Source organism: Leptolyngbya sp. O-77, from assembly GCF_001548395.1.
Lineage (GTDB): Bacteria > Cyanobacteriota > Cyanobacteriia > Elainellales > Elainellaceae > Thermoleptolyngbya.
The window spans coordinates 4,243,367-4,358,709 of sequence record NZ_AP017367.1; the positions used below are offsets into that span (position 1 = coordinate 4,243,367).

At 54.1% G+C, this 115,343-nt stretch carries 98 protein-coding genes, 2 tRNA genes and 1 riboswitch (1 of these 101 cut by a window edge); of the genes, 61 read left to right on the forward strand and 39 right to left on the reverse strand.

All coding sequences use genetic code 11. The annotated features are described in order from the left end of the window. Positions 1-83: 83 nt before the first annotated feature. The 3 genes from O77CONTIG1_RS17970 to O77CONTIG1_RS17980 form a co-directional block, all read right to left on the reverse strand. Entirely contained in the window at positions 84-1,103 is a 1,020-nt protein-coding gene (locus tag O77CONTIG1_RS17970; RefSeq protein WP_068513367.1) for a hypothetical protein, read from the reverse strand. Positions 1,104-1,105: 2 nt separating this feature from the next. Beyond that, positions 1,106-1,678: a DnaJ domain-containing protein gene (locus tag O77CONTIG1_RS17975; protein WP_068513370.1), complete on the reverse strand. Its 573-nt coding sequence runs from the start codon at positions 1,676-1,678 to the stop codon at positions 1,106-1,108. Between the two features lie 294 nt (positions 1,679-1,972). After that, positions 1,973-3,232, reverse strand: a complete 1,260-nt coding sequence (locus tag O77CONTIG1_RS17980) for a GTP cyclohydrolase II (protein WP_068513373.1) — start codon at positions 3,230-3,232, stop codon at positions 1,973-1,975. A 424-nt stretch (positions 3,233-3,656) separates the two neighbouring features. Between O77CONTIG1_RS17980 and upp the strand changes: the two genes are divergently transcribed. The 6 genes from upp to O77CONTIG1_RS18010 all read left to right on the forward strand — a co-directional run bounded on the left by upp (position 3,657) and on the right by O77CONTIG1_RS18010 (position 7,944). Continuing rightward, entirely contained in the window at positions 3,657-4,235 is a 579-nt protein-coding gene (upp, locus tag O77CONTIG1_RS17985) for a uracil phosphoribosyltransferase (protein ID WP_068516804.1), read from the forward strand. A 375-nt stretch (positions 4,236-4,610) separates the two neighbouring features. Further along, positions 4,611-5,411, forward strand: a complete 801-nt coding sequence (locus tag O77CONTIG1_RS17990; RefSeq protein WP_068513377.1) for a hypothetical protein — start codon at positions 4,611-4,613, stop codon at positions 5,409-5,411. A gap of 291 nt (positions 5,412-5,702) precedes the next feature. Then, positions 5,703-6,173 (forward strand): hypothetical protein, encoded by a 471-nt coding sequence (locus tag O77CONTIG1_RS17995; RefSeq protein ID WP_225894612.1) that lies wholly within the window; start codon positions 5,703-5,705, stop codon positions 6,171-6,173. A gap of 21 nt (positions 6,174-6,194) precedes the next feature. Then, a complete protein-coding gene (locus O77CONTIG1_RS18000; protein ID WP_084782814.1) occupies positions 6,195-6,806 on the forward strand; it encodes a 2'-5' RNA ligase family protein in 612 nt (203 codons plus the stop codon). 81 nt (positions 6,807-6,887) lie between these two features. Beyond that, positions 6,888-6,974, forward strand: a riboswitch (Glutamine riboswitch). 34 nt (positions 6,975-7,008) lie between these two features. Further along, complete coding sequence (locus O77CONTIG1_RS23770; protein ID WP_084782815.1) at positions 7,009-7,404, forward strand: DUF4278 domain-containing protein; 396 nt, start codon at positions 7,009-7,011, stop codon at positions 7,402-7,404. Between the two features lie 213 nt (positions 7,405-7,617). Further along, positions 7,618-7,944 (forward strand): hypothetical protein, encoded by a 327-nt coding sequence (locus O77CONTIG1_RS18010; RefSeq protein ID WP_068513380.1) that lies wholly within the window; start codon positions 7,618-7,620, stop codon positions 7,942-7,944. A 196-nt stretch (positions 7,945-8,140) separates the two neighbouring features. Here the strand turns inward: O77CONTIG1_RS18010 and O77CONTIG1_RS18015 are convergent, their stop codons facing one another. The 3 genes from O77CONTIG1_RS18015 to O77CONTIG1_RS18025 form a co-directional block, all read right to left on the reverse strand. Continuing rightward, a complete protein-coding gene (locus tag O77CONTIG1_RS18015) occupies positions 8,141-10,255 on the reverse strand; it encodes a GumC family protein (protein WP_172799721.1) in 2,115 nt (704 codons plus the stop codon). A 237-nt stretch (positions 10,256-10,492) separates the two neighbouring features. Continuing rightward, a complete protein-coding gene (locus O77CONTIG1_RS18020; RefSeq protein ID WP_225894613.1) occupies positions 10,493-11,878 on the reverse strand; it encodes an SLBB domain-containing protein in 1,386 nt (461 codons plus the stop codon). 286 nt (positions 11,879-12,164) lie between these two features. Then, a complete protein-coding gene (locus O77CONTIG1_RS18025) occupies positions 12,165-14,153 on the reverse strand; it encodes a right-handed parallel beta-helix repeat-containing protein (RefSeq protein WP_172799722.1) in 1,989 nt (662 codons plus the stop codon). 1,008 nt (positions 14,154-15,161) lie between these two features. Here O77CONTIG1_RS18025 and O77CONTIG1_RS18030 point away from each other — a divergent pair. The 18 genes from O77CONTIG1_RS18030 (at position 15,162) to O77CONTIG1_RS18110 (ending at position 34,913) form a co-directional block, all read left to right on the forward strand. Beyond that, complete coding sequence (locus tag O77CONTIG1_RS18030) at positions 15,162-16,835, forward strand: ABC transporter ATP-binding protein (protein WP_225894614.1); 1,674 nt, start codon at positions 15,162-15,164, stop codon at positions 16,833-16,835. Positions 16,836-16,971: 136 nt separating this feature from the next. Continuing rightward, positions 16,972-17,670, forward strand: a complete 699-nt coding sequence (locus O77CONTIG1_RS18035; RefSeq protein WP_068513390.1) for a hypothetical protein — start codon at positions 16,972-16,974, stop codon at positions 17,668-17,670. A 40-nt stretch (positions 17,671-17,710) separates the two neighbouring features. Next, positions 17,711-18,169: a transposase family protein gene (locus O77CONTIG1_RS25685; protein WP_197673228.1), complete on the forward strand. Its 459-nt coding sequence runs from the start codon at positions 17,711-17,713 to the stop codon at positions 18,167-18,169. A gap of 163 nt (positions 18,170-18,332) precedes the next feature. Further along, positions 18,333-18,857, forward strand: a complete 525-nt coding sequence (locus O77CONTIG1_RS25690; RefSeq protein ID WP_225894799.1) for a transposase — start codon at positions 18,333-18,335, stop codon at positions 18,855-18,857. 172 nt (positions 18,858-19,029) lie between these two features. Then, positions 19,030-19,521 (forward strand): glycosyltransferase, encoded by a 492-nt coding sequence (locus O77CONTIG1_RS18045; protein WP_068513392.1) that lies wholly within the window; start codon positions 19,030-19,032, stop codon positions 19,519-19,521. 189 nt (positions 19,522-19,710) lie between these two features. Then, positions 19,711-20,565 (forward strand): glycosyltransferase, encoded by an 855-nt coding sequence (locus O77CONTIG1_RS18050; protein WP_068513395.1) that lies wholly within the window; start codon positions 19,711-19,713, stop codon positions 20,563-20,565. A 35-nt stretch (positions 20,566-20,600) separates the two neighbouring features. Beyond that, positions 20,601-21,593: an SIS domain-containing protein gene (locus O77CONTIG1_RS18055; protein WP_156435441.1), complete on the forward strand. Its 993-nt coding sequence runs from the start codon at positions 20,601-20,603 to the stop codon at positions 21,591-21,593. Between the two features lie 40 nt (positions 21,594-21,633). After that, positions 21,634-22,380: a 3-deoxy-manno-octulosonate cytidylyltransferase gene (kdsB, locus tag O77CONTIG1_RS18060; RefSeq protein WP_068513402.1), complete on the forward strand. Its 747-nt coding sequence runs from the start codon at positions 21,634-21,636 to the stop codon at positions 22,378-22,380. Continuing rightward, on the forward strand, positions 22,373-24,004 hold the full coding sequence (locus tag O77CONTIG1_RS18065; protein WP_068513405.1) for a glycosyltransferase: 1,632 nt from the start codon (positions 22,373-22,375) through the stop codon (positions 24,002-24,004). The genes kdsB and O77CONTIG1_RS18065 overlap by 8 nt, the downstream gene beginning before the upstream one ends. Before the next feature lie 146 nt (positions 24,005-24,150). Beyond that, the gene (gene kdsA, locus O77CONTIG1_RS18070; protein WP_068513406.1) at positions 24,151-24,984 is read left to right on the forward strand and encodes a 3-deoxy-8-phosphooctulonate synthase; all 834 of its coding nucleotides are present in this window, start codon (positions 24,151-24,153) and stop codon (positions 24,982-24,984) included. A gap of 141 nt (positions 24,985-25,125) precedes the next feature. Further along, complete coding sequence (locus O77CONTIG1_RS18075) at positions 25,126-25,491, forward strand: KdsC family phosphatase (RefSeq protein ID WP_286132391.1); 366 nt, start codon at positions 25,126-25,128, stop codon at positions 25,489-25,491. A 120-nt stretch (positions 25,492-25,611) separates the two neighbouring features. Beyond that, positions 25,612-26,814, forward strand: coding sequence for a polysialyltransferase family glycosyltransferase (locus O77CONTIG1_RS18080; protein WP_068513409.1), 1,203 nt, complete (start codon positions 25,612-25,614; stop codon positions 26,812-26,814). 28 nt (positions 26,815-26,842) lie between these two features. After that, positions 26,843-28,063, forward strand: a complete 1,221-nt coding sequence (locus O77CONTIG1_RS18085; protein ID WP_068513411.1) for a glycosyltransferase family 4 protein — start codon at positions 26,843-26,845, stop codon at positions 28,061-28,063. Positions 28,064-28,145: 82 nt separating this feature from the next. Continuing rightward, the gene (locus tag O77CONTIG1_RS18090; protein WP_156435443.1) at positions 28,146-29,408 is read left to right on the forward strand and encodes an O-antigen ligase family protein; all 1,263 of its coding nucleotides are present in this window, start codon (positions 28,146-28,148) and stop codon (positions 29,406-29,408) included. Positions 29,409-29,493: 85 nt separating this feature from the next. Beyond that, positions 29,494-30,600, forward strand: coding sequence for a glycosyltransferase (locus O77CONTIG1_RS18095; protein ID WP_068513416.1), 1,107 nt, complete (start codon positions 29,494-29,496; stop codon positions 30,598-30,600). Positions 30,601-30,663: 63 nt separating this feature from the next. Continuing rightward, positions 30,664-31,971: a glycosyltransferase gene (locus O77CONTIG1_RS18100; protein WP_068513419.1), complete on the forward strand. Its 1,308-nt coding sequence runs from the start codon at positions 30,664-30,666 to the stop codon at positions 31,969-31,971. 271 nt (positions 31,972-32,242) lie between these two features. After that, a complete protein-coding gene (locus O77CONTIG1_RS18105) occupies positions 32,243-33,412 on the forward strand; it encodes a glycosyltransferase (protein ID WP_068513422.1) in 1,170 nt (389 codons plus the stop codon). 145 nt (positions 33,413-33,557) lie between these two features. Continuing rightward, on the forward strand, positions 33,558-34,913 hold the full coding sequence (locus O77CONTIG1_RS18110) for a hypothetical protein (RefSeq protein WP_068513425.1): 1,356 nt from the start codon (positions 33,558-33,560) through the stop codon (positions 34,911-34,913). Between the two features lie 252 nt (positions 34,914-35,165). Here O77CONTIG1_RS18110 and O77CONTIG1_RS25695 read toward each other — a convergent pair whose 3' ends face one another. Both O77CONTIG1_RS25695 and O77CONTIG1_RS25700 read right to left on the reverse strand, forming a co-directional pair. Beyond that, a complete protein-coding gene (locus O77CONTIG1_RS25695; protein WP_225894615.1) occupies positions 35,166-35,591 on the reverse strand; it encodes a transposase in 426 nt (141 codons plus the stop codon). Then, complete coding sequence (locus O77CONTIG1_RS25700; RefSeq protein WP_197673231.1) at positions 35,485-36,288, reverse strand: transposase; 804 nt, start codon at positions 36,286-36,288, stop codon at positions 35,485-35,487. The genes O77CONTIG1_RS25695 and O77CONTIG1_RS25700 overlap by 107 nt, the downstream gene beginning before the upstream one ends. Positions 36,289-36,553: 265 nt before the next feature. Here O77CONTIG1_RS25700 and O77CONTIG1_RS18120 point away from each other — a divergent pair, with 265 nt between their 5' ends. From O77CONTIG1_RS18120 to O77CONTIG1_RS18140, 5 genes are all read left to right on the forward strand, one after another. Continuing rightward, positions 36,554-37,351, forward strand: a complete 798-nt coding sequence (locus O77CONTIG1_RS18120; protein ID WP_068513428.1) for a ChaB family protein — start codon at positions 36,554-36,556, stop codon at positions 37,349-37,351. A 112-nt stretch (positions 37,352-37,463) separates the two neighbouring features. After that, positions 37,464-38,459, forward strand: coding sequence for a DnaJ C-terminal domain-containing protein (locus O77CONTIG1_RS18125; RefSeq protein WP_068513431.1), 996 nt, complete (start codon positions 37,464-37,466; stop codon positions 38,457-38,459). Beyond that, positions 38,456-38,755 carry a chaperone modulator CbpM gene (locus O77CONTIG1_RS18130; RefSeq protein WP_068513434.1) on the forward strand — a complete coding sequence of 100 codons (300 nt, stop codon included), beginning with the start codon at positions 38,456-38,458 and terminating at the stop codon, positions 38,753-38,755. The genes O77CONTIG1_RS18125 and O77CONTIG1_RS18130 overlap by 4 nt, the downstream gene beginning before the upstream one ends. A 1-nt stretch (position 38,756) precedes the next feature. After that, the gene (locus O77CONTIG1_RS18135) at positions 38,757-39,464 is read left to right on the forward strand and encodes a DUF1614 domain-containing protein (RefSeq protein WP_286132392.1); all 708 of its coding nucleotides are present in this window, start codon (positions 38,757-38,759) and stop codon (positions 39,462-39,464) included. A gap of 123 nt (positions 39,465-39,587) precedes the next feature. Next, entirely contained in the window at positions 39,588-40,355 is a 768-nt protein-coding gene (locus O77CONTIG1_RS18140) for a photosystem reaction center subunit H (protein ID WP_068513436.1), read from the forward strand. A 295-nt stretch (positions 40,356-40,650) separates the two neighbouring features. Here the strand turns inward: O77CONTIG1_RS18140 and O77CONTIG1_RS18145 are convergent, their stop codons facing one another. Beyond that, positions 40,651-40,833 (reverse strand): CsbD family protein, encoded by a 183-nt coding sequence (locus tag O77CONTIG1_RS18145; protein WP_068513441.1) that lies wholly within the window; start codon positions 40,831-40,833, stop codon positions 40,651-40,653. 384 nt (positions 40,834-41,217) lie between these two features. Here O77CONTIG1_RS18145 and O77CONTIG1_RS18150 point away from each other — a divergent pair, with 384 nt between their 5' ends. Both O77CONTIG1_RS18150 and O77CONTIG1_RS18155 read left to right on the forward strand, forming a co-directional pair. After that, positions 41,218-42,306 carry a DMT family transporter gene (locus tag O77CONTIG1_RS18150; RefSeq protein ID WP_068513445.1) on the forward strand — a complete coding sequence of 363 codons (1,089 nt, stop codon included), beginning with the start codon at positions 41,218-41,220 and terminating at the stop codon, positions 42,304-42,306. A gap of 113 nt (positions 42,307-42,419) precedes the next feature. Continuing rightward, on the forward strand, positions 42,420-42,992 hold the full coding sequence (locus O77CONTIG1_RS18155) for a TVP38/TMEM64 family protein (protein WP_068513448.1): 573 nt from the start codon (positions 42,420-42,422) through the stop codon (positions 42,990-42,992). 98 nt (positions 42,993-43,090) lie between these two features. Here the strand turns inward: O77CONTIG1_RS18155 and O77CONTIG1_RS18160 are convergent, their stop codons facing one another. The 5 genes from O77CONTIG1_RS18160 to nuoH form a co-directional block, all read right to left on the reverse strand. Next, positions 43,091-44,011 carry an NAD(+) kinase gene (locus O77CONTIG1_RS18160; protein ID WP_068513451.1) on the reverse strand — a complete coding sequence of 307 codons (921 nt, stop codon included), beginning with the start codon at positions 44,009-44,011 and terminating at the stop codon, positions 43,091-43,093. A gap of 20 nt (positions 44,012-44,031) precedes the next feature. Next, the gene (nuoK, locus tag O77CONTIG1_RS18165; RefSeq protein ID WP_068513455.1) at positions 44,032-44,337 is read right to left on the reverse strand and encodes an NADH-quinone oxidoreductase subunit NuoK; all 306 of its coding nucleotides are present in this window, start codon (positions 44,335-44,337) and stop codon (positions 44,032-44,034) included. Positions 44,338-44,398: 61 nt separating this feature from the next. Continuing rightward, positions 44,399-45,004, reverse strand: coding sequence for an NADH-quinone oxidoreductase subunit J (locus tag O77CONTIG1_RS18170; protein ID WP_068513458.1), 606 nt, complete (start codon positions 45,002-45,004; stop codon positions 44,399-44,401). Between the two features lie 81 nt (positions 45,005-45,085). Next, positions 45,086-45,688 carry an NAD(P)H-quinone oxidoreductase subunit I gene (gene ndhI / locus O77CONTIG1_RS18175; protein WP_286132718.1) on the reverse strand — a complete coding sequence of 201 codons (603 nt, stop codon included), beginning with the start codon at positions 45,686-45,688 and terminating at the stop codon, positions 45,086-45,088. Between the two features lie 80 nt (positions 45,689-45,768). Then, the gene (nuoH, locus tag O77CONTIG1_RS18180) at positions 45,769-46,887 is read right to left on the reverse strand and encodes an NADH-quinone oxidoreductase subunit NuoH (protein WP_068513463.1); all 1,119 of its coding nucleotides are present in this window, start codon (positions 46,885-46,887) and stop codon (positions 45,769-45,771) included. 301 nt (positions 46,888-47,188) lie between these two features. On the opposite strand from nuoH, the gene O77CONTIG1_RS18185 reads away from it, so the two are divergent. The 3 genes from O77CONTIG1_RS18185 (at position 47,189) to era (ending at position 50,177) form a co-directional block, all read left to right on the forward strand. Continuing rightward, positions 47,189-47,845, forward strand: a complete 657-nt coding sequence (locus O77CONTIG1_RS18185) for an RNA polymerase sigma factor (RefSeq protein ID WP_068513467.1) — start codon at positions 47,189-47,191, stop codon at positions 47,843-47,845. A gap of 189 nt (positions 47,846-48,034) precedes the next feature. After that, on the forward strand, positions 48,035-49,219 hold the full coding sequence (locus tag O77CONTIG1_RS27175; RefSeq protein WP_068513470.1) for a calcium-binding protein: 1,185 nt from the start codon (positions 48,035-48,037) through the stop codon (positions 49,217-49,219). Beyond that, positions 49,203-50,177 carry a GTPase Era gene (era, locus tag O77CONTIG1_RS18195; RefSeq protein ID WP_068513473.1) on the forward strand — a complete coding sequence of 325 codons (975 nt, stop codon included), beginning with the start codon at positions 49,203-49,205 and terminating at the stop codon, positions 50,175-50,177. The genes O77CONTIG1_RS27175 and era overlap by 17 nt, the downstream gene beginning before the upstream one ends. A 65-nt stretch (positions 50,178-50,242) precedes the next feature. On the opposite strand, the gene O77CONTIG1_RS18200 is transcribed toward era, so the two are convergent. Continuing rightward, complete coding sequence (locus O77CONTIG1_RS18200) at positions 50,243-50,680, reverse strand: YpsA SLOG family protein (protein ID WP_068513476.1); 438 nt, start codon at positions 50,678-50,680, stop codon at positions 50,243-50,245. Continuing rightward, positions 50,656-50,766, reverse strand: a complete 111-nt coding sequence (locus O77CONTIG1_RS26365; protein WP_225894616.1) for a putative molybdenum carrier protein — start codon at positions 50,764-50,766, stop codon at positions 50,656-50,658. Before O77CONTIG1_RS26365 ends, O77CONTIG1_RS18200 begins: the two co-directional genes overlap by 25 nt. 93 nt (positions 50,767-50,859) lie before the next feature. Between O77CONTIG1_RS26365 and ruvB the strand changes: the two genes are divergently transcribed. Continuing rightward, positions 50,860-52,005: a Holliday junction branch migration DNA helicase RuvB gene (gene ruvB / locus O77CONTIG1_RS18205; protein WP_068513479.1), complete on the forward strand. Its 1,146-nt coding sequence runs from the start codon at positions 50,860-50,862 to the stop codon at positions 52,003-52,005. 20 nt (positions 52,006-52,025) lie between these two features. Here ruvB and O77CONTIG1_RS24850 read toward each other — a convergent pair whose 3' ends face one another. Continuing rightward, positions 52,026-52,205, reverse strand: coding sequence for a hypothetical protein (locus O77CONTIG1_RS24850; RefSeq protein ID WP_156435445.1), 180 nt, complete (start codon positions 52,203-52,205; stop codon positions 52,026-52,028). A 212-nt stretch (positions 52,206-52,417) separates the two neighbouring features. On the opposite strand from O77CONTIG1_RS24850, the gene O77CONTIG1_RS18210 reads away from it, so the two are divergent. The 4 genes from O77CONTIG1_RS18210 (at position 52,418) to O77CONTIG1_RS18220 (ending at position 56,585) form a co-directional block, all read left to right on the forward strand. Next, a complete protein-coding gene (locus O77CONTIG1_RS18210; RefSeq protein ID WP_068513482.1) occupies positions 52,418-53,569 on the forward strand; it encodes an NAD-dependent epimerase/dehydratase family protein in 1,152 nt (383 codons plus the stop codon). 107 nt (positions 53,570-53,676) lie between these two features. Beyond that, the gene (locus tag O77CONTIG1_RS28140; protein WP_317134139.1) at positions 53,677-53,874 is read left to right on the forward strand and encodes a hypothetical protein; all 198 of its coding nucleotides are present in this window, start codon (positions 53,677-53,679) and stop codon (positions 53,872-53,874) included. Positions 53,875-53,943: 69 nt separating this feature from the next. Further along, positions 53,944-54,807, forward strand: a complete 864-nt coding sequence (locus O77CONTIG1_RS18215) for a glycosyltransferase (protein ID WP_317134140.1) — start codon at positions 53,944-53,946, stop codon at positions 54,805-54,807. 95 nt (positions 54,808-54,902) lie between these two features. Then, a complete protein-coding gene (locus tag O77CONTIG1_RS18220) occupies positions 54,903-56,585 on the forward strand; it encodes a mechanosensitive ion channel family protein (RefSeq protein ID WP_197673232.1) in 1,683 nt (560 codons plus the stop codon). Positions 56,586-56,593: 8 nt separating this feature from the next. Here O77CONTIG1_RS18220 and O77CONTIG1_RS18225 read toward each other — a convergent pair whose 3' ends face one another. The 4 genes from O77CONTIG1_RS18225 to O77CONTIG1_RS18240 all read right to left on the reverse strand — a co-directional run bounded on the left by O77CONTIG1_RS18225 (position 56,594) and on the right by O77CONTIG1_RS18240 (position 65,716). After that, positions 56,594-58,906 carry a GAF domain-containing protein gene (locus O77CONTIG1_RS18225; RefSeq protein ID WP_068513485.1) on the reverse strand — a complete coding sequence of 771 codons (2,313 nt, stop codon included), beginning with the start codon at positions 58,904-58,906 and terminating at the stop codon, positions 56,594-56,596. Continuing rightward, positions 58,903-59,343 carry a response regulator gene (locus O77CONTIG1_RS18230; protein WP_068513488.1) on the reverse strand — a complete coding sequence of 147 codons (441 nt, stop codon included), beginning with the start codon at positions 59,341-59,343 and terminating at the stop codon, positions 58,903-58,905. The genes O77CONTIG1_RS18225 and O77CONTIG1_RS18230 overlap by 4 nt, the downstream gene beginning before the upstream one ends. Beyond that, positions 59,340-63,260, reverse strand: a complete 3,921-nt coding sequence (locus O77CONTIG1_RS18235; protein WP_084782819.1) for a PAS domain-containing protein — start codon at positions 63,258-63,260, stop codon at positions 59,340-59,342. Before O77CONTIG1_RS18235 ends, O77CONTIG1_RS18230 begins: the two co-directional genes overlap by 4 nt. A 251-nt stretch (positions 63,261-63,511) precedes the next feature. Beyond that, positions 63,512-65,716, reverse strand: a complete 2,205-nt coding sequence (locus tag O77CONTIG1_RS18240) for a transglycosylase SLT domain-containing protein (protein ID WP_068513494.1) — start codon at positions 65,714-65,716, stop codon at positions 63,512-63,514. Positions 65,717-65,790: 74 nt separating this feature from the next. On the opposite strand from O77CONTIG1_RS18240, the gene O77CONTIG1_RS24855 reads away from it, so the two are divergent. Next, the gene (locus tag O77CONTIG1_RS24855) at positions 65,791-65,946 is read left to right on the forward strand and encodes a hypothetical protein (RefSeq protein WP_156435447.1); all 156 of its coding nucleotides are present in this window, start codon (positions 65,791-65,793) and stop codon (positions 65,944-65,946) included. A 294-nt stretch (positions 65,947-66,240) separates the two neighbouring features. Here O77CONTIG1_RS24855 and O77CONTIG1_RS23780 read toward each other — a convergent pair whose 3' ends face one another. Continuing rightward, entirely contained in the window at positions 66,241-68,991 is a 2,751-nt protein-coding gene (locus O77CONTIG1_RS23780) for a PAS domain S-box protein (RefSeq protein ID WP_084782820.1), read from the reverse strand. Positions 68,992-69,257: 266 nt separating this feature from the next. Here O77CONTIG1_RS23780 and O77CONTIG1_RS18250 point away from each other — a divergent pair, with 266 nt between their 5' ends. The 6 genes from O77CONTIG1_RS18250 to O77CONTIG1_RS18270 all read left to right on the forward strand — a co-directional run bounded on the left by O77CONTIG1_RS18250 (position 69,258) and on the right by O77CONTIG1_RS18270 (position 75,118). After that, positions 69,258-71,099, forward strand: coding sequence for an ABC transporter ATP-binding protein (locus O77CONTIG1_RS18250; protein WP_084782821.1), 1,842 nt, complete (start codon positions 69,258-69,260; stop codon positions 71,097-71,099). Between the two features lie 176 nt (positions 71,100-71,275). Next, a complete protein-coding gene (locus O77CONTIG1_RS28455; RefSeq protein WP_084782822.1) occupies positions 71,276-71,647 on the forward strand; it encodes a thioredoxin family protein in 372 nt (123 codons plus the stop codon). Then, a complete protein-coding gene (locus O77CONTIG1_RS18255; protein ID WP_068513498.1) occupies positions 71,644-72,249 on the forward strand; it encodes a Crp/Fnr family transcriptional regulator in 606 nt (201 codons plus the stop codon). Before O77CONTIG1_RS28455 ends, O77CONTIG1_RS18255 begins: the two co-directional genes overlap by 4 nt. Positions 72,250-72,370: 121 nt before the next feature. Further along, the gene (locus O77CONTIG1_RS18260) at positions 72,371-72,598 is read left to right on the forward strand and encodes a hypothetical protein (protein ID WP_068513501.1); all 228 of its coding nucleotides are present in this window, start codon (positions 72,371-72,373) and stop codon (positions 72,596-72,598) included. Positions 72,599-72,807: 209 nt separating this feature from the next. Continuing rightward, positions 72,808-74,082: a hypothetical protein gene (locus O77CONTIG1_RS18265; protein WP_068513503.1), complete on the forward strand. Its 1,275-nt coding sequence runs from the start codon at positions 72,808-72,810 to the stop codon at positions 74,080-74,082. A 43-nt stretch (positions 74,083-74,125) separates the two neighbouring features. Continuing rightward, positions 74,126-75,118, forward strand: a complete 993-nt coding sequence (locus O77CONTIG1_RS18270; RefSeq protein WP_068513505.1) for a pentapeptide repeat-containing protein — start codon at positions 74,126-74,128, stop codon at positions 75,116-75,118. Between the two features lie 123 nt (positions 75,119-75,241). Here O77CONTIG1_RS18270 and O77CONTIG1_RS18275 read toward each other — a convergent pair whose 3' ends face one another. Continuing rightward, positions 75,242-75,967, reverse strand: a complete 726-nt coding sequence (locus tag O77CONTIG1_RS18275; protein WP_068513509.1) for a hypothetical protein — start codon at positions 75,965-75,967, stop codon at positions 75,242-75,244. A gap of 412 nt (positions 75,968-76,379) precedes the next feature. Here O77CONTIG1_RS18275 and O77CONTIG1_RS18280 point away from each other — a divergent pair, with 412 nt between their 5' ends. Next, a complete protein-coding gene (locus O77CONTIG1_RS18280; RefSeq protein WP_316786785.1) occupies positions 76,380-76,814 on the forward strand; it encodes a GNAT family N-acetyltransferase in 435 nt (144 codons plus the stop codon). A 92-nt stretch (positions 76,815-76,906) separates the two neighbouring features. Here the strand turns inward: O77CONTIG1_RS18280 and O77CONTIG1_RS18285 are convergent, their stop codons facing one another. Continuing rightward, positions 76,907-77,359: a DUF4332 domain-containing protein gene (locus O77CONTIG1_RS18285; RefSeq protein ID WP_068513515.1), complete on the reverse strand. Its 453-nt coding sequence runs from the start codon at positions 77,357-77,359 to the stop codon at positions 76,907-76,909. A gap of 373 nt (positions 77,360-77,732) precedes the next feature. Between O77CONTIG1_RS18285 and O77CONTIG1_RS18290 the strand changes: the two genes are divergently transcribed. Then, positions 77,733-78,092: a hypothetical protein gene (locus tag O77CONTIG1_RS18290; protein ID WP_068513518.1), complete on the forward strand. Its 360-nt coding sequence runs from the start codon at positions 77,733-77,735 to the stop codon at positions 78,090-78,092. Positions 78,093-78,140: 48 nt separating this feature from the next. On the opposite strand, the gene O77CONTIG1_RS18295 is transcribed toward O77CONTIG1_RS18290, so the two are convergent. Beyond that, positions 78,141-79,118 carry a stage II sporulation protein M gene (locus O77CONTIG1_RS18295; protein ID WP_068513521.1) on the reverse strand — a complete coding sequence of 326 codons (978 nt, stop codon included), beginning with the start codon at positions 79,116-79,118 and terminating at the stop codon, positions 78,141-78,143. 145 nt (positions 79,119-79,263) lie between these two features. Here O77CONTIG1_RS18295 and O77CONTIG1_RS18300 point away from each other — a divergent pair, with 145 nt between their 5' ends. Both O77CONTIG1_RS18300 and O77CONTIG1_RS18305 read left to right on the forward strand, forming a co-directional pair. Then, positions 79,264-80,322: a DUF975 domain-containing protein gene (locus tag O77CONTIG1_RS18300; protein WP_156435451.1), complete on the forward strand. Its 1,059-nt coding sequence runs from the start codon at positions 79,264-79,266 to the stop codon at positions 80,320-80,322. Positions 80,323-80,328: 6 nt separating this feature from the next. Further along, the gene (locus tag O77CONTIG1_RS18305) at positions 80,329-81,108 is read left to right on the forward strand and encodes an RDD family protein (protein WP_068513526.1); all 780 of its coding nucleotides are present in this window, start codon (positions 80,329-80,331) and stop codon (positions 81,106-81,108) included. 3 nt (positions 81,109-81,111) lie between these two features. Here the strand turns inward: O77CONTIG1_RS18305 and O77CONTIG1_RS18310 are convergent, their stop codons facing one another. The 5 genes from O77CONTIG1_RS18310 to O77CONTIG1_RS18330 all read right to left on the reverse strand — a co-directional run bounded on the left by O77CONTIG1_RS18310 (position 81,112) and on the right by O77CONTIG1_RS18330 (position 89,324). Then, positions 81,112-83,376: an amylo-alpha-1,6-glucosidase gene (locus tag O77CONTIG1_RS18310; protein WP_068513529.1), complete on the reverse strand. Its 2,265-nt coding sequence runs from the start codon at positions 83,374-83,376 to the stop codon at positions 81,112-81,114. A gap of 1,163 nt (positions 83,377-84,539) precedes the next feature. Next, complete coding sequence (locus O77CONTIG1_RS18315; RefSeq protein ID WP_068513531.1) at positions 84,540-85,940, reverse strand: glycosyltransferase; 1,401 nt, start codon at positions 85,938-85,940, stop codon at positions 84,540-84,542. Positions 85,941-86,641: 701 nt separating this feature from the next. Beyond that, positions 86,642-87,748 (reverse strand): glycosyltransferase family 4 protein, encoded by a 1,107-nt coding sequence (locus O77CONTIG1_RS18320; RefSeq protein WP_068513533.1) that lies wholly within the window; start codon positions 87,746-87,748, stop codon positions 86,642-86,644. A 671-nt stretch (positions 87,749-88,419) separates the two neighbouring features. Beyond that, entirely contained in the window at positions 88,420-89,205 is a 786-nt protein-coding gene (gene sfsA / locus O77CONTIG1_RS18325; RefSeq protein ID WP_068516820.1) for a DNA/RNA nuclease SfsA, read from the reverse strand. Between the two features lie 45 nt (positions 89,206-89,250). Then, a tRNA-Pro gene (locus tag O77CONTIG1_RS18330) sits at positions 89,251-89,324 on the reverse strand. 159 nt (positions 89,325-89,483) lie between these two features. Here O77CONTIG1_RS18330 and O77CONTIG1_RS18335 point away from each other — a divergent pair. After that, positions 89,484-89,556 (forward strand) — tRNA-His (locus O77CONTIG1_RS18335). Positions 89,557-89,636: 80 nt separating this feature from the next. On the opposite strand, the gene O77CONTIG1_RS18340 is transcribed toward O77CONTIG1_RS18335, so the two are convergent. The 4 genes from O77CONTIG1_RS18340 to O77CONTIG1_RS18355 all read right to left on the reverse strand — a co-directional run bounded on the left by O77CONTIG1_RS18340 (position 89,637) and on the right by O77CONTIG1_RS18355 (position 93,523). Then, complete coding sequence (locus tag O77CONTIG1_RS18340) at positions 89,637-91,349, reverse strand: purple acid phosphatase family protein (RefSeq protein WP_225894617.1); 1,713 nt, start codon at positions 91,347-91,349, stop codon at positions 89,637-89,639. A gap of 274 nt (positions 91,350-91,623) precedes the next feature. Further along, the gene (locus tag O77CONTIG1_RS18345) at positions 91,624-92,007 is read right to left on the reverse strand and encodes a group I truncated hemoglobin (RefSeq protein ID WP_068513536.1); all 384 of its coding nucleotides are present in this window, start codon (positions 92,005-92,007) and stop codon (positions 91,624-91,626) included. Positions 92,008-92,326: 319 nt separating this feature from the next. Next, a complete protein-coding gene (locus O77CONTIG1_RS18350) occupies positions 92,327-92,932 on the reverse strand; it encodes a CsgG/HfaB family protein (RefSeq protein ID WP_068513539.1) in 606 nt (201 codons plus the stop codon). 222 nt (positions 92,933-93,154) lie between these two features. Then, entirely contained in the window at positions 93,155-93,523 is a 369-nt protein-coding gene (locus tag O77CONTIG1_RS18355; RefSeq protein ID WP_068513542.1) for a hypothetical protein, read from the reverse strand. A gap of 220 nt (positions 93,524-93,743) precedes the next feature. On the opposite strand from O77CONTIG1_RS18355, the gene O77CONTIG1_RS18360 reads away from it, so the two are divergent. The 4 genes from O77CONTIG1_RS18360 (at position 93,744) to O77CONTIG1_RS18375 (ending at position 101,155) form a co-directional block, all read left to right on the forward strand. Next, on the forward strand, positions 93,744-95,183 hold the full coding sequence (locus O77CONTIG1_RS18360) for a hypothetical protein (RefSeq protein WP_156435453.1): 1,440 nt from the start codon (positions 93,744-93,746) through the stop codon (positions 95,181-95,183). A 430-nt stretch (positions 95,184-95,613) separates the two neighbouring features. Continuing rightward, complete coding sequence (locus O77CONTIG1_RS18365) at positions 95,614-97,740, forward strand: TIGR00300 family protein (protein ID WP_068513548.1); 2,127 nt, start codon at positions 95,614-95,616, stop codon at positions 97,738-97,740. 116 nt (positions 97,741-97,856) lie between these two features. Further along, on the forward strand, positions 97,857-98,717 hold the full coding sequence (locus O77CONTIG1_RS18370) for an alpha/beta fold hydrolase (protein ID WP_068513550.1): 861 nt from the start codon (positions 97,857-97,859) through the stop codon (positions 98,715-98,717). A gap of 170 nt (positions 98,718-98,887) precedes the next feature. Further along, positions 98,888-101,155, forward strand: coding sequence for a caspase family protein (locus O77CONTIG1_RS18375; RefSeq protein WP_068513554.1), 2,268 nt, complete (start codon positions 98,888-98,890; stop codon positions 101,153-101,155). 66 nt (positions 101,156-101,221) lie between these two features. Here the strand turns inward: O77CONTIG1_RS18375 and lepB are convergent, their stop codons facing one another. Then, positions 101,222-101,749, reverse strand: coding sequence for a signal peptidase I (gene lepB, locus O77CONTIG1_RS18380; protein ID WP_084782825.1), 528 nt, complete (start codon positions 101,747-101,749; stop codon positions 101,222-101,224). A gap of 476 nt (positions 101,750-102,225) precedes the next feature. Here lepB and O77CONTIG1_RS18385 point away from each other — a divergent pair, with 476 nt between their 5' ends. Beyond that, positions 102,226-103,575 carry a dihydroorotase gene (locus tag O77CONTIG1_RS18385; protein WP_068513556.1) on the forward strand — a complete coding sequence of 450 codons (1,350 nt, stop codon included), beginning with the start codon at positions 102,226-102,228 and terminating at the stop codon, positions 103,573-103,575. Positions 103,576-103,777: 202 nt separating this feature from the next. Further along, positions 103,778-104,860: a Gfo/Idh/MocA family protein gene (locus tag O77CONTIG1_RS18390; RefSeq protein ID WP_068513560.1), complete on the forward strand. Its 1,083-nt coding sequence runs from the start codon at positions 103,778-103,780 to the stop codon at positions 104,858-104,860. Between the two features lie 83 nt (positions 104,861-104,943). Here O77CONTIG1_RS18390 and O77CONTIG1_RS18395 read toward each other — a convergent pair whose 3' ends face one another. After that, entirely contained in the window at positions 104,944-105,585 is a 642-nt protein-coding gene (locus O77CONTIG1_RS18395; protein WP_172799723.1) for an SH3 domain-containing protein, read from the reverse strand. A gap of 481 nt (positions 105,586-106,066) precedes the next feature. On the opposite strand from O77CONTIG1_RS18395, the gene O77CONTIG1_RS18400 reads away from it, so the two are divergent. After that, a complete protein-coding gene (locus tag O77CONTIG1_RS18400; RefSeq protein WP_156435455.1) occupies positions 106,067-107,908 on the forward strand; it encodes a DUF2779 domain-containing protein in 1,842 nt (613 codons plus the stop codon). A gap of 109 nt (positions 107,909-108,017) precedes the next feature. Here the strand turns inward: O77CONTIG1_RS18400 and O77CONTIG1_RS18405 are convergent, their stop codons facing one another. After that, the gene (locus tag O77CONTIG1_RS18405; RefSeq protein WP_068513570.1) at positions 108,018-109,352 is read right to left on the reverse strand and encodes a homoserine dehydrogenase; all 1,335 of its coding nucleotides are present in this window, start codon (positions 109,350-109,352) and stop codon (positions 108,018-108,020) included. 284 nt (positions 109,353-109,636) lie between these two features. Between O77CONTIG1_RS18405 and O77CONTIG1_RS18410 the strand changes: the two genes are divergently transcribed. Together O77CONTIG1_RS18410 and O77CONTIG1_RS18415 are read left to right on the forward strand one after the other, a co-directional pair. After that, positions 109,637-110,098 carry a MarR family winged helix-turn-helix transcriptional regulator gene (locus tag O77CONTIG1_RS18410; protein ID WP_286132395.1) on the forward strand — a complete coding sequence of 154 codons (462 nt, stop codon included), beginning with the start codon at positions 109,637-109,639 and terminating at the stop codon, positions 110,096-110,098. Between the two features lie 98 nt (positions 110,099-110,196). Further along, positions 110,197-111,537 carry an SCP2 sterol-binding domain-containing protein gene (locus O77CONTIG1_RS18415; RefSeq protein WP_068513576.1) on the forward strand — a complete coding sequence of 447 codons (1,341 nt, stop codon included), beginning with the start codon at positions 110,197-110,199 and terminating at the stop codon, positions 111,535-111,537. Between the two features lie 33 nt (positions 111,538-111,570). Here the strand turns inward: O77CONTIG1_RS18415 and O77CONTIG1_RS18420 are convergent, their stop codons facing one another. Beyond that, positions 111,571-112,161, reverse strand: a complete 591-nt coding sequence (locus O77CONTIG1_RS18420) for a nucleoside deaminase (RefSeq protein WP_286132396.1) — start codon at positions 112,159-112,161, stop codon at positions 111,571-111,573. Positions 112,162-112,223: 62 nt separating this feature from the next. Here O77CONTIG1_RS18420 and O77CONTIG1_RS23790 point away from each other — a divergent pair, with 62 nt between their 5' ends. Then, a complete protein-coding gene (locus tag O77CONTIG1_RS23790; protein WP_084782826.1) occupies positions 112,224-112,409 on the forward strand; it encodes a hypothetical protein in 186 nt (61 codons plus the stop codon). On the opposite strand, the gene O77CONTIG1_RS18425 is transcribed toward O77CONTIG1_RS23790, so the two are convergent. After that, on the reverse strand, positions 112,368-115,343 hold the 3' portion of the coding sequence (locus O77CONTIG1_RS18425) for an AAA-like domain-containing protein (RefSeq protein ID WP_068513582.1). Its footprint extends 621 nt past the window's final position; the window shows 2,976 of its 3,597 coding nt (coding positions 622-3,597); its start codon lies off the right edge, out of view — the gene reads right to left on this strand; the stop codon is at positions 112,368-112,370. The genes O77CONTIG1_RS23790 and O77CONTIG1_RS18425 overlap by 42 nt on opposite strands.

Consider the following 115,343-nt stretch of genomic DNA (forward strand, 5'->3'; position numbering starts at 1 on the left):
GCCCCGAAACAGGTTAGAGAACAACCAAAAGCGATCGCTCTTTAGCAGCAAGGGCGATCGCTCAGGGGAAGCCAGTCTAGAAGCTATCTGATTCGGCTTAGGGGCAGATAGAGAACGTGATTATTTTTCTTACCTACAGGCTCCTGGTGACCCAGTTTGCGCTTTTGGCCCTCCAGCCAAATGATGACGTTACTATTCTCTGGATAATACTGCTGGACAAATTTAATAAAGTCATCGGGCGTACAAGGTTTGTCTGTTCCACTCATAAACTCTCGGTGAAATCTAGTGTGAACCTCTTCGGAGATCGTGATTAGATTATCCAAACTATCTGCCAAGTGAGGATATGCGTTGGAAGAATAGAGATGATGGGCTGCCAAATTAAATTTATTGTACTGATTCGGTTTTTGACCTGTGACAAGACAAGTCTTTTTGTCTCGCTTTTTGGCATCTTCCTTGCACTTGGAAATCCGCTTCTCACGAGACTCAATCAACTTAACAATGTCCGAGACTTGAGGACTAATTTCTTCACCCACATCCCGGCATTCGTCCCGACGATTTTTGAGCGTGAGTTCAGTTGAGAATGCCAAAGAAAGTCGATAAATGCCTTCCAGAGAGTAGAAAATCCCGCCCTCGTCAATAAATTCCTGGTAGTGCTGTCCTTTGATTAGCGGGCGATCGCTCTTTTGGGTACACTCAGCCATCCTGCGAAGCGTCTGGATATTGGTTCCGAAAATGGCTACTGCATCTGCTTGGCTCACCCAATACTGATCGCTCCGCCGCATTAGTGAGGCACAATTGTCCAGAATCTTCTTGCGGACAAAGCTCTTGCGGATTTTAGCTCTAGTATGCAAAAACCACTCTTTGAGAGAGTCCCAAAAGCTCAGTTTCTTGGTGGACTCAAGATATCGAGCAAGGGTATAAGCTCCTGACTGAGTATATTCTCTAGCTCCATCCTTCGAAACCACTCGATAATCTTTTCCTTCTTCCAATTCCCACTCATCATCGGGGATGGCATCAAAGAACTTCTCAATTTCGATTAGCTCCTGGGAAGAGATTTTGAGAAGCTTTAGTAAGTCTTCTGCTCTGATGTAGGTTTTTGCCATGTTTAGAACTTCTCGGTCAAACTCTTGTAGAACACGGTCAATCGGTCGAAAATTTCTGCATTTCCTGTTTCGGAATTATCTGGGTGGTAGATCTTGCTGAGATCCCGATAGGCAGCTTTGACATCCTCAGTAGAGTTGACTTTAGGATCAAGCCCAAACGCTTTCCACGGCATATCGTATTTGAAGATGTTGATGCCGTTGATGCAGCCATAGCCTGATTCGCCTTCTTCACCGGGCAAAATGCCAATCAGTTTCCGATAAAGTTGCTCCCAGTCCTCTTTCTTGCTAAGGCTTATGTTGCCCATGCTGCTAGTTGCAAGCTGAAATGCACCAGACTTTTTGAGCTCCTTGGTGTCTTTTACGCCGAAGTGATCGTAGATTGCTTGCTTAACTTGCGTAATGGTTAGCTTCTTGACCTTGGGTGGCTTCGGCTTTGCAGTAGTCTTCGATTTTGTGGACTCTTTTGTCAGAACAAAGAGCGCGAATTCTCGCAGAATCGAATCACTGTAGCCATGCTCGGAAGATAACCGCTGAATCTCGGACTCGATCCGGGCTGTAATTTTGTTACTGCTCATACGAGCTTCCTCTTCTAGATGCGCGATCGCCGTTATGAAGCGCTATACGCTATATCTTTATATTTCCCTATCAAACATGAAGCCTAACAGGAGAAATTTGTGTTTTTTCTGTGATTTTGGTGATTAAATTGGCAAGTTTTGGCAAGTTTTTCAAAACCTCGGTGGATAGTACTCAATTACCTGCGTACAAATACCGAAAGCGGGCTGTTTCAGGGTTGCCTGTAAAACCACACCCTTCAGCCCGCGATCGCCTGCAATTCAATTGTTCTAAACCCTTGAACCCTTACCAAAATCCTAATAATCCCGTCCCTTCACCTGCGCCAGCGCGTCGGTCGTCAGTACGCCGTTTTCGGAATAGTAGCCCGATGCTTTTTTGGCTTCGATTTCTACCTGCGCGTCGGCGGGAATTAGGTCTGGCGGGATTGGGATGCGCTGCACAACTTCGATGCCCGCGTGAGTAATTGCGTTGTATTTCATATTGCTCATTGACACCAGCCGGTCGATCTTGCTCACGCCCAGCCAGTGCAGCACGTCGGGCATGAGTTCCTGAAAGCGCATATCCTGCACCCCCGCCACGCACTCCGTCCGCAGGAAGTAGGCATCCGCGCGATCGCCCCCTTCCTGGCGTTTGCGGGCATTATAGACCAGAAACTTGGTCACTTCGCCCAGGGCCCGACCTTCCTTGCGGCAATAGACGATAACACCTGCACCGCCTTCCTGGGCAGTTTGGATGCAGACTTCAATGCCATGCACCAGATAAGGGCGACAGGTGCAAATATCAGAGCCAAATACATCGGAGCCGTTGCATTCGTCATGCACCCGCACGGCCAGCGGCTTGGTTGGGTCGCCAATGGTTGTTTCGTCGCCGACAATGTAGACCGTGGTGCCACCGATGGGCGGGAGAAACACCTGCAAATCGGGGCGCGTCACCAGTTCAGGAAACATGCCGCCCGTCTGCTGGAACAAAATACGTCGCAGTTCCCATTCTTCGACCTCCAGCCGTTTGGCAATTCCTGGCAGATACCACACCGGGTCGATGGCGGCCTTCGTCACCACTAAATTGCTGTCTTCTTTGAGAATCTTGCCGTCTACCCGCAGACGGCCGCTGGCGATTTCGTCGCGCAGTTCCGGAATGAAGATGTGCGCCTTGGTGATGGCGATGGTGGGGCGAATGTCGTAGTCGCTGGGGAAATGGGGCGCAAAAATCTCGCTGGCGATCGCCCCCCACGGATCAAGCGAGACAATCTTTTCGGGATCTTTCCAACTGGCGTAGGGGCCAATTGCCGAAACCGGAGAAGTATTCGTCAAATCCGCCCGATGCTCTGGGTCAAGCACCCCGCTGGCCACCGCCAGCGCCCGATAGACGCTGTAGGAACCGCCGTGCGTGCCGATTACATTGCGCTGAGCCGTGCTGCGAACCGAGCCAATGATGGGGCCGCGCTCGACCGGATCGGCTGCGCCCCAGTGAATTGGCGTAGTCTTGGCTCCCAGGCGATTGCGATGAGACGTGAGAATAATATGTTTGGGCTTGGCTTTGGATTGTGCGTCTGTCATAGCGAAAAGACACCCTGAGAATGATTCACAAACTTTAGCAAGTTCTTTAGTCCGTTTTAAGGTTGGCAACGTTTTTAAGGTTGGCAACGTTGAGGCTGGCTAATGGGACGGCCTAAGACTGGCTGAATTGTGTAAAGCGAGATTGTAGCATCCGATTTCTCAGCCGTTAAAGCCCTGAAGAAAGAACCTGGCTGGGGAATCGCAAGTTTCGGGCAAGAACGGAGCAAGAAGGGCGATCGCCCATTGATGAGATGCACTAAAATCGGGCCATGAGAAATTCAGGCTGCACTGCAAAAACTCGCGTCTGGTCAAAGGTCTGGTAAAAATCGTGTCTGAGCAACCCCCATCTCAACCTCCATCGATTGTCTTTCCGGCTGAAGTTAACGTCATCAAGCACCCGCTGGTGCAACACAAACTCACCCTGATGCGCCGGTCAGACACCCACACGCAAGACTTTCGACGGCTGCTCAAGGAAATTTCCATGCTGCTGGCTTATGAAGTCACCCGTGATCTGCCGGTGAAGTACGAAAAAATCCGCACGCCCCTGGCCGAGATGGAAGCACCCGTGCTGGCCGCCGACAAAAACATGGTGATTGTCTCGATCATGCGGGCGGGTCAGGGCTTGCTGGATGGCATGTTGGAGCTAATTCCCACTGCAAAAGTTGGGCATATCGGGCTATATCGAGAGCCGACCACGCTGACGGTGGTGGAATATTACCTGAAGCTGCCCAACGATACCGAACACCGCGACATGCTCGTTGTAGACCCGATGCTGGCTACGGGCAACTCGGCCGTCGCCGCCGTCGATCGCCTCAAGGAAGCCAATCCGCTGTCGATCAAGTTTGTTTGCTTGCTGGCGGCTCCAGAAGGCATCCAGTGTTTTCATGAGCAGCATCCCGACGTGCCCATTTACACGGCTGCGGTGGATGAGCGACTGGATGAGCATGGCTACATTGTTCCCGGCGTGGGCGATGCGGGCGATCGCCTCTATGGCACGAAGTAAGGGTCAGGGGTCAAGAACCACGGCCAGGCTTGAAGGGGCATTCTAGCAAGGCTGACGTGCCTTCTTGCTGAGCTAAGTTACACAGGATGTGCATTTGCCGATCCCCCTCACCCTAAATCCCTCTCCCGCTCTGGGAGAGGGACTTCAAGCCTCTTTTGCTCCCCTTCTCCCGACCTGGGAGAAGGGGCTGGGGGATGAGGGCAGATTGAAAGTTGCACATTGCGTAACTTACCGTTCTAGATATCAATCCGCGCCAACAGTGCGACCAATGAAATCGCTGAAAGCTTTACAGACGCTTGGGCTAGCAATCTAAAATCGCCAATCTAAAATCCAAAATCTAAACTCGATTCCTGTACCTAGAACACATTTGATGTGATGCCAACTTCTGATTCGCAAACTGCTGGTGTATCGGGCGATGCTTCAACGCAGACCAAGGGCGATCGCCCCTCTCAGGTGGTCTGGGTTTCGCCTCTGGTCTGGCTCGTGTGGCTGATCTACGTTGGCTATGTGCTGCTGAGCGATCTGCCGCCGGGGCCGTCGTTGCTGCACACGTCGCCGGCCACCCTACAAGAGGCGATCGCCCTGAGCTTGAACTTTGGGCTGGTGCTGCCTGCCTTGTTTCCCTCGACAGCGCCGGTGCTGCATCCAGGGCTAGAGGCGCTATTCAACCTGACCGTGGGCTGGGGGCTGCTGTTCTGGGGCTTTGCGACGGATGGCCGCGGGCAGCGGCTGCCGATGTTGCCCTTTCTGCTGGGCACGGCGTTTTTGACGAACGTATTTTATCTGCCCTGGCTGGCGCTGCGGCGACCCAACCCAGAGCCGCCGATCCTGCCGCTGAACCGTTTGGAGCGAATCACCGAAAGCCGAGCCTGGCCGCTGGTGCTGGGGGCGATCGCCCTGGCATCCGTCATTTGGGCAATAGCAGCCCGCCCTGACTTTGGCGACGGGCCGACGCGCTGGGTCAGCCTGGTAGAAATATTGCAGGGCGATCGCCTCGCCTATTCTTTCCTGATCGACCTGCTCGTATTTTGGGTATTTCAAGGATGGCTGGTGTCCGATGACATGGCTCGTCGCCAGTGGGTCAACCCAGCAATTGGCTGGATCGCCCGTCTGGTGCCGTTTGTAGGGCTGGTGGTGTATATGGTGCGTCGCCCGTCTTTTGAGCAGGCCGCTTAATCTGATAGGGTTGTCAAAAGTCTGGCAAAAAAAAGCTGGTGAAAGAGTCTGGCAAAAAAATCTGACAAAGCGAAAATCCTTTGCGCCAGCGTCATCAAAGCGTCATCAAAGCGTCATCAAAGCGTCATCAAAGCATTACATTAAGCGGCGTTTGCATTATGCAAACATTACATAGGTTCACGGTGCAACAGGCAATTCTACGGTCGTTCCCCGGTGATTCCGTTCCTAGATTGGGAATGATGAGAGTGTGATGCTTTCTGGATGTGGTCTTTTCGCTTGAGGTGAGTCGGTGTGAACAACCCTGTTGCCAATCCGCCTGTTGCACAGCCGCTTGTACATCCTGTCGTGCATCTCCAAGCCCCGTCGATGCTGGTCAGCAGCTCCCTCATGGAAGAGACCCAACGCCAAGCCTCCAGTAGTCAATACGCCGATGACTTGATCGGGGCTGCTATTTTTGATCTGAGCGGACTGCCGAAGGAATACTTCACCACGGCCGAAAGCCGTGATGTCAGTTGGGTGCAAACCATCTTTCAGGCGCTGGGGTTGCAGTCTCTACTGATGTCTTCGCTGAAGCTAGATGGGTTTCGTCATGCGGTGATTCATGGTGCAGACTATCGGGCAGTGGTGGTGCGGCAAAAGAATCGCTACACCGCCCTGCTGACTCGACAAACTTCTGAAGCCCTGCCGGAGTCATTTATCCAGTGGGCGAAAGAGTTTGAACCCACAATGTTGCGATCGCACCCCCGGTTCAGCGCCATGTAGTGCCCCCTGTTTTTCCCCAACATGGTTGATACAACCGCCCGCTTTTTCATTGCCCTGGTTCCCCCCCCCGCCATTCAAGACTATGCCAATGGCGTAATTCAGGAATTGGGCGATCGCTTTCAGACCCACACGGCCAAAGCACCGCCCCACGTCACGCTCCAGCCGCCGTTTGAGTGGTCGCCGGCCCGCGCCGATCGCCTCACCGAAGAACTGGCCGCCTTTGCTCAGCAGCAGAGCAGCGTTCCTGTGCATCTGTTGGGGTTTGGCCAGTTTTCGCCCCGCGTGCTGTATATCCACGTCGAAAGGACTCCGGCCCTGTTGGCGCTTCAGGCGGCCCTAGCGGAGCATTTAGAGCAAACGCTGGGCATTGTCGATCCCAAGGCAAAGCGGCGGCGGTTTACGCCTCACGTCACGGTCGCTTCGCGCAATATCACCCCCCACACGTTTCAGCAAGCCTGGGCCTTGTTGAAAGAACGCCCGCTGGATTTGAAATTTCTGGGCGATCGCCTGACGCTCCTGAAACACGACGGGCATCAATGGCAGATTTATCGGGAGTTTGCGCTGCTGACTCCTGCCTGTCCGTCCACAGAACCGGGCGGGGTCATCGGCGTGGGCGATCGCCCCATCGGGTGATTTCTCAAAAAACTCGCCCCAATCAAGCCAGGAACCCTTGACAGAAAAACTCAAAACAGTAACAATAGATACAGAAAATAAATCGTTCATCTCTTTCCGCTGTCAGCTTCAACCAGCCTGATCTGCTGAAAGAGACGGAAGTAGGGAGCAATCCCGAAGGAACGCGCCTCACCCTTACCCTTCAACAAGAGAGGCGAATCCTATGAAACTCACCTATCGTGGCATCACTTACGACTACAATCCCCAACCCCTGAACCTGAACAACAGCCACCCGACTACTACTGAACTGAAGTTCCGGGGCAACGAATATCAGACCAATCAACCTGTTGCAACTGATCCTGCGGCGACTGTTCCTGCTGTTGCACCGGCACCTATGACCCAGCCCGCAGCCCCCGTTTCCATCGAAGAGAGAGCGCGGGAGCTGATGATGAATCACCACAAAACGGTGAAGCGCCGTCAACAAGCGATGCTGACCCGTTTGGCTGCCAACGTCGGGCTAGATGCCGGAACCACGAGCCAATACTGGGGACACATTCAAGGCAAGGTGCAGCCCGGTTTCTGGGACAGCTACGACCGCAGCCACGTCAGCATCAGCTAGGGCAAGCTCCGTTCCCATCTCCGCTCAGCCAGCCCTTCGCATTTCCTAAACATTTCCTAAAAGTTAGCTGGTTGCAGGCACCCCCTGATGGGAGTGCCTTTTCCTATGGGAATATGGAGTAACAGGATATGCCACTCTTGCTCCCCCTCTCCCGCCCTGGGAGAGGGATTTAGGGTGAGGGGGATTGGCAAAGTTGCAGATCACCTCTCTGAAATGGGCGAGGAGACTCGCAAACAAATCACGCCACATCTAGCCGATTTTCCCGCCAAAGCGCTGGTCGTCACCTCTCGTCTGCCGGAACGGCTCGGCAACCTGCCCAAAACTATTCTGAAGCCGCTGCGGATCGAGGGCAAAAGCCTGTCTGGCTTTATGCATGACTACCTGAAAGCCCGCAACAAGCGAGGTTTGTTTGAAGACCAAGAATATCTCAACGGCTGTAGTCGCCTGTCGCAGAAGGTGGGGCAGCGCAACATTACTGTGCTGCTGGCCCGGCTCTATGCGGGCGGTGGCGGCACTGCCTCCAGTGAATCGAGAACTTGACCCAGACCCGGCCAACGCTAGCTTTAAAGGCGGCGATCGCCCTGTCGAAAGTATCTCCTGGTATGACGCGATCGAGTTTTGCGATCGCCTCTCTCAGCACACAGGCACCAATCTTTATGAAACGGCTGCAATCTCCGTCAAGGCTCAATCCACCATCCAAAATCGCAAATCCAAAATCGTAAATCCAAAATCGCTCCTAAACCCTCGTGTAGACCGAATAGGGCATCTTCTCATTGACTCGTACCCGATTCGCCACAATCCCCAAAATGGGCAGGTTTGACACGCGGAAGCTTTCCAGCGCCTCCGACAACTGCTTGCGCTGGAGCTGCCCCAGGCTGGCGACGATCAGCGTGCCGTTGGTGTAAGCGGCAATGACGCTGGAATCCGCCAGGTTTATGATCGGCGGCGTGTCGTAAATCACCAGGTCAAACAGGCCTGCGCACTGGCGGGCGACTTCCTGCATCCGGGGCGAAGTGAGTAGGCGGATGGGGTTGGGAGCCATTGAGCCAGCCGTGATGACATAGAGCGATGAGTCGGGCGATCGCCGCCGGATTACCTGCTTTAGCGACACATCATTATCGCTCAGCAGATCCGTCAAGCCTAGGTCATTCGGTAGGCTCAGCCGCTCGTGCAGTGTTGGCCGCCGCAAATCGGCATCCACCAGCAGCACCCGCTGACCCAGCGAAGCCGCCGCCTGCGCCAGATACAGCGCCACGGTAGATTTGCCTTCTTCCGGCGTGGCAGAGCTAATGGCGAGCGATCGCAGCGGTTGCGACGCACTCAGCAAATTCACCTTGGTGAGCAATGCCTGAAAAGCCTCAAGAAACAGGGGCGAGAGCGGTTGCTCGACTATGAAAATCGGCTCAGGTTGCAACGGAATCTTGCCCAACACCGGGAGTTTGGTGCCAGACTTCAGTTCCTCCAACGTGTGATAGCGATCTGTCATTACTTCTACGAGGATGCCAACACCAATGCCTAAAGCTGAGCCCAGCAGAACTGCCAAAATGAGGAGCGCTTGCTTATTTACTTTCTCTACGTTAAGGGGTTCCCCGGTTCCATCTCGCAGCAAAGAGGGAGGATTAATCAGTTCCCAGGGAGTTTGCTGCTGGGCGGCATCAACTTGCAGCGCCTTTTGCCGCGTCGAAAATTCCGTCAAGATCCCTGTAGCCACATTAAGCTTGCGCTGTAGTTCTTCATACTCGTTAGCGGCTGCAGGCAATTCTCGAATCTTTTGCTGGATAAGATTTTCTGACTGGGCGATCGCCCGCTGACGATTTTCCAGCACCTGAATTTCATCTTCGATCTTGCCAAGTACCCGCTGGGCTTCTCGATTAATGAGCTGCTGCAAATTGCTGCGCCGTTCTTGGAGATACTGCATATCGGGATTCAAGTCGGTCATGAGAGCTGACTCTGCTGCCATCTCCCCTTCTAGCTGTTGAAACAGATTAAGCAATGCGCTGTATTCCGGCGCGACGCTCAAAATTGCAATTGGATCACTGCTAGCTAACGCCCGATAGCGAGCCCGCTCTGCGGCAATTTCCGCATTGGAATCCAATCGCTGTTGCCTTAGATTGCCAGATTGCTGGGTGAGCTGGGTGCCCTCTAGCGAAGGGTCAATCAATAGGTTCTGCTCTCGAAAAACTTGCAATCGGCGTTGTAGATTATCCACTTGGGCTTGCAGGATTGGGATTTGCTCGTCGATGAACTTAATAGCTTGACCAATTCTGGTCTGGCGCTCTTGCAAAGCGTACTTCAAGTACACTCCTGAAAGCTGCTCCAAGTCTGTTAGCGCATCCTCAGGTGTCTCGGCTTGATAGGTGACACGAATAATTTTGGTACCACCGTCTTCTGCGCTATTCTCCACCACAAGCCGTTCAACTGCTAAATTCTGCTCAACAACCTGCTGAGCAATTTCAGCAGGCATGTCTGGATATCGAGCCAATAGCCGATCAACCAAGGTCTGGGTTAGGCGAGGGCTGAGAAGAACCTGAATTTGAGTGTCGTAGTCCAAGCCGGACTGCTGGGCGTTGCCTCCAGAAGCAGCGTTTTGAGCAGAAGCGGCCTGTCTCGTGGCCTGCGCCTCAGCAGTAACTGGCTCTACAAGTAAGTCAAAACTTGCTGAATAGACTGGATTGGTTTTTTCAGCAATCCAGACGATTGGAATGGTTGCAAGAGCGGTTGTGGCGATCGCCACGCCAGCGATAATCGGCGCTCGGCGCTTTAGTGTTGCAAAGAGCCAGCCTAAGCTCCAGGACTCATCCTCAGCTTTGGAGTCAGTTGCCAGGGCTTCGTACTCAATTACTTGCGGCAAGGCAAGATTCTGACTGGCTGCATAGGGTTCTTGAGAATTCGGTTGAGGAGATCGAGGATTTCGCGGAGTCTGCATGGCTTGCTAGGGTAGTTAGTAGATAAAAAGCGATTCGGGGGCACTAATACTCTGAAGGGAATGAACGCTATTTTGCGGCTTACTCGGTGAGGATTTTGCAAAATTGACAGAACAGCAGGCCACGGCTCGTTTATTCAAGCCGAAATCGAGCCAGGAAGCCCACTACAGCCCAAATAGCCGCAACAGGTTGACGATTGGAAAGACCGAGCCAAGCGGAGCTACCAAAGATTCAAAGCTATCTGAAAAAGTAGTCAAATCCGAGCGACCCACGACAATTACGTCGTTTCCGCGCAGAGCTGGGTTGTTAGCGGCGCTGAGGCTAGCAGAGAAGTCAATAGGGATGGTTTGCTCCGTCACTGTGCCATCTGGATTGAGGCGCAGCAGCTTTACCGAACTGCGGCGGGCTCGCCGATTGTTAAACCCCCCTGCTGCGAGGATGGCTTGATTGAGCGGGGTATTGGGACGAAGCTGCACCAAGCCTGGATTATTGACTTCGCCTACCACATAAACTGGGATAGAATCAGGTGAAAAAGTTGCCGTAGCTAGCTCAGTTACCTCTGCTGGGTTCAGGTCAGTTGCAGTGGGAATCAGAACCGTATCGCCGTTCTGTAAGACGGTGTCCTGATTAACGTCCCCTTCTTGCAGCAGTGCCCACAGATCCACATCAAGCGTTTGAACCGTTCCGCTAGCTGTTTGTCGGCGCACCTGAATTTGTCGGACATTGGCAACCTCCGTGATGCCTCCAGCCGCCTGAATAGCACGGGTGACAGTAGGCACAAAGTCTTGGCGTTCATTTGCGTCACTATTGCTGCTTGAAGACGCGAGAGTATGGCTACCCGGCCGCTTCACTTCCCCCACCACCACCACGTCGATGGGACGATTTGCCGAAGCGTAGAGATTAGCGCTGGCGAGCTGGCGAGCTTCCGCCAAATTCAGGGTTCGAGCCGCTGGAATGAGGATACTGTCCCCATCGCGCAGGGTGATGTCCTGCTGTAAGTCTCCCCGTTGCAGTAGGTTCCACAGGTTTACCGTAATTAGTTGCGAGGTGCTCTGATTGGGACCTATTCGGCGAGTTCGGCGAATCTGGATTTGACGCACATTGGCGGCTGATTTGACCCCGCCCGCATCTCTAATCGCGCTGGTCAAGGTTGGTAGCCTTACGGCAGACAGGTCAGCGCCACCGCTGCCCGACGCAAGACTTACCACATAGGAACCGGGTCGGGCGACCTCACCGGAAACGCTGAAGCGGAGAGGGCGGGGAGCGAGGAGGCTAACAGTGACGATGGGGCGGCGATAAAACGGGGCATAGCGCTGGGAAATGGCTGCTGCTGCCTGCTGGAGGGTCAGTCCTTCAACGAATACGGTACCAGCTAGGGGCAGATTGAGGGTGCCGTCTACTAAAACTTGCTGGGGACCGCTGTAGGTCTCTACTCTGAAGAGATTGATTTGAATGCGATCGCCCGGCCCCAGCGTATAGGCATCCTCCGCAAAAACAGCCTCTCCGATTGGCGTTGTTCCCATGAATTGGGCCTGGGCGTAGGCGGGCAAGACACTGCTCGCAATAGGTAATAGGCCTAGGATCGGCACAACAGCAGATGCAATGTAGCGTTTCAGCATAGGCACAGCGACAAAGCCTCTATAGATAAGGAGCAAAACGCCTTAACTCAGTAAAAGGCGAAACACTCTTCTGAGGTTTTCTAAACTTTGTCTTAAGAAACCGGAGAAACCTGATGAATTCACGGAATCTACACAAAGCCAGGCAATAAACTATTCCAGATCAGCCCCGAAATATGCCTCACGTGTGCTTCAATTCCCTGGCTAGGTGTCTGTGCAGTTAAGAAGCAGGGAGAGTAAGCTTGAGGTTTCCGCTTTTATCTCGATAGGCATCTTCCTGTAAACCTACTTGTTCCCAAAATTTCTCTGGAACCTGCGTTCTTCGCAGCAACTCTCTGGGAATAGCGGAGACAATCGCCCTAGGGTCATCGCTATCTATCTCGATTGAAATCTGTGGGTTGTTTTGCTGCTTAAAGTCATTGTTTTCGTCCACCAAGGACTGCTGCGAAGGAATTAATCGGAAATCAATGTTTTCGGTATTCACGGCGAGATTATGAACTGCTTGATTGTCAAGGGGCGATCGCATATCCCGATTTTCGCGCAGCTTTTTCGCCAACTCAGGATACTTGGTCGCTAGCGGCGGTTGCAGCGGATTATGCTCCATCGTCTTCCGATACAGCTCATCGTTGCAATCAGGCGTCTGGTAATTTTCTAGGGTGCAATAGGTATTGATTAACCCCCGCGTGTCAATCCTTAAGGCTGCCCGCGTAGCTTTGATCAAAATATTGCCAATGATTTTTTGATCGTGGCCACCCCCGACCCAAACGCCCACCGTACCCCCATGGATGACGTTCCCCACGACGGTCGTGCCCGCATCTCGATCATCAAAATAAATACCAATGTCGCCAAACTCGTCCTGGGTAAAGGGGCCGTAGACAATTCCAGTATCGGCATCTTCGGCAGCCTGAACAGGATTGAAATACCGTCCTATATGGTGAATGTAGTTGTTCCGAATTGCATGGCCTCGGTTGACCCAACTGCGACCGCGATAGAATGCGCCTGCATCTTCTGTCTCGATTACAACATGGTGAATCTCATTCCAAGCCATTTGATGATCGCTGCCCCCAAAGGCAACTGCCATGTGGGGGTGGTTGTAGATGAGATTATGAATCAGTTGTCCCCCGCTAGCCTCCAAATCCACAGCGGGGCGGTAGTAGCGCTCCCAGCGGTTCACATCGTGGATGCGGTTATTCTGAGCTAGGTTGTGGGAGGGCTGATAAAGCTTACCTTTCTCTCGATTACCGTCCAGCATAATCCCGCCTGCGGCAGTGTGGTAGATGTCATTGGAAAGCAGGGTGATATTCTCGCCGGTCGTAACTACGCCCTTGCCCCCTGCATTACGAACTACACAGCCCCTTAGGCTCAGATGGTGGCCTTCCAGCCGTACTGCTGTGCCCCGGCTAGCCTCGATTACCACATTCTGGAGGCTAATGTGGTGAGCGCCTGGCTCAAAAACAACCGCATTTTCCAGCATAGATATGATGAATTCGGGCGGCTGAGGGGAAGGTTTCGGGTAAACATAGAGGATGCCTGTGGCGCGATTGAGGTACCACTCCCCTGGCTGATCAAGTTCTTCGAGCAGGTTGAACACAAAAAATCGACCGAACGGCTCACCTTCATCCTCGCTAAAGCCAAAGGGCAATGGTGCTTCCGTGAGGGTGATGGTCTTCTCGTTGGCATCAATGCTGGCGACCTTGATTGTGTCGTCCGACCAAGTATTAGACCAACTGCCATAGACCCATGCATCATCGACATTCCAGCGCTCAAGGCGATCGCCTTTAATCTGAAACTTCTTGCCTTTGAGACCCTCTGGAAAGCCCTGAACCTGTATCCATCCCTCTCTGGGATGTCGATTGGGGTAGCGTGCCAGCGTCAGCGCTTCACCATCCTGAAAAAGTTCCAGATGAAGCTGGCTTGTGTCTGGTTCTGTGTAGGTTCCTCGACGCTGGATCTGACCGTAGTCTGTAATTCCCAAGGACTTCAAATCCGCTTGCAAGACTCGATCTCTTGCTGCTTCAGGCAAGCGAGCCCGTTCTGCCGGATTGGCGATCGCAGTCCATGCAGAAGCCGGAATGGGTTGCCCCGCCACCAGTCGTGCAGTTTCCCCAGGGGCGCTGCTGATCAATACTGGACGTTCAGCAGTGCCGCTTTCATTACCCGTCAGCCGCAGCGGTTGGGATAGAAAATAGGTTCCACCCCTAAGACACACGCTGACACCAGGACTTTGAAGCTTTTGGGTTATCTCCTCTGGGTTAAACAAGCCCTCTATAGGCGGGCTAATTGTAACTGTGCAATCCGCTAATGCTAATGTCCAAGATAAATCGCTGACAGTTGGTTTCAGTGAGGACTGCTCGGAAGAACTTGTCAGCAGAAGGGAAGACTTCAGGAAGCTCATCCCAATTATCCCGATTAGAACTGCTAGGAAAAGAAGCTTGTAAGAGTTCCGCATGGTATATGAATGAATTGCAGACTCATATCGACAATCAAGATTGAGATAAGAGGCGATCCTTTTTGCTCTACGATAAGGTTGCCTTGACGGGCTTTATTTTGCAGGGGAGAAGGGACTGATTTCAATTGTTCTTTGTAATTTCTCTGTTTTTGACTTTTCTCTAGGCATCTGAAAACTGTTTATTTTGGGTTAACCAGGTACGTTGACGCGAGGATCAAATCCTCTGCAGAAAAACCCTAAATGAGATTCAGTCTTGATTTCTTGTCCTGCCAGTTCCGACGTAAGACTTCTTATGCACAAGCAGAGCCTTGCTGCGTCATGGTATAAAAAGCCACATTGCCCGGGCTATAACCTCGAAGCAAGAAGTAGAAAAGAAAGAGTATTTTTCTAAATGGCTAGAGTGCTGAAATGTTCGCTTAAGTTCTTCACTGCTTTAGTGTTCAATCCGGATAAATCTGAGAAATTTTAAGGAAGCTTCTGATTATTCAGAAGCTAATTAAGGTTTGATAGATTCCTGTCCATTGAGATGCAATCTAGTGCTTTAGCATAATAGAATTTCAAGGGCACCATCTTCTCAACTCTGTATTGAGCTTTTCCTTCTCACTGCCAAAAGCTAGCAAAGGCACGCAACCCATGTCTAGGTCAAAAGCGCTGATGCCCAAGTACTTCCAGAAGGTTTGGTACATACTAGGCGACTCCAGGAAACAACTCCCATTTCTGATCTTTGTTTTTACAGTTTCATCTTTCATGGAGACGCTAGGGATTGGCATGCTCTCTCCCTTCTTTGGCATCGTTTCAAATCCTGATTTAATCCAAGAAAATCCTATTATTCAACGGGTTAATACTCTTCTGGGTATTCAATCTAGTCAGCAATTCATTTTCTTGCTCTGCGCTCTGATTAGCATACTTTTTATTCTTAAATCTATTCTCTACTTTTTATCAAAGTTCTATATTCTTAGGTTTGGCAACTTTCAACTTGCCTCTATGATTGAGAGCCTAAACAGAGCTTATCTCTACAGTGATTACAACTACTTCCTGTCTAAAAATTCTTCCGCGCTAGTCAAAAACATTGCTTATGAAACCAAGAGCTTTCGAACTACTATCCTGATACCTTTGCTCTATGGCACCTCAAATCTTACGGTGCTGGTTTTCCTGCTAGGGCTTATGGCAGCGACTGATTTGCTGCTATTGATAGGCTTGCTGACGACCCTCCTGCCGGTAGTTTTGCTGGTTTATGTGATGAGAGGTCGTCTCCGACGATGGGGAAAGAATAGTTCAGAGTCCCTGCAAAAAATTATTGTGACGCTTAACCATGGACTGGGAGGCTTTAAGGAAACTCGCGTTATCGGCTGTGAGCCTTATTTCGAGCAAGAGATGCAGAGATACGCCCATCAATTTGCTCAATCCGAAGTTTTGGTTCATAGCTTTGATACGCTACCTCGAATCCTAATCGAGACAGTTCTGATCGTCTTTATTGTTTCCTTTATTGGTATTAGCCAACTTTTTCTATCCCGCAGTATAGGTGACTTGATTTCTAGCCTGAGTGTGTTTGCAGTGGCTTCTATTCGCCTGCTGCCTGCGCTGACTCAACTGGTTTCGGTTCTTGGAAGCCTACAAAGCTCAAAACATGCTGTTGATATCCTGTATTCAGATTTAATTACCATTGAGAAGCAGTTTGGTCGACGGCATAGTAACGCTGCGTTAAATGGTGGCAGGTTGAAATCTGAAACTCAGCCTGCAACTCTGAGCTTCAATCGACGAATTCAAATCTCCCATATCTCATACCGCTATTCTGAAAAGCTTAAACCTGCTATTGATGGAATCTCTCTGGAAATTCGGAGAGGTGAGTCTGTTGCTTTTATCGGTAAATCTGGTGCAGGCAAGACTACTCTAGTGGATATTATCCTAGGGCTACTAACGCCTCAGTGGGGTGATATTAAGGTCGATGGGGTCTCTATTTATCGCAATCTTCGAGCCTGGCAGAACTTAGTAGGTTACATTCCTCAGTCTATTTTTCTATTAGATGATACTGTTGAGCGCAATATTGCCTTTGGGGTTCCAGATGATCAGATTGACTCAAGAAGATTGCAGCAGGCGATCGCCGCTGCCCAACTCCAAGAACTAGTAGCCCAGCTTCCCCAGGGCATTCATACTCGTGTTGGAGAAAGGGGAGTGATGCTCTCAGGAGGGCAGCGCCAGCGGATTGGGATTGCCCGGGCCCTTTATCACGAGCGGGAAATTCTAGTGCTAGATGAGGCAACCTCTGCCCTCGACAACGAGACTGAAAAGAAGGTCAGCCAAGCCATTCAAGCCCTCTCTGGCAAGAAGACTATTATTCTTATCGCCCATCGACTCTCTACTGTTGAACATTGCGATCGCATCTATTTGCTAGAGAAGGGGAGAATTGTTAAATCTGGCAAGTACGCTGAAGTGGTGAAATAGGAGTCTCTCCAGCCTAAGTACTGCCGAAGGATGATGATAGCTCCAGGGACAATCTTATTTTGAGCTACGGCAAATCAGGGGCTTCAATGTGAATTAGCTTGACTCATAATGATTTGCTCCTCATCTGGGCCTCAACATGAATAGTACTTTCGCCCAAAAAACAATCTACATTTTAGTGTTTTCTAAAGCGATTCAGGGTAAGCGTTTTTCACGATTTGGCAGTAATCCAGGCGTTGGAGGCACGCAGTTTGTTTCTATTTCTCTAGCGCTGCATCTTGCGGAAGCATATCCTGACTGGCAGGTGAGGCTAGTCAGCAACTCCGAAGTTCAGCTTGAAAACGCCACACAAAATATTAAACAGGAAATATTCGACGAAGCGATTGACTTCTTCAAAGCTTTAGCACTTTTAGAAGACCACCTACAGTCTGCAATTATTCTTGCAACAGCCTCCTTCCTCAACGGCGTTGACCCTAGCCTTCTAAAGAAGTTTGAGGCGCGATTGGTCTGCTGGAGTCACCATCCTTTTGATGTCGGAGCAGCGAGTTTAGTCTTCAAGCTTACTCCCAGAGCAATTGTTTGTGTTGGCACTTATCAGTTCTACTCCAACAAACGCCTCAATGCCAGGGTTTATCAGATCCAAAATATTTTTATTGCGCCCAGATATCCAGATACAGACCGGCGAGAAACCATCGACCCAGAAAAACTCAATATTGTCTTTCTGGTTGCTCTGGTTCTTGCTAAAGGTTTTTTGGAGTTTGCTAAAGCGTGGAAAGGACTTAAAGATCGTTTTCCTATGGTGCAGCTACACGTTATGGCTCTTCCGGATCCGGGGTGAAAATCGTATAATATGATACTTTCAGTCAGGGATTGCGCCAATGGACATACATCTTGATAGATTGCTTAACTTCCCTCACGTTACGGTTGAAAGTTGCATTCAAAAAGACAATGAAGTGTACTTAAAGTTGCGCTTGCTCAATCAAGAATCTAGCTGTCCACACTGTAAGCAATCAAGTTCAGAGTTGCATCAAAACCGTCCGATTTTGATTCGAGACCTATCGATTTTTGGTCAAGTCACTTATTTGAAAATTCCTCGTCGTCAGTTTTATTGTCGTGATTGTCAACGTTATTTTACTGAGTCATTGACATTTATGGATGCAGGACGGCAGTACACTCGACGCTATGAGGAGCATATTTACCAGCAAGTACAACTGTCAAGTATGGAGCAAGTGGGTCGCGTAGAAGGGTTAAGCTTTGAGCGCATTGAAGGGATTTTCAAGCATCAGTATGCACAGAAAAAAACACGGATGGGCAGGAGTCAAACGCATTGGGATTGATGAAATCAGCAAGCGGAAAGGGCATCAAAACTTCGCCCACCGTTATCGGCGACGTTGAGACCGGGAAATTGATTGAAGTGATTGACAGCACCAACAGGAAGACATTATTGAAACCCTGAAGCAGCACCCTAAGTGCGTGCCAAATTGAAGAGGTAGCGTGGATATGTGGGGAGGATTCCCAAAGGTAGTCAAGAGGGTGTTTCCCAATGCCGTGGTAGTGATTGACCGCTTTCATGTCATGAAATTAGTCAATGAGGAGTTAAATAAAATTCGTAGACAATCGGGTGTATCAGACCGAGGTAGCAAATTCATTTTGCTCAAGCATGGCAAGGATTTAACCGCAGAAGAACAGACAAAGTTAGAAGAGATTCTGAAACGGTCAAAGCGATTAGGAAAAGCCTATGAGTGGAAAGAAGAGTTTCGCGCGATTTATGAACAACCATTAACCGTTGAGGAAGGCAAGCGTCAGATCCAAGGGTGGCTCGATAAAGCGCGAGTCGTCTATAGAGAAGCAAGCACAACGATTCGTAACCATTTAGATGGGATTAGCAACTACTTTCGGAATCGCACAACGAGTGGCGCAATGGAGGGAATCAACAACCGAATTAAATTGATTAAACGGCAAGCTTATGGCTTTGTCAATTTCAACAATTTTCGAGAAAGACTATTAGCCTGCTTCTCTGATTAAATAAAGTTATCACCGTACTGACGGGAGAACCCACGTTATTGACTCTGCCGGAACCTATGGTTTAAGGTCTGATTCTGGGCTGATCCCCACTTCTTCCGACTATGCTCAAGCCATTCTCAACTTTATTCCAGAGGAGGATATTCACCAGGGCTTAGTCATTTTCTATGGCAACTTGGGCGAAGAAAAGTTTGACATTATCCAGAAATGTGACCTAGCAATCCTGAATCCGACGGGCTATACCGAAGCGTTTCCCGCATCTCCACTGGAGTGCATGGCGTGTGGTGTGCCTGTAATTGCCTCCGATGACCACGGTATGTCAGATTGCATGAGGTTTTTCCCAGAACTGGTGCTGCGGAGTCCGCAGGATATCGTTCATCGGGTCGAATGGCTGGTTGCGGATCCGCTCCGCTATCTTGAAATCCAGCACCGAGCTATTGCCATAGCCCAGTGGTTCCATCTCCAGCGTGCGGTCATTCTCACGCGCTGGATTAGGCTGCTGGAGGCAATCTTGGACTCAACGGATACAAAACTAGACCTTGCTCCCATGCTGCCCTTTTATGGGTCAAGACGGAAGCTGATGATTCGTCGGGATATCCGCCCCCGTCTATCAGTGGCTAAGCGCTTGATTCTATCACCGTTAAAGGCGTTGGGCGTCAGGAAATAGCTGACTCGACATGAAGTTTTCATCCAGTTAAAGCTTTTATTGGTTTCTGCGTAGTTTCAACGGATTTGCGGCTCGGGGGCTGAATGTTGATATAAAGCTGCTGGATAGCCATGCAAGGGCTTGGTTTCTAAATTGGGAAGTGGTTTTAGCGATATTTTACCTGTCAACCTCAGCCGAGTAGAGAGGATCATGGGGAATCAAGAGCGAATTCGAGTGTTTATTGGCTCAGGTGAAGCTAGCCTGTTAGAGCGGAAGGTTTCTATCTATTCCCTGCGAAAAACGACTCAGCGAGCATTAGATATCTACGTCTTCAACGGCACCCACAATTCCATTGAGCTAAACGATGAAGAACCATTTTTAGCGCCCCTCTCTCTCAAGCTTAAGTATCGGAATACGACCGAATTTAGCCTATATCGCTACCTGATTCCCCAGATTTGTAACTACCAGGGCAAGGCCATCTATATTGACTCTGACACGATTTGTTTGGCCGACATTGGGGAGCTGTTCGATACTCCGCTGGGAGAGTATAACTTCTTGACAAAAGCCGATTCCTACAGCCATTTGGGTGAAAGCCTGTGGGGATTGAGCGTTATGCTAATTAACTGTGAAACGGCTCGCTTTGACCTGGAGTGCTACTATCAGGAAATCGAGCAAGGATTGTATACCGAAAGGGATTTATCTCAAATGAGTCCTGCCTTTTTGCAGCATCATCCCTTCAAGATTGGCAAGCTCGATCCAGCGTGGAATTCGTTTGATTACTACGATCGCACGACTAAGTTAATTCACTACACCGACCTCTATCGGCAGCCTTGGAAAGCCCCCGATCATCCCTACGGTGAGCTGTGGTTTCGCCATTTTCGAGAGGCGATCGCCGCTGGTTTCATCACCGACCAAGATATCGAACTCAGTCTGGTTCGCTCCTACGTGCGGCGCGATATTCTCCAGGGCAATTCGCCGCCCCCCCAGTGCAAAGCAGCCCTAAAGCGAGTTTTTAGCTTTACAAAAGCCTCCATGCAAAACCTGCTAAAGGTGCAGCCTGCCTAGAGTCTTATTCATTCCCCTCAAGTTAGGACGGTATCATGATCTCGACTGTGGCTATCCCTGTTCATCAGATGGCTGAGCTTCTCAAGTTAGAAGCCAGCGCCATTCATCAAGCGGCTGAGCGGCTAGATTTCGCTCAAATCGAGCAATCCCTAACGCTGTTGCAGGAATGCAAAGGCAAAGTGGTTTTGTCCGGTGTGGGCAAATCCGGCATTGTCGCCCAAAAGATTGCTGCGACGCTCATGAGCATCGGCACGGTCGCCTTTTTCCTGCATCCTTGCGAAGCTCTACACGGAGATCTGGGGGCAGTTACGCCGGAGGATGTCGTTATCCTTCTAAGCAACAGCGGTGAGACAGAAGAGCTAGTTCAGATGCTGCCTCACCTAAAGCACCGCCGCGTCCCTATCATGGCTCTGGTGGGCAATTTGGCGTCTACTTTGGCGCGCCAGGCAGACGTGGTGCTGGATGCGTCAGTTGCCCGAGAGGCTTGCCCGCTGAACCTGGCCCCGACCACCAGCACGACCGTTGCCCTAGCGATTGGTGATGCCCTCGCGATGACCCTCATGCAGATGCGAGGGGTGACGGAAAAAGACTTCGCAATTAACCATCCGGCTGGTCGCTTAGGCAAGCGGCTGACCTTGCAAGTCAAAGACTTGATGTTTGAAGGTTCTAGCGAAGCCAAGCTCCTGCCTAACGCCTCTTGGATAGAGGTGGTTACCGCAATTTACCAAAGGGCGGTGCGGGGGGCAGTGTCTATCGTAGATACAGAGAACCGACTGGTAGGACTGGTGACGGATGGAGACTTGCGGCGCTGGATGCAGCGGACAGAGCCGACCGCCTTGGCAAGCCTAACGGCGGAAACCATCATGACCAAGCAGCCTGTGGCGATCGCCCCTGATGCCCTGGCCTATGATGCCCTGAGGCTGATGGAAGATCGTCCCTCGCAGATTTCAGTGCTGCCTGTAGTTAATGACCAAGTGTATTGCTTAGGGCTGCTGCGCCTCCACGACCTGCTTCGCAGTGGTCTGTAGGGTGGCTTATAAACAAGTTGTTCCTCTAAAAGGAAATTCAATGAGCATTTTAGCTGTTATCCCTGCCCGATACGATTCTCAGCGCTTTCCAGGGAAGCCTCTGGTGAAGATTGGCGATCGCCCTATGGTGCAGTGTGTCTATGAAGCTGCGATGAGCTGTCCTGCCTTTGCCAAGGTGGTGGTGGCAACCGATAGTGAGCTAGTGGCGGACTGCGTGCGCCAGTTTGGAGGGGCAGTGGAAATGACGCGATCGGATCATGCAACGGGAACTGATCGAGTAGCGGAAGTGGCGGAACGCTATCCTGAGATGACGGCGATCGCCAACGTGCAAGGAGATCAGCCGTTTGTCACGGGTCAAATGCTAACTCAACTGGTCGCACCTTACCTCAATGGCGAATCCCCTGCCATGACGACATTAGCCTGCCCCCTTGACATGGAAAAGGGATACACCGATCCCAATTCGGTAAAGGTACTTTGCGATCGCCACAGCAATGCAATTTACTTCTCGCGATCGCCCATCCCTTACTTTCGGAATCCTGGCAGCGTCCCAGTTTTTCATCATTTAGGACTGTATGCCTTTAGCCAGGAGTTTTTATCTAAATATGCTCACCTAACGCCAACGCCGCTTGAGCAGTGTGAGGGATTGGAGCAACTTAGGGTTTTAGAACATGGGTTCTCAATTCGAGTCTGTCTTACGGAAAAATCAGTCCTTGAAATTAACACACCCGAAGACCTAATTCAGGCTCAGCAGTTAATTAAAGGCGCAGCCACGGTGAATCATGCTTAGACCGAAAGAGTTGTTCCTGTATGGGCGGCCTGCGAAGTTATCTGAGTTCAAATTTGATGAATCAGGTAAGGATTCAATCATTGCCTGCCCGAATCCGCCCAAGGAGGCGGTAGCGGCGGGCCGGGCGATCGCCGTTCCTGCCGGGGAGTTTAGTGTTGATCGGGTAATCAAGCAACTTCCACCGGGCTATCAGCCGGATATCGTGCATATCTCTGCCCGCAACTTGAACTTCAAGCCCATGGGGCTGCATCGGTTCGGCTGCCCTACGGTCATGAAACTAGGTGATACGTTTCACTGGGGAGATGGCACCCTCAGCGGCATGGTTCAGTACTGCCGCCAGCTTCAGTGCGACTATCACTGGGTCTATCAGGGGGTGCAACACCTCCATTTTTTTGCAGAAGCAGGTCTGAAAAATGTCTTTTGGCTACCGGGAACAATGGTCATTGATCCCTATATGCCATTGCCATCAGACACCAAGCTCTACGATGTTGTCTTCCGGGGTTCTAGGTCAGAGTTTCACGTTCAGCGGAGCCGCTTGATTGGTGTTTTAGAACAGTCTGGGGTAGCAATTGATGTTGCCAGCAAGCCCTACCGAGCAAGTCTAGATGACTATCCCAAAGCGAAGATTGTCCTTAACTGTAGTCTTAATGGCGATCTCAATCGTCGCGTGTTTGAAGTGTTGATGGCCGGTGGATTTCTCCTGAGCGATCGCCTCAGTCCTCAGGCTGGTCTTTCTCAGCTATTTCAGGAGGGAACCCATCTCGAGTGCTATGGTGATGAACAAGAATTGCTCGATAAGATTTCCTACTACTTGAGCCATCCAGAAGAAGCTGCTCAGATTGCGGCAGCCGGGCAGCAGCGCTTGCTAGAGTGTTTTAGCCAGGCTGATATCAAGCAAAAATTCTATCGCTACGTCCTCAACCACGAACCATCCCCGCCCTTCACGCTACACCACGATCCGCGTGCCGCCGTTGCTCCCTGCCGAGATCTTGATTTCCTCTATAGCCGCATCAAACTTTATGAAATTGTGCAAGAATTGCACCGAATCAATCCCAAAATTAGCCTGATTTATTGGCAGGGCAAGTGTAAAGAGTTATTAGCAGATCTGGCTGACTTGCCCCGATTAGAAATTACCTACGCTGGTGACGCGCTGAGTGAAGTAAAGGATTACTGTGCCCGAGTGGGAGTGGCGAATCAAATTTGCTTTCAGCACTACTCCTCTAGAGATCAGATAGAGCAGGCTATCTACCAAGTTGTGATCATCGATCCGCCGAATGATGATGTAGGACTATCGCGCTGGGTCGAAGAGGCGGTGGCCTTAACCGCTGAATCTGGGTTGCTCTTGATTGCTCATCAACCCATGCCTGGACTCCGTCGCAAAATCGATGGTTTGCTAAGGGCGCAGGGCCTCAAGCCAGTTAGACTCGGCTTCTCTAGCCAAACTTGGGAACCACAAGAGCCGACCTATTTGGCTTATCAGAGGGGGGAGTCCCCACATGTCGCTGCATCTGCCCCACGGCTGAGCCTCCAGCCCATGTCACTCAGGGTTCATCTGATTCAGAGTGTTAAAAGCCTGCCTTGGTTTCGAGCCGGACGACGGTTGTACCTTGCCACACGAAGATAGTAATAGGGTAGACCTCACATTAGAAGCACTAGAAGCAACTGTTTCTGAAGCAAAGTTTGTTACCCCTAAATCTTTTTTAATCATTTTTGGATTTTTCACGTTCCTGCTCCTGTTCCAACTCGCTTGCCCCCTTTAGGAGAACACCCATGCCATGTATCCAGGTTGCTGACTGGTTTGCGATTGGAGACAGTCAACCATTGACGCTGATTGGCGGGCCCTGCGTGATTGAGTCTGAAGAGTTCACGCTGAAGATGGCAGAAGCGATTAAAGCAGTGTGCGATCGCCTTGGAATTCAGTTCATCTTCAAGTCTTCCTTCGACAAGGCCAACCGCACTTCCATTAGTTCATTTCGCGGCCAGTCCCTTGAGGCAGGGTTGGAAATTCTTCAGAGAGTCAAAGACAAAGTTGGAGTGCCCGTTCTGACCGACATTCATGAGAGCTATCAAGCTGCACCTGTGGCAGAAGTAGTGGACGTACTTCAAATCCCAGCGTTTCTGTGTCGGCAAACGGATCTGCTCTTAGCGGCAGCAGCCACCGGACGAGCCATCAATGTCAAAAAGGGTCAGTTTCTTGCGCCGTGGGACATGAAAAATGTAGTCCGCAAGCTTGAGGCGGGCGGGGCAACCAATCTTTTGCTCACAGAGCGCGGCACTAGCTTTGGCTACAACACGCTTGTCGTAGACTTTCGCTCGCTACCCCAGATGCGAGAGCTTGGCTACCCTGTGGTGTTTGATGCGACCCACAGCGTCCAAATGCCCGGTGGTCAGGGAGATAAGTCTGGGGGACAGCGCCAGTTTGTTCCTTACCTGGCGCGGGCCGCCGCGGCGGTGGGCATTGATGCCCTATTCATGGAAATTCATGAAGACCCAGACAACGCGCCGAGCGACGGGCCCAACATGATTCCCCTCGCAAATCTGGAGTTGACGCTGCGACAAATCCTGGCTGTACACAACAGCCTGCTGGAGGTGGCTCATGGATAGGATGAGTCCTGAGCAACTAAAGCCTTACTTATCTCGCGTTAAGCTGCTGGCGCTCGATGTCGATGGCGTGATGACCGACGGAGGCCCTCTACTACACGGACACAGGGCGAAGAACTGAAGCGTTTCAATGTCAAAGACGGCATGGGAATCAAGCTGGTCATGGAACGTGGCCTAGTAGTAGCCATCATCACCAACAGCACGTCAAATTCCGTGATCCACCGCGCTAAAAAATTGGGAATCACTCACCTGTTTATGGGTGTGGAGGACAAGCTGGCTGTTCTTCAGAACTTGTGTTCAAAATTAGAAATTTCCTTGGAGGAGGTTGCTTATGTTGGGGACGATGTAAACGACTTGGCAGTGCTCAAAGCAGTTGGGTGTCCTCTGACCGTAGCAGATGCGATCGCCCCTAATCAAGATACAGCCGTCTACATTACAGAACGTCCAGGCGGGCGAGGCGCAGTGCGGGAAATATGTGATCTCTTACTTACCAATCAGTTTTCAGCGTGACTCATTCAGTCCTGATATTATTTCCTAATGTGTCGGAGCCTATAAAATTCCTGAACGTGTTTCGGCAACATGAATACGTAATCTGAAATCGTTAATCTAAAACCTAGGATTAGGTGACCCATGGGTCAAGTTCTTAGACGACTAATCGGCTGTCAGGGCAGCATCCAACTGGTGACTGCTTTGTCAGTCATGGCCCAGCGAGAAGAAGAGCAAAAGTCTCACAACCTAAGCTATGAGAACTACTTAGCAATCTACAGCCTCTATGCACCAGGTCATCAGGCTGAAGAATTTGCCCAAGTCATTCAACGAATGGCAGAGACCATCTATACCTGGAAAAAGATTGTCTATCTTTCAGTATCAGTGATTGACGAGATTACCCAAATGCGTCGGTTGTCGTCATCTCGCAAGGTTTACCAAAAAATTTATCAGCTTGTTGACGTAGATGCTGTAGATGAGCTTTATCTGGGCACAAACTGGCAGCCCAATAATCAGTTACTCATGAACGCCTATCATCACTCCTACAAGATTTGCTACGGTGATGGTTTAGGTATTTACTATGCAGATAAGCCCAAGGACTTTAATACCCAATCGTCTATAGGAAATACCATGACTCAAAGCCTAGGTCAAAATGTTAGGGTAGCGGTTAACCTCATCAGGAGATTTATAGGACTAGGAACACCCCTATTTAGAGACCCGTTTGATTATGGATACTTCCTATTGCCTCATATCACAGACAGCACGCCCTCAATGAGATTTGCTCCATCTGAGAGGGGATATTTTTTGAGCATTCTCAATCAGTTGACCGTACTGGTTGATCAAGATTATGCAGAGTCCCTACGCAAATCTATTGCAGATTCCTCTGTTGCAGTTCTCCTCGGATCAAACTTCTCTGAATCCAAGCGGATGTCGCAAGACAGCGAGATTGCGGCTTATAAGGCGTTTCTTCGTCAAGGAGGCATTGAGGAAAAGTCAGTAATTTTAGTAAAGCCCCACCCTAGGGATGACCACCAAAAGCTAGAAAAGTTAGAGGCGGCCCTGTCAGATGTTTTTCGCCAGGTTATCATTCTCAATCAACCCGAGTTCTTTTATCTACCCTTTGAGATTTTCTTTATTAAAGTTCTTGAGCCTTGTCGGTTCGCGGGCAATGAGTTGAGAGTTTTTGCCCTCAGTTCCGCCTGCCTATCTATTAAAGTCTTGTTCGATTTGGATAGCCATATTGGGTTTGGTGAAGAGATTGTGCATACCTACTTTGATCCAGAATTCGTCGCAGGGCGTTTGCAACTTGAAGACGATTTGAGGCGCTCCCTTACAAAGATTGGCTAGAGTCGAATACCCCTAATCTATAGCTAACATGAAAGTTCTTCACATTAGTACGTCCGACCTAGATGGTGGCGCTGCCCGAGCTGCCTATCGCCTTCATAAAGGGCTGCTGAAAATTGGTGTGGAGTCTCAAATGTTAGTGCGGGCAAAACTGAGCCACGACAGAACAGTCATCGCCCACAAGCCGCTGATGGCCCAAGTGGCCTCTAAGGTGGATGGATTACCGCTGCGGCGCTACCCAACGCGCGATCGCAGTTTGTTCTCAGTACAGTGGTTTCCTGACTCGATCGTATCTAAGGTTAAGCAGATTAATCCTGATATTATTCATCTGCACTGGACCCACAATGGCTTTTTACAAATTGAGTCCCTGGCTAAATTTCAAAAGCCTTTAGTGTGGACTCTGCATGATATGTGGGCCTTTACCGGGGGATGTCACTATACTCAGGAGTGCGATCGCTATACGACGGGATGTGGCACCTGCCCTCATCTCAACAGCGAAAAGCCTAAGGATTTATCGAGCAAAGTTTGGCAGAGAAAGCTGAAATCTTGGCGAGAACTGAATATTACGCTCGTAACGCCGAGCCAGTGGATGGCAAAGTGCGTTAGCCGCAGTCCTCTGTTTGAACATTGTCAGGTAAAGGTCATTCCCAATGGATTAGATACCACTATATACAAACCCATTGATAAACTAATTGCTCGACAGATATTTAATTTGCCGCCACACAAGAAACTCGTTTTATTTGGCGCGGGCAGCACCAGTAGTGACCCTCGCAAGGGATTTCAGTTTTTGATTAAAGCACTGCAAAAGCTTGATTTAGAGCGTTGGCGAGATGAGCTAGGCCTAGTCATCTTCGGTGAGTCCCAATCTACAGCTCTGCCCGTAGAATTTGAGACCCACTATGTTGGGCGACTCAATGACGATGTTTCCTTAGCAACAGCCTATGCGGCCGCAGATGTCTTTGTCGCTCCCTCTATGCAAGATAACCTGCCAAACACAGTGTTGGAGTCCTTCGCCTGCGGTACACCCTGCGTTGCATTTGAAATTGGCGGTATGCCAGATATGATTGACTATTATCAGAATGGCTATCTAGCAAAGCCTTTTGAGCCAGAAGACTTAGCAGCAGGGATAGAGTGGGTATTAGATGGTCAAGAAAGATGGGAAAAGCTATCAGGATCTGCGCGAAGAAAAGCTGTAGAGTCCTTTAGTGAAACTCAGCAGGTGCAGGACTTGATGCGTCTGTATCCAAATTAGATTAAGAACATTTAGAAATCAACAAGTTGTGCAACCGTGAATCATTAACCTGTATCAACTGTTACTCCGAACTGTCAGCGATATGTCTAGAGCTAACATCTTCGCGCTTTTAATTACTACAGCAGTTTTCCTGAGTGGATTTGCTGACGCTTTTCGGGGATTTTCGGCTGGTTTTTTGAGCCTACAGGGATTACTAACTGTACTTGCTGCAGTTATGAGCTGGTTTCTAATAATCATCAGAGGAAAGATATCTAAGCTCGTATTGACAGCGCCATTACTTATATCGTTTATAACCCTAGGGCTTGTAAGTCTTCTCTGGAATGCGTCTACTCTCCCAGAATTTATTGCTGGTTTCCAGAACCTCTCTGTCTATGCGGCTTTCGTAGGATTTCTCGTACTTTCAACTACAGAGTGTTCTAAAAATCCTTACTTCAGAAAGAAAATTGGGAGAACACTTAGTCTAACATTTAAGCTCTCAGCTATGTTGTACGGACTGGGTTTAGTCATAGCAGGTCCAGGTGCGAGCTTATTCATGGGTGCTCGCGCTTTTGCTCTGTATATCATTCTCGGTAGTGCCTGGTTTCTAGGAGCTTGGCGCTATCGCGTCGCAGGAGGAATCTTTTGGTTTATGTTTATTCAGATAGTCCTCGCGCTGAGCTTCTCCCGAATGGCAACTGTCATCTCCATACTGCTATTTCCTCTATCGCAACTATCTTTCAAGAACTTAAAAGATTTGCTCCGAGTTTTTCTCTCTTTAGTCCTAATCTTAATACTTGCTACACTGGCATTCACTTATGTCACCCCAGTTCGCGAGCGCTTCACGAGTCAGGGGGATAACGCAGAAATTCTAGGCATTAAGGTTAATACGTCTGGACGAGCAGAGTTTTGGGAACCTGTATATGCATCAACTATGGAGTCTCCCCTGTTAGGCAAGGGCCCAGGCTCTGTAGCGGAGGTTGTGCTAGCTGTTAACGACACTACGGGTGGGCATCCTCACAATGACTACCTGAGAATTTTTCATGACTTTGGAATTATTGGCTTGCTGCTTTGGCTGATGGGATACTTTGGGCTTTTGATAAAAACCCTCCGGAGCTGGTTAGACTCTGACAAAAGGAATGATAGGAGTGCGCACATTCATCTATCGGCATTTCTTGCACTCTTGGCAGTTGCTTTAGCAATGCTAACTGATAACATAATTGTATACATATTTACTATGGTTCCTCTTGGAGTTCTTACAGGGCTCTCATTAGGATCTCAAGGCGGTCAGGGTCAGGTATCAAAACCTTCAAGAATAGAGTCTTATCAGGCTCGCCGCAAACTGTACAATATACATAACACAAGGTAAAGTTCTAAGCGTTTCAGCAGGCTGTTTTTAAGTAATCGCCATTTTCCCTGAACTCTTTTAGACCCGCATCAACATTGATTTAATAATGAATAAGACACGAAATATATCTATCTTGGTGAACAGAATAGCGCCCTACAGGCTGCCTATATATCAGGCGATAGGCGACCAATTTAACTTATTTATCAACTATGGTGGAGGAGAGAATAATCGAAGTACGTGGAAAGATCTTGAAAAGCAACTTAGAGATGTTAAAGCTAGGAAGTCCTGGGGGTGGATCTTTAGGTTCAAAGAAAAGAGAGGTGACAGCTTATATGATTACAAGTTTCTTCACATAACGCCAGGCTTTTTTATTGATTTGCTCCATCAAAGTCCGGACATCATAATTTCTCATGAATTAGGCTTCCGCACATTCATCGCCATAGTGTATGGCTTGATATATAGAAAGCCTGTTTGGGTATGGTGGGGCGGGACTCTGCATACAGAACGTTCAGCGGGGAATTTTAAGAAAATACTTAGATTATTCTTGTCTAAGTTCGTAAAGAAATGGATTAGCTACGGTCAAACCTCAACAGAATATCTACTATCTATAGGGGTGGATAGAAATAAAATTCTACAAATTCAAAACTGCGTAGATGAAAAACTCTATTCTGTAAACTGCACACCGTTAATCGATCTTAAACCTAAGCCGGTATTTCTATATGTCGGACAATTAATCTCCAGAAAAGGTGTAGACAAGTTATTAGAATCTTTAGCCCTCTTACAGGTTGAAGGGTACGATTTTTCAATCTTACTAGTTGGCGAGGGAGGAGAGAGAGAATTCCTTGAATCATTGGCCTCCAAGCTTGAACTAAGCAATGTTTTGTTTTACCCTGCACAATCACCGATGGACATGGTGAGGGTATATAAAAGTGCAGACTACTTAGTCTTTCCTACGTTAGAAGACGTTTGGGGTCTGGTTGTCAATGAAGCAATCTTATCTGGTATTAATGTTCTTTCGTCAGTCTATGCAGGGTGTTCAACGGAGCTGCTACCTCCGCAAAATATTTTTGATCCTCTAAACTCTGAAAGCTTCCTCGCTATTCTAAAGAGCGCTCTAGAAAATCGCTTGCCGAAGCCCGACTTGAGTAGAGTTATTACTAGTTCGGAAGTAGCAGGTACTCTTATTAAAGAAATTGAACAAGAACTCTTATAAAATAAGAGGTATCTAACATGAACACGTTTTCAGAAGAGCTAACGTCACCGCAAAGGTAGCACAATGATTCAGAACTACTTGAGTATATCATCCAAGCCTTATAGCTCTTCGCTGCACAAGTCTGAACTGCAGATAAATCAGAGAGTTATACTCTTTGATTTGCAATCAACGGGGCACCACGCTGCATATATTACTCATTTAGTGCGCTACTGGGATAAAAATTCCTTTCCCGGAGAGGTGAGTATTGTAGTTTCTCCTGAGTTTATCCAGCGCCATAGTGCTGTTGTGAGCCTCGTCGGGGAGTCCGATCAAGCTAAAGTCAGATTCATCCCTATTTCCGACCAAGAATTTGAGCAAATTCAGCAAACTGCTCGCCGCTGGGGGAAGGCAGGGGTATATCTTCAAGAGTGGAGGCTACTCTGCCGCTATGCCCGCTTGTTACAGGCAACTCACTGTCTGGCAATGTACCTAGACACCTGTGAACTGCCGTTGGTGCTTGGTTTCAAGCCTCCTTGCCGACTATCCGGTATTTATTTCCGTCCTACGTTTCATTATGGTGATTTCTCCTCCGAGCCTCATTCCATAAGCCGTGATTTACAAATTAAGCGAGAGAAGCTATTCGTCCATAGAACTTTAAGAAATCCCAGTTTTCAGATTCTCTTCTGCCTTGATCCACTGGTAGAGAAAACCCTAAGGCAGAAGTATCCTGACTCCAACCTCGTTACCTTGCCTGATCCCGTAGATCTTTCTACTCAAGTCAATTTTGATTTAGCTGCTTTGCGAAAAGAGCATAGTATTGAACCAGGCAGACAAGTTTTCCTTCTGTTTGGCTCTATAGATGCCCGAAAAGGTGTTTATCAGGTCTTGCAATCATTACTGTATTTACATAAGAAGGTGAGCCAAAAAATTTGTCTCCTTATCGTTGGGAGTGTAAAACTGGAAGAAAAATCCTCAATCCAGTCGAGTATTGAAGCGACGCTGCGACACTCCTCTGCTCAAATCATTACCCATTTTGAGTTTGTGTCTGATGAGTCAGTGCATCACTATTTTCAATTAGCAGATGTCGTATTAGCGCCCTATCAGCGACACGTAGGTATGAGCGGTATTCTGCTTCTCGCAGCCGCAGCACGAAAACCTGTTTTAAGCTCGAATTATGGGTTGATGGGTGAACTAGTCCGCCGCTATGAATTGGGGCTAATTGTCGATTCTACACAGCCTAAAGAAATAGCCCTTGGCATAGCTCAGATGTTAGTTGAAAGCCAATCCTTCTGTAACTTAGACAAGATGAAGAGATTTGCAGAAGAAAACTCGGCAGAAAACTTTGCTAGAACTATATTTTTCCATCTCATGAATCTAGGTTCCCACAACTAGCCGACGGATCATGCAAGGCTAGCGGATCTTATGGCTCTATATATTGAAGATGTTTCTCTGATTGAGAAACATGGAAAAAGAAGCGCGGAGATTGTATCCCGCTACAATCCGGCAAGCGCGGCTTATGTCTATCTCAAGGCGATTGATTTTGCTGCATCTAGGATCAAGTTTAAGTCCTAGGCGCTCTAGGTTGAAAGACTTCGGATAATCGAAAAAGTTAGATGACTTGATACCAGGTCATCATGCACTAGGTGGGATACCCAGTAACTCCATGAAAATCTTACTCGCTCACAATTATTATCAGCAAAAGGGCGGAGAGGATGGTGTCTTTCACGCAGAAGTTAAATTGCTGGAGTCTAGAGGGCATGATGTCTATCAATACACGGTGCATAATGATTGCATTGAAGGAATGCGCTCTATCGATGTAGCGCGGGTAACAATATGGAACTCAAAATCATATCAAGACCTGCAAAATTTAATTCGCAATAGAAACTTTCAAATTGTTCACTTTCACAATATATTTCCGCTGATATCACCAGCCGCCTATTATGCAGCTAAATCAGAAGGGTTGCCGGTAATCCAGACCTTGCATAACTATCGCTTACTCTGTCCCAATGCTGAGTTTTTTCGCGTGGGGGAGGTCTGTGAACGCTGCTTAGGGAAGGCAATTCCACTGCCTAGCGTGCAGTATGGGTGCTATCGGCATGATCGATTAGCCTCTGCCGCTGTGGTGTCTATGCTGGCTATTCACCGAGGCCTAAATACCTGGAATCGGATGGTGGATCGCTACATTGTTCTGAACTCATTTGCCCAGAAGAAATTTGTCGAGGGCGGCTTTGCTCCCGAGAAACTGGTGGTAAAGCCTAATTTTGTAGACCCCGATCCAGGTTTTGGAGCAGGAGACGGAGGATACGCTTTGTTTGTTGGTCGTCTGGCACCCGAAAAGGGGATCGGTACACTGCTCGCGGCTTGGCAGCACCTTGGGGCAGACATTCCTTTGAAAATTGCTGGAGATGGACCACTGGCCCCGCAAGTTGCGGCGGCTGCCCAACAGACTAAGGGGGTGGATCAGCTCGGGAAGATACCGATGGAGGAGGTTTACGAATTGATGGGAAAGGCGGCGTTTCTGGTATTTCCTTCTGAGTGGTATGAGGGATTGCCGCGAACGATTGTGGAGACCTTTGCCAAGGGAACGCCTGTGATTGCGTCTAAGATTGGGGCGATCGCCGAGTTGGTCGATCACGGACGCACTGGCTTGCTGTTTGAACCGGGAAATGTAGAAGACTTGGCAAATCAGGTGAGATGGGCGATCGCCCATCCTAACGAGCTAGCAAGGATGCGCCAGGAAGCTCGTGCTGAATTTGAGGCGAAGTACACCGCCGACGCAAACTATCGACAATTGATGGAAATCTATGCAATGGTGGGGGCTTCTGAACGCTGAGTTTGTGGAAGAACGACGCGCTGGACTGCCTAAGCTGAATCTTCAAAACGGAGATTTCCTGATTCGTTGAGCTTTGGGCGGATTAATTGAGTACGGCGATCGCCCCCGTCCCTCTGCATCTGTTCAGCTTTGTAACCAACACGCTATGACCCAGGCAGCTACCCTCACGCTTACGCTCCAGCCCGTTGCGGGTCGGCATGTGTTTGTTCCACCGGAGCCTGCGCTTCAGTTGCGGCGTGCGGTGCAGCCGGAGAGTGAGGTTCTGGAGCGGCGGCGTGTAGATGGCAATAGAGAGGGCGATCGCCCCCTCCTGTCTCCCCCAGTTCCCACTGTCGTTCCGCATCGACTCGGTGTGGCGGTGGGTGTGGCGATCGCCGCTACTGTAGGCACCACGCTTTACCAGAGCTATACGTCGCCGCTATACAAAAGCACGTTTGAGTTGGTTCCCGTGGCGCAGCGATCGCAGACTAGCGGCACAGCCACAGCGACGACTGAGATTCGCCCAGAGGTGGATCAAGCGACGCTGATTCAGGTGTTGCGGAGTCAGCAGGTGTTGCTGCCTGCGGTGCGCGACTTGCGGGCGTATAACATCAATCTGAGTCCAGCGGCGCTGGCGCAAAGTCTGGAAATCGTGCCGCTGGCGGATGGGCGACTGGAAGTGCGATACCGCCATCGCAGTGAGCGTGTGGCGCAGATGGTATCGCGGCAGCTTGCCCAAACCTATGTGGACTATGGCGATCGCTGTCGGCTGGATGCGTGCCATGCGCTGCAACAAGTCAGGGCAGATTTGACCGAGGCGACGGGTCAGGTGGCGCGGCTAGAGCAGGCGATCGCCCAGTTCCAGGCTCGCCCCGATGCCCAAAACCTTAGCCACCGCGCCGACACCCTGACCCGCCGCACCGCTGAATTCATGCGCTACCTGACACAGACCGAGCAAGAGCTAAAGCTGGCGCAGCAGCGATATCAGGTGATTCAGACCCAGCTTTCATTCGCCGATGCCAATCGCATCTTGCAGCAGCAGGCAGACTATCAAGCCTTGCTACAAGCCCTGCACCAGACCGAGGGGCAAATTGCAACAACGCTTACCCAGGCGCAGCCCGATGCCCAAACTTTGCAGGCACTCTATCAGCGCCACCAACTCCTCAGCGGGCAGATGAATCAGCAAGTGGCGATCGCCCTAGAGCAGTTTCTACTGGCGCAATTCCCCGAACTGGCCGCCGACCCCGAAACGCTTCCCCCCGAACTTTCGCAAATCGAACAAGCCTTTGGACTGGCACATCAGGTGAACTTACTCAGCGCTCGACAGCGGGCGATCGCCCCCATCCACCAAGCCATGCAGGCCGACAAGCTGAGGCTAGCAGAGCTACTGCAATATCAGTCTAAACTGGAAACCCAACTGGTGGTGCAGCGGCGAATCTTGCAAGAGAGCCAGCAGCAGCACGCCCGCCTCCAGCAGGAAATTTCTGAGCGTCGGATTGTGTGGCGTGTAGCAGGTGCTTAAGCGTCACTTTCGAGCTTGACTCGAAAGCATAGAGTTGAACGAGCATGACGCTGTACGCCTGCACATGGCAGCAAAGCACCAGATTTACGCACTTGCGATGAACTTGCTAGATTTTGGATGCTTTTCCTCTGGCGGTATTCCCGAGGAGTCTTCCAACTGCGTAAGCCCTATAGGTTTGGTTTTCTGGATAACCACCTAATAGCCAAAACAGGCAGTTGAGAGATACTTACATCTTGCACCAGTACATTTAGCCTACGTTTTTAGCTCAGCGAGGTGGACAAAGTGCACCGCAATACCGAGTGAATCGAGCAGGGATCGCGCTCGCTCAACTTGAAGCAGCGCTAAACAAGCTGCGACTTCCGGGAACAAGGCGTCTAATGCAGCAGTTGCAGCGACTTTCCAATCAGGGGTCGCTTTGGCGTGAGTTGCGCGGTGAACCCAATGAACCAGCACAAAGCTGAGGAAACACAACATCAACCAGCGATATACGCCCTTGAGCGTCTGCTGAGCAAAGCGATGCAACCCAAAGCGATGTTTGATGGTTTTGAAAAATCCCTCAATGCTCCATCGTCTACGCCCCCACCAAGTGATGGTGCTGCCTTTGAGGGGACGAGTCGAGAGGACAAAGCGTTTCTCCAACTGGCCGTCGCGTTTGAGGTAAAGCCAAGAAATCGTCACCGGGAAGTTCAGTCCCTCTAAGCGCACCTGTTGCCCCTTTTTTCACCAGTTTGCTCACACAGCGACCATCAGCCAGTTTGCGGTCACACCGCACCCCGACAATTACCGAGTAACGGCGCTTTCGCATCGCTTTGAGGAAGGCCACGCTGCCAAAGGCGGTGTCTGCCAGAATGACCACCCGGAAGGCGCTCGTTAACGCAGGGGGCAAGCTACCTATTAAGCGAATCGCCAACTGCACCGCAGTCCGCTGATGTTTGCCACGCCAGACCCGAAAACTCCAGGGCACTCGACACTCTCCAACCACCAGATACAGCACCACCAGATGCAATCCTCGCTTGCCTTGCAGCACACGAATCAGCGATGCAAACGCTTTGAACTTGCCGCATTTCTCCAACGTCGTCAGATCCACCACCACCTGCAACCAGGGACGGCGACCTTTGGGAGCAGACTGCAACAGTTGCTGCACGATCTGCCGTCGCACCACGCGCACGACTTGGCGGGTGGGCCAGGCATACTCGTTGAGAAATCGGCTCAACGCACTACCCGACTTAATCAAACTGTGTTGCGGCGAGGGTTGCCCTTGAGCTTCTAGGAACAACCCCAGCATCGCTTGCAGGCTGTCTCTTTGGTAGGCACTCGGCATCAGGCTGAGCAGGGTGTAGACTAACGCTTGGGCGTGTCCAAGAATGGTTTCCACTGTTCTTGTTGTTTGTGACTTCACGCCCTTTTCTCTCATTGATTGCACCCGCCGAAAAGCCGTTCATCTGTACTGGTGCAAGATGTAAGGATATTATCAATACGGATTGCATCCGCCATACAAGTGATGTAAACTTTTGAAGCTATTTAGTACCGCACTTAGCACTGCATATATGAATTAGCAGCCAGCCAGCGGGCGAGCAAACATAAGCTAAGAGCGTTAGCCATTGCTCAATGCATACTTGAGTTACTTGAGGACAAAGTTTATGACATCTGCCTTTGCCAAGCCTCCGGCGAAATGTGTATCTGCTGCGTTTAAAGATCAGGTAAAGCTGCAAGATGCTGTCCAGCGCTTGCTGAATCGGGGTGTCCCCAAAGAGCGTATTTCAATTGTGGGACGTAATTTTCAATCCGAAGCTCGAATTACTGGATTCCTAACCAAAAAGGATGTGATCCTGGATGGATTAGCCAGTGGAGCCTTCTACGGTTCGCTGTTTGGTTCTGTCTTGAGTTTGCTCACAGGTGTAGGGGTGTTGTTCATTCCCTTTCTAGGAGCAGTGGTGGCGGCTGGGCCACTCGCTGCTGCACTGCTAGGTGCAACGAGTGGCGCGTTGTATGGAGCCTTGGGAGCCGGTTTGGGGTCTGCCTTAATGTCGCTAGGGATGCCCCAAGATAAAGCTGCAATTTATCAAACGCGGGTGCAAGCGGGCGAATTTTTGCTCGTCGTAGAAGTTCCTGATGAAAAGTCTGGTGAGACTTTTTTGCTCTTGCAAAGTGCGGGAGGCGAAGAAGTGGCCATCACGGAGATGCAAATTCCACAGGAATCGGACGGAGAAATGACGGGAAGTGACCAAATTTCGCCAGAAATACGGGCAGATTTGTCAACGGAAGCTCAGCAGACTTTTTTAGAAACCTATAATCAAACGCTTAGCGAGTCCTCCGAGAAAAGTAACGCCTTGATGAAAGCTTGGGAGCGGATTAAACAGTTGTTCGAGCGGGATGATAAGGGCATTTTTTCAAAGCGCAAAGCCGACAATGATCAGAAGGACTCAGGAACGAGCTAGGGATTAAGCGGGATGAGGCTGAGACACCATTACCTAATTTAAGTTACAGAGAAAATTAGGCTGATTTTGTTACCTGTATCCCCTCATCGTATCCCCTTCATCAAAGGTGACAATGGCTACAGCCGATTTCAAGGACTACTACGAAATTCTCGGAGTTAGCAAAACTGCTACTCCAGAGGAAATCAAAAAGGCTTACCGAAAACTAGCGCGTAAGTGTCATCCTGACTTAAATCCAGACGATCCAGAGGCAGAGGCTCGCTTTAAGGAAATTAACGAAGCTCATGAGGTGCTGTCTGATCCAGAGAAGCGCCAAAAATACGACCAGTTTGGACAGTACTGGAAGCAGGCGATGGCAGGTGCGCCGCCGCCGGATGGGTCAGGTTTTGAAGAAACGGACTTTGGTCAATACGGCAGCTTTGATGATTTTATTGATGAATTGCTAGGTCGGTTTGGGCGAAGCGGTGGAACTGGGCGGCGGGTTTATACTTACCGCACCACAACGGGGCCTGAGGGATTTCGAGAGTATGTCGAGTTTGGAGATGATCCCTTTAGCCGCTTTACTGAGATGCCTGCTCAGGATACCGAAGCGGCGATCGCCCTCACTTTGTCTGAAGCGTTTCACGGCACGCAAAAGCGCTTACAAATTGGAGATGAGACGGTTACAGTGCGAATTCCGCCGGGTGCCAAGTCTGGCAGTCGCATTCGGATTAAAGGAAAGGGACAAGTCAACCCTTTTAGTCAACAGCGGGGAGATTTGTACCTAACCATTGAGCTGCTGCCTCATGCTTTCTACAAGTTTGACGGCAATAACTTGGTGTGCGAAATTCCGATTCGTGCAGACGAGGCAGTGCTGGGCGCTCAAATTGAGGTGCCTACTCCAGATAGTTCTGTGACGATGACGATTCCTCCTGGTGTAGATTCGGGTCAAACACTTAGGCTGCGGGGCAAAGGCTGGCGTGATCCGCAAGGCAATCGAACAGATTTGCTGGTTCGCTTGAAGATCGTTTCACCCAAAGATCTCAGCCCTCAGGAAAAAGAATGCTATGAAAAGTTGCGGCAGGTGAGCCACTTTAATCCTCGAAAAGCACTTGCGGAGGTGCGCCTATGACCCAGAGTTTTGGTCTATCTCGTCTGGTTTGGTCGGAGACGGGCGATCGCCTGTACAGTTTTGAGCAGGCTGCGTACTTTACACAGACTTCGATTCCACTCATTGAGAAGTGCGTGGCGCTGGGAGTTATTGAGCCTGAAGGCGATATGTTGCATCGACAAGATCTAGTGCGAATTGTAAGAGTCTTGCGACTGCGCCGTGATTTAGGACTGAATCTAGCGGGTGCAGCAATGGTGTTGGATATGGCAACTGAAATTGCTCAACTCAAGGCGCAACTGCGTGCCCTGCGTCAATAAGTTGAGTATTACAGTCAAATATAACCAAAAACATAATCAAACTATGATTTATCTTCCTGTCACTTTTACGCTGTTCTTGCTGTTCTTACTGCTATTTCCGTTTATTTGGTTTGCGATCGCCCTCGACGTAGTAGAGCTGGCAGTAGCAAAGTTAGGCTTCTCTCCTAACGTCGCATTCCTGCTATTCATCTCTGTGCTAGTGGGTAGCACAATCAATATTCCCTTATATGAACGAGTCACAACCGTCCCTGTTATTTCAGATTTTGCCAATCTCTGGACAGCGCGGTTTTGGGGTATTCCACTCAGAAGAATTGAGCAAAAGACAATTGTTGCACTCAATGTTGGAGGTGGCTTGATTCCATCTCTATTAGCGATTTATGAATTCACGCGAGCTGATCCGCTTCTGATCATGCTCGTTACAGCAATTGTGACAACTGTTAGCTACTTCTCGGCTCAGATAGTTCCTGGAATCGGCATCCAAATGAATGCTCTAGTTGCTCCGTTGACTGCTTCCCTAGCTGCAACTGCTCTTTCTCCTGCTCCTCAGCCCATTGCGTTTGCAGGAGGAGTTTTAGGAACGTTAATCGGTGCCGATTTACTACATTTGAGAGAGATAGAAAAAATGACAGCAGGAGTCTTAAGTATTGGCGGAGCAGGCGTGTTTGATGGAATCGCCCTATGTGGGTTATTTGCCCTGTTGCTTACCTGAAATCTCTACCTGAAATCTCTAGATTCATCCCCTTAGCATTTGATATTGATCGGTATTAGCCCCCCCTAGGATTGATTCCTCTAAATTGATTGTCAGCTTGATGAGATTTTGGAGGTACTGGCGATGTTTAACGTTGTTCGTCGTAGCCAGATTGTCGGCTTGGTTGCAATGGACGGTAGTACTGCAACTCGGCTAGGTGGTGTTGACGAAGTTTGGGTAAACGACCGGGGGCGTGTAGTCTATCTTGCCAGTAGTGCTGGTTATACGCCGTTGGAGCAAATTTCTCTGATCGGGCCGGATGCAGTGCTGACCTACTCTGACTTCGTTGTCGAGCCATCTATGAGCCTCTGCCGCTTGTGCGGAATGGGTGTGCGAATTCCGTCTAGAGTCGAAGTATTGGGTTGGATAGAGGATTTTTTATTTGACTGGGAAACAGGGGATATTGCAGCCTATATCTTAGGTGGAGAGATTGCTGCTCCCTTTGGCGGCCGAGCGGTTCTGTTCCCAGAGGATGTAGAGTTCATTGATGCTGATTATGTCGTCATCAAGGAGGATGCAAAAAGTCGCCTACAAGGTGAACTGGAAGGGCTAAAGGGATTTTTGAGCGAAAAATCTCAGCAGGTGAAAAATTTGGTGAAGCATCTGGGCGATCGCCTAAAGTCTTTAGTTTCTGCTGACGATCATCCCGATGTGGTACGGGTTAAAATCCGAGAAGTCCATGATGAGTTTGCTGGCTCAGGGCGACACGACAAGAACGCTCTGCAAGAGGCAGTCAATTTTTTGCAAGACAAATGGGAAGACCTACAAAAGAGCCTGTATCGGGCTAGTGATCGCACCAAGCAGGCGATTGATTCTGCGTGGAAGCAGTTGACGGAAAACTCTGGTGAATAGCGAATAGTACGCGGCCTTTTTGTCTTCCTAAGTGGTGCTACGAACGAAGTTGCTAGAGGCTTTGCAAACACTGGGCTAACAACCACTCGGCTAACAATTAGGTCGCAAGTCCACAACCGAGAATCGATAGGCTAGCAGATTGGTGAAATCCAATCGCTAGTTTTTTCTGGTTCTTTATGGTCTGCTCTGGTCTGCTCTGGCACTATTACTGTAGCGCCATTAAAGAATAACGCCCAGCCCTTCACCAAAAGGACTGGGCATTTGGGCATTTCAGAGGGCACGGAACAGGACGCGATTAGTCAATCGCCTTTTTCACTTCGTCCTTGATGTCCTCGGTGGTGTGGCGAGCCTTGGCTTCGGCCTGCTTGGCGCGACCTTCCACTTTATCCTTGGGATCGCCCGTCACTTCACCGACGGCTTCTTGTACTTTACCCTCGATGTTTTTCGCAGTTGCCTTCACGCGATCTTCGATACTCATAGTTTTCGTACCTCGTTGTGCGATTTAACGTCTTGACCCTGCATCTGACCGCGAATCACAGTGCTGTTTAGCAGGCAATTCATTGGGCGAATCAGTGCATGAATCAATCGAACACTTTCACAATAGGCGCTGCTCCCAAAGCTTCCATCCCTCACAGGGCGGGAGTCTTGAGGCGTAGGGATCTGCCCAGCGCTCTAGTCCGGTAGGGAGAAGGTAGGTTGGAGGGCTGAAGGAATAAGAGGGTGAAGCGGTGGACGGGGGTTGAGGAGATGCTCCCTTCAAAACCGCCTCTCGCGATACAGTTCAGTTTCGTTACAGAAGTACATAATGGTTACAATTGGTTTAGCCCAATGTGATTTGATGTAACTCTTGCGATCGCCCCTTATGACTCAAGCTTCTACTCCGTCGAGAGCGTCTGTGTCGCCGCTGCTGCTGATTGCACCGTTCTTCCTGTGGGGCACGGCGATGGTGGCGATGAAGGGCGTGATTCCTCAAACCACGCCGCTGTTTATGGCGGGGGTGCGGGTGCTGCCTGCGGGGCTGCTGATTTTGCTGGCGGCGGTAGCGATGGGGCGATCGCAGCCGAAGGGTTGGAAGGCCTGGGGCTGGGTTGCGCTGTTTGGACTGGTGGATGCAGCGCTGTTTCAGGGATTTTTGGCAGAAGGACTGGTGCGGACGGGCGCGGGGCTGGGGTCGGTGATGATCGACTCACAGCCGCTGGCGGTAGCGCTGATGGCGCGGTTCCTGTTTGGTGAGCGGGTGGGGGGCTTTGGCTGGCTGGGGCTGCTGTTTGGCGTGGTGGGGATTAGCCTGCTGGGGCTGCCAGAAGGCGTGCTCCAATCGGCGCTGCACGGCAATTTTTCGCCAGAACTGGGCGCTAGCCTGCTGCATGACCTGTTTCAAAACGGGCAGTGGCTCATGCTGATGGCGGCGCTGTCGATGGCAGTGGGCACGGTAATGATGGGCTATGTGTCGCGCCATGCCGACCCGGTGGCGGCGACGGGTTGGCACATGGTGCTGGGTGGCATTCCGCTGTTTGCGCTGTCGGCACTGGGAGAAACGAACCAGTGGCAGCAGTTGGGCTGGACGGACTGGATGGCGATGAGCTATTCCACGATTTTTGGCAGTGCGATCGCCTACGGACTGTTCTTCTACTTCGCGGCCAGCGGCAACCTGACGAGCCTGAGTTCCCTGACGTTTCTCACGCCTGTTTTTGCGCTGCTATTCGGCAACCTGTTTCTGTCCGAAGTGCTGAATCCGGTGCAGTGGGTCGGTGTAGGGCTGACGCTGGTGAGTATTTACCTGATCAACCAGCGTGAGGTGCTGGCGGCGAAGTTTCAGCCCGCAGCGGTGGAAAAGGCCGCGACCTCGCTGGCGGCGGAACTGGAGGCCGAGATTGAAGCTGAGATCGAGGCGGTGAATGAAAAAATTGCAGCGCATCGGCGATCGCGCCTAGAAGGAGCCAGAGATTAGCAGGGCGGCCCCAGTGCTGTTGCTAGTTCTCCCTCAAGCCTGTTGACGCTGACGGGAATTGTTAAGTACGGTGAAGAGGTTCAAGACGCTATGCCTCTGGAGCCGTTCTATCCATGAAACTTTCGCCCAAGCTGAAAAAGTTGCTGGTGGCGCTGCTTTCGCTGGCGATCGCCTATGCGGTCATGGCGTTTGCCTTCAAGCTCATCGGGCTAGAAAATGCCCACCTCTGGGTGGAACGCGCCGGCCCCTCGGCCCCGCTGTTGTTTACTGTCGTTTGTGCGGCGAGCTTGATTGCTGCCCCGCTCAGCGGCAGTTCCATCTTTATCGCAGGCGGAGCGCTGTTTGGCAAAGAAAGCGCCTTTGTGCTGAGCTTTATCGCATCTCTCATTGGATGCAGTGTCAACTACTGGATTTCCCGTCGCTACGGTCGCCGGGTTGCAGTGCGACTGGTGGGCAAAGATGAAGTTGACGAACTGGATGCGTTTGTGGCCCGCCTGAAAGGACATCACAGCGTCCTCTATATGGCGCTGATCATGCTGCTGGGTCAGGATGTCGTGAGCTACGCCATTGGACTCACCAAGATCGACTACTTCCACTTTTTCCTGGCGCTGGTTCCTGCTGCGGCTGTCCTTGTTGGCTTCTATATCTATGTCGGCACAAGCCTTCTGGAAGCCCTGATTGCTTAGCGGCAAGTTAGTTTTGGATTTCGGATGGGCGATTTTGGATTGCCAATCCAAATGTCTAAAAGATTAAAGCCTTTTGATTTGAGGCTGATTCCTGACTCCTAATTTCGGTGGTTATTACTGTAGCGGACGAGCGTTCCGGCCCACTGGAGCTTTTCGCGCAGGGTTTGGTAGTAGGAATAATTTTCTTGCAGGATAATGAACTGGGCGGGGCGTTCTGCCATGCGAATATCGACCCGCTGACCCGGCCAGATGGAAGTGGCCAGCACGCCATCCATCCAAAGTTTTGTCGTCATGTCGGGGTCTGACAAGGGCCAGATGCTGACCACCGACCCCGCAGGCAGCACGATCGAGCGGCTGGACAGGCTGAGTGGGCAAATCGGCGTGACGGCGATCGCATCCATGCCGGGGTGAATAATTGGCCCGTTCGCTGCTAGGGTGTAGCAGGTGGAACCCGTCGGCGTGGCCACGATCAGCCCATCGCCCTGGTACTGATCCACCACCTCGCCGTCGATCTCCATTTCCAAAATCGACGTGACCATGCGATCGGCTGAGGCAGGCTTGACACACATTTCGTTGAGCGCAAAGAAACGATCGCTCATTGGCTCCAGGTTGGTGCGGTTGCCTTCGTAGGTCGTCGCTTGCAGCATCATCCGCCGCTGTACCGCAAAGCGATCGCTCGTCAGCCGCTCCCACACCTGCTGCGAATCGGTCAAAAAATCCAGCGGCTCGGTCAAAAAGCCCAGGTGCCCCCCCACGTTCATCGCCAGGATGGGAATGCCTTCGTCTGCTAGATGCCGTGCTGCACCCAGCGCCGTGCCGTCGCCCCCCAGCACCAGCGCCAGGTCGATCGGCTGCGACACCGACGCGAGAAATACAGGATAGGGATTATCTCGTGGGCCGCTCGGCCCCATCAACACGCGACAGCCCCGCGCCTCCAGTTCCTTCGCACAGCGCTCGGCCCACTTTTGGCTCAGGGGGTTTCCCGATTTGTGAATAATGATGACTTGCTTTAGCTCCACCCGATCGCCATCTCAATCTGCTACCACTTCAGCAGATTAAATTGCTCCATATCCACCGTATCGCGATTTCGGTAAATGGACAGCACGATGGCAAGACCCACGGCCGCCTCCGCAGCGGCGATCGCAATCACAAATACTGTAAACACTTGCCCCTTGACCGCGCTGGGGTCGAGAGAGTTGGAAAACGCCATCAGGTTGAGGTTGACGGAGTTGAGCAGCAGTTCGATCGACATCAGCACGCGGATGGCATTGCGGCTAGTGACCAGGCCATAGATGCCAATGCAAAACAGAGCGGCGGCGAGTAAAAGGAAATACTGAAGCTGCATAGGTCGGAGATCAGGGGTTAGAGGTCAAGAGTCGGGCATGTCCAGTGGAAACGGGGTGAACCTAATCTCTAGAACTGGTTCCAGTGAGTTCACGGGGGCGTTCGGGGAGCGTCAGCGAGGTTCTTGGGCCGTCTTCGGTTGTCGCTTCTTCGGGCAGAAACTCGCGGCGGGCGATCACGATCGCCCCAATCAGCGCCATCAGCAGCAGCACCGATGCCAGTTCAAACGGCAGCAGGAAATCGCTGAAGAAATGCAGCCCGATGGTCACCAGCGCTTCGTCTCCGGCAATCGGCGCGTCCGAAAGTCCCCAGGGCGTTGCCACGATCATCGTCGCCAGCAGCCCAAACAGCCCGGCGCATACTGCACCCGTCGCCGCTTTCCCTAGCCACGCCTTTTGCACAGGCGCAAAATCCTGACGCTTATTCACCAGCATGATGCCAAACAGGATCAGCACGTTCACCGCACCGACGTAAATCAAGATCTGCGCCGCTGCAACAAATCCGGCATTCAGCAGAATGTATAGCCCGGAAATGCTGATAAATACCAGCCCTAGTAAAAAGGCTGAGTACACAATGTTATCCAGCAGCACCACACCCAGCGCCGCCGCCAGCATCATTGCCGCCAGCACAATCAAAGAAACCAGTTGAACGCCATCTGCCAGATTCACAGTCGGTCTCCTGAACGAGAAGAGGAAAGGTCGAGGTTACAGATTAAACAGTCTGCCTAGGAACACCCGTGGAACCATCCACTAGGCTTCGGGTGCAACTTCCGCAGGCTGGGCTTCGTTGAGTATTTCTTCGGGCAGCTTGCCAGCACGGCGCGACCCGGCAGGCAGGTCGTGTGGCTCCATCACGCCCTTGGGCAGGTAGCCCAACTCCCGCAGCGGGGTTACCATTGGGTCTTGCGTCACCTTATAGGGCAGGCGACCGAGGGCCACGTTGTCGTAGTTCAATTCGTGGCGATCGTAGGTCGCAAGCTCGTACTCTTCGGTCATCGACAGGCAGTTGGTGGGGCAATATTCCACGCAGTTGCCGCAGAAGATACACACACCGAAGTCAATGCTGTAATGGTTCAGCTTTTTCTTCTTGGTTTCCTTGTTAAATTCCCAGTCCACCACGGGCAGGTTGATCGGGCATACCCGAACGCAGACTTCGCAGGCGATGCACTTGTCAAACTCGAAGTGGATGCGGCCACGAAAGCGTTCCGAAGGAATCAGTTTCTCATAGGGATATTGCACCGTAATCGGGCGACGGTGCATGTGGTCAAAGGTGACCGACAAGCCTTGACCAATGTACTTGGCTGCCTGAACTGCTTCCTTGGTGTAGTCGGAGACTTGCTTGAGAAATTTCAGCATAGGAAGGAGGGAGAGGGGAGAAGGATGAGGACGGAAGGATGGGGGATGAATGATGGCGATCGCCGATTTCCTGAACCCTAGCCGCCGAAGGCCACGGGGAAGACGAGCTTGAGTCCGGCGGTGAGCAGCAGGTTGACCAAAGACACGGGCAAGAGAAACTTCCAGCCGAGGTCGAGCAGTTGGTCGATGCGGACGCGGGGCACCGTCCAGCGCAGCAAAATCGCCAGGAAGATAAACAGGTAAGCCTTGAACAGCGTCATCACAATGCCGAGACTGGCAGTGATGACTTGGAGCCAGGGCGTAGACTCGCTGACCCCGATCAGATTGGCTAGCCAGCTTACCGATATGGGAGATTCCCAACCGCCCAGGTACAGCACCGAGGCGAGTAGGGCCGACAGCACCAGGTTGGCGTAGGAGCCAGCGTAAAACAGCATGAACTTCACGGCGCTGTATTCTGTCTGGTAGCCTGCGACGATTTCTTCTTCTGCCTCTGGCAGGTCGAAGGGCATCCGCTCACACTCGGCCAGTGCCGCAATCCAGAAGATAACGAAGCCGACGGGCTGCCGCCAGAGGTTCCAGCCCAAAATGCCGTAATCGGACTGCCCCTGCACGATGTCTACGGTGCTGAGGGAGTTGGACATCATGGCGATCGCCAATACCGACAGCGCCAGCGGCAACTCATAGCTAATCGACTGCGCCGCAGCCCGCAACCCGCCAATCAGCGAATACTTATTGTTAGACGCATAGCCCGCCATCAGCAGCCCAATGGGCGCAATGCTCGACAGCGCAATCCACAGAAAGATACCAATACCCAAGTCACTGATCAGCAGGTTTTGACCGAAGGGCACGATCAGGTAGGACAGGAACACTGGGATAAAGACCAGCAGCGGGGCGATCGCAAACAGCCAGGGGTCAGTCTTGGCAGGCAGAATGTCTTCTTTGAACAGCAGCTTTACCACGTCTGCCGCCGGAATCAGCATCCCCAGCGGACCAGCATACTCTGGGCCAATTCGCTGCTGGGCTGCCGCCGACACCTTTCGCTCTAGCCAGGTGGCTACCAGCGCCAGCACCGTCACCGCGCCGACAATCAGCACCATCGGCAGCGGAATCCAGATGGTTTTGGCGACACCCGGCGACAATCCCAAATCCATCAACGCTTGAATAAAGCTGCTTTGCAGGTCAATTCCCGAACTCATACGTCCTGCGACTTCACTAAAGGGCGATTGGTCTTTCAAACAACGGCACTAAGGTAATGATCCTTAACACCTGCGTTTAGTATACGGTACAGGTTCATTTCCAAGCCCCCTCTAGCCCATGACAAGCTATGACAAATTTCTGGTGTGGTGATAGGGAAGCCAAATTATTGCGCCAGATTTTTGAAGTTTTTTCTTAGATTTTTGTTGTCAGGGGCTTCCATCCTGGGGTGCAGTGGTTATGATTGGGAGCTACTAAACAAGCCTCTAAAGACAACCACCAGAAAGCCGAAAAGAAACGCCTATGCAAACCCCTTCTCTGCCCGAAGCCAATCATCCTTTAATTAAGTCCCTTTCGCACTATAGCGATCAGGAGTTGCTGACGCTGCTCCAGCGGCATCCCGATGCGGGGCAATATTTCACTGCGCTCTATTGTCGCTATAGCCCGCTGGTGTACACGCTGATTCGCCATTCTGCGCGATCGCCCGTGCAAGCCGACTATCTCTTCTCCATCACCTGGCGGCACCTGTTTCACGAACTGCTGGGGCTGGATCTCAGCATCCCTGGCGTAACGCTGCAATCCTGGATTATCAACGTCACGGCTCTGTGCATTAATCAGGCAGAACTGCCCCCCGCCGAAGACATTCACTATTCGCTGGAAGCATCGCCGCCGCCGCTGCAATGCTATGTCGAGCGATCGCTCGACCAAGTTTCCCCGTCACAACGGCTGATGATCGTGATGGCGCAGACCTTCCGCTGGAGCGAACCGCGCATTGCCGCCTACCTCCAGGCAGAAGGCGAACACATCACCGCTGCGGGCGTAAAGGCGCAACTGCAAGCTGGGTACGAACGCCTGGAAACCGCCCTGCCAGAGGACATCCGCGCCATTTACCTGGCTGGTGGCAAGCTGGAAGCCCATCTGCCAGCAGGACAACAAGCACAACTTACAACAGAAGCTTGATGCTCAGCGGAGTGCCCAAGTCGAAGCCAGAGCGCCAAAAGACAGCCCAAGCCCGCACAATCCCGATTGAAAAAGGAAAAATTAGGACAAAACAAACACGAATCGTCCGAGAATTTACGGTTTCCTAACACATTCGCCCAAACCCCGTTGATAGATTTGGGAAAGATTGCTATTGGGACTCCGTAAATAATGATCATCCCGATCCTTGGCACCGATACCGATGACCTGCTCATCGGCACACCTGGAAATGACTTGATGGACGGGGGTGCGGGCTTTGATACCCTCGTTGGAGGAACAGGCAACGACACCTACATCATCCGCGACGGCGACATCGTTTTTGAACTGCCGAACGAAGGCACAGACATTGTTTTCGCATACGTCGATTACCGCCTGACGGATTACGTCGAGAACCTGCAAATGATTGCAGGGATACGCGGCGAGGGCAACAGCGAAAATAACCTCATCCAGGGAAATGCACAGGGTAACGAACTCTTTGGATACGAAGGAAACGACGTTATCGAAGGGTTTGGGGGTGACGATAAGCTGTATGGCGGCGGCGGCAACGATCGCCTCTTTGGGGCAGATGGAAACGATCTGCTCGTCGGCGGCCCGGGCTATGACCAGCTTTATGGCGGACGCGGCAACGATACCTATCTAGTCAGTAGCTACCGCTTCAAAATTGTTGAACCCCCTAGAGGCGGCGGCATCGACACGATTGTTATTCCGCTCGATTATGAGCTAAAGTCGCTGCTGTTTGAAAACTTGACGCTCTATGGCAGCGCGCAGTTCGGCACAGGCAACCGGCTGAAAAATCGGATCGAAGGCAACGGACGCGGCAACGTGCTGTCGGGACTGGCAGGCAACGACACGCTGCTGGGCAATGGCGGCAACGATCGCCTGTTTGGAGCCACGGGCAACGACCAACTATCGGGCGGCGACGGCGACGACGAGCTATATGGGCAGCAGGGCAATGATCGGCTGTCGGGCGATCGCGGCAATGACTTACTCTCTGGCGAAGACGGCAGAGACGTGCTGATCGGCTATGGCGGTGTTAGCACCGAGCGCGATCGCCTGTTTGGCGGCACAGGCTCCGATACCTTTGTGCTGGGTACGCGCCGAGAGGGCACATTTTACCTTGGCTCTGGCTTTGCGGTGATTGGCGACTTTTCGCAAGCGCAAGGCGATAAAATCCAGGTGCGGGGCAACCCCGCTAGCTATCGCCTGGACAACAGCCGCAACCTGATCGGCGGCTCCAGCAGAGATACGGCCATCTTCTTGGGCAGTGATTTAATCGCCATCGTGCAAGATAATGCAGGGGTAACGACGAACAGCCTGTTTACTGCACCCCGCCAGAGAAATGTCCGACCTGTCTGATGATTCCTCACCTGCCGAGTTCTTGCCCGATAGCCGCATCGAGGCGCTGATTCCCGCTGCGCCTGAAGGCTTCCGGTCTGGTTTTGTGGGCATTGTGGGCCGCCCCAACGTGGGCAAATCCACCCTGATGAATCAGCTTGTGGGGCAAAAGATCGCCATCACCTCGCCCGTCGCCCAGACCACGCGCAATCGGCTGCGGGGCATCCTCACCACGCCCCACGCGCAAATCATTTTCGTAGATACGCCCGGCATCCACAAGCCGCATCACGAACTGGGTCGCGTGCTAGTGCAGACCGCGCGAATGGCGATTAACTCTGTGGATCTGGTGCTGTTTGTGGTGGATGCATCGGCGGAACTGGGCGGGGGCGATCGCTTTATTGCCGAGTTGCTGGAGCGTGCCGAAGCGCCTGTGCTGCTGGGCATCAACAAAGCAGATCGACAGCCGAGCGATCGCCCCGACATCGACGACAGCTATCGGGCGCTTGCCGAATCTCAAAACTGGGAATTGGCAAAGTTTTCCGCCCTCACAGGCGAGGGACTGGAGGCGCTGCAAGCCCAGCTTATCCAGCGGCTCGACCCCGGCCCCTACTATTACCCGCCGGATCTCGTCACCGACCAGCCCGAACGCTTCATCATGGGTGAGCTGATCCGCGAACAGGTGCTGGCACTGACCCGCGACGAAGTGCCCCATTCTGTGGCGATCGCCATCGACCGCGTAGACGAAGACCCCGACATCACGCGCATCCTCGCCACCATTCACGTCGAGCGCGATTCGCAAAAGGGCATTCTCATCGGCAAAGACGGCAGCATGATCCGGGCGATCGGCACTGCCGCCCGCGAACAAATCCAAAAACTCATTCTGGGTAAGGTGTATTTGGAACTCTTCGTCAAAGTGCAGCCCAAGTGGCGACAGTCGCGCAGTCGCTTGTCGGAGTTGGGGTATCGGGTGGAGGAGTGAGGGGGAAAAAAGAAGAACGAAGAGGGAAGAGGGAAGAGGGAAAAAGAAGAACAAAGAGGGGCTTTTTATTCTGTTGGGTTTGTGCGCCAGCTATGGAGCAGGGTTTTGTGGGCGATCGCGTAGATGCCGGGGGATTCGCTTTCTCTGGGGCCGGCGATGTTTAGGGTGGCGTTTTGGGGCAGGGTTTGCAGCCATGCGCGGAGTGAGGCGAGGGCGATCGCTTCGTTCAGGTTGATGATTTGCAAAGGCTTTCCTAGGTAGGTGGCGATCGCCTGCGTCAGTTGGGTTCCGGCGGAGCGTTGCCCGTCTTCGCCACGCACCAAAATCAGCGTTGCAGTGCTGTCTCGCACGTTCCATTCGGTGCGCTGGGCGGGGTCGGGGCTGGGTGTTTCCCGCAGGTGGGGATAGTGGGCCCGCAGTCCCGGGGCTGTGGGAAAGTCTTCTGCCCAGCCGCCCTGGGGACACCAGCCGCCGTAGGCTAACCCGTGGGCGATCGCCCCCATCTAGGGGCCGCCCGATCCACCCCCGTCTGCCCGCCGGAGATAATCTTGAGGTTTTGCAAAATTTGCACGACTCGCGCAAAGTTCAACTAAAGTTTAACTATAGTACAGAAGCATCTAGTACAGAAGCATCAGATCAAACGATTGTAGCCGCTGTAAACAGGTTAGGAGCAGGTTGGGCAATGGCGATTATTTCCTCAAAACAGCCCCCTCTGGAGCCTGAGGATTCTGAATCGGGTCGGGATGGGCTGCCTTTGGTAGGGCGATCGCCCAAATCACCTGCTGCGGACGAAAAGCTGCTCACGCCCGATCGCCAGCCAGAAGACACAGGCAAGCCAGAGGAGCGGATTCGCCCCCAGCGATTGGCAGAATACATCGGGCAAAAAGATTTGAAGGAAGTGCTGGCGATCGCCATTCAGGCCGCCAAGGCGCGAAACGAGTCGCTAGATCACCTGTTGCTCTATGGGCCGCCAGGGCTGGGCAAAACCACGATGTCGCTGATTTTGGCGGCAGAAATGGGCGTAGACTGCAAAATTACCACTGCCCCCGCGCTAGAGCGGCCGCGAGACATCGTGGGGCTATTGATAAACCTGAAGCCAGGGGACATTCTGTTTATCGACGAAATTCACCGCTTGCCCCGCGTCACCGAGGAAATCCTGTATCCGGCGATGGAAGATGCCCGCATCGACATCACCATCGGCAAGGGACAGAGCGCCCGCACCCGCAGCCTGCCGTTGCAAAAATTTACGCTGGTCGGCGCGACGACGCGAGTGGGGGCGCTGACCTCACCGCTGCGCGATCGCTTTGGGCTGGTGCAGCGCCTGCGGTTTTACGAAGTGGACGAGCTTCAGCAGATTGTTCTGCGGGCAGCGGAAATTCTCAACACGCCGATTACGCCCGATGGCGCAGCGGAAATTGCGCGGCGATCGCGCGGCACACCCCGCATTGCCAATCGCCTGCTCCGTCGCGTGCGCGATTTTGTCGAGGTGAAGGCGGGCGGCGCGGCCGTGCATGGGGCGATCGCCGCCGAAGCGCTGGAACTCTTCAACGTAGACCCTTGCGGACTGGACTGGACCGATCGCCGGATGCTGACGGTGATCATCGAAAATTATGGCGGCGGCCCCGTCGGACTCGAAACACTGGCCGCCGCCACAGGCGAAGATGCCCAGACGATCGAAGAAGTTTACGAACCCTACCTGATGCAGATCGGCTACCTCAACCGCACCCCCCGCGGCCGCGTTGCCACTCCCGCCGCCTGGCGACACCTGGGCTACACGCCGCCCGAAAGCCAGCTTTCGCTCTTGCAAAGCCCACCCTCGCTTCTCTAGCAGTGCTTTTCAGCAGGCTGCTAAGGCAAGAAAGCGCGAGACAGGCTCTTGCTGAACTCAGTCAGCTTCTCTGGGGTCCATTCATCGTTGCGGCTGTTCAGTTCCGAGGAGTCTAGACCCGCTCCAAAGGCATTGCCAAGGTTCTGACTAAACTGCACAAACCGTTGGGTTGTCCAAGACGAGCCGTTTAGCTTTCTCATCGTCTCAGCCCTCCTGAGTGATTCACTCGATTCACTAATCTATAGATCCAGTGTAATGAATGGTATTGAGAGATACAAAAAAGGAGGCTCATCTTAACCATGAGTAGATTGAATGTAAACAGCGGCTTCTGAAAACTGAAATGCGGCTAAATGTTTTAGTGTGCCCCCAAAACTGGTAAATTACCGGAGTATCGGCAAGCGGAATTTGAGCAATGAGAGTTTTAGTCATTGGTGGCGATGGATATTGTGGGTGGGCAACAGCGCTCCACCTCTCGAATCGGGGACATGAGGTGGCCATTCTGGACAGCCTCATTCGGCGGCATTGGGACAACGAGCTTTGCATTAACACCCTCACCCCGATCGCGCCCATCCAAACCCGACTGAAGCGCTGGAAAGACTTGACGGGCAAAAACATCGATCTTTTCGTAGGCGACCTGTGCAACTACGAATTTCTAAAGAACGCGATGCTCCAGTTTCAGCCCGACTCGATCGTTCACTTTGGCGAACAGCGCTCGGCTCCCTTCTCAATGATCGACCGAGAACACGCCGTATTGACCCAGGTGAACAACGTCGTGGGCACGCTGAACCTGCTCTATGTGATGCGGGAGCATTTCCCTAACGCGCACCTCGTCAAGCTGGGCACGATGGGCGAATATGGCACGCCCAACATCGACATCGAAGAAGGCTACATCACCATCGAACACAACGGCCGCAAAGACACGCTGCCCTATCCCAAGCAGCCCGGCTCCTTCTATCACCTCAGCAAAGTGCATGACTCGCACAACATCCACTTTGCCTGCCGGATCTGGGGACTACGCGCCACCGACCTAAACCAAGGCATCGTTTATGGCGTGCTGACCGAAGAAACGGGCATGGATGAACTGCTGATTAACCGCCTCGACTATGACGGCGTATTTGGCACCGCGCTCAACCGCTTCTGCATCCAGGCGGCGATCGGCCATCCGCTGACGGTCTATGGCAAGGGCGGCCAGACTCGCGGACTGCTCGACATCCGCGACACGGTGCGCTGCATTGAAATCGCCTGCAACAACCCGGCCGAACCTGGCGAGTTCCGCGTGTTCAACCAGTTCACCGAGCTATTTAGCGTCGGCGATCTGGCCAACATGGTGCAAAAAGCTGGCGAAGCGCTGGGGTTGAAAGTTCAGGTAGACCACCTGGAAAACCCCCGCGTTGAAAAGGAAGAACACTACTTCAACGCCAAAAACACCAAGCTGCTGGATTTGGGACTGCAACCGCACTACCTGTCTGACTCGCTGCTTGACTCGCTGCTGAACTTCGCCATGAAGTATAAGCACCGCGTCGATGAGAAGGAGATCCTGCCAAAGGTGAAGTGGAAAGGATAGGTTTGAGGATCAGGAGTCAGGTGTTAGCTATTCAGTAACCTCTGATTCCTGGCTTCTGAAACCTCCTCAAGTCAGTACTTTCCATTGCTCTCTACGTCCCCCATCCTATGCGTATTGCCCTCTTTACCGAAACGTTTTTGCCCAAAGTTGATGGCATCGTGACGCGCCTGAGCCATACGGTGGATCATCTCCAGCGGATGGGCGATCAGGTGCTGGTGTTTTCGCCGGAGGGCGGACTGAGCGAGTATAAGGGGGCGCGAATTACGGTATTCCGGGTTTTCCGCTGCCGCTATATCCGGAGCTAAAGCTGGCGTTGCCCCCGCCCCTCCATTCGGCGGGAGCTGGAGCTATTCAAGCCGGATCTGATCCATATTGTGAATCCGGCGGTGCTGGGCGTGGGCGGGCTGTATTACGCCAAATCTCTGGGAATTCCGCTGGTAGCGTCTTATCATACGCACTTGCCGAAGTATCTGGAGCATTATGGGCTGGGGATGCTGGAGGGCGTGCTGTGGGAACTGCTGAAGCTGATGCACAATCAGGCGGTGATTAATCTGGTGACCTCGACGGCGATGCAGGAGGCGCTGGAGAGCCACGGTGTAGAGCGGGTTCACGTTTGGCAAAAGGGCGTGGATGTGGAGCTGTTTGACCCGGCGCTGGCTAGTGCAGAAATGCGATCGCACCTTACTCAATGCAATCCCGACTCGCCGCTGCTGCTGTACGTGGGTCGGCTTTCGGCCGAGAAGGAAATTGATCGAATTAAGCCCGTTCTAGAAGCAATTCCGAATGCGCGGCTGGCGCTGGTGGGCGACGGGCCCTATCGCGCCGAGTTGGAAAAAATCTTTGAGGGCACGCCGACTTTCTTTGCGGGCTATATGACGGGCAAAACGCTGGGAGCTGCATTTGCCTCTGCGGATGCGTTTATTTTCCCGTCGCGGACGGAGACGCTGGGCCTGGTGCTGCTGGAGGCGATGGCGGCGGGCTGCCCGGTGATTGCGGCGAATGCGGGCGGCATTCCCGATATCGTGACTGATGGTGTGAACGGCTATCTGTTTGATCCGGCGGATGACAGAGGGGCGATCGCCGCTACAGAACGCCTGCTCAGCAACGCCGCCGAACGTGCCCATCTCCGCCAAAACGCTCGCCAGGAAGCAGAGCGCTGGGGCTGGGCCGCCGCCACCCGGCAACTCCAGGGCTTTTACCAAAATATTTTGACGCAATCGATGCTGACGGCTGCTTAATGCTCCAGGAACAGGGTTTGAATTCTCACTCTCCTGAGATACCCTGAGGAGTAATCATTCGAGCAATCTGAACTACTCTATTGCGATCGCCCCTCGTGTCTTGCCCTGTGCCCCTGCTGTTTGCCCAACTGGTTGCCCAATCGCCCACCCCGTCGGACTCCGCTCCAGCCTCAGCGCTGCCCCCGTTTGGGCCGCCCACCCCTGAGCAAGCCACTGCCTTCTTGGGGACGCTGATCCTGACGGCTGGGCTTGCGGTTGCCCTTTATGCGCTGCTGTTTGTGGTGCTGAGGTCGGTCTTTCGCCGCACCGACTTTGAGCTGGGCATCGCCATTTTGAACCTGGCGCGGATTCCGGCACTGCTGATTCTGATCTTCGGCAGCTTGCGGCTGGCGCTGAATTTTTTGGCACCTAGCATAGCGCTGCTGTGGCTGGGGCGATTGTGTGCTGCGCTGCTCGTGGCGGCTATCACGTTTTTGATCGGGCAGTTGTTTACTCAAGCGGCGGTCTATTACCTGAAAAGCTTCGCCGAAAAGACCGAAGCCGCCTGGGATGATGTCTTGATTCCGATTTTGGAAACCATCATTCCGCCCCTGATTTATGTGTTTGGTGCGTTCTTCTTTCTGCAAAGTTTGGGAATTGATTTAACCGGGCTTTGGGTTGCCTTTGGTGGCATTACGTTTGTCCTTGGCTTTGCATTAAAAGACATTTTGGCAAACTTTTTTAGCGGGTTGGTGCTGCTGATTGACACGTCCTTTCAGTTTGGTGATATGGTGCGGCTGTCTGATGGTTCCACTGCGGTAATCAAGAAAGTGGGGCTGCGAGTGACCCATCTGTATGTGATTGATAATTACTGCGAAATTTATATCCCTAATGCGGAGCTAGAAAAGCGAGATATTGTTAACCTGAGTCGCCCTACGCCGCACTATGCCTATTCACTAGATGTGGCTGTGCGCGTTGATGCTGACCCTGTTGCTACGACCAAGATTCTGGCAGAAATTGTCAACGGGCATCCAGATATTTTGGGCGATATGGAAGAGAAGCTGCGCTGCTTGGATTCGTTTGTAGGGCTAAAGCAGGCAGAAGATGGCGAAATTTCTAAAGTGGACGCAGGGCGACTGAGGCTGCTGGCTTACAAGAAATTGAACGACCAGCTTCAGCTTGTGGAATCCAGGCTGGAAGCGTTGATTGCCAATATTAGACTGCTGGAAAAAGGCGGGCTGCGGAAAGAAGAGTTGCGAAATTTGGCAGGCGATTTTCAAGCAATTCTTAGCCTGTTTGGGCTGCGGCTGGCGGGCGATCGCGATGATAAAAAAGGGCGATCGCGCCTCAAGGAAGAACCAGAGACTGTTCTTGCCAATGCCACAATTGGTCTGATTAGAGAACTATATCAGGCCTGGCTCAAAGACCCCGATCTGACTCCTGAAGATGAGCAAATCTTGCCCCAAGAATGGGAACAAAAAATCGAAGTTTTGAAGCTAAAACTGGGACGACTCCATCAGAAACTAATGTCGTCTAGTCGAGATGAAACTCGATTAGATGACTACACCTACAGCTTTCTAAGCTGGCTGCGAGAAAACTTTAAGGAATCGCAGACTATTTGGAAAGAACCCCAGGTTCGTATGACCGACATTCAGGGCAATGCGATGCAGTTTACCATCCGATTTTACGTAGATAATATCAAGCTAGAACACTGGTTTCGCGGCAATCGGGTGACGAATGAAGTGCGACGAGAAATCGTACGGCGATTGCGTCAGGCCTATATTTTGCACCTGCTGTAAGGCAACATCTACAGTCTGGATTGACCCAGCGAACCGGAGTTTGCAGGCTGGTGCTGAATTGGCAGGCGAATCGTGAAACAGGTGAGGGCATTAGCGCTTTCTACCTGGATTGAGCCTTGGAGACATTCCACCAGCCGCTTCACCAGTGCCAGCCCCAGCCCTGTGCCACCGCGATTCCAGCGATCGACTCTGGCCACACGATAGAACTTTTCAAACAGGCGAGGCAGTTCTTCGGCGGGCAAATCGATTCCTGAATTACTCACCTGGACGTTCAGCATTCCATCCAAAATGTGGGCCGTCAGCGTGATTTGTTCATTCGGCGGTGTGTACTTACAGGCGTTGTGCAACAGTTCCATCACAATGCGCTTGAACCCGTTCAGATCAGTGGTGATGGACGGCAGGTTTTGTGGTAGATTGACTTTCAAATGTTGGCGCTGTTCCTGAATGCGCGCCTCGAAGGGTTCAATGATCGACGGCAGCCAATAGTTGAGATCGACGTTTTCCAGTTCGATGGATTGCACGCCTGCTTCTAGGCGCTGCAAGTCGAGTAAATCGTTAATCAGGTTTAGTTCCTGTGTGCATTCCTCTTCCAGGATTTGGAGATAGCGTGTCAGGCGTTCGTCGTGAATTTGGTGTTGTTCTAGCAGCACTTCGACCATTTGGATCGCCATTTTGATATTGGTCATGGGCGATCGCAGTTCGTGAGACACGGTGCTAAGAAAGTCGTCTTTGATTTGATGTAGCTTTTCGAGTTCAGTTACCTGGGCTTGGGCGGTTTGGTACAGGTTGGATTGACGCAGGGCGATCGCCGTTTGCAGGCTGATCTGTTGCAGCAGACGCAGTTCCCAGGCTCGCCAGTCGCGGGGGCCCGTGTTTTGATAAATCGCCAGCAGCCCCCAAAGCCGCTCGTCTAGAAAAATGGGGGCGATCGCATAGGCCCGCACCTGAAATTGCTCCAGAATTTCAACGTGGCAGTCGGTATGTCCGGCCTGATAGATATCACTAATGGCGAAAGTTTCACCATTGCGGTAGCGCCCACCTTCGGTTTCTTGCAGGTAGGTATCTTCCCAAACCGTCTGCACGCCTTCCGCCACCAGAGGTATCCATTCCTCTCCCACCGACTCGGCGACAAATCGACCGCTCCAGTTGGGTTCAAACTGGTAAACCGTCACCCGATCGACCTGGAGCGTCTGCCGCGTTTCGCTCAGCACGGTCGCCAGGATTTCGTCCAGGTCGAGTGATTGATGAATATTTTGAATAATTAGCCGCAGCAGACGCTCTTGCTCGGCTTGCTGTTGCAATGCTTGGGTGCGCTCTTGCACGCGCTGTTCTAGCTCCTGATTGAGCTGTTGCAGGGCAGCTTCGGCCCGCTGCCGCTCTGCCAGTTCTAGCTGGGTCTGGCGATAGAGGTCGGCCTGCTGGATGGCGATCGCCACCTGATCGGCAAGATGCTTCAAAAGCTGAATCTCGTCCGGTTTCCAGTGTCTAGGGTTGGCGCAGTGATGCGCGATCAGCAGACCCCAAAGATAGCCTGGCTGGAGAATCGGCACAATCAAGCTGGCTCGCACCTGAAACTGGCGCAAAAACTCAGCATGGCAAGGCTGGATCGTCCTGTCGTCTATATCGGCGATCGCCCAAGTCCGGCCCTGAAAATAGCGCTCAATATAGTTTTCATAAAAGCAGGGGTCGTGGATATCCTGCCCCAGCAGCGCTTGCCAGCCGGGGGCGACCGACTCTTGCACCACATGGCCCTGTTTGTCAGAATCTATCCGAAACAGAACCACGCGATCGGTTTGTAGCAGTTGGCGAACCTCGGTGACAGTTGCAGACAAAATTTCGTCCAAATCGAGCGATCGCCGAATCCGCTCCGCCACCGTCCGCATCAACTGCTCGCGCTCGGCCGTCTGCCGCAGTTGCAGTTCTGCCTGCCGCCGCTCCGCCCGAATCTGCGCCTCTCGCACCTCGCGTCGCACAGCCTCCGGCAGCCGGGTCAGGTTCTCTTTCATGAGATAGTCGTGCGCCCCGGCTTTCATCATGGCCACGGCCGCCATCTCGCCAATCGTGCCCGACACCACGATAAACGGCAAATCCATCCCGCTTTGCTGAAGAATACTCAGCGCTGCGGGTGCGTCAAACCCTGGCAACCGATAGTCTGAAATGACTACATCCCAGGGGCGCGATGCCAGCGCCGCCCGAAACTGGTCGGCTGTCTGCACGCGCTCCCATTCCACACTAAAGCCGTCTTGCCGCAGCGCCCGCAGCACTAGCAGCGCATCGTCTTCAGAATCTTCGACCATCAGCACAATCAGTGGCTCACTCATGCCAGCGAACTCCCAGGCAAACTTTCTGGGGGTGGCTCATTAATGAGCGCCCAATATAAACCCAACTGGCGTACGGCTTCGGTAAACTGCTCAAACTCAACGGGCTTTCGCACGTAGCTATTGGCTCCCAAACTGTAGCTTTCAATAATGTCGCGATCTTCGCTAGAAGAGGTCAAGATTACGACGGGCTGGAGGCGAGTGCGCTCGTTAGCCCGAATGCGGCGCAGCACTTGTAAACCATCAATTTTGGGCAGCTTTAAATCAAGCAGCACCACGCACGGCAATAGTTCCAGTCCAAACAGCAGGTTCAAGGCTTCTTCCCCATTCCGAGCAATCAAGATTTCATTGGCTAGGTTGCCCCGGCGCAGCGCTCGGAGCGTCAGGCGTTCGTCATCCGGATTGTCTTCGACAAGGAGGATAGGGCGCAGGGAACTCATAGATCAGATCTTGCCTCAAGTCTTGCCTCAATCACGGGAGTGGGAAACGTGAAATAAAAGGTGGCTCCTTGCTCAACTGCGGCCTCTGCCCAGACCTGACCACCGTGGCGATGGATAATGCGCTGGACAGTCGCCAGCCCAATGCCCGTGCCAGGAAATTCAGTCATATTGTGAAGACGCTGAAACACGCCAAACAGCATGGATGAGTAAGCCATATCAAAGCCGGCCCCATCGTCTCGAACAAAGTAGACCGTCTGTTCGGGCTGCTGGAGGATGCCAAACTCGATGCGGGCGGTGCTGTGGTGGCTGGTAAATTTCCAGGCATTTTGCAGCAGGTTGCTGAGGACGACGCGCATCAGGCTGGGGTCGGCCCAGACCACAACATCGGGAGCAATAATGCACTCGACCTGGCGATCGCGCTCGGAGTCCTGTAGCTCTTGCAGTAGCTCTTGGGCGATCGCACTCAGGTTGACCGAGACATGGCGCATCTCGGCGCGAGACACCCGCGACAGGCTGAGCAGGTCGTCGATCAGCAGCCCCATGCGCTGCACGTTGTGCCGAATCCGGTTGAAATAATCCCGACCTTCTTCGTCAAACTGGTCGCCATAATCTTCTAATAGCGCCTTGCTAAAGCCATCGATGGCGCGGAGGGGCGATCGCAGATCATGCGACACCGAATAGGCAAAGGCTTCTAGCTCTCGGTTGGAGGCTTCAAGCTGGGCCGATTTCTGCAACAGCTTGGCTTCGACCCGCTTGCGTTCGGTAATGTCGTAGTTGATGCCCGTCACGCGGAGGGGATTGCCCTGAGCGTCCCGCTGCACCACCGCATTAGCCTTGATCCAGCGCAGTTGTCCATCGGTGCGCCAGATGCGAAACTCCACGTCATAGTCGCCCTCACCGCGAACGGCCGCTTGCAGCGCGGCTTCGGTAGGGGCTAGATCATCGAGATACACACAGTCGCGCCAATCTTGATAGGTTGCAGCCTGACCAGACTCCCACATCTGTTGTAGCCCATAGATTTCATACATCCGCTGATCCCAAATAGCCTCACGAACCGTGTCCCAATCCCAGGTGCCGATTTCCCCAGCCTTAAGGGCCAGCGTCAGGCGATCGGTGAGCAGGCGGCGCTGTTCTTCGGCTCGCTTTCGCTCGGTGATGTCGAGGACAACGCCCGTCAGCTTGATCAAGTCTCCTGTCGCGTTCAGCATGGCCTCACCCTTGGCCTGTACATGCCCAATAGAGCCATCCCCGCGACAGATGCGAAATTCGACATCATAGGGCTGATGGGTCGCGATCAGCGTCTGTACAATCTGGGCGTGAAACTCGCGATCGCCCGGATGAATAAACTGCTGGAGGTCTGCAAGATCCTTCGGCGTTCCCAGGGCCGGATCGCGTCGAAAAATATGAAACACCTGATCCGACCAGGTGATTTGTTCCGTTTGAACGTCAAACTCCCAACTGCCGATGTTGCCAATGCGCTGCGCTTCCCGCAGGTGAGCCTCACTGGTTTGTAGCTGGGCTTCGATAGCCTTGAGTGGCGTAATGTCTACATGGCAGCCCACCATCCGCAGCAACTCGCCCGACTCGCTCCACTCAATGCCCTGCCCCGCGCAGATGACCCAGACGATTGACCCGTTTTTGTGGCGATAGCGGACTTCGTTGTAACATGGTTCTGCACCGCGACTCTGCACATGACGCACCAGGCAGTCCTTTACCTTTTGCAAGTCTTCTGGCAAGATATGCCGTTCCCAGTTGTCGAGCGTGTTGGGGATTTCGTCGTTTCCATAGCCCAGTATTCGCTTCAGCCCAGGACTCCAGTAGTTCGTGTTCTCGCGGGGGTTGTAATCCCAATAGCCCGCCAGCACTGAGTCGAGGACGGTTTCCAATAGCTTCAGTTCTTGCTGGAGTCGCTCGGCTTGCAGGCGTGCTTCTTCTGCTCGCTTGCGCTCGGTGATATCTCGCCCAATGCCGATGCTGCGACCGTCTGGCAGGGGAATTTGGACCCAGGATATGTCTAATAAACGACCGTCGCGGGTTTGGAGTCTAAACTCTTGCCAGGTAGAGTCGGCGGCTGTAATGTGGCGAATCACCCGGTCATAGTCTGCGGGATCAGGGTAGCACTCTCGCAGTACGTCGCGGGTCAGGTATTCTGCTTGGGGCCAGCCGATGGTCTTTTCGATCGTCCGGTTGACTAGCAAAATGTCACCTGTTGCTGAATGAACACTGACCATGACCGGGAGGTGGTCGAGGGTAATTTGCAAAAGCTCTGTTTGGGCCCGTAGCTCGGCTTCAGCGATTTTGCGATCGCTAATGTCGGTGATAAATCCTTCCAGCCATTGCAAGTTTCCGGCTTCGTCGTAGATGCCCTGTCCCCGCTGCCAGATCCATCGTTCCTCGCCGGTTTTAGTCCGAATGCGATATTCGCATTCGTAGGGTGTGCGATCGCCCACAGCTTTTTGCACCAGCGTCCAGATTCGCTCAGCATCATCAGGATGAATGCCCTGCCCACAGGAGATCGAGCGCTCGACCAAATACTCGTCTTGGCGATAGCCTGTCACCATTTCTACGCCTGCACTAATGAAAATGGGCGTAAATGCGGGGTTATTCTGAACGCGATAGACATACCCCGGCAGATTGCCAATCAGCGTCGAAAGCTGCTGTTCGCTGGCGGCGAGGGCATTCTCGGCCTGCTTGCGCTCGGTAATATCGAGGTTGATGCCAATTAAGCGAGTTGGCTGCCCCACGTCATCCCGCTGCACCAGGAAGTAAGATTCGACGTAGCACATGGAGCCGTCGGGCCGCACCATGCGAAATTCTATGCCGCCGCTGTTTACAGCAGGGTCTTCCAAAGCCAGCAAAGACTGAGACTGGCAGTGGGGCAAATCGTCGGGATAGACGAGCGCTTCCCATTCTGAGAAGGGTCTGGCGTGGTTGGACGGTGGAACGCCATAAATCTCACAAACGCGATCGTCCCAGACGAACTGATTACTGGTTGCGTCCCATTCCCACACGCCCAGTTTGGCCGATTGCAACGCGAGGCTGAGCCGATCGGACAGGTTGCGGAGCTGCTGCTCGGTTTGTTTGCGTTCGGTGATGTCTCTGGAGATGCAAAGGACGGAGGCGATCTTCGCCCCCGGTTCTCCCACCCGCGACTCGGCCCATTCTGGCGCAATGACCATTTCAAAGGTGCGGATTCCTTCTAGCGTTGGAGTCGAGAACTCGATAATCTGCTTTTCTCCGGTTGTCAACAGGCGGTTTACGGCGGCTTCCCAAGTGTTCACCATTGTTTCATCCAGCCCTAGCTCGCGGCAGCTTTTGCCTAGAAACACCTCAGCGGAAAGGCCTGTGAGGCGGGTTAAAGAGGGGCTGACGTAGAGATGCCGCAGGTTCAGGTCAAATCGTTCGATGATATCGGGGGAGTTCTCAACCAGGTTTTGGAATTGCTGGCGTGATTCTTCAAGTAATTGGGTGCGATCGCGCACCAGGTCTTCCAGGTTGGTCTTGGCGAGTTCTAGCTCGGCGGCGCTGGGTAGGGCGATCGCCTTTGGCAGGATCGGAACCAGTGTGGCAGCGGTGGTGAGAGACACAATCGCCGTGGCGGACTTGACCCCGCCCGAAATCCAATAGTCGGGATGCCACAGCGTCCAAATCTCCATGACATGCGTCAGCCCGCAAAGCACGATAAACGCGCTAAAAAGCTGAAACATCCAGGGATAGGGCAAATCTCGCCGCTGCTGCACAAAGTAGACCAGCGCCACCGGAATGGAAAAGTAGGCCAGCGCCGTTAGCCCATCGGACAATCCGTGGAGCCAGACGAGTCTGGTGTCCCACAGGTAGCAATGTCCGTGGGGCACAAACCCCACAACGGGTGGTGGAACATTAAGAAAACTGGCGAGATCGCGAAGGCTTGCAAACATCTTTAATGTCTCATCCACTTGCTCTCATTTTTACCTTTCCCCCACAGTTCCGGATGTATTTCCATCGGCGATCGTCTGAAAGAACATCCGCCAATATGCGGAAAGCCCCCGTGATTGTGACATCACGAGGGGCATTTGGAGGGTGGAGCGTAGGGTGACGGAGTGGCGGGGTGTTGGGGTGACGGGGTGTTGGGGTGGCGGGGTGTTGGAGTGATGGAGTTGCGAAGTGTTGCCTTTTGGCGCAGGCCTGGTTAGGGCAGCGACTCGGCTACGGCGCGGTGGCTGGTGGAAAGCTGCGCTAGCTTGGCGGATACGTCGGGGTTATAGAGGCGCAAATAGTTCCAGTAGTTGGAAAAGACGGCTTCGACATAGCCCTTCGTTTCGGGGTAGGGAATTTGTTCAACAAAAACATCGGGGTCGCTATAGCCAAACCGCTCGATCCATTCGGCGATCGCCCCTGGCCCGGCGTTGTAGCTGGCGACGGCAAACAGGGCGTTGTTGCTGTAGGTTTCGTGGGTGTAGTTGAGATACCAGGTGCCCAGCTTGATATTGTCGTTGGGGTTTTCCAGGTCATATTGCGGCTGGTTGAGCTTGCTGGCCACCCAGCTTGCGGTTCCTGGCATCAGTTGCATTAGCCCGGTGGCCCCGGCGGAGGACACGATCTGCCGCTCAAACCGCGATTCCTGGCGGATCAGCGCCGTTACCAACAGTGGGTTGAGCTGCATCGTTTGCGACCACTGCTGAATCGGCTCGGCAAACTGAAACGGAAAGAGCGATCGCCAATAGTCGCCCTGCCGCCGCAGCGCCTGCACCTGAGGCTGCACCTCTGGCTCTGTGCGGCGCACCAGGCTAGAAATCTGGAAAATGCCCTCCAGGTTGTCGCCCACGCCCAGCCGGATCAGCCCGTCGGTAAACTGTTCCTCTACAGTCGGCGTTTTGCGATTGGTAAATTCCGTTTGCCACAGCGCCCAGGCATCTTGAAATTGTCCCAGTTGGTACAGTTCCTTCAGCGTGTCAGAGCCTGCCAGCGGCATCGGATGCGTGGCGGGCAGCTTCACTGAGGGCAGCTTTTGCCGCACGGTGGTAAAGTCGCCCACGTCCCAGCCCAGCATTGTCGCCGATCGCCAGGCGTAATAAGACTCTGGATAACGGCTGAGGACATATTCGTAGGCCTGGGAGGCTTCCTGGGTCTGTCCTAGCCGTTGCGCCCACTTGCCTACCCAGAAGGCAGCTTCGGCGGCGAGGGGGCTGTCGGGATTTTCCTGAGCCACCTGTCGCGCCAGAGTCCACGCGCCCTGGATATCACCTTGGGCAGCCTTCTCTTCGGCCAGCATCCAGCGCAGTTCGGCGGCGGCATCGGTCTTGCTGTGGTTTTCCAGGAGCATTTGGGCAACCTGGGCCGTCAGCGTTGCCTGGGCTGCGTCGGGCTTGACCAGCTTATACTTCTCTAGCAGCGCGTCGCCCGCCCGGTCGGGATATTGGCTGATCACCCGGTCGAGATGGGTGAGCTTTGCTGCGCGATCGCGCCCCAGTTGGGCCAGGCGCAGCAGCGAGGTGGGGGCTTCGGGCGAGTCGGGAAACTCGGCAACGACTTTGTTGTAAGCCGTGATTGCGGTGTCGCGGCGGCCCGCTAGCTGGGCCCCGCGTCCTTCTCGGTAGGCGTTGAGCGGGGTGCGGGGTGCTTTGGCATAGGCTTTGCCCGCTTCGCCATAGCGCTGCTTTTCCCAGTTGAGAAAGGCGATCGCCTCCCAGTCTTCTGGCTCTAGCGTGTCGGCGTAGTCTTTGGTCAAGCGGTCGAGATATTCGCCCACTTGTGGCAGATAGTGCCCATAGCGGGCAATTTGCAGCAGCAGCTCGGGCTGCTTGGGGTCTTGCTTGAGCAGCGTTTGGGCAATTTCGAGCGATCGCGGATGTGCCGGAAAGCGGGCGATCGCCCTTTGCCAATATTGCGGGTCAGCTTTGCCCAGTTCATACAGTGCCTCCACCGAGGCAGGCTTCTTGGCAAAGCGGTCTGCCAGCGCTCGCCAGGCTTCCGTCGCCTGGTCGGTTTCCCCAGCGGCAGCATGGGCCTGGGCCTGCCGCTTGAGGGCGTAGGCCGCCAGCGTCGAGTAATCCTTATCCAGCCTTTCTAAAAAGGGAACCGCAGCAGCGGCCTGTCCCTGCTGAATCAGGTCGCTGGCCAGCAGAAATCGCGCCCGCTTTTGATCGTCAGATCGCTTGCCCTGAGCCAGCAGTTGCAGTTGGGCGGCTCGCTGCTGGGGCGGCTGCGTCGCCAGGGAAAACACAGCCGATTGCGGCGTTTCGGGAATCGCCAGCGTTTCTTCCCCAGTCGGATTCTGGGCTGAATTGGAGGAGGCCTGGGGCCAAAGTCGCGTCGCGGCAGCACCCAGCAGCAGCACGGTCAATCCCGTGCCGATGGATAGCCATAGGACGTTTGCAGTTCGCTTCCGTTTCATCTTGCGGAGAATCGCTTTAGGGGTATTGGCAGGGGGCTGTTTCCGCGCTGTCTTGTTTAGCGGAGTCTTGAGCGATGGTAACCGCTTTGGCGGGGAACTTGCCACCAGGCGGGGGGCAGAACGACGACCCGGCGACGAGTGAGGCGGCTGAGGTGGTTTGGGGACGGGCGATTTTCCGGGGCGGGCGGGCGGACGTTTACCAGCAGAGCGAGAGGAGGGCGATCGCATAACAAGACCCTGGAGATGCTACAAGCGCATTCTTTTCACGAAACTTATAGCTCAAAATCCTAAAATCAGGCCCGCTTTTTTCAAAATTCAGAATTTCTACCGATGACGATCCAGAAGTTTTGTATAGCAGGAGTCGGGAGTCAGGGGTCAGGGGTCAGGACGGAACCTTAGGTTGCTTAAAGCTAGCAAGATTTCTCGTTGTCCTAACTCTTCCTTCGGTTGCTATGGCTAACAAACGCTCCCTTCCCTCACCCCCTCATCGCCTCATCGCCTCATCGCCTCATCGCCTCACCCCGTCACCCCGTCACCCCGTCACTCGTTCCCTGCCGAATCGGGATTTCAATCCGAAACAGTGCGCCCTGACCGGGTTCAGAACTGCACTCCAGAATGCCGCCGTGGCGTTCGGTAACGATTTGATAGCTAATGGACATCCCAAGTCCAGTCCCTTTGCCAACGGGCTTGGTGGTGAAGAAGGGGTCGAACAGGCGTTTTTGCACGGCTTCAGGAATACCGGGGCCGTTGTCGATCAGGTAAACCGCAACGCGATCGGGAATGATGTATTCCGTGCGGATCGTGATAGTGGGTGCATCGGGTCGATTCCCGCAGGGAAAGTGCGCTGCACCGCTTGCGCGAACGTTTTGCGAATCGCCCCATTCTCCCTTATCCAGCACATCCTCTAGCGCGTCAATCGCATTGCTGAGGATGTTCATAAATACCTGATTCAGCGAACTGGCGTAGCACTCCACTTTGGGCAGTGAGCCATACTCCCGCACCACTTCGATGGCGGGCTGACCTGGCTTGCCCTTGAGCCGATTCTGCAAAATCATCAGCGTGTTGTCGATGCCCTCATGCAAATCGACGGCTTTGAATTCCGCCTCATCCATGCGCGAGAAGTTGCGGAGCGACACAACGATTTTCTGAATGCGCTCTGCCCCAACGCGCATCGACTTCAGCAGCTTGGGCATATCTTCTAGCAAGAAGTCGAGGTCGGTGTTGCCCAGCAAGTCTTGAATGGCAGGCACTGGGTCAGGATAGTGCTGCTGATAGAGGCGCACCACTTGCAGCAGGTCTTCGGCGTATTCGTTTGCATAGTTGAGATTGCCGTAGATGAAGTTGACCGGGTTGTTGATTTCGTGAGCCACGCCCGCCACCAGTTGCCCCAGCGATGACATTTTTTCGCTTTGAATCAGTTGCGATTGGGTGCGCTGGAGTTCCCAAAGTGTGGTTCGCAATTCGTCAGTTTGTTGGCGTAGTTGGGCTTCCGACTGCTGGAGGGCTTCTTCGGCAAATTTGCGATCGCTAATGTCAAAGCGAATGGCCAGATACTTTTGCACGCGCCCGTTCTGGTCGAGCGCAGGCACGATGGTGGTAGATACCCAATAAAAATGACCCGCCTTGGCGCGATTTTTCACCTCGCCGCGCCACACCTTGCCGCTGCGAATCGTCGCCCACATTTGCTGGAAAAACTCCGGTGGATGATAGCCAGAGTTGATGATGCGGTGGGTTTTGCCGACCAGCTCTGCCTCGCTATAGCCCGAAATTTCGCAAAGCTTGTCGTTGACATAGGTGATCACGCCCTGCGGATCGGTAATGGCGATCAGGGCGGCTTGATCCATTGCAAATTGGCGAAACTGAAGCTCTTTGAGCGTCTTGAGCAGGGAATGCTCGGCTCGTTCGCGGATAAAGACAGCCTTTTGCAGTTCATCGACGGTTTCCTGGAGTTCGGCGGTGCGCTCCTCCACACGAAATTCCAGTTCTTCCTTGGCCTGGCGGAGGGCTTCTTCGGCCTGACGGCGATCGCTCACATCCATTGAGATGCCCGTCGTGCCGATGACCCGCCCCGCCTCGTCATACATCGGCGTTTTGGTCGTGCTAAACCAGCGGGTCGTGCCGTCTGGCATGGGAAGCTGTTCTTCCAGCGAGAAAGCCTGACCCGTGTTCATCACGGCCTGGTCTTCATCCTGGAACATTTGCGCCTTGTCAGTCGGCCAGAGATCAAAATCAGTTTTGCCAATCAGGGCTTCCGGGGCAATCCCTACCGACTCGGCAAAGGACTGGTTCACCACCACATGTCGTCCCTGGCGATCCTTTAGCCAGATGCGGTGGGGAATGTTGTCCAGTACCGATTTGAACAGGTGTTTTTGGCGGCGCAGTTCTTCTTCGGCGTGCTTGCGATCGGTGACATCGCGAAACGTGCCGACGACTTTGAGCGGTATACCGTTTTCGTTGTGGAGGGTGCTGCCGATATTGCGATACCAGCGGCATTCGCCGGTGCGAGTAAACATGCGATATTCCACGTCGTAGGGCGTTTGCCCTGTCGCATCCTGGATGTGGGCCAGCAGGGCTGCGGTGACCCATTCGGCATCGTCGGGATGGATGCGATCGCTCCAGCTTTCCACCCGGTCGGGAAACTCAGTGACTGTCCGAAAGCCCAGCAATTCCCGAAACTTGGGCGACCACCAGACGGGGTTATCGGGATGGTTCAAGTCGCCATTGATCAGCCCAATTTCCCACAGCCCTTCGTTGGTTGCCTGGTTTGCCAGGTCAAAGCGGGCGATCGCCGCCTCTAGCTCCGCTTCTCGCCACTTCAGCGCAGTGATGTCTTGAATCGTGCAAACCAGGTAGCAATTGCCCAGCGCGTCTTGAATTCGCGTTTTCTTAGCCAGCACGATCCGGGTCATGCCGGAGGCATCGGTCATGGATTCTTCATGAATCTGCGCCTCGCCGCTTTGCAGCACCAGCCGATCCGCCGCTTGAAACTCCGCTGCCTCATGGGGCAAGAACAGGTCTTGATCGGATTTGCCCAGAAGTTGCTCTCGCGTCAGCCCCGTAAGCTGGCAAAATGCGTCGTTGAAGTATAAGTAGCGATGCCGATCGTCTTTGACAAAGATGGGATCGGTGATGCCCTCCAGAACCGCGCTCAAAAATCCCTGAGCGCTGCCCAAGGCTGCTGCTACGGTGAGTGGATCGATCGTGCTGGAGGGGCGATCGCCAGAAAAAGATGCGTTAGATGACCGTTGGGAAGAGAGAGCCTCGTCTGGAGACATGGGTTAAATTGGCTGACTAGGTGAAACCAGATAGGGATAGATCATGAGGCGCGATCGCCAGAAAGTCGTGCCGTGGGCTGAACCCAAACAAACGAAACCATCCTAAGAACCAACCCAGACAATTTCGTGCCAGGATGATTTCTTTATAGGGTTCCCAATCTCTCCAATAAACAAAACTCTACAAACTACAGCCGGTCGGAGGATGCAGGAACATAGCGAAATCGTCACAATGATTACCCATTTCATCATTTTTTAAGGTTTCTGCCGTGCCGTTTCTCCGCCGATCTACCCGTCGCCCTGCTCCGCTGCATCCAGCTCACCGCCTGCCCGATGCCCATCCCCTCCAGCGGCTCCTGGTCTACGCCAGGGGCTATCGCCGCCAGATTTGGGCTGCCACGCTCTGCTCGCTAATGAACAAGCTGTGCGACCTGGCTCCACCCGCCCTGATCGGCATTGCGGTGGATGTGGTGGTGCAGCAGCAAGACTCGGTGCTGGCGCGGTTTGGCGTGACCAGCGTCGCCGGACAGTTGGGACTGCTGACCGCGATTAGCGCCGTAATCTGGGCGTTTGAGTCGATTTTTGAATATGCCTATGCACGGCTCTGGCGCAACCTGGCGCAAAAGATTCAGCACGACTTGCGGCTGGATGTCTACAGCCATTTGCAATCGCTGGAGATGGAATATTTTGAAAGCAACAGCACCGGGCGGCTGATGTCGATTGTGAACGACGACATCAACCAGCTAGAGCGCTTTTTGGACTATGGCGCGAACGAGGTGTTGCAAGTAGCGGCGACCGTCGTGCTGATTGGCGGGGCGTATTTTATCCTGGCTCCGGGGGTGGCGTGGCTGGCGATGCTGCCGATGCCGTTTATCCTGTGGGGGTCGATCGCGTTTCAAAAGCTGCTGGCTCCGCGCTATGCCGCAGTGCGCGAACAAGCCAGCTTGCTCAATAGCCGCCTGTCGAATAACTTCAGCGGCATTCTCACGATCAAGAGCTTCACCACCGAAGATGATGAGCTAGATCGCATCCGCCAGGAGAGCGAAGCCTATCGCCAGAGCAACGAGCGGGCGATCGCCCTCAGTTCTGCCTTTGTGCCGCTGATCCGCATTTTGATCCTGATTGGCTTTAGCGCCACACTGTTTTTTGGCGGAGTTGCTGCTGCCGGAGGCACGCTGTCGGTGGGCAGCTACAGCGTGCTGGTCTACCTGATTCAGCGATTGCTGTGGCCGCTGACGCGCCTGGGCGAAACGCTGGATCAATATCAGCGGGCGATGGCTTCGACAAATCGCGTGATGGATCTGCTGGATACGCCCGTGGCCAGTCCCCCCGGCTATCGGGCCCTGCCTACGAGCCAGGTGCGCGGCGAGATTGTGCTAAAAGACGTGACCTTTGCCTACCGCGATCGCCCGCCCGTGATCGAGCATCTGTCGCTGGAGATTCCGGCTGGCAAAACGATCGCCATTGTCGGCTCGACGGGTTCTGGCAAAAGCACGCTGGTCAAGCTGCTGCTGCGGCTGTATGAAATTCAGGCGGGCAGCATCACGCTCGACGGCATCGACCTGCGAGAACTGCAACTGCGCGACCTGCGCCAGTCTATCGGGCTGGTCAGCCAGGATGTGTTTCTGTTTCACGGCAGCGTGTGGGACAACATCACCTACGGCACGCCCCACGCCACGCCCGCCGAGGTGATCGCCGCCGCCAAAATTGCCGAAGCCCACGAGTTTATCGAGCAGTTGCCGCAGGGCTACGAGACGATTGTGGGTGAGCGCGGACAGAAGCTCTCTGGCGGACAGCGCCAGCGATTGGCGATCGCCCGCGCCGTGCTAAAAAATCCGCCCATCCTGATCCTGGACGAAGCCACCTCAGCGGTCGATAACGAAACCGAAGCCGCCATCCAGCGATCGCTCGAAAAGATTACGCAAAACCGGACGACCGTGGCGATCGCCCATCGCCTCTCCACCATCCGCAACGCCGACCGCATTTACGTCATGGAATACGGCAAGCTGGTGGAGCAGGGCACCCATGAGTCGCTGCTGGCTCAAAACGGTATCTACGCCAGCCTCTGGCGCGTCCAGGAAGGGCTGAGCCACACGCCCAAGCCCGCTTGAGCTTCCACAAATCCTTGCGTGCAAATTCTCAAGAACATTCATGAATTTTTAAGAATCGTCTTAACCGATTCACAGCTTACGCTTTCAGCGGATTTTCATAATGGGAATATCCAGGGATTGCACTCAGCAATTCTGAAAGAATTTCTCCTAATATTCGCATCCGCAAATAGGCAAAAATGGCATCTCATACGCAGTGGATTACGCTCACCAGTGCCAGCTTTCGGCATGAGGTCTTGAATGCAAATACGCCAGTTCTAGTAGATTGCTGGGCAAGCTGGTGGACTGCATTTCATCAAATCAACCCTGTTGTGTGTGGAGTGGCGATTGATTTTTCCAGGCATATTAAGTTTAGGCGACTTGATATTGCGATCGCCGAAGACTGGGCAGATTGCTACAGGATTCGAGTCGTGCCGACGCTTCTTTTCTTTAAAGAAGGACAGGTGATTGAGCGAGTTGTGGGCGGGCTACCTGAAGCTGACCTAAATCGTAAATTGACGAGCTTGATAGCGCCCAAACCGATTAGCAGGAGCTGTGTTTCCTGTCTATGAATCGCCTACCACTTCATCACTTGCCTGCTGAATTGCAGGCAGTCGCTTCGTTTCGCAATTTGGAAACTGGGCAAATTCTTTTTGATCGGGGCGAGCCTGTAGAAGCTATTTATGTTTTGGAATCGGGATATATTCAGTTGCTCAACTATACCGAAGAAGGGCTGCAAATCAATCACTACAGCGTTCGATCGGGGGAAAGCTTTGCAGAGGTTGCGCTATTTCATGAACGCTATGTTTGTACGGCGATCGCCCACCTGCCATCGCGCATATTAGTATTGCCAAAATTTGCCTTTCTCAAAGCACTTAAAGCCTATCCTGAGTTGGCTGAAACATTTATGGCTCAGCTTGCAAAGCGCTTGCATGAAAGCAAAGTTTTGCTGGAATTAAGAAGCATTCGTTCGGCTCGACGGCGTGTGCTGCACTATCTACAGCTCAACGTTCAACCAGACGGCATCACCGTAAATCTTGACGTGCCTTTGAAAGATATTGCAGACGATTTGGGACTCACACCCGAAGCCCTTTCACGCGCCCTGAAGCAGCTTCACAAAGAGGGAATCATCGCTCGGAGGAAACAAAAAGTAACGCTAAATGGCGAAAAGTAACACTCTGCAAAGAATCATCCAAACTTGATTCTAATCAAGGAGAGAAATGGATGCAATCCATAAGCTTTAGGAAGTCTTAAGGCTTTATTTAGGACTTTGCCCCCTTGCTCAAGGCATTGCTATGGACTTGCAAGATTTCCATATTCATGGGAACGATGGTCGGCTTTTGGAGTCTCTGAGTTCTCTGAGCTATCGCTCTGGGGATTTACGCCGCTATCTACACGACATTGCCTATGGTGTGAGCTGCTTGCTGCATTCTGACTGGTCGATCGTGACCATTTCTCAGGGCGAAACGGGTCAAGTTGTCGCTAGCAGCTTTGAGCAAGAAGCTGTGAAGGATATTGGGTGAGGAAGGATGCTCCACAGGCATCCCATCTCCTGCGGTGTGCCAGCATTATGGCCGGGCTTCCGGCTTTGTGACAAACTCAAGACAGGTTATTTTGCCCTGAGAAATAAGTTAAATTTGGGCATTGCCTGACTTACTGTGCAGGTTGACTGTGACAGTTTTGCAAAGTCGTTATTTAATAGGAAGTGAGCCGCGCATGAGGATGATAAACGGTGCGATCGCCCTTGGATGAGGTAGTACAAAACCTCTCGCAAGATCCCAACCTGCTTCGCATCAAGAAGTTGCTGATATACGCCAGCCAGCAGACTTGGGAGCGAGATCCGATCAAAATTCAGCAGGCAGACCTGTATCCGCTGGTGCAAGACCTGCGGGCTCAATATCCCACGCGCCAAATTCTAGAAGCGCACCTGACTGCTCTCGTCAATACGCTCAGCAAAGTGACAGAGTATACCCTGGTGGCCAATGCAGCGCTGAGTCATCTGGAGCCGCTCTATCCAGCAAATGAGTCTTTGGCGATCGCCGCTAGTCCCCAAGACTATCAGCAGGTCGCTGCCCAGTTTCAGCAAGATACCAACAGTTCCCGCATTAAAAAGCTGCTCTTTGCCGCCTGCACCCAAACCTGGGAAAATGACCCCCAGGTATTGAACCAGCACTCCCTGGTCGAATTGGTGCAGCGGCTCCACCGATTGACCGCTACGCCTCAAACCCTCGATGCCATCCTCACCAGTATCGTCCGCACGCTCAATCGCCAAGCCGAATACACTCGCGTTGCCCAGACGATTATCCACGCCTTTGTGCCGCTCTACGGCGACCTGCTAGAAGTGACCCAGGCCGATCTGGCAGTCTCCGCCTTGTCGTCCGCCGACGAAACGCGCATTCACAATTCGGTTGCGCCGCCCGCTGCACGCTCTACGTTTGGAGCATCGTCTGCCGGAGAGCCGGTAGAGCCTTCGTCTCCAAATCTCTCAGTTCCGGCTGCTAAAGGCTACCCGTCTACATCGTCCTCTCAGCCACGACTCACACTGGACGACCCGGCCCTGTGGGTTGATCTGCGGCTAACGCTAATGAAATTCAGCAATCCCCTGCGGGCAAAGCTGCTGCTATACACGGTGCTATACGAACCCCTGCCGCCGGGTCTGCAAGCCTGGACGCACTTGAAAGGCTACGATCTGGACACGCTGCTCAAGCAGGTATGGCAACAGTATTCCTCGTTCAACGCGCTCAGCGCGGAGTTGGGAAAAGCCGCTGATTTATTGGCCGATCTGGAATCCACGGGCAATCGCCCTGGCGAGTCCCGTGCCAACCCCTACCAGCCCGTTGCCAGTGCCCTCCTGCGGGCGTTTCAGCCGTTTTATCCCAGTTCAGATTTCACCCAAACCGATTTACCAGCCGCCTTCCCGGAGAATGGAGCGGGCGATCGCTCCGCCTGCCCTGCTCCCTCCAGCGACGACCCCACGGGCATTATCGGCCATCCTGAACTTGGCTAAGACAGCCTACATCCCATCACGTTTTAACCTTCATCCTCCCTTCATGACCCCCCAAGAACTGCTCCAGCGCTATGCTCAACGCGAAATCCACTTTAGCGGCGAGAACCTGGCCGGAGCCTGTCTTAGCTATGCCGATCTGATCGGGATCGACCTCAGCCGCGCCGATTTGCGCCACGCCAACCTCGCCCTCGCCTACCTCAACCGGGCAAACCTCAGCAAAGCCACGCTCGATCACGCGACCCTCAGTGGCATCAACCTCAGTCAAGCCACCCTCACGGGAGCCAGCCTCAATGATGCTGATTTGCACGGCGCAATCCTGACCGGGGCCGACCTCCGCAGCGCAGCCCTGACCTTGGCAGATCTGCTCGATGCTAACCTCAGCGATGCAGATTTGCGAAATACCGACCTGAGTGGCGCAAATCTAACGGGCGCTTGCCTGCGTGGGGCCAACCTGCGCGAAGAAAACCGCCGCTACACCGCCAACCTCCGCGGCGCAACCCTCCGCAAAGCCGACCTGCGCGGCGCAAACCTGACAGGCGCAGACCTAGCACGGGTAGACCTGCGCGAAGCCGACCTCAGCGAAGCCACCCTCCGCAGCGCCACCCTCAGCGGGGCCGACCTCAGCGGCGCAAACCTGCGCGGAGCCTTCCTCACCGAGGCGGATCTGTCCCAGGCCTACCTGCGCTCTGCCAACCTGACTAATGCCAAGCTAGAACGTGCCATCCTCACTGAAGCCGACCTCCAGAATGCGGTCTTGCGAAGCGCCATCCTGCCCGATGCCCAAATGTCTCGCGCCGAGCTACAGGACACAATTCTCGCCTTTGCCCAACTCAGCCGTGCTGACCTCAGCCGCGCCAACCTCCAAGGGGCAGACTTGCAGCACGCTCAACTCACCGATGCCTACCTGGCCAGAGCCAGCCTGATCAACGCCAATCTCAGCAATGCAAACCTGGTGCGGGCAGAACTCAGCAGCACCGATCTGGCTGGTGCAATTCTTAAAGGCGCGACCCTGCCGGATGGATCAGACGGTTCGTAATCCAGGCTTTCCCAGACGTGACTCCCAGAGCGTTACACGTTCAGGAAGTTACACGTTCAGGAATCCGTACAAGACTGCAAGACTGGCAACCCAAAATCCAAAATCCCCAATCCAAAATCGACGCTAGAACCTTCGTCCCAAAAGCCGCTGTCGCACGCCGTCCGCAATTTTCTGCCCCAGATACTCTGGAATCAGGTTCTCATTGGGCCCCAGCAGATACAGGATGAGCCGCGTCCGTCCGCGCCACACCAGCAGGTTTGCGTTGACCACCAGCAGGTCTTCCTGCCAGATCGCGTACATCACCTTGTAGAACAGCCCCGGCTGGTTGTCTGCCTCAATCAGCAGCGCAGGCAGGTGAAACACTGGGTCCACATAGAACTCGGTTTCCACCTGTTCCAGACCCGCATCCAGGTTAAACTCGACCGCCAGCATCTCTTCCACTTCAAAGCGGCCACCCAGCGCCTCACGGATAGCGCGACACACATTCTCCGCCGTCTTTTCGCTCAGCGCCTTGCCACTCCGCGCCACCACCAGCTTGATAAACACCAGCATCGGCGGATAAATTTGCCCATAGAGGCTGAGTCCGTGAATTGTCAGCCCGTAGGCCGCCAGCACCCCAAAAATATCGCTGAGCAAAAACGACTGGTTGCGATAGGCAAAATGCAGTGCGCTCTTATTGCCTTCTGGCTTGATTTCAATAACCGCCTGGCGACTTTTGTAGAGCTGATAGGCCAGGCGCAGGTTTTGAAGCTGAATCTCGCTGCTGACAAATTGCTCATAAAACTGTGGAAACGCCCGGTTAAAGCGTTTCAAGAGTTCCAGCGTCGTTGGTTTTAAGCCCGGAGCCATATCTGGGGAAAGCCCTTGTGTGCCCACATGATGGATTTTGAGTCGATTCCTGAGGCTCGATAGAACTGCTGACGGAGCATTCAGCCGCCTGAGGGTCAGGATGATCGCAATTTCGCCAGTAGGCGACGCAGTAATGCGCTTCTATCTTAGAAAACCCTAACTCTAGGTCAATCTCTCACAAATTGCACCCCTACTTTCGGTGAATTTGCGACCAGGGGCATCAAAAATGTGTTGTCAAAATGCAGCAGCCTTTTGGGGAACAAGAGAGGAACGCTATACTATGCTAATACTGCTGTCCCAATCTTTGTCTAGGCTACGCACTCGCATGGGCTTCTGGAAAAGCTTATTTACTGCTTCTGATGCTGCCGCTGCGTCCAGACCGGCCCAACCTGAGGGACAGGTGGCACCCGTGATGACGACCACTAGCGGGTCTCGGATTTTTTTTAGCACCGATCGCGAGATTGACCTCTACGAACTAGAGGAATTGTGCGATGCGGTGGGCTGGTCGCGGCGACCGCTGCGTAAGGTCAAAAAGGCGATTCAGCACAGCTTTTTGGTGGTGTCGATGTGGGAGCAGCGAGGCGCTCAGCGACGACTCATTGGCTTTTCTCGCGCTACGTCCGACCATGCCTTTAACGCCACCATCTGGGACGTGGTGGTGCATCCTGATTTTCAGGGCAAGGGGCTGGGCAAGGCGCTGATGAAGCAGGTGATCAAAAAACTCCGTAGCGAAGACATTAGCAATATCACCCTGTTCGCCGATCCGCATGTGGTGGAGTTTTATCGGCATCTGGGCTTTATGTCTGACCCGGAAGGGATTAAGGGAATGTTCTGGTATCCCGATTAAGCTTTGATATGTTTTGAGAAGAGATACGGGAAGACTAGCGCTGTTGGCGCTGTAGAAAGGGCTTTGAATGGCTTTAAGAAGCGGGCACAACTCTAGCGGCGGGTTGGGACAAGCTGACGCGCCTGTTCTACCCAGAGTGATACGTCGCCTAGGGGCGGGCAGAGATCTTGGCGCTGCATTGTGGCAATTTGCAATCGCATGAGCTGGCGGTGGAGCTTGGGCAGTGGGGTGTCTGCGAGTTGTCGGACGGAAATAATCCCGGCGTGGAGCAGCAGCCCGCAGTAGGTGCAGCCGACGGCAGGAATTCGGGCTAGGTCGCATAGGGCAGCCCATTTGTTGACGTATTTGGGATGAAGCTGGAGGTGCGCTGCCAGGTTGTGCCGCTGGGCGGGGGTTTGGGTGCGTTGCCAGAAATCCAGGGTGGTTTTGAAGCCTGCTTGGTGGAGCAAGTCCAGGTTTTCGGCGCTGAGGCCGGGGAGTTGGGCGATCGCCCAGTTGCAGGAGCGCATGGGCTGGGGCAGGGTTTCGCCAGGTTTGAGAGGCATGTTGGTGATTCTGGGGCCGTGGGATGGCTCGATGCTGAGTGTGCAGACGAGAGCAGGGCAAGCGACAGGGGGTAGTGATTCACGGAATAGCCCCAAATTCATCATGGCATGAGCGCAGGGTACGAGTAGATAGAGGCATCCCCGGAGGCGTCCCTTTGGGGGGTTAGATTGTTGCAAAATTCTAAGAATTGTTAGGAATTGGCTACAAATGGCGGTTATCCGGATCGCCAAGGGGTACTCTAGGCGGATTAAACTGTATCTAAAGATACTTTTTGCTTCTGAGGTTTACGATTTTCGCACCTCCTGGCCAGATGGCTTGCTAGACTGGCTCGCCGTTTGCTTGTGTACTGTTTGCCCTTGATTTAGACGATCTATGAAACCGACCCATCGAAGCAGCATCCATCCCGGCGAGATTGGCGGGGCGATCGCCCCGCCGTCTTGCCCACCTCCGTCGTCTGCCGCAGGGATTGCTGCTGAGTCGGAGGAGCTTGCGGATAGCCTGTACATCCCGCAGCCGCAGAAGCCTGAGTCAGCCCGCCGCGTCCGCAGTCTGAAACGCCAGCAGCAGGCCCGGGCGATCGCCGAAGGTCGCCTGACGCAAATTGGCGAAGAACTGCTGGGGTTGGCGGATGAGCTGCGATCGCTCAATCCAGACCTGTCGGACTCGCTCGACGATGCCTGGAGCGATGTGGAACACGCCCTAGAGATGCTGCTGGACGAGGCGGCCTGGTAGGAGAGGGAAACGCGGCGGCAGGCTGGCATGATTGGGAGGCTGGAAGGATTAGGAACGCTGGCTTCCACGCCTCATCACGTTCGCACGCCCTTGGCTGCAATATCCAACCAGTGCGGCAAATAGCCCCATGCCAGCGACATACTTGAGCAGGTCGGGCACAGCGGGGTTGGGAGAAAAGAAGCCTTCGATAATACCCGCGATGACCAGCAGCGGAACCACGCCGTACATCAACTGGGCGGCCTGGGTGCCGTAGCGCTTGAGCGCATCGACGCGGCGCAGCGGCCCCGGAAAGAGGAGGGCACGAGCCAGCAGCAGCCCTGCGCCCCCTGCCAGAAAAATGGCGGGCAGTTCTAGCGCTCCGTGGGGAAAGACAAAGGCCCAAAAGGGGAAGGCGAGATTGTTTTGCCCCACCATCGCGGCGATCGCCCCGATATTGATCCCGTTTAGCAGCAGAATGTAGACCGTCGCCAATCCTGCCGTGATGCCGCCCGCCGCTGCCGTAAAGGATACCTTCAGATTGTTCACCATGATATTGCTGGCGGCGTAGGGTTCCACGCCGACGATCGACCCCATCCAAAGCTCCTGGCGATCGCGCACTTGGTGAATGATGGAGCTAGGCACCATTAGTTCAATAAAGCTCGGATCGCGCCAGGAATACCACCAGGCGACCAGGGCTGCCAGCACAAACAGCGCCGTCGCCAGCACGACGTACCCCGCGCACTGCTGCACCACCGCCGGAAACCCCGATTGGTAAAACTGGCGCATCGCCTCCCACTCCTGCCGCCGCAGCCCTTGATAGACCTGGGCATAGCCGCGTGTGGTCAGCGATTGTAGCTCCTGGGTCAGGCGAGGGCTGATCTGCTGGGCGCGGGCCAGATCGCCCGACACGGCTCGATAAAGGCTGGCAAGCTGATGAATTTCCGCCGCCGTCAGCGACTTTAGCCCGCGCCGTTCCGCCTGTTGCAGCAGACGGTCGAGGTCGTTCCAGCTTGATTCTCGGCGGGCAGTCCAGCGGCGAAGGTCCATGTTGGGGTCAGCAAGTGGAGGGAGTCGGAGCGGGCAAAACGTCCGTTGGAGAACGCATCTTAGATTTCAGGAGATTGCAAAAGGGTGAAACTCTGCCGATGCGTAGACTACGATAGCATCAGTCCTTTGCGCTCTGGTGGGCTGCTTGCCAGCCTCGTTCGATTTTATGACCCTCAGCCCTAGCTCCGGCCCAAACTCTCCTGACCTAACCCAACCGCTTACCGTGGGTAACGCGGTAAATGTAGGCTTTCGGCTGTATGGAGCCAAGATTAAGCCTTATCTGTGGCTGGCCACCCAATCGACCCTGTGGGTTTTGCTGCCGATTTTGCTGGCGATCGCCCTGGGCTTTTTTTATGCTACGACACAGCGTTACTTCACCACGCTGGGGCTGGTGATTCCGGCGTGGGTGGTGCTGATGGTGTTTTGCTCAGCCCGATCCTACTCGCTCTCGGCGGCGATCGCCCGTCTAGGCTTTGGCGAACTGACCCAACAGCCAGAGAGCATCGAATCGGCCTGTCGCTACACCCGCGCCCGGCAGTGGGGATTTGTATGGGTCTATGTGCTGCTGTTTTTGCTGGGAGTCGCAGTAACGCTGCTGTTCTACATTGTGGCAGCCGTAGTGGTAGTGCTCATGCTGGTATTTGTCGGCGGCACAGACTTTTTGCTAAATCCCCAGTCGGCAGCGCTGGTCAACCCAGGCCTGATCCTCCTGGCGTTTCTGGTCTTTTTGGGAATTGTGGGATTGCTGGTTTGGATACTGACCTGGTTTAGCATCCGCTTCTCGGTGCCTGATCTGCCGCTAGCAGTAGAGCCAGGACTCACAGCAACCCAGTCGCTAGGGCGCAGTTGGGAATTGACCCATAAAAACGTCGGGCGAATTTTCCTGATTTTGCTGGTGACGTGGATCGCCACAATCCCGCTGCAATTTGTGATTCAGATTGTGCTAGGCATTGCCCAAGAGGCGATCGTCCGCATCTATCCCGAAAATTCGCCCCTCTATGGTCTGCTCACGTTTGGCAGCAGTTTCCTGATTAGCCTGCTGCTGGGCATTTTTACGCTACCGCTCTGGCAGTCGATCAAAGCCACCATTTACTACGATTTGCGCCGTCGCCGAGAGGGGCTGGGGCTGCACCTGAGCAATCCCGAACTCGACGACGGGGACTTTGGCTCTGCCGATATTCAGGACTCCGCCCCCCCTCGATGAGGCTCTATGCGCTTTTTTAACCGGGTCAATCTGCATACGCCCGAAAGCGTGGAGCTAGAGTTTTCGCTGGCGGGCATCGGCAACCGGGCGCTGGCGCTGCTGATTGACTATCACATCGTGGCGCTGTCGCTGCTAGGATTTTCCATAATCTGGATTTTCCTATCGACCCAATTAATGAGCTATTTGCTCCAATGGGAGGGCGACTTTAGCGCGGTGCCGCCGTGGCTATTGGCCATCTTTGTGCTGGGGACTTTTGTCATTTATGCGGGCTATTTCATTGGCTTCGAGGTCTATCGCCAGGGGCAGACACCGGGCAAGCGCTTCGCCAAAATTCGCGTTATCCGCGACGACGGCCGCCCGATTGGCATCACTCAAGCCGCGCTGCGATCGCTCTTGCGCCCCATCGACGACTTTTTCTTCATCGGGGCGCTGTTCATCCTGTTTAGCAAACGAGAAAAGCGCATCGGCGATTGGGTCGCCGGAACCATCGTGGTGCAGGAAACGGGCCGCCGCGCCAAGCCCAACATGGCCCCTTCTGACCGCACCCAGCAGTTGGTTGCTACCTTACCCACGCTGGCTAACCTGCGGAACCTGCGCCCCGACGACATCGCCGTGATTCGTGAATATCTCGACTGCCGCAAGGACCTGACCCGCAAAGCCCGCCATAATCTCAGCCTGACGCTTGCCCGCCAGGTGCGATCGCGCATCCAGCTAGAAACCCTTCCCGACGGGCTAACCTCGGATGAGTTTTTGGAAGCCGTGTATCTGGCAGTGGTTCAGGCGTGAACCCTACGCCTCAATCACTACGCGCAAATTCCCGCGTTTTTTCACCACACGGCAGCCGGTTGTGTTGCCGACGCGCTCAAACTCTAGGTCGAGTAGGGTGCTCCCCACACGCAGGTTTTGCAGGGACAGGCGACGAATCGAGTCGGGCAGGGCAGGATCAAGAATTCGCAGGCGGTTGGCGGGGGCATTAGGCACGGGGTTGATCATCAGTTGCACGAGATGAAACACGGTGCCCGTGGCCCAGGCCTGGGGCGAACAGGCCACAGGATATTGTACGGGCGCAGCGCCGGGGGTGCGCTCGTAGCCGCAGAACAGTTCCGGCGGGCGACAGTAGGGCTGTTGTAGCGTCATGTCGAGCAGTCCTTGGGCAATTTCCAGGGCAGCGTCAGTCAATCCCAGCGATCGCAGTCCCAGGGCGATCAGTCCGTTGTCGTGGGGCCAGACCGAGCCAACATGGTAACCCATCGGGTTATAGGCGGGCGATAGGCTGCTGAGGGTGCGGATGCCCCAGCCGTTGAACAGGTCGGGCGCTTGCAGCCTTTCGGCGACGCTGCGGGCTTTGTCTGAGTCAAAGATGCCCAGCGCCAGGCAGTGGCCGGGGTTAGACGTAATGCTATCTACAGGCTTGCCGTCGCCGTCTAGCGCCAGCGCACAAAAGTCTAGGTCTTCTACCCAAAAATCGCGATTAAACCGGGTCTTGAGATTCTGGGCTTCGACCTGCCAGCGATCCGCCAGGTCAAGCCGTTTGTAAAGCCGAGCAATGTCGCTGAGGCGGAGCTTTGCGGCATAAACGTAGGCCTGCACCTCGCACAGGGCGATCGCCCCCTGAGCCATCTTGCCATATCGGTCTACAATGCAGGTGTCAGAGTCTTTCCAGCCCTGATTGGGCAAGCCTTTGCGCGATCGCCGATTGTAGCTGAGATAGCCCGTTTCGCGGCAGGACTGGTCGATCCACTCCATCGCTGCGAGGGCATTAGGCCAGAGGCGATCGAGCGTGTCGCGGTCGTGCGTCCAGGCGTAGTAGTCGGCGTAGAGCAACAGCCATAGCGGGGTCGCGTCTACTGTGCCGTAGTAGGGCGTGTGGGGAATCTCCTGGCAGCGAGCCAGCTCGCCAAAGCGTAGCTCGTGGAGAATTTTGCCAGGGGCTTCGTCGCGCCAGCCGTCGTCGGCTTTGCCCTGATAATGTGCCAACACGGTCAGGGTCTCGCGGGCGATCGCCGGGTCGAGGATGAGCGTTTGCATGGCTGCAATGATAGAATCACGCCCAAATAGCGTGGAAAACCAGGGCACGCCTGCCGACAGCGCCTTGCCTTGCTCAAAGGTCTGCCGTAGCAAGTAAATGTCTTGCTCCGCTCGCTCCAAAATCTGGTTGATGTCTTTGTTGTCGGTGCGGATGCGAGTGGTGGCGGTATGCCATTCGGTTTCTTCCATCTGCTCAGCCGCCTTTGCCTGCACCAGCGTTGTGGGCGGGCTGACCGTAGACACCAAGCGCCCATTCATCCGCATCTCCAGGCGATAGCCCACCTTCATCGCTTGGTGAGAGGCCAGTTCCACGTACCAGACAGCAGTGTAGCCCTTGAGGAAACTGGGGCGCTGATGCAAAAACTGGATGTGCGATTCGGTCAACACGCCGTCTCGCCCCTGATAGGCCAGCGTCAGTTCCGTTGGGTCAGGAATGGAGCTTAGGGCAAAGCGGGGTTGGCCGCTGCTGTCAGCATCCCCAAACCCGGTCGGCGACATCACCTGGCGCAGCAGTTGCCCCCGCTCGCCCCGCCGAAAGCCCCGAATTTCAAACAAATCCAGAAAATCGGCATCAAAGCTGAGGCTCATTTCAAAGCGCACGGGCATCGTGCTGTAGTTGGTCAGCGTCAGTTCTTCAAACAGGCCGCCATTCAGCACAATTTCACGCTCGATGCCGAGGGTGTCGGCGGGCAGGTTGTCGTCGATGAGCGGGTTGGTACACAGCGCAGAAAAGGCAAATCCCTTGGTGGCATTGCTGCTTAGCAACACGGGCGATCGCCCCTCGATTTGCAGTTCCAGACGGCTGAGAAACCGTGTATCTCGGCAAAATAGCCCCAAGCTGGCGACGGTGCTATCGTCTAACCGTCCAGAGATATTGCCCAGTGTGTCGATAATCAGAAACAGGTCATCGTCTTTAAGCGTTAGCGTCGGCTGGGGGCGATCGCTCGCCACGCAGGCCCACTCGGCCACGGGGGCTTGAGTCACCGGCACAAAGGTACGTCCATTGAGTTCAATTACGTCGGGCATAGTCTCTGGAAAAGTCAGGATTCAAGGAACTGTGGGTCAAGAGGCAGGTCAAAACGCACGGCAGATCGAAGCTTGAGCAGTTCTAATTCGCCCAATTTGGGATGCGCTGGTCTCGACTGGTTAATTAGTGAGAATTGAAGTGATCTGTAAAGTGATCAATCTCTAAGGCGAGCCGTCTACAGCGTTTTTGAAGCTAGTGAAGCACACGGATGGTCAATAAGCCCTTGCCTCGTGAGGGCAGCATGTGCCTCACCCCGCAAGAAAATGCTGTATAAGCAGGTGATTTAAGCAGGCGATTTACGAACCATCGAACCAAAATAATCAGCGCCGGATGGGACAGTTCCGGCAGATTCAGAGTCATAACACGCTTTCCAGTAGTCGCTTTCGTGGCCGCCAGTAGCGGTTCAACACGCTTGCAGATCACTTTGAGAAAGTCGTCGAAAAATCGATCATCTCAAATCTGATTTGAACGGTTTTCATGCCAGATTTGAATCAGATCAAGAGCGCCGCGTGGCGATGGCGAACGTCATGACATCGTCATGGCATCGAGAGTGCATTCTGCTCTCAAATTCATCACGATGCAGGAGGAGAACATGGGTAGGATTTCACCCGAAAAGGTTCAATCTGAAATGAATCCCCGGAAATCAACCCAACGCTGCGCCACATCCAGCAGCAAGAGACTCTAGCAAGTCCTGATGAAGGGATGCTTGCCAAATCTCCTGCGTTCGGTCGCCAAAAAGTAGCACTAGACACTCATTTTAGTGTGCCACGACTTTCTTAAAGTTAGTCTAAATCCTCAATAAAAGATTTTGAAGCCATCAGTTGTAGCAATATTTCAACTTAATTTAATAGCGGTTTCAAGACTTTTCAATTAGCCCTATTTGGCAGGGTTAAACACTGTAAGTGTCGATCAAGTTTTATAAAAAATTTAGCTCGTAAAAAACGCAGAAGTTTTGCTTGAGCTTAGAGTTTGTTTGAGAAAGTGGGCGATCGCGCTGTATTTGCGGCAGCCAGTAGTCCCCACAACAAAACTCAAAAGGAGCGCAGGCATACCCACACTCCTTTTGATTCCTTTGATCCCGTAGATGGGTCAGCCAGCCTAGCGCAGAAGGTAGCCAGTGCTGTTGCGCGTCCTATCTACGTTCTGGCATTCTAACCAGTCGCTAAGACACGTTCACTAGCGGCTGCTCCAGTGGCTCAGCAGGCAGTGAACTGAGGGCGGCTGCGGTGCTTTGAGCCATCGGAACCGACAGCAGGTCGCCTGTGAGCGATTGTGCCAGCAGCCTGCGATAGAGGTCGCTGAGGCGAGCGGCCACTGCGCTCCAGCTAAAGTTTTGCTGGACTCGCAGAGAGGCCTGACGACGCAGACGGTGGGCCCAAAGGTCGTCGCTGAGAATGCGGGCGATCGCCCCCGCAAAGCCGTCTACATCCTGCGGAGCCACTAGCAGCCCGGTTTCCTCTGGCACGACGGCAAACTTCAGCCCGCCAACATCCGACGCAACGACGGGCGTGCCGCAAGCCATCGACTCTAGCGCGACCAGCCCAAAGGGTTCAAACTGGCTGGGCACGACGCACACATCCGCGGCAGTGTAATACAGCGGCAAGCGATCGTGTCCAACCTGTCCGACAAACTCCGTGACGGCGTTTAGCCCTAGTTCGGCTACAAGCGACTGGATGCGATCGCGCTCGATCAGGCTCTCGGCATCGTCGGCCGCCCCCACCAGCAGCAGCCGCAGCGGTTCTCCTACTAGGGTATCCATTTGCTGGATTTGGGCACAGGCTCGCACCAGTGTCTCAATTCCCTTGCGCGGGTCAAACCGACCCACATGCAGCACCACGTTTTCTGAAGGCGACAGGCCCAACTGAGCGCGGGCATCGCTGCGCGACATCTGGTGAAACACGTCCAGATCGGTGCCGCCGGGAATCACCTGCACGTTGCCCGGAGTGGCTACCAGTTTCCACAGGGTTTCTTGTTCTTGGGGACTGGTCGCTACGATGCAGTTTGCGCCGACAAGCGTATGCCGCTCTACTGCCATGCGGTGGTCAGCAACCAGCGGCTTTTGCGCCATGCCTGCGTATTTAACCGCCGCTAGGGAGTGGTAAGTATGAACCAGTTGAATGTTGCTCTCTTGCTTCAGTTGCAGCCCCACCCAGCCCGCGAGCCAGTAGTGGGTATGCACCAGCGGATAGTGAAATCCGTCCTTAGTCTGAAACTTGCGAAAAGCTTCGACAAAGGCGGGCATATGCTCCAACAGGCGATCACGCGGGATAAACTCCTGCGGGCCAGCCACCAGACGAATCGTGCGATGGTGGGGCGAATGCTGCACGATCGTTGGATCGTCGGGATTCGTCTTGCGGGTAAACACATCCACCTGCCAGCCGAGCTTGGCCAGCGCCTCGCTGATTTGGTTTACGTATACCCGGCTGCCGCTGGCTTCCTCGCGCTGAAATTCCAGCGCCGGATCATTGTGAACCAGAATGAGGGCGATCGCCTGCCGCTGGGGCCCAGCAGAAAACGTTGCCCTGGGATGACGCGATTGGGATACGGGAGGGGTCTGGGACATTGCTAACCTCGTAGACTTGGACATCGTACCGGACACCGCAGCCGAGCCAACCCTCTAGCTAGGGACAGTACGCTCTGTCCGGTTGGACTGACCTTACGAGTGAATCATCAGCGAACGGGTGACAAACCACGAAATAAACCGCGATACTCGTTATCGCTCGCTTATTCTGCCCTATTGTGCTGGATGGAGGAATTAGACGCTGTATCGAGCGTACCGCTTTTAAGTTTTTCTCCGCAGACATTGTATAGGGCAGAACGACACTAGCTACTGGCTAGATCTCGACAGGAGCGATGTCTCGGAAAGGGTGAACGAAAAACAGGAACACGCAAGAGCAAAATCGCCTGCAACTGGCACATCACCTGAGCGTCGCAAGCTGCATCGCAAATTGCATCGCTAGGGGAAGCTCGTTAAAGCGCCCTCAATTAGGGGAACTTAGACTGATCCAAGCGCAGGGATTGCGTTCCCGGACTAAAGTGCAAAGAAAGCACAACGCTTTACAAAACTGGCCCTGCAATTCACAAAACCAAAACCCGACGCAGGCTCCCCGTGCCTTGCACGACTTTAGAGGCATAACTGTTAGAGCTAGAACCCTAGAGCTACAACGCTAAAGCATCGCACGCTTTAGGGGTTGAGGCTTCGATCTCAGGGAAGAGTTCGTTCCTCAACCCCTGCCATTGCTCAAGGTTTACCTGAGTCAGGGCTTAACCGGCCAGCTTCGGCTGTGGCAGGCTGAAAATTGCCGGACTGACTGCCGGACTGATTGCCGGACTGGTCGATGTGCGATCGCCCACAAGTTGACGATAGACCTGCTCATAGCCATCGGTCATGCGCTGCACACTAAAGTTTGCCTGGACGTGATCTCGACAGGCCTGGCGATCGAGCTGCGGAACTTGGGCGATCGCCGCCACACACTCCTCCACCGAATGGCAGAGAAAGCCCGTCTTGCCGTGAACAATCACCTCGGACGTAGACCCCAGTTCCATCGCCACTACGGGCGTTCCCGCCGCCATAGATTCCACCATTACCAGCCCAAAGGGTTCGCGCCAAGTAATGGGGAACAATGTGGCGATCGCCCCGCCCATCAGCGCATTTTTCTGATGATGATTCGCCTCGCCAAGGTACTGAATCTGTTCTCCATCAATGTGGGGCTTAATCTGCTGCTCATAGTATTCCCGATCCACCACGTCGATCTTGCCAGCTATCTTCAGCGGATAGCCCGTTTTCTTGGCAATTTCGATGGCGTGATGGGTGCCCTTTTCGGGCGACAGCCGCCCCAAAAACGCGAGATAGGGCGGATCGCTCGGCACCGGATGAAACTTGTGGCTTTCTACATCGATGCCGTTGTAAACCGTAGCAACATAGTTCAACCCCAGGCGTGGCTCTCGCTGCGTATTGGAAATACTCACGTAGGGCTGCCGTCGGGCATAGGTGAACATCTTTTCATTGTCAGGCGTAAAAATGCCGTGCAGGGTATGCACGGTCGGCGTTTTTACCAGATTCACAAAAGGCAATGCAGCACAGCCTACGTGGGAATGAATCACATCAAATTCGTCAGCACGTTCGTAAACCTGAGCCAGTTCCAGCATTTCGTAAATGCCGTATTCTTTCACGGTATTATCGAGCCGCAGCGCACGGGGATGAACCGATTCTAGATCCGCCAGCGTGATTGAATCTCCTGAAGCAAACAGGGTGACTTCATGGCCCCGCCGGACTAACTCATCTGTTAGTAAACTCACCACCAACTCTGTGCCGCCGTAGGTAGTAGGAGGCACACGTTCCCAAAGCGGAGCAATTTGTGCGATACGCATAATTTGTCTCTCCTTTCACGAATATGGCTAGCCGTTTTGATTGGGCTGTCGGTCTAGGAAATTCGCAGGAATTTAGCAAGAATTCTCAGGAATTTGCTTCTCTGATATGCGATGAAAACAAGCGAGTTGGTAGCATCGGCCACCAGCGTGATGCCAGTTAAAAAACCGCTTTCCGTAGAAGTTGATCGCCGTGAGTAGATGCAAAGAACCCTGAACCGCGAACCTTAAGCGAGATCAATAGCGCTGCTCTTTAACGGACTGCGACAACTACGGATGGTTCTTTTTTAACGGTCAACATAATGTCTCGTCTTGTGTTGCAACCTTATCAGATATACACGGCAGATCCACGCCCCTTAGGGAGGATTGAGAAGCTCCTGGAGGCGTAGAACAGAATTTAAGAAATATTTACCTTTGAGGCAAGTTGGATATCTCTACCACTGCAAATACGGATATCCGAATCGAGCGATCGCCCTCCATTTTGTTCTAACAGAAACCAAATCTCTGAAAGTTGCTTGCAAAGAGGCTTTTGGGCGATTGCACTGGACTGAAACCGGCTGACTTGGCGCATTCTGACGGTGATCATGACAAATACGAATGAGGCGATTGATCGTGTCATTTGCTACCGTTTTACGCTGTTCCATTCTTCGATATTTTTCTTTTTTCGCCCTGCGTTATGGCGCTTTTCGTCGTTTGCCCTTGGGTGTTTGAACTTCTATGGGTTGCGTCGTCTCAAGGCAAAGCTCAGCCAGACCTAGATAGCGGATACCCGCAGGCGAAATCTCGAATCGACAGGGCAGCACCTCTAACCCCTGGGCGATCGCCCCCCGCAGCAGTTGTCCATAGACCGGATCAGCGCGATCGCCCGGCGAAAACCGAGTGCAGTCGCCTCGATTAATGAAATACAGCATCACCGTTCGCGCCTGGGGCAGCAGCACCGTCAACTCTCGCAGATGCTTTTGCCCCCGTTCTGTCACTGTGTCAGGAAACAGCGCCAAGTCGCCCAGCGCCCAAGTTGTGTTTTTGACTTCGATATAAACGGGTCGCCCATCGGCGGCACCCGTCAGTAAAAAATCGACCCGGCTTTTCTGATCCTGTCCATAGGGCACTTCGCTCTGAATCTGCTGGTAGCTGCCCAGTTGTGGAAACAGCCGTGCTTCCAGCGCCGATCGCACGATGCGGTTGGGCAGTGCTGTATTTACCCCTACCCACGTCGGCCCATTGTCGTGTACTTCAATCAGTTCCCAGGTGTAGGCGAGCGATCGCTTTGGGTTATCGCTGAGCGACACCATCACGCGATTGCCAGGACAATTCACTCCCGTCATCGGCCCGGTATTGGGACAGTGTGCCGTAACGACCTCGCCGCTCTCTAGCTCAATGTCCGCGAAAAACCGCTTGTAGCGCCTGACCAACACGCCAGATAAAAGAGGCGGATAGGGATAAATCCAGTCCGTTTGCACCACTACCCGCCTTCAGCGATTTGCAGTTCCATTCAAAATGAAAAATCGGGATGACAGGATTTGAACCTGCGGCATCCTGCTCCCAAAGCAGGCGCGCTACCAAGCTGCGCTACATCCCGAAGCGAGTTGTCGCTTTCCCCAGTATAGCGGACTGGATCGCTGACTCAGAAGTCGGGGTCACAGATATTTCCACACACTAGATCAAAAGGCGCAAAATTTGTGACAAGGCCCATTAGCCCAATGCTATACTAGTATTCGCCTATAGAGGGCGCTATACGGCGAGCGTAGCCAAGTGGTTAAGGCAGCGGATTGTGGTTCCGCCATTCGTGGGTTCGAGTCCCATCGTTCGCCCTTGAAGCATTCCTATTCACTGGATCTAGTCTAATCCCTGGAATAGGGTAACCGGGGGCGATCGCCCTGGTTTCCCGTTTCTATCCCACACCCAGCTGAAACTCGTCGAACTTGACCACAGGCGCATCGGGGGTGCGCGTGTCAAAGCGGTAGCTGCTGATTGTACCCGTCCCAGTGTCGAAAATCGTGAAGGCGGTGATGTCGTTGCTGGAGAGAAACGGTAGCGGCTGCCCGTTGTCTCCGGTCACGGGCGCAAGGGTTGGCATGATGGGTTCTAATCCACCCGGATCGCCCGCCGTTACGTAGTTCTCCAGGTTATAGAACTGCGGGTTCAGGTCGGGCAACTTCCGGGGTTGCTGCTCCCAATAGGCTCCGTAGGTATTGCCCACATTGGAGGTTTCCAGCAAGTGCAATCCCGCAGGCGTGCGGAAGCGGTTCCAAACGTGAGAATGCCCGTACAGCACCAGTTGCACCTGCGCCGCCTCCAGCAGCGGCATCACATCTCTCAGCAAATAGTCATCCGACTTGGGATAGTCGTAGCGAATCACTGCAGGGCTGCCCTCGGCGTTTCGCTCCACGATGCGAATAGGGTCAGTGTAGGGCGGCACAACGTTATCCCCCAGAGTATGCGTTGGGTGGTGCAGCATCACGATTTTGTAGCGAGCCTGCCGAAACTCTGGGCTGCTGAGTTCCTGCTTCAACCAGTTGTATTGCGGGCTGCCCTTGCGGATCGGCTCAAAGATGATCTGTCCATAGCCCCAGTCTTCACGGCTATTGAGCTTGGCTTCGGGTTCGCGGAAGCGCCCTTTGGCAGAGGGTTCCAGGCTAGGCACGCGCCACAGGTTGGTGGCAAACAGCGACACCAGTCGCACATCGCCGATGGTGGTGGCGTAGTAGGTTTCGCCGCCCTCTGGACTCTGGGGTAGGGTAAAGATTTCTTCGTAGGTGTCAGTGCTAAAGGCGGTATTGTTTAGCCCGTCAGGGCCGTAGAGCCGCAGCGCTACCTCGCGGGGAATCGCGTCTTCAAATTCGCCGTTCAAGCTGTCGAGGCGGCCGTAGCGCCCCATGATTTCGTGGTTGCCGATTGCCACGTACATCGGCGCGTGCTGGATGATTTCCCCGCCCGTGTAAACTCGCGTAGTGCCGTTACGCTCTAGGGCATAGCTGGCGCGGCCCTGGAGGCAGGGGAAAAATGCGCCGCCGCGATTGTCGTCAAACCATTCGGAGGCGCGGTCGGGAATGTTCACCGTGTCGCCTGCCAAAAAGACTGCATCGACCTGCCCGACCGTTTCTACGACCTTTTGCAGGTTGGTGGCGGTCATGGGCATACTCTGGTGGTCGGAGGTGAGCAGGATTTTGAGCGGCGTACCGGGCGGCGGCAGGGGAGCCAGGGTAAAGGAGCGACTGGCGATCGCCCGTGTGAATAGCCCATTGGCCCGCAGGCTGACAACGCGATAGGGAATGCGCTGCCCTGGCGTGAGGCCCGTCACCTCGGCTTCATGCCGCCAGACATCGCGGGGGGTGGGCTGCTGATAAACCTGGCCGGGTTCGGTCTGCTGGCCGACGCGCGATCGCTGGTCTTCGCGCACGCGGGATAGCTTTGTGGTGGTGGCGATCGCCCGCTGCTGGAAGCCGTCGCCATATTCCACTCGATGTTCGCCGCCTTCAAACTCGGTGAACCAGACAACGCGCACACTGGTTGGCGTGGGCAGTTGCAAAAAGGGGTCTGTCAGCAGCGCCCCAGCAGGGTGATTGGCGGCGACACAGCCGTAGGTCAACGCCAGGATAAACAAAAGCAGGAGAGGCGATCGTCTCCTGCCGACAGCGTTCCATAAAGAACTCCTGAGAACACTCAAAAAAGTATTCCTTAGAGCATTCCAAAAGGCATTCCAGAACCTATTCCATGAGGCATTCCAGTGTTGCCAGCCGCAGCGGATGATGAGCATAGGGGAAGAGAACGCAGAATCAAAGCTAGAAGCCAGAGTCTCGTTATCCTGCTTCTACTCCTCAATTCTGCCAAACTCACAGCCAAATCATTGCTTTCTCGGACTTTGTAATTCTAAACTTTTAGCGATTTAAAACATCGTTGCGGTGGGCACTAGACCCGACAATTTCCACCACTTCATCAATTAAAGCTTGAGGAACTTCTAGATCAACCAGCGTGGCGACCAAATCTTCGGCGATCGCATCAAAATGGTGATCCGTTAACCCCATCTCTGCAACCAGATTGCTGTGGGCATCCCTCATGGGCCGACCGTTCCAGTGATTAGCCCCGCCAAAAGCATAGGTCATGAACGCTTTTTGGTGCTGCTTTTGCCGCGCCATATCTGTATGGGCAAAGAAGTGTTGCACCCGCTCATCCGCCAAAACCTTTTCGTAAAACTTCTCTACCGCTAGATCAACCGCCGCCGCGCCACCCAGCTTTTCATACAGTGTGTTCGTAGGGTTCATAAAAATGCCTACCTTGGCAGGGTGGTTTTAATATCTTGAGGCTCGTAGTGAGGACTTAAGTCCTCACTACAAACGTCCTAACTAACCTGCGTATTACTATACCCCTCTTCTGTCACTCTGTCCAGAGGAAAACTGAATCCCTTATTTACTCGTTCTATGAAACCTATGACATCCTCCCTATGACATCCTCATTGTAGGAACGGGATTTGGACATCACAGATTTCATCCAGTGAAAGTGACTAAAGAGGGATACAAAGTGTCTAGAAGGGTTGATTTCTCGTGGGCGACGCACACAAAAAATCGACCTTTAAAACAGAACCTAGCGATTCATATTTTCTACCAGAGAAGCGATCGCCTGTTCTACAGCCTGGCTCATCAGTTCATCTTCGCGGCTTCTGTCAGAACTACCGCCGATCCCACCGATGGAAACACCAGAGGAACTGTCATCCGCTGATCCTCGGCCGCGCATGGTTTTCACAATAGCGCCGTCTGCTGTGCTGATCATGCGAGCCGTTAGCGCAACGTTAGCAGTCGTTTCTCGCTCGCCCACTCTAATTCCTAAAAACCCGCCACCCGAAGTTTCAGTCGATACATTGAACTCTGTGACCGAACTCATGATCACATAGTCAACTCCGAGTTCGCGTCCAATCGTGACGGCTGCTGCTACATCGGTCACATAGCCCTGCCGTCCGCCGACCATGCTATTGTCAACGACTATGTAGCTTCCCTGATTTACTAAAGCGTCTATCACCAAATCGCTGATACCAGAAGCGTTTCCGCGCCTCCAATAAGACCAATAGTAGTTACTGTCACTAGTTGCCGAATAGTCGAAATCTAGAACAATAATCCGCTGCCGTGATTGTTTGGTTTCTTCGGCTTCGACAGGGGCGGCGATCGCCGGGCTAGCTATCATCAGCGAATCCATTCCGACCAGGGATAGAGATGCGGCAGACAAGACAGCCAGACTAGACAGCCAGACTAGACAGGATATGCTTCATAGTTTTCTTGGGTATGGATAAAGTTAGGCAGGATAAATGCAAGCATCGCAACCTCAAGCCAAGGGCGATCGCCCTGAGCTTCTCAGGTGGCTGCCTGGGCAGGGATTGCCCGTCGATTCAGGCGCAATCCCGCCCAGGCTTATCGTATTCTAAAAGCCTTGGTCAGAATCGAGCCAGACCGCGCAGCCTGCTGGTGTGGTGCAAGTAGGCATTGTGATGACCAGCGTGTAGGAACCCTCAAAGGGTGCAACTACTACCGGGTTTGCATCGGGCAACACGTCTTCTGCGACCGGCTCACCGTCGGCACTTAGCAGCGTAATGTCCAGATCCTGGCAGTCCTCATCACAGGTACCCCAGATCCGTTCTCCCTCCATGAAATAGCCTGTGACGCTTGTTGTATCTCCAGAAGCCATCCACAATTCCCGGCTCTGGGCGAGGGCTGCGCCTGCTGACAGGGCGATCGCCACAAAAACTCCACCCGCCACTACACCCATTTGTTTCGGGCTAAAACGTTCCATCAAAATCCTCTATACAATTTCATCGAAAGATTCAGTAACCATCAGGTCAAGGTTTATACCTCAACAGCTTTAGCATTCCCGGATTAAGCGGCTGATTCATCAGGGATAAGCAACGAGTCTGTTGGCTCCAGCTTTCGTCTTTCGCTAGAGGACAACCTGCGCGTTTCATACTTCAATTAGGTAGAGAGAAGAATGCAGGACAGCAAAACATGAGGCAGCTATGGTGAACCCCTCCAGAACAAAGCGTCCATCACGGCCGCTGGTGCGCTGGATTGATCGGGCGATGGCGCTAGTGGTGCTGTTGAACCTGCTGCTGGTCTTGGTAGATCTCAGCTATATCCCGCTGCGGGACTATTACCTGCGATTTTTTCCGCAGTTCACGGTCTGGTATGGCGAAACCTATAAAGGCATTGAGCCGCACCGCGTCACCGAGGGCTATTTAGAACAGGCGGCCAGGCTATGGGACACAGACCTGGGTTCGCCCGAGTCGGACGCGCTGCTGCGAGATTTGCGCGATCGCAGCGATGAGCTAATCGACGAAAACCCGTTCAACCTGGCGGGCAAAACAGGGCAGCTAGAGCGCCTCAAGCACCGGATGCGGCGGTTTGTGGGCACGGACTCGTCGCGGCAGGCGTTTCGCACCTTTTGGAGTCGTGCCTATCTGGAGCAGATTGGCGAAAATCGGGCGATCGCCTTTTTTGACCGCGAAATCGAGCCATTGCTCAAGTCTAATTACTATCGCGGTGTTGGCGAAAACGGGCGACCCATCGACCGCTTTTGGCGCATTGACCTCTGGTTTATGGGGCTATTTGCGGTGGATCTGGGCCTCCGGCTGTGGCATCTCTACCATCGCTATCGCCGTACCAACTGGTTTGATGTCATTCTGTGGCGCTGGTATGATCTGCTGCTGTTTCTCCCGATTTGGCGGTGGCTGCGCGTGGTTCCGACGGTGGTTCGGCTAGATCAGTCGGGGCTATTGCCAATGCGATCGCTCCAAAATCGCGTCAGTCTGGCGATCGCCAGCTACTTTGCCGTGCAGCTTACAGAAGTCGTCGTGCTGCGGATCATCGAGCAGGCGCAAGCGTTTTTGCGGCAGGGCGGCTTGACAAAGCTGCTGCTCAACCCCGACACGCGGATGCGCTACATAGACGTGACAGGTGTAAATGAAGTCGAAGAAATCGCCCGCCAAATCACCCATCTCACCGTGCATCAGGTCTTGCCTACCCTGCGCCCAGACATCGAAGCGTTGCTGCACTACACGCTGACCAGCGTCTTGGAGCAATCACCCGTCTATCGGGGTCTTAGCCGGATGCCAGGGGTCAACGCGCTGCCTCACCAGATGAGCGAACGCCTCGTGTCAAATGCAACCCAAACGGCCTATGGCAGCTTGGTGACGGCGCTCGACGACCCCAAAGGCGTAGAGCTAACCCGTAACCTGGTTGATCGGGCGGGTAAAACCCTGCGGCAACAGCTCCGCGAAGGCAACACCTCCCGCGAGCTAGAAAACCTGCTGGCAGATTTACTCGAAGAAATTAAGATTAGCTACGTCCGCCAAATCTCTGAGCAAGATATTGAAGCGCTGCGCGACAACAACCGCCATCTGTATGAAATTGCTCAGGCTGGGTTCTTGCCGCCCGATTCGGAACATTCCAATGTATAAGTTTTTGCCGAATAATTTGCCGAATAATTTGCCGAATAATTTGCCAGATAAAACGTCGCAATCCGAATTCTGAGGCATGAATCCTGGGTATTAATTCTGTCTAAACATGACATGGTTCAAAGAAATCGCTAAGAATATCCACACATCTTGACAATAGCGAGTGCCCCTCACCAAGCGTACTAAAATGTTAGATCGACTTTGTGTAATGACTGAAGCCGTGAAATAGCCCCCGAAAGCAGCCGTTGAACAGCGCCAGTTAGCCCCCGCAAAAGCATTTAGATCCCACTTTTAGAGATTGCTTGGGCGATCGCCCTTTCGACTGATTCCGATTTTTGCCAGGACTTTGCCACCAGTCATGTCAGACATCATCCACGCCAGCTAATTTCTATCCCCTAACCCCCAATCCTCAATCCTTAACCCCTGACCTACCATGAACTCTGCCATTCGGTTTTTAATGTGCCCGCCCGACCACTACGACGTGGATTATGTGATTAATCCTTGGATGGAGGGCAATATACACAAATCCTCGCGCGATCGCGCTGTGGAGCAGTGGCACGGGCTGTACCACCTGATCAAAGACCGGGCAACGGTGGATCTGGTGAAGCCCCAGGTCGGGGTTCCCGACATGGTATTCACCGCCAACGCAGGGTTGGTGCTAGAAGATAAGGTTGTCCTCAGCCGCTTTTATCATAAAGAGCGCCAGGGCGAGGAGCCGTTTTTCAAGGCCTGGTTTGAAGAACAGGGCTACACGGTTTATGAACTGCCCAAGGATTTGCCCTTTGAGGGGGCGGGCGATGCCCTGCTGGATCGGGAAGGACGCTGGCTGTGGGCGGGCTATGGCTTCCGCTCGGAGCTAGATTCCCACCCGTTTTTGGCAAAATGGCTGGATATCGAAGTGCTGTCGCTGCGGCTGATGGACGAGCGCTTCTATCACCTCGACACCTGCTTTTGCCCGCTGACGGACGGCTACTTGCTCTATTACCCGCCCGCCTTTGATGCCTATTCCAACCGCCTGATCGAGATGCGCGTGCCCGCCCACAAGCGGATCGCCATCGAAGAAGCCGACGCGGTGAACTTTGCCTGCAACGCGGTCAACATCGACCGAGTAGTGATTATGAATAAGGCCAGCGATAGCCTGCGTCAGCGGTTGCAGGATCTGGGCTTTGTGCTGTTGGAAACGCCGCTGACGGAGTTTATGAAGGCGGGCGGTGCGGCCAAGTGCCTGACGCTGCGGGTGACGGAGCCGCTGGAGCCGCTGCATCAGGCGATCGCCGCTGTGGAGAGCCGTGTCATCCAGCTAGAAGGACACCTGCTCGATTCTGGCCTGATCAACAACGCGCTAGATCTGATCGTGGAAAGCGGCGGCAGCTTCCAGGTGCTGAACTTCCGCCTGGGCGAACAGCGCCAGAGTACGTCGGCGGCGGAGGTGAAGGTGTCGGCTCCCTCCCACGACGTGATGGAGAGCATCATGTCGGGCTTGATCGACATGGGCGCAGTGCCTCAACCCCAGGAAGTTTGTGATAACCCGCTGGAAACCGTGACGCAGGACGGCGTTGCGCCCGATGATTTCTACGTCACCACGATTTACCCCACGGAGGTGCGGGTCAATTGCGAATGGGTGCGCGTGCAAAACCAGCGCATGGACGGGGCAATCGTGGTTTCTCAAACGCCAGGTGGGCCGAGAGCAGAGTGCAAGCTGTTGCGAGATCTGCGAGTGGGCGATCGCGTCGTTGTGGGTGTGGAAGGCATCCGCACAGTCCGCAAGCCCGATGCCCGCGACAGCCGCAATGGTGGCTCTGGCGACAAGGAATTTAGCTTTATGGGGTCGGGCGTGTCGAGCGAGCGCCGCGTGGAGCTAGTGGTCGAGCAAATCGCCTGGGATCTGCGCCGCATCCGCGATCAGGGCGGCAAGGTGGTGGTCGTCGCAGGGCCGGTGGTGATTCACACAGGCGGCGGCGAACACTTGGCGCGATTAATCCGCGAGGGCTATGTACAGGCGCTGTTGGGCGGAAATGCGATCGCCGTTCACGATATTGAACAAGCCATGATGGGCACGTCCCTCGGCATGGACATGAAGCGCGGCGTGTCGGTGCGCGGCGGCCATCGCCACCACCTGAAGGCAATAAACACCATCCGTCGCTGCGGCAGCATTGCCAACGCGGTAGACCAGGGCGTGCTGACCAGCGGCATTTTCTACGAGTGCATCAAGCGGCAGGTGCCCTTCTCACTGGCGGGTTCCATTCGCGACGACGGCCCCCTGCCCGACACGCAGATGGACTTGATCAAAGCGCAGGCAGAATACGCCGAGCTAATTCGCGGCTCAGACCTGATCCTGATGCTGTCCTCCATGCTGCACTCCATCGGCGCGGGCAACATGACCCCCGCAGGCGTAAAGATGGTCTGTGTGGACATCAACCCCGCTGTGGTGACAAAACTGAGCGATCGCGGCTCGGTGGAATCGGTCGGCGTGGTGACGGATGTGGGTCTGTTCCTTAGCCTGTTGAACCAGCAGCTCAGCAAGCTCACCAGCCCCTATCGCCTTGCCCAGACGGTATAGGAATAGGAGTAGAAGGGCGATTCCCGTAGGGAAAGTGCGCCGCACCGCTTGCGCGAACGCTTCGCGAATCGCCCCACCCGCTCACACGAGCCAGAAAACCGCTGCTCCCCGTGCCTATGTCTACGCCCCATCCGCTCACCCTCCATACCCACGGCAGCGGCTATCCCGTGCTGTGCCTGCATGGACATCCGGGCGCAGGCAGCAGCATGGGCGTGTTTACGCGGCATTTGGGGCGGCGGTTTTGGGCGATCGCCCCCGACCTGCGCGGCTATGGCCAGAGCAAGGTAACGCAGCCGTTTGTCATGGCCGATCATCTAACCGATCTGGAAGCGCTGCTGGATCGGCTCCAGATTCAGCGCTGTCTGGTGCTGGGCTGGTCGCTGGGGGGCATTTTGGCAATGGAACTGGCGCTGCGGCTGCCCGAACGGATTAGCGGGCTAATTCTGGTAGCCACAGCGGCCCATCCCCGCAGCAGCCACCCGACGATTTCCTGGCAAGATAATCTGCTGACGGGGGTGGCGGCGCTGATTAATTCCTGGCAGCCGGGAAACCGCTTGAACATCGAGCTATTTGCCAAGCGATCGCTGTTTCGCCACCTGATTCAGCAGCACACGCGCACGGCCTATGAATATATAGCGGCCGATGCGGTGTCGGCTTATCTAAACACCTCGCAGGCAGCCACCCGCGCCCTCAATCAGGCGATTCGCGCAGGCTATAATCGCGTGCCTGACCTGCCCAAAATTCAGGTTCCAGCGCTGATGCTGGCGGCAGAGGGCGATCGCCACATCACCGCGATTTCCAGCGAAGAAACTGCCCGCAAGCTGCCCCAGTGCGACTGGCGCTGCTATGCCCAGGCGGCCCACCTGTTCCCGTGGGAAATTCCTCAGCAAATGCTGCAAGACATAGATGAATGGCTGGCGCGGCATCCAGAAGTGGTTAGCCCTTCTGCGCCATTGGCAAACCCGCAAAGCTCCTGAAATCAGGAGTCATAATTCATCCTTCCGCAAGCGCCACGAAGAACAAACACTGCCGCAAGCCCCGTCCACACCTGGCTGGCAATCCAAAATCCAAAATCCAAAATCCAAAATCCCCAACTTTGTCCTCCTGCCTGCTCAACAAAGGGAGGCTTTGATGCTGAAATAGAAGCATGGGGCTGACACGGCGCGAATTTTTGCAGCGGAGCAGTGGGGCGATCGCCATCGGTGGGGCGCTCGGTAGCGGGCTGTGGGCGTGGGGCGATCGCGCTGGGCGAGTGCTAGCCGCGCCTACGTCACGCAAGCTGGCCCTACTGATCGGCATCAGCCAATATCCCGAAGCCGTGAGCGATATTCCCCCTATGAAAGGTGGGCTGCTGCCAGGAGCGCTGACGGATGTGGAAATGCAGCGGCAGGTATTGCAGCATCGCTTTGGGTTCCGACCTGCGGATATTTTGACGCTGACGGATGAGCAGGCCACCTGGGCAGGCATTACGGACGCATTTCAGGCGCATTTGCTGGAACAGGCGAAACCCGGCGATGTGGTGGTGGTTCACCTCAGCGGGCTGGGCAGCCGGGTACGCTCAGCAACCAATCCGGAGCAACTTTGGGACAGCATCGTGCCGATCGATGGCGGTCTGCCCACGAGCGATCGCCCCCTGATTGCTGACCTCACCCGCACGACGCTGGAACAGTTGGTGCGATCGCTCCCCACCTCGCAGGTGGTAACGCTGCTGGATCTGGGCTTCTCGAATCTGGGCACCTCGCTCCAGGGCAACCTCCGGATTCGTGCCCGCCCCAACGCCCCTACGGGTGACCTGCATTCCCGGGAAATTGCGCTGCAAGAAACCTTGGGCGATCGCCTCCGGGCTGCTAAGGCAACTCTTTCGGGCCCGCTGCCGGGGCTATTCCTCACTGCTGCGGCTTCTGGACAGGCGGCACTAGAAGGTCGTTGGAGCGGCTTTAGCGCAGGTCTACTCACCTACGCCCTGACGCAATATCTCTGGGATGCCACCGCAGGCACCGCCCTCTCCACGGTGCTGACTCAAACCAGTAGCAGCATCAAGCGGCTGTCGGGCGCAAATCAGGAGCCACAGGCAAACGGTACGCTTAGCCGCGACGGAACTAGTGCCTATCCGCTTGTGCCTGCGGCAGCCGGAGCCGACGGGGTGATTCTGGTCGCGCCAGACTCTGCCAGGACGCTACGCCTGTGGGCTGGGGGCTTGCCGCCGTCTGCCCTTAGCGCCTATAGCCCCGGTTCGCTGTGGGAAACAATTGACAGTGACCCGCAACTGCTGCGGGTGCAGGGTCGAGACGGGTTGACGCTGAAGGTTTTACCCGTGATCGAGGGCGCATCCCTAAAGCCAGGGCAGCCCGTGCAGGAGCGGGTGCGCCTGCTGCCACGCAGTGTGGGGCTGACGATCGCCCTCGACAGCAGCCTGGATCGAATCGAGCGGGTGGATGCGACTAGTGCCTTTACGGCTGCAAAAGTGTCACTGGTCAACGTCGGGGAACAATCAGCCGACTATCTCTTTGGCAAGCGCCGCGCCATCGAAACAACAGTGGCAGCGGTATCGCTGGAATTACCTGATCCCGCTGTGCAAACGGATGTGTCCCCGGCTCAGCCCGTTTTGGAGATGCCTAGTCCCACTGCCACCCCGAATGGGAAATACGGTCTGTTTTATCCGGGACGGGTTCCGCTGGGTATTGAGCTATCGACGGCAGATGAAGCAGTGAAAACAGCCGTGAATCGGCTCACGCCCCAACTGCGATCGCTCTTTGCCATGAAGCTGCTGCGGCTGACGGTGAATGCGTCTTCGTCGCGTCTCAGCGTGCGGGCCAGTTTGGAACAGATCGCGCCGGGGGCTGCGGCAACTCGCGCCCTGCCCGTCGTGCAGCAAGAAACCGTCAGCATTCCCAATCGCCTGAGCAGCAAGCGCACACCCACAGCAGTAGAATCGGGCGCACCCGTGCCCGCAGGCAGCACGCTCCGCTATCGGCTGCAAAATGCGGGCGACCAGCCGCTGTATGGCATTCTGATCGGGCTAGACAACACCGGACAGGCGATCGCCCTGCCGCTCTCCACCAGCACCGAGCAGCCGCTGCTGTCGCCTGGGTCAACCCTGACGCTTCCCGCCGAGCCGTCTCCAGGCTGGGTGGTGCCCAATGCGCCGGGGCTAGCAGAGATGTTTCTCATTCTCAGCGTGGCTCCCTTTAGCCACACGCTGGCCGGGCTGCCCATCGCCCCCGGAGCCACTCCCCGACAGGCGATCGCCCTCACCAATCCGCTCGATGTAGCCCAGTCCATCCTGCAAGACCTGCACGAGGCAACCCCCGTCAGCGGCGATTTTCCTGGCGATTTCCCCAGCGACACCTACGCCCTCGACGTAACCCGCTGGGCAACCCTGCACCTGATGTATCGCGTCGAAGCGACAGCCTGACAGGAAACCACCGCTGCAAGCTGAAACCCAGTCTTGACGGAGTAGGCAGGACTGAATAGCTGCGACTTAGTAGCTGGGCTGCGGACCCAGTTCGCCCAGGCGATCGACTGGCCAAAAGCGCACCACCGCCCGTCCGATAATATTCTGGCGAGGCACGTAGCCCCAAAAGTGGCTGTCGTAGCTGTTGTTGCGGTTGTCGCCCAGCACCAGGAAGGAATCAGCAGGCACTTTTTCCGGGCCCCACTGATAATCGGGCGGCGACTGAATGTAGTTTTCCTCAATCGGCTGACCGTTGATCAACACGCGCCCGCCCGTCACTTGCACTGTTTCACCCGGCAGCCCAATCACCCGCTTAATAAACGCTTCGTTGAGGCTGGGGTTTTGCTGCTTGAGCGCCTCAGTGGGGTGAAACACGATGATGTCGCCGCGTCGGGGTGGGTTGAAGTGATAGCTGATTTTTTCCACAATCAGGCGATCATTCACCTCCAGCGTTGGCAGCATGGACTCAGAGGGGATATAGCGGGCCTCTGCAACAAAAGTGCGAATGCCCAATGCCAGCACCACGCTCAGGCCAATCGTTTTGATCCCTTCCATGAGGGGGGCTGTCGGCCTTGGGCTTGGGGGGCAACAGGCTCAGCAGGAGGCGTTTGAGGGGTGGGGGAATCAGATTGACTGGACATCTGCGAGTCTATGTAGTTAGTAGTTGATGTACTGGATGAGGTAAAGGATGAGGTGAACTCAGAATCGGGTGTGCCTAGAAATCTGGAGACGGTCTAAGGCTAAGGATGTAACCCAAGTCAGCCATAATTTCAGACGTGTAGCCGTTAAGTACAGCCGTTACGGTTTATGTGGGTTAATGCACAATCATCACGATAGACCACTTTCCAGCAGACGACACCCCTTTCTTTAACCCAGTTTATCCGAGGAGCAAACGTACCTTTTAGCTCCGCCAGAGTCTAACACAGGTGTATTAAAGTCAACTTTTCAGACAGCCGCTCACAAAATTGGGACTGCACCGATAGAATCGTTTCACGGCTTGGAAGGAGACATTGAGGGATAGCAGGTAGCCTATGGCAAGTTTAACAACTGCTCCACTGGTCATCCGTCAGGCGCAGGTCTTGCTGCCCGATGGAGCAATGGCGCTGCGGGATGTGCGTGTCGAGAATGGGGCGATCGCCCAAATTTCTCCAGACATTCCCCCAACGCCGGACGACACCCTCATCGACGCAGCAGGGCTGACATTGTTGCCAGGGGCGATCGATCCACAGGTGCATTTTCGTGAGCCGGGGCTGGAGCATAAGGAAGACCTGTTTACCGCCAGTTGTGCCTGTGCCCAGGGCGGCATCACGTCGTTTCTGGAAATGCCCAACACGCGCCCGCTGACGATTACCCAAGACGCACTGGACGACAAACTGCGCCGCGCTTCAGAGAAGTGTCTGGTCAACTACGGCTTTTTTATCGGCGCAACGCCAGAAAACCTGCCTGACCTGCGGACGGCGAACCCGGTCTGCGGCATCAAGGTATTCATGGGATCGATGCACGGGCCGCTGCTGGTGAACGATGACGAGGCGCTGGAGCGAATTTTCTACCGCGACCTGAGCGACCCAAATTACGAAAATCGGCTGATCGCCGTCCATGCCGAAGACATGGCGAGAATCCTCCAGCGGCGCGAAAAGTATGCTGGGGTGAGCGATCCGGCGATTCATTCCGTGATTCAAGACAACGAGGCGGCGCTGATTGCCACAAAGCGGGCGCTGGCCCTGTCCAAAAAATATCAGCGGCGGCTGCACATTCTGCACCTGTCTACGGGGGAGGAGGCGGAACTGCTGCGGCAAGACAAGCCCGCCTGGGTGACGGCCGAAGTTACGCCCCAGCACTTGCTGCTAAATACCTATGCCTACGAAACCATCGGCACGCTGGCACAGATGAACCCGCCGCTGCGATCGCCCCAGGACAACGCCATTCTCTGGCAAGCGCTGATGGACGGCGTACTGGACTTCATCGCCACCGACCACGCCCCCCACACGCTGGAGGAAAAAGCCCAGACCTATCCCAACACACCCCTCTCTGGGATGCCCGGTGTGGAAACCTCGCTGCCGCTGATGCTGACCCAAGCCGCCAAAGGACGCTGCACCGTCGCCCAGGTCGTGAACTGGATGTCTACCGCTGTCGCCAAAGCCTACAAAATTCCCAACAAAGGGGCGATCGCCCCCGGTTACGATGCCGATCTGGTGCTGGTAGACCTCGAAACTTACCGTCCCGTGCGCCGCGAAACGCTGAAAACCAAATGCGGCTGGAGTCCCTTTGAGGGCTGGGATCTGACGGGCTGGCCCGTAGTCACGATCGTCGGCGGTCAGGTGGTGTTTGACCACGGCACGCTGAATACGGCAGTGCGAGGGCAGGCGCTGCGGTTTGAGTGAGGAAGGAAAAAACGAAAAACGAAGAACGAAAAACGAAAAACGAAAAACGAAAACCCCATTCTTCCCTCTTCGTTCTTCCCTCTTCGTTCTTCCCTCTTCGTTCTTCGCTCTTCCTTCTTCCCTCTTCGTTCTTCGCTCTTCCTTCTTCCCTCTCCCCCTTCTGCTATATCGTGAAAAAGAAATCCGATCGAGCGAACGCTGCATGACTTTATCTGAAATTGGCGTGGCCGTGGTGGGCACGGGGTTTGGGCAAAAGATCCATATCCCCGGCTTCCAGATTCATCATCAAACGAAATTGGTGGCAGTGCAGCACCGCGATCGCCCCAAGGCAGAGGCGATCGCCCAGGCGCACAACATTCCCCACGCCTGCCAGAGTGTAGAAGAAGTCGTTGCGCTGCCAGAGGTGCAGGCAGTCAGCATTACCACACCGCCGTTTTTGCACTATGAGCAGGCGAAAACCGTGCTGAACGCGGGCAAACATTTGCTGCTCGAAAAGCCCACAGCAATGTCGCTGGCAGAGGCAGAGGAACTGCGGGACATAGCACAGGCAAGGGGACTCGTTGCGGCGCTAGATTTTGAGTTCCGCTTTGTGCCCGCCTGGATGCGGCTGGCAGAACTGCTAGCCGAAGGGTTCGTCGGGCAAAAGCGTTTGGTAAAAGTGGACTGGCTGGTGAGCGGTCGCGCTGATGCCAATCGCCCCTGGAACTGGTACGCCCGCAAAGACCAGGGCGGCGGCGCACTGGGGGCGCTCGGTTCCCACACGTTCGACTATTTGCGCTGGCTGTTTGGCCCGGCGACGCGGCTCTGCGGTAGCCTCAGCACCACCATTCCCACCCGTCCTGACCCTGCTACGGGTGAACCAAAACCTGTCGATTCAGACGATACCGGTCGGATCTGGCTAGAACTGGCAGACGGCACGCCCGTGCAAATCACCCTTAGCACCGTCACGTTTCAGGGGCGCGGGCATTGGGTGGAAGTGTATGGCGATCGCGGCACGCTGATTCTCGGCAGCGACCACCAAACCGACTATGTGCATGGCTTTAAGCTCTGGGCAGCGCCGCCGGGCCAGCCGCTCACCGAAGTGGAAATTCCTGAGCGCCTCGCGTTTCCTCAAACCTATCCCGACGGTCGCCTCGCGCCGTTTATTCGGGTGGTGGATAGCTGGGTGCGGGCGATCGCCCAGGAACCCTCCCCCATGCCCACGCTGGCCGATGGGGTCTATTCGCAGCGGCTAATCGACCGCACCCACGAATCCCATCAAAAAGGAGGCTGGGTGAGCCTGTAGCAACTCCTCCCAGCCCCCTGGTTCGTTTGTCTTATTTGTCAAACAAATTTGTCAAACAAAGTCGATTAGCGACGAATCCGCACTTACCGGCTAGTAAAGTTGCTGCGTCCGTGGTCGATGCCTGAGCCAGTCACGCTGCAAAAACTGCGGCTGATTGACGTGCCGCCGCTAGTCTGGATATTGCAAGTGCCAGATGCAGGAACCGTGCGATAGCCCATCTCAGACGAGCGAAACTGGTTGACCTGAAGCTCCACCGCGCCTTCAAAGTTGCTACGCACCGTGCCAATGTATTCGATGCTGAAGCGCCCACTCGTAAGGCTGATAGAACCATCGCGGTTTTGGCGACCAATCACAAGCTGAGCCTCGCCAGATCCGTCATAGCGGGCATTGTCGATCGTGCCCGTGCTGCGAAATACGTCGTTGGTTGGGCTGGGCGAGGGCGAAGGGCGGGGCGGGGGAGCGCTGGCAGACAGGTATTGGGCAAAGACCCAGCCCTCGCCGCCGCGCTCGCCCACTACAAAGGCCCAACTACCCTGGCGGCGGATGATCTCGACGCGATCGCCCTCGCGCAGTACAAAAGTTACGGGGTGGCTCGTGCCCGGGCCCCGACGTACGTTCAGCTCATCAACCGTCACCGTTGCCACCTGAGCCAGTGCAGCAGTTGCCGCAATGACCAGCGCTGAGCAGGCCGCAACACCGCCCGCAATCCAATGTTTCACACGCATATTAATCATTAGTTCCTGTTTTACAGAACACACCAAAGCAAACGCCACTGATTTAATGAAAGAGCAGTAGAATTCACACTAAAAATCCAAACTGTCGTATTGACTCACATACAGTAGAAACATCCTGATGCAAAGCAAATCGACACGTCATTCAATAATCCTAAACGCTTAAACTCTACCAGATTTGCCCAAAGCTGCTCTAAAAACCAGAAAAAATTTTCCTTAAGAGCCGCTGTCGAGTTAGGACTCTAAAAGCGCGATCGCACGAGATTCCATGAAATCTCTGTGACAAATTTTCTAAGTATTTTTCTGATTTTTTGTACTTGACTTTTTGATGCAACCGGGGCAATCAATCTATTGACGATCGCCCATCGAGAATGTCAAAGATAGAACTGTGCGCCTCTATTTTGATCAAGATATTTTTGATCAAGATATTTCGCCTCTCCAAAACAGTCGCACTTTTTTCTCCCCCGGATTTCGCATGTATCTGTCAAAATCTGATTTCAAGCTGGCTCGGTCTTGCCCCACAAAACTTTACTATCGCAAGCTGGGCTATCCTTCGGTGCAAGAAGGCAGCGAGTTTCTAGAACTGCTGGCAGAGGGCGGATACATCGTGGAGGCGATCGCCAAGCTGCTATTTCCCGACGGGGTGCGCGTGCAAACCGAGGCAGACCCAGAAGCCGCAAACGCAGAAACCCTGGCGCTGCTGAATCACGCCGAAAATATTACGCTGTTTGAGGCGACGCTGCTGCACGAGCGGGCACTGGCCCGGACAGACATTTTGCTAAAGCAGGGGCAGCGCCTTGACCTGATCGAAGTCAAAGCGCGATCGTTTGACCAGTCCGAGTATCAGCGGCGCATCGACGAAGGCAAATCCAGCCTGTTTTCGCTGGCGGGGTGGCGCGACACCATTGAAGATGTGGCGTTTCAAACCCATCTGCTGCGATCGCACTTTCCCGATTTCGAGATTCGCGCCTTTTTGATGCTGCCCGACAAAACCAAACCCTCCGCCATCGACCAACTGCATCGCCAATTTCAGGTGCGCCGAGTTCCAATAGACGCGGGCTTTTCGCAGATTCAGGTCGAGTTTTCGGGCGATGTAGCAGCGCTAAAGTCCGCAAACTTCCTGACCCAAATCGACATCACCGCCGAAGTCGAAGCGCTGCTGCCGACGGTTCGCGCGGGCATCCAGCAATACACAGCGCTGCTCTGGCCCAGCTTGCAACGGGCCGAACCCGCATTGTCTATAAGCTGCCGCGACTGCGAATATTGGGTCGAGGATGAAGCTCCACTCAACGGCTTTCGTCACTGCTGGGGCGATCTGGCCGACGTATCGCCGCACCTGCTAGACCTGTATCGCGTCGGCAGCCTGCGCGATCGCGCCAACGAGCTAATTCGGCAAAGAAAAGTCAGCCTGTACGACGTAACGCCAGATCTGCTGGTCAAAAAAGACGGCTCCATGAGCGCCTACAGCGATCGCCAACTGCGCCAGCTCCACCACACCCGCGAAGACACCGAATGGGTGTCTGAGGAACTGGCGGATATTTTGGACAGTTTTGACTATCCGCTGCATTTCATCGATATGGAAACCTGCGCGCCCGCCATTCCCTGCTATAGCGGGATGCGCCCCTACGAAACGATCGCCTTCCAGTGGAGTTGCCACACGCTGACTGCACCGGATGCCAAACCGCAGCACGAGTGCTGGATTTGCACCGAAGACGAGTTCCCCAACTTCGCCTTTGCCGAATCGCTGATGCAGCGCCTCAGCACCACGGGCACCCCCTTCATGTGGAGCAACCACGAAAACACCGTGCTGCGCGAAATTTTGGAACAAATGGGGCGGCGCGGCTACAACAATCCTGCTCTGCGTGGCTGGCTTGGCCACACCGTCAAGCTTAACGGGGGCGATCGCGGCCGCCTGGTCGATCTCTGCCAGCTTACCGAAAAGCACTACCTCCATCCCCAGATGCGCGGCAGCACCTCTATTAAAGTCGTGCTAGAAGCTGTCTGGCGCACCAATCCAGCCCTGCGCGATCGCTTTCCAGAATATGTCTGCTATGACGAAACCGGCCGCCTGCTCAGTCCCTACAAAGCACTACCCACTCAGTTGATTAACGGAGGGGCGATCGCCGTCACCGAAGGCACCGCCGCCGTCCGCGCCTATCGCGCGATGGTTCACCACACCGAAGGCATCTGCGACCCCGCCACCCGCGACCAGTGGAAAGACCTGCTGCTGCAATATTGCCAGCTTGACACCGCCGCGATGGTGATGATCTGGTGGCATTGGGTGGGGCTGTTGGGAGGGAGAGAAAGAGGGGGGTGAGGGAAGAGGGAAGAGGGAAGAACGAAGAGGGAAGAACGAGGAGGGAAGAGGGAAGAACGAAGAGGGAAGAATGGGGTTTTCGTTCTTCGTTTTTCGTTTTTCGTTTTTTCTACAGCACCCGCAGTACGCTAGGAATCTCCGCCACGCCGGGAAACCCGCGAATCTCCTCCAGGGCTTTGCGGAAGTTGCCCTCGCGCACGTCGTGGGTGACAACGACAATTTCCGCCAAATCGTCCTGAAAGCCAATTTGCACCACGGATTCCAGGCTGACCTCGTGATTGCCAAAGCAGGTGCCCAGCCGCCCAATCACACCGGGCATATCGCGGGTGAGGAAGCGGGCGTAGAAGCGGCTGACGACTTCATCCATCGGGCTAATGGTGCAGTAATGCTGGTGAATGCAGGCCAGCAGTGGGTGCAGTTCGGCGGCAGAATGGGGCGACGTTTCGCCTGAAGTTTTCAAAGAGGTTTTCAAAATCGCCACAATGTTTTGGATATCCGACACGACGGCGCTGGCGGTGGGCCCAGACCCCGCACCGCGACCAAACAGCATCACCTGCCCCACCGGATCGCCCTCAAATAAGATGGCGTTGTAGACATCGTTGACGCTGGCGAGGGGATGGCTCTTGGGCAACAGCGTTGGGTGGACACGCACTTGCAGATGGTCGGTCGCGTCGTCGGGGGCGCTGGGTTCTCGCAGGGCCGTGGCCAGCAGCTTGATTACAAACCCCAGGCGATCGGCATAGGCGATGTCGGCGGCGCTGATGCTGCGGATGCCTTCGCAGTAGACTTCGGGCAGCTTAATGCGGCCGCCAAAGGCAAGGGATGCGAGGATGGCGATTTTGTCGGCGGCATCAAGGCCGTCTACGTCGGCGGTGGGATCGGCTTCGGCGTAGCCCAGGCGTTGCGCGTCCGCCAGCACCGCGTCAAAGTCTGCGCCTTCGCGGGCCATGCGCGTCAAGATGTAGTTGGTCGTGCCGTTGACGATGCCCATGACGCGGTGGATGCGGTTGACGCTGAGGGATTGTTTCAATGGCTGGATGACCGGAATGCCGCCCGCCACAGCCGCCTCGATCATCACGTACACCCCGGCAGCGCTGGCTGCATCAAAGATCTCGTCGCTGTAGCGGGCGATGACGGCTTTGTTGGCGGTGACGACGTGCTTGCCGTGGGCGATCGCCTTTAGAATGAGCGATCGCGCTGGCTCTAGCCCGCCAATTACCTCCACCACAATGTCGATCTCTGGATCGGTGACGATAGTTTCTAGATCAGTCGTCAGCAGGTCGGCGGGCAGATCCACCGGGCGCGGCTTGTCGAGCGATCGCACGCCCACCTTATAAATCTCAATTTCCTGCACCAGCGGATGGCGCAGCTCCGGATGTTGCAAAATCTCCGCAGTACCTGCACCGACCGTTCCCAAGCCCAACAGCCCAATCTTGAATGCCACAGCTCTCGACCCGTGAAAATCGTCTTCCCCCCAATTGTAGGAGGGAATGTCTGCACGAGTGAGGGCAGTTTCCCAGGCAGGCGCTTTCCTACAGACTCTTCTCTTGCTGTGGACTTAGGCTGCTAGATTTGCATTCTCTCGATGTTGTTTTTACGCAGCTACCCGTTGACAAATCGAGATTACATGTATATACATATTTTATGAATTAGATTTCACCTTCTTCCAGTTCGCAGACCAATTCAGGCTTAGATCATTCAAGCGTGCCTTCAAACGTGCCTTCAAACGTGCCTTCAAACTTCAACGACTCAAACCTGGATTTCAGTGAACTCAGCCAAGTGCCGAATGTCTGCATGGGAATGCACATTCGTCGGGCATCGCGCATTTTGACGCAGATTTATGATGCTGCGCTGCGGCCAGTCGGTCTGGTACTCAATCAATTTACGCTGCTCGTTGCCATTCACCTGGCGGGGGCCAGATCGATCACTCAACTAGCAGCAGATTTGTTTGCCGATCAAACAACCCTGACTCGCAATGTCAAGCTGTTAGAAAAGCGGGGATTGGTGGCGATCGCCCCCAGCCCCGATCGACGAGTCAAGCTAGTCTCTCTGACCGCAGAGGGAAGAGCCATCCTGGCGCAGGCAATGCCATTGTGGAAGCAGGCTCAAGCCGAAGTCATGCAGCAGTTTGAACCGCAAAACTGGCAAATGTTGCTCTCGCTTTTGTCTGATGTTCAGCACATTGGATAAGCTCATACTCCCTAAAGCATGTATATACATACAACTGATTTTATCGTTTCAGTTCTAGTAATTCTTGTCGTTTCAATTCCAGTTATTTAGGAGGCAAAATGCCCAGCTTCGATCAGCATCCAACTGTGGTTCGGTGGCGTGAAAAAATGAATGCCCAACTGCCAGATCAGCCTGTTTTGCTGAATGCCGATGTGTTGCGATCGCTCTGTCTAGATGCAGGAGCCGATGATGTCGGATTTGTAGAAATTGATCGCCCGGCGATCGCCGATCAGCGTGCAGAAATCCTAGCGGCTTTCCCACCGACCAAAATGCTTATTAGCTTTGTTTGTCGCATGAATCGAGAAAACATTCGCACGCCCGTTCGCTCGGCAGCCAATATGGAATTTCATGCCAATTATGACCACGCCAATGAAGTGGCGCGACGCATTGTTAAAGCGCTAGAGCCAATCGGCATACGCGGCTTGGTTCCGGGGGCAAGCTTCCCGATGGAAATGGACAAATTCCCTGGCAAAGTTTGGGTCGTGTCTCACAAGCCCGTGGCGATCGCCGCAGGTCTGGGGCATATGGGCATTCATCGACTGGTGATTCATCCCAAGTTTGGTAATTTCATTGCTTTGGGCACTATTCTGCTGGATGCCAACGTGAATGAGTATACCTATCCCATTGACTATAACCCTTGTCTAGAGTGCAAACTTTGCGTATCAGCTTGCCCGGTGGGGGCGATTGGGGCAGATGGTCATTTCAACTTTTCTGCCTGCTATACCCACAACTACCGTGAGTTTATGAGCGGCTTTACGGACTGGGTGCAGACCATTGCAGACAGCAAAAATGCCAAAGATTACCGTCAAAAGGTAAACGATTCAGAATCGGCTTCAATGTGGCAAAGTTTGTCGTTTAAGGCCAGCTATAAAGCAGCTTATTGCATGGCGGCGTGTCCGGCTGGTGAAGATGTAATTGGCCCGTTTCTCAGCAATCGAAAAGCCTATGTGCAGGAGGTGGTCAAACCTCTGCAAGACAAGGTTGAAACAATCTACGTCGTGCCTGGTTCTGATGCCGAACGCTACGTGCCCAGGCGATTTCCAAACAAGAAAATTAAGCGCATTAGCAGCGGAATTCGTCCTGCATCAATTCGGGGGTTTTTGTTTGGACTGTCGCTTTTGTTTCAACGCGATCGCGCTGAAGGGTTAAACGCAACCTACCACTTCACGTTTACTGGTGCAGAACCTAGTCAAGCCACTGTCATTATTCAAAATAAGACTGTACAGGTACAGCCGGGTCTGGTAGGCAATGCCAATCTTTCAGTCGTTGCTGATAGCAAAACCTGGCTCCGATTCATTGCAAAAGAGCAAAATCTCATTTGGGCGCTGCTGCTCCGAAAAATTCGCATCCAGGGTTCGCCCCGGCTGCTCCAGGCATTCGGTCGATGTTTTCCGGCGTAAGCGCTAGGTTTTGTGAGGCCCTGACAGGAGGCTTCAGGGCGATCGCCAAAAGTCTCGATGCACCGCTACGATTTCATCCTCCAGCGCATCGAACGGCCCCCAAACGCGAATCGGCTTTTGTCCAGCAGCAAACACCTGGCGACAGGGCAGGCTCAGCGTCGGGTTTTGCGCGTCGCTGCCCGTCAGCACCAGCAGGCTGGTTTCGGCAATGCCATAGACCAAGCGCCCAATGTTGCCCCAATACTGGGTTCCCGCGCACATGACGCAGGGTTCGGCGGTGGTGTAAAGCGTGCAGTTCCACAGATACTCCGGGCTGAAATTAGTGCTGGCAACCTGCACCAGCACCGACTCGGCGTGGTTTACTGGGTTGACGTTGCCCTGCTCCAGCAGCACCGTTTCGTGATCCGGCGCGACCAGAATTGCACCAAAGGGATGATGCCCAAAGCTCCTGGCACGAATGGCGATCGCATTTGCCCGCCGCAGGTGATGCAGCATTTGCGCTGGCGTAGGGTCTGGATAGTCGAAGGTGTAAGGCATTTCAAATCCAGCTTCAGTAGACTTTAATTTAAGGCAAAGCGCGATCGCCCCTCTAGCATCACGAATGGCATTGGCGAAGCCTTGCAAAGCAATATCGCTCCTTATACAAAACTGGCATCGGTGTGTGGGCTGAAAGTAATCCTCTACGAATGCTGCTTGACGAGGATTCGCAGGCAAAGTATCTGGTCAATCTTCTTCAGGCAGCCGAGCATGACGTAGTTACGGTGAATGCAGTTACGGTGAATGCAGCAGATTTGACGAATCGCCCCGATTCAGTTGTGCTGGACAGGCACTCAAAAAAACTTGCGGCAAAGCTGGCGATCGCCCTGCTCTAAGTTTGGATAGGTTCTAAAGTAATCCCGAAGCCAAGTGCAGCCGTAGCGCATTAAGTCTAGACCCAGCAGAGAATCCATTTTCCAGATAATGGCTACCCGGTCTTCTCCACCCGAGGTCACCGTTTTGCCATCGGGGCTAAAGGCAATCGAGCGCACCCCCGAACTGTGTCCTTGCAGCTTCAGCAAGCGACCAGTCGCTCGATTCCACAGGATCACGGTGTTGTCCATGTTGCCGACCGCCACTTGCTGACTGTCTGGACTAACGGCCACTCGCGATAGTCCTAGCCCATCCATCTCAACCGTTTCTAGTAAATCTCCAGCGCGACTCCATCGCCTAATCTTGCGATCGCGCCCCGTAGACACCAGCCAATTTCCGTCCGGGCTAAATGCGACCCCCCATACGGCTCCCTCGTGGTCTGCCAGAGTTAATTGTGGTTCAGGGGAGAGTCGTCCATCCGGCTCCAAACCCCAAACTTTAACCGTGCGGTCAATCGCTGCGGTCGCCACCTGCTGACCGTCGGGGCTAAAGGCGACGCTCCAAATCCGCGATGCTGGATGCGCCAGGATCGACTGGTGTGCCTGAAACGAACCGCTTGTCTGGCGCGTCCAGAGCCGCAGGCTGCCGTCATCTCCGACGGAGGCAATGAACCGGCCATCCGGGCTATACTGCACGCTCATAATCGCAGCCGTATGGCCTGAGAGTTGGGTCGTGGTGCGGCTTTGTAGGTCAAGTAAGTAAAGATTGGTATTTGCACTGCCCAGAGCCAGGGTTTTGCCATCCGGGGCAAATGCGCCAGCATTCAGCCGCTCTGGCAACTCGAATTGATCGACCAATGTCCCATCCAATTGCCAGAGGCGAACCTGCACTCCGGCGATGGTTGCTAATAACAGCGGCTCTCCAGGTGCTTGAGGCTTATAGGCAACTTGACTCACAACTTCTGGTAGCCCAACAAGGGGAACCGAAAAGGACGACTGTCTCCATAACTTGACCTGTCCATCTTCTGATGCGGAAGCAAGGGTTTGATTATCAGCCGCGATCGCCACACTCCGAACGACGGCCCGATGTCCTTGAAACGTTCTCAGCAGGGTTCCGTTGCTCCGCCAGAGCTTGACTGTGCGATCGGCGCTGGCAGAGGCGAGGGTTTTGCCATCGGCGCTAAAGCGAACTTGCAAAACTTCGGCACTGTGACCTTCCAAGGTTTTAGAGAGGCGACCGGCACGACTCCAAAGCTGGATTTGACTATCCCCACTGCCCGTGGCAATGAGTTGTCCATTCGGGCTGTAGGCAACGCTCCACACAGGCGTATCGCTGACCCGGATAGACCGAATCAACGTGCCATCCACTGTCCAGAAAGTCAGTTTTCCGTCGGTGCTGCCCGACACAATTTGCTGCCCATCGGGGCTAAACACGGCCTGCCAGATGGCCGCATCGTAGCCCGTCAGTGTGCGAATTAGAGTGCCGTCGGCAACGCGCCAGAGCTTCAGCGTGCGATCGCCACTCGCAGATACTAAAAGGCGACTATCCGGGCTAAACGAAACGTTCCACACCGGGGCAGTGTGCCCTTTCAGCGTTAAGCCAACGGAGCCATCCAGCGTCCACAGTTGAACTGCGCCGTCCACATTGGCCGCCGCCACCAACTGGCTGTTGGGGCTAATGCTAACGCCGTGGGGCGTGGCGCTGGTAGACAGGGTGCGAACCAGGGTTCCGTCGGGCTTCCAGAGCTTGACCGTGCGATCGGTGCCGCCGGACGCAATCCACTCCCCATCGGCACTCTGATCCAACCCCAAGACCCCGCCCTGATGGCCGACTAGCCGATTCGTTTCATCAGCGCCCTGAACCGCCTGTGTCAAAACCTCGTTGGTTTTCTCATCTAAGCTTTGGCGCAGGGTCGGGTCGAGCAATGGGAGCGCGTAAAACCTCTGACGCGCCTGTATTGCCTGGAGCAGTGCATCCAGCCGCTGGTTTGAGGCATAGCTGCCACTGGATGCAGCCGCGATCGCCCGCACCTCGCTCACTGCCGACCGCTGATAGGCACTGAGCGCTGCCAAGCTAGACATCACCGCAGCGCCCAGCGCTATACTCATGCCCACCAACAGCCGCCGCTGCCTGCGAGAACTCTGACGCTCTAGCTCTAGCCGTGCTTCCACTTCTTGCAGCCGCTCGGCTTCGAGCTGCTGCTGCATGATGCGCCGATCTAGCCCCTGACTCGCCGCCAAAAACTGATAATCCAGATTGCTCAAGCCTTTGCCCTGGGCCCACTCCACTGCCGCGTGCAGCGCCTGCCCCCGCAGCAGCCGCGATTCGTCCTGAAAGCCAGAATCCACCCAGGCATTGAGCGATTGGGCGTAGGGGCGCAACCGATCAAGCTGCGTATTCACCCAGGCTTCGTCAAACACGGCTCTGTAAATGCGGTTTTTGACGCGCAGAATGCCGTTGCACTTTTCGACTAGCCCAGAGAGTAGGAGTTGGGTTTGTTCGGGAGAATCGGGTAGATTTTGGATTTTAGGTTTTGGATTTTTGGGGATGGCCGGTTCGCGGGGCGTTTCTGCAACAGGCGAGGGCGATGGAATAGTCGTATCGGCAGTTTCTTGCTGCAAGATTTGCTGGTAGAGGCCCAAGAGGCGGCTGGCACATTGCTCGTTAAACAGGAGGCGATCGCGGATAGTTTTCAAATGCTCCGGCTCGTCTTGCGATTCCCAGTGCTGGAGGATGCGCGATCGCACCAGCTCATCGATCCACAAAGGCTCGGTGCCCGGTGGCAGCACGAGCTTGCCCAATGGAGCCTCTAACGCAGCTTGCATCACCAGATGACAGAGCTTTTGAGTCAGAAAAGGTTGTCCGTTGGTCCAGTCGAGAATCGCCCGCACCACCGCCGATGGCTGGCTGACGATGCCCCTCAGCCCATCAATCAGCGGATCAACTTCGTCTGGCTG

What these genes read in the sequence shown, in the direction of transcription:
- O77CONTIG1_RS25685 (WP_197673228.1), top strand. Translation starts at nt 17,711, where the DNA reads ATGGACATACATCTTGATAGATTGCTTAACTTCCCTCACGTTACGGTT.
- O77CONTIG1_RS18390 (WP_068513560.1), top strand. Translation starts at nt 103,778, where the DNA reads ATGACTTTATCTGAAATTGGCGTGGCCGTGGTGGGCACGGGGTTTGGG.
- O77CONTIG1_RS24850 (WP_156435445.1), bottom strand. Translation starts at nt 52,205, where the DNA reads ATGAGAAAGCTAAACGGCTCGTCTTGGACAACCCAACGGTTTGTGCAG.
- O77CONTIG1_RS18155 (WP_068513448.1), top strand. Translation starts at nt 42,420, where the DNA reads ATGAAACTTTCGCCCAAGCTGAAAAAGTTGCTGGTGGCGCTGCTTTCG.
- O77CONTIG1_RS18385 (WP_068513556.1), top strand. Translation starts at nt 102,226, where the DNA reads ATGGCAAGTTTAACAACTGCTCCACTGGTCATCCGTCAGGCGCAGGTC.
- O77CONTIG1_RS18395 (WP_172799723.1), bottom strand. Translation starts at nt 105,585, where the DNA reads ATGCGTGTGAAACATTGGATTGCGGGCGGTGTTGCGGCCTGCTCAGCG.
- O77CONTIG1_RS18065 (WP_068513405.1), top strand. Translation starts at nt 22,373, where the DNA reads ATGCTTAGACCGAAAGAGTTGTTCCTGTATGGGCGGCCTGCGAAGTTA.
- O77CONTIG1_RS18105 (WP_068513422.1), top strand. Translation starts at nt 32,243, where the DNA reads ATGAAAATCTTACTCGCTCACAATTATTATCAGCAAAAGGGCGGAGAG.
- nuoH (WP_068513463.1), bottom strand. Translation starts at nt 46,887, where the DNA reads ATGAGTTCGGGAATTGACCTGCAAAGCAGCTTTATTCAAGCGTTGATG.
- O77CONTIG1_RS18225 (WP_068513485.1), bottom strand. Translation starts at nt 58,906, where the DNA reads ATGAGTGAGCCACTGATTGTGCTGATGGTCGAAGATTCTGAAGACGAT.
- O77CONTIG1_RS18365 (WP_068513548.1), top strand. Translation starts at nt 95,614, where the DNA reads ATGAACTCTGCCATTCGGTTTTTAATGTGCCCGCCCGACCACTACGAC.
- O77CONTIG1_RS18315 (WP_068513531.1), bottom strand. Translation starts at nt 85,940, where the DNA reads ATGTCCCAGACCCCTCCCGTATCCCAATCGCGTCATCCCAGGGCAACG.
- O77CONTIG1_RS18075 (WP_286132391.1), top strand. Translation starts at nt 25,126, where the DNA reads ATGGGAATCAAGCTGGTCATGGAACGTGGCCTAGTAGTAGCCATCATC.
- O77CONTIG1_RS23780 (WP_084782820.1), bottom strand. Translation starts at nt 68,991, where the DNA reads ATGTCTCCAGACGAGGCTCTCTCTTCCCAACGGTCATCTAACGCATCT.
- O77CONTIG1_RS18140 (WP_068513436.1), top strand. Translation starts at nt 39,588, where the DNA reads ATGTTTAACGTTGTTCGTCGTAGCCAGATTGTCGGCTTGGTTGCAATG.
- O77CONTIG1_RS28455 (WP_084782822.1), top strand. Translation starts at nt 71,276, where the DNA reads ATGGCATCTCATACGCAGTGGATTACGCTCACCAGTGCCAGCTTTCGG.
- O77CONTIG1_RS17990 (WP_068513377.1), top strand. Translation starts at nt 4,611, where the DNA reads ATGCCAACTTCTGATTCGCAAACTGCTGGTGTATCGGGCGATGCTTCA.
- O77CONTIG1_RS18360 (WP_156435453.1), top strand. Translation starts at nt 93,744, where the DNA reads ATGGTGAACCCCTCCAGAACAAAGCGTCCATCACGGCCGCTGGTGCGC.
- O77CONTIG1_RS18200 (WP_068513476.1), bottom strand. Translation starts at nt 50,680, where the DNA reads ATGGGGGCGATCGCCCACGGGTTAGCCTACGGCGGCTGGTGTCCCCAG.
- O77CONTIG1_RS18345 (WP_068513536.1), bottom strand. Translation starts at nt 92,007, where the DNA reads ATGAACCCTACGAACACACTGTATGAAAAGCTGGGTGGCGCGGCGGCG.
- O77CONTIG1_RS18185 (WP_068513467.1), top strand. Translation starts at nt 47,189, where the DNA reads ATGCAAACCCCTTCTCTGCCCGAAGCCAATCATCCTTTAATTAAGTCC.
- O77CONTIG1_RS18255 (WP_068513498.1), top strand. Translation starts at nt 71,644, where the DNA reads ATGAATCGCCTACCACTTCATCACTTGCCTGCTGAATTGCAGGCAGTC.
- O77CONTIG1_RS18275 (WP_068513509.1), bottom strand. Translation starts at nt 75,967, where the DNA reads ATGGCTCCGGGCTTAAAACCAACGACGCTGGAACTCTTGAAACGCTTT.
- era (WP_068513473.1), top strand. Translation starts at nt 49,203, where the DNA reads ATGTCCGACCTGTCTGATGATTCCTCACCTGCCGAGTTCTTGCCCGAT.
- O77CONTIG1_RS18100 (WP_068513419.1), top strand. Translation starts at nt 30,664, where the DNA reads ATGATTCAGAACTACTTGAGTATATCATCCAAGCCTTATAGCTCTTCG.
- O77CONTIG1_RS18095 (WP_068513416.1), top strand. Translation starts at nt 29,494, where the DNA reads ATGAATAAGACACGAAATATATCTATCTTGGTGAACAGAATAGCGCCC.
- O77CONTIG1_RS18010 (WP_068513380.1), top strand. Translation starts at nt 7,618, where the DNA reads ATGGGCGAGGAGACTCGCAAACAAATCACGCCACATCTAGCCGATTTT.
- O77CONTIG1_RS18125 (WP_068513431.1), top strand. Translation starts at nt 37,464, where the DNA reads ATGGCTACAGCCGATTTCAAGGACTACTACGAAATTCTCGGAGTTAGC.
- O77CONTIG1_RS27175 (WP_068513470.1), top strand. Translation starts at nt 48,035, where the DNA reads ATGATCATCCCGATCCTTGGCACCGATACCGATGACCTGCTCATCGGC.
- O77CONTIG1_RS18375 (WP_068513554.1), top strand. Translation starts at nt 98,888, where the DNA reads ATGGGGCTGACACGGCGCGAATTTTTGCAGCGGAGCAGTGGGGCGATC.
- O77CONTIG1_RS18055 (WP_156435441.1), top strand. Translation starts at nt 20,601, where the DNA reads ATGATCTCGACTGTGGCTATCCCTGTTCATCAGATGGCTGAGCTTCTC.
- kdsB (WP_068513402.1), top strand. Translation starts at nt 21,634, where the DNA reads ATGAGCATTTTAGCTGTTATCCCTGCCCGATACGATTCTCAGCGCTTT.
- O77CONTIG1_RS18145 (WP_068513441.1), bottom strand. Translation starts at nt 40,833, where the DNA reads ATGAGTATCGAAGATCGCGTGAAGGCAACTGCGAAAAACATCGAGGGT.
- O77CONTIG1_RS18110 (WP_068513425.1), top strand. Translation starts at nt 33,558, where the DNA reads ATGACCCAGGCAGCTACCCTCACGCTTACGCTCCAGCCCGTTGCGGGT.
- O77CONTIG1_RS18230 (WP_068513488.1), bottom strand. Translation starts at nt 59,343, where the DNA reads ATGAGTTCCCTGCGCCCTATCCTCCTTGTCGAAGACAATCCGGATGAC.
- O77CONTIG1_RS17970 (WP_068513367.1), bottom strand. Translation starts at nt 1,103, where the DNA reads ATGGCAAAAACCTACATCAGAGCAGAAGACTTACTAAAGCTTCTCAAA.
- O77CONTIG1_RS18270 (WP_068513505.1), top strand. Translation starts at nt 74,126, where the DNA reads ATGACCCCCCAAGAACTGCTCCAGCGCTATGCTCAACGCGAAATCCAC.
- O77CONTIG1_RS17975 (WP_068513370.1), bottom strand. Translation starts at nt 1,678, where the DNA reads ATGAGCAGTAACAAAATTACAGCCCGGATCGAGTCCGAGATTCAGCGG.
- O77CONTIG1_RS18280 (WP_316786785.1), top strand. Translation starts at nt 76,380, where the DNA reads ATGACGACCACTAGCGGGTCTCGGATTTTTTTTAGCACCGATCGCGAG.
- upp (WP_068516804.1), top strand. Translation starts at nt 3,657, where the DNA reads ATGCGCCGGTCAGACACCCACACGCAAGACTTTCGACGGCTGCTCAAG.
- ruvB (WP_068513479.1), top strand. Translation starts at nt 50,860, where the DNA reads ATGGCGATTATTTCCTCAAAACAGCCCCCTCTGGAGCCTGAGGATTCT.
- nuoK (WP_068513455.1), bottom strand. Translation starts at nt 44,337, where the DNA reads ATGCAGCTTCAGTATTTCCTTTTACTCGCCGCCGCTCTGTTTTGCATT.
- O77CONTIG1_RS18310 (WP_068513529.1), bottom strand. Translation starts at nt 83,376, where the DNA reads ATGCCCGACGTAATTGAACTCAATGGACGTACCTTTGTGCCGGTGACT.
- O77CONTIG1_RS18085 (WP_068513411.1), top strand. Translation starts at nt 26,843, where the DNA reads ATGAAAGTTCTTCACATTAGTACGTCCGACCTAGATGGTGGCGCTGCC.
- kdsA (WP_068513406.1), top strand. Translation starts at nt 24,151, where the DNA reads ATGCCATGTATCCAGGTTGCTGACTGGTTTGCGATTGGAGACAGTCAA.
- O77CONTIG1_RS18260 (WP_068513501.1), top strand. Translation starts at nt 72,371, where the DNA reads ATGGACTTGCAAGATTTCCATATTCATGGGAACGATGGTCGGCTTTTG.
- O77CONTIG1_RS18130 (WP_068513434.1), top strand. Translation starts at nt 38,456, where the DNA reads ATGACCCAGAGTTTTGGTCTATCTCGTCTGGTTTGGTCGGAGACGGGC.
- O77CONTIG1_RS25690 (WP_225894799.1), top strand. Translation starts at nt 18,333, where the DNA reads ATGTGGGGAGGATTCCCAAAGGTAGTCAAGAGGGTGTTTCCCAATGCC.
- O77CONTIG1_RS18285 (WP_068513515.1), bottom strand. Translation starts at nt 77,359, where the DNA reads ATGCCTCTCAAACCTGGCGAAACCCTGCCCCAGCCCATGCGCTCCTGC.
- O77CONTIG1_RS18400 (WP_156435455.1), top strand. Translation starts at nt 106,067, where the DNA reads ATGTATCTGTCAAAATCTGATTTCAAGCTGGCTCGGTCTTGCCCCACA.
- O77CONTIG1_RS23770 (WP_084782815.1), top strand. Translation starts at nt 7,009, where the DNA reads ATGAAACTCACCTATCGTGGCATCACTTACGACTACAATCCCCAACCC.
- O77CONTIG1_RS18355 (WP_068513542.1), bottom strand. Translation starts at nt 93,523, where the DNA reads ATGGAACGTTTTAGCCCGAAACAAATGGGTGTAGTGGCGGGTGGAGTT.
- O77CONTIG1_RS24855 (WP_156435447.1), top strand. Translation starts at nt 65,791, where the DNA reads ATGGTAACCGCTTTGGCGGGGAACTTGCCACCAGGCGGGGGGCAGAAC.
- O77CONTIG1_RS18035 (WP_068513390.1), top strand. Translation starts at nt 16,972, where the DNA reads ATGAATAGTACTTTCGCCCAAAAAACAATCTACATTTTAGTGTTTTCT.
- O77CONTIG1_RS18350 (WP_068513539.1), bottom strand. Translation starts at nt 92,932, where the DNA reads ATGGATTCGCTGATGATAGCTAGCCCGGCGATCGCCGCCCCTGTCGAA.
- O77CONTIG1_RS18235 (WP_084782819.1), bottom strand. Translation starts at nt 63,260, where the DNA reads ATGTTTGCAAGCCTTCGCGATCTCGCCAGTTTTCTTAATGTTCCACCA.
- O77CONTIG1_RS18210 (WP_068513482.1), top strand. Translation starts at nt 52,418, where the DNA reads ATGAGAGTTTTAGTCATTGGTGGCGATGGATATTGTGGGTGGGCAACA.
- O77CONTIG1_RS18370 (WP_068513550.1), top strand. Translation starts at nt 97,857, where the DNA reads ATGTCTACGCCCCATCCGCTCACCCTCCATACCCACGGCAGCGGCTAT.
- O77CONTIG1_RS18050 (WP_068513395.1), top strand. Translation starts at nt 19,711, where the DNA reads ATGGGGAATCAAGAGCGAATTCGAGTGTTTATTGGCTCAGGTGAAGCT.
- O77CONTIG1_RS18305 (WP_068513526.1), top strand. Translation starts at nt 80,329, where the DNA reads ATGCGCTTTTTTAACCGGGTCAATCTGCATACGCCCGAAAGCGTGGAG.
- O77CONTIG1_RS23790 (WP_084782826.1), top strand. Translation starts at nt 112,224, where the DNA reads ATGCTGCTTGACGAGGATTCGCAGGCAAAGTATCTGGTCAATCTTCTT.
- O77CONTIG1_RS18150 (WP_068513445.1), top strand. Translation starts at nt 41,218, where the DNA reads ATGACTCAAGCTTCTACTCCGTCGAGAGCGTCTGTGTCGCCGCTGCTG.
- O77CONTIG1_RS18320 (WP_068513533.1), bottom strand. Translation starts at nt 87,748, where the DNA reads ATGCGTATCGCACAAATTGCTCCGCTTTGGGAACGTGTGCCTCCTACT.
- O77CONTIG1_RS18080 (WP_068513409.1), top strand. Translation starts at nt 25,612, where the DNA reads ATGGGTCAAGTTCTTAGACGACTAATCGGCTGTCAGGGCAGCATCCAA.
- O77CONTIG1_RS18030 (WP_225894614.1), top strand. Translation starts at nt 15,162, where the DNA reads ATGCTCTCTCCCTTCTTTGGCATCGTTTCAAATCCTGATTTAATCCAA.
- O77CONTIG1_RS18295 (WP_068513521.1), bottom strand. Translation starts at nt 79,118, where the DNA reads ATGGACCTTCGCCGCTGGACTGCCCGCCGAGAATCAAGCTGGAACGAC.
- O77CONTIG1_RS18240 (WP_068513494.1), bottom strand. Translation starts at nt 65,716, where the DNA reads ATGAAACGGAAGCGAACTGCAAACGTCCTATGGCTATCCATCGGCACG.
- O77CONTIG1_RS18415 (WP_068513576.1), top strand. Translation starts at nt 110,197, where the DNA reads ATGCCCAGCTTCGATCAGCATCCAACTGTGGTTCGGTGGCGTGAAAAA.
- lepB (WP_084782825.1), bottom strand. Translation starts at nt 101,749, where the DNA reads ATGGAAGGGATCAAAACGATTGGCCTGAGCGTGGTGCTGGCATTGGGC.
- O77CONTIG1_RS17980 (WP_068513373.1), bottom strand. Translation starts at nt 3,232, where the DNA reads ATGACAGACGCACAATCCAAAGCCAAGCCCAAACATATTATTCTCACG.
- O77CONTIG1_RS18000 (WP_084782814.1), top strand. Translation starts at nt 6,195, where the DNA reads ATGGTTGATACAACCGCCCGCTTTTTCATTGCCCTGGTTCCCCCCCCC.
- O77CONTIG1_RS18090 (WP_156435443.1), top strand. Translation starts at nt 28,146, where the DNA reads ATGTCTAGAGCTAACATCTTCGCGCTTTTAATTACTACAGCAGTTTTC.
- O77CONTIG1_RS28140 (WP_317134139.1), top strand. Translation starts at nt 53,677, where the DNA reads ATGCGTATTGCCCTCTTTACCGAAACGTTTTTGCCCAAAGTTGATGGC.
- O77CONTIG1_RS18290 (WP_068513518.1), top strand. Translation starts at nt 77,733, where the DNA reads ATGAAACCGACCCATCGAAGCAGCATCCATCCCGGCGAGATTGGCGGG.
- O77CONTIG1_RS18120 (WP_068513428.1), top strand. Translation starts at nt 36,554, where the DNA reads ATGACATCTGCCTTTGCCAAGCCTCCGGCGAAATGTGTATCTGCTGCG.